The 113,847-nt window shown below is 65.5% G+C and carries 107 protein-coding genes, 3 pseudogenes and 1 riboswitch (1 of these 111 only partly in view); of the genes and pseudogenes, 56 read left to right on the forward strand and 54 right to left on the reverse strand.

All coding sequences use genetic code 11. The annotated features are described in order from the left end of the window. Positions 1–494, reverse strand: a pseudogene (locus tag OC550_RS13150) (hypothetical protein); the annotation flags it as partial. A gap of 254 nt (positions 495–748) precedes the next feature. Between OC550_RS13150 and OC550_RS13155 the strand changes: the two are divergent. Both OC550_RS13155 and OC550_RS13160 read left to right on the forward strand, forming a co-directional pair. Next, positions 749–1,651 carry a hypothetical protein gene (locus tag OC550_RS13155; protein WP_262106350.1) on the forward strand — a complete coding sequence of 301 codons (903 nt, stop codon included), beginning with the start codon at positions 749–751 and terminating at the stop codon, positions 1,649–1,651. Positions 1,652–1,730: 79 nt separating this feature from the next. After that, a complete protein-coding gene (locus OC550_RS13160; protein WP_262106351.1) occupies positions 1,731–2,792 on the forward strand; it encodes an ATP-dependent DNA ligase in 1,062 nt (353 codons plus the stop codon). A 32-nt stretch (positions 2,793–2,824) separates the two neighbouring features. Here OC550_RS13160 and OC550_RS13165 read toward each other — a convergent pair whose 3' ends face one another. After that, on the reverse strand, positions 2,825–3,781 hold the full coding sequence (locus tag OC550_RS13165) for a TIGR03885 family FMN-dependent LLM class oxidoreductase (RefSeq protein WP_262106352.1): 957 nt from the start codon (positions 3,779–3,781) through the stop codon (positions 2,825–2,827). A 127-nt stretch (positions 3,782–3,908) separates the two neighbouring features. On the opposite strand from OC550_RS13165, the gene OC550_RS13170 reads away from it, so the two are divergent. The 3 genes from OC550_RS13170 to OC550_RS13180 all read left to right on the forward strand — a co-directional run bounded on the left by OC550_RS13170 (position 3,909) and on the right by OC550_RS13180 (position 6,502). Next, entirely contained in the window at positions 3,909–4,916 is a 1,008-nt protein-coding gene (locus OC550_RS13170) for an aldo/keto reductase (protein WP_262106353.1), read from the forward strand. A gap of 83 nt (positions 4,917–4,999) precedes the next feature. Then, positions 5,000–5,117: riboswitch (SAM riboswitch) on the forward strand. A gap of 54 nt (positions 5,118–5,171) precedes the next feature. Next, complete coding sequence (locus tag OC550_RS13175; RefSeq protein ID WP_262106354.1) at positions 5,172–5,678, forward strand: flavin reductase family protein; 507 nt, start codon at positions 5,172–5,174, stop codon at positions 5,676–5,678. A 152-nt stretch (positions 5,679–5,830) separates the two neighbouring features. After that, entirely contained in the window at positions 5,831–6,502 is a 672-nt protein-coding gene (locus OC550_RS13180; protein WP_262106355.1) for a thymidylate kinase, read from the forward strand. Here OC550_RS13180 and OC550_RS13185 read toward each other — a convergent pair. Continuing rightward, complete coding sequence (locus tag OC550_RS13185) at positions 6,499–7,827, reverse strand: SdrD B-like domain-containing protein (protein ID WP_262106356.1); 1,329 nt, start codon at positions 7,825–7,827, stop codon at positions 6,499–6,501. The genes OC550_RS13180 and OC550_RS13185 overlap by 4 nt on opposite strands. A gap of 463 nt (positions 7,828–8,290) precedes the next feature. Here OC550_RS13185 and OC550_RS13190 point away from each other — a divergent pair, with 463 nt between their 5' ends. Then, positions 8,291–8,722, forward strand: a complete 432-nt coding sequence (locus OC550_RS13190; protein WP_262106357.1) for a hypothetical protein — start codon at positions 8,291–8,293, stop codon at positions 8,720–8,722. 116 nt (positions 8,723–8,838) lie between these two features. Here the strand turns inward: OC550_RS13190 and OC550_RS13195 are convergent, their stop codons facing one another. Then, on the reverse strand, positions 8,839–9,066 hold the full coding sequence (locus OC550_RS13195; RefSeq protein WP_262106358.1) for a CsbD family protein: 228 nt from the start codon (positions 9,064–9,066) through the stop codon (positions 8,839–8,841). A gap of 188 nt (positions 9,067–9,254) precedes the next feature. On the opposite strand from OC550_RS13195, the gene OC550_RS13200 reads away from it, so the two are divergent. Beyond that, entirely contained in the window at positions 9,255–9,482 is a 228-nt protein-coding gene (locus OC550_RS13200) for a hypothetical protein (RefSeq protein WP_262106359.1), read from the forward strand. On the opposite strand, the gene OC550_RS13205 is transcribed toward OC550_RS13200, so the two are convergent. From OC550_RS13205 to OC550_RS13245, 9 genes are all read right to left on the reverse strand, one after another. Continuing rightward, a complete protein-coding gene (locus tag OC550_RS13205; RefSeq protein ID WP_262106360.1) occupies positions 9,479–9,667 on the reverse strand; it encodes a hypothetical protein in 189 nt (62 codons plus the stop codon). The two genes, OC550_RS13200 and OC550_RS13205, sit on opposite strands and share 4 nt — an antisense overlap. Before the next feature lie 36 nt (positions 9,668–9,703). Beyond that, positions 9,704–11,101: a DUF1624 domain-containing protein gene (locus OC550_RS13210; RefSeq protein WP_262106361.1), complete on the reverse strand. Its 1,398-nt coding sequence runs from the start codon at positions 11,099–11,101 to the stop codon at positions 9,704–9,706. A gap of 449 nt (positions 11,102–11,550) precedes the next feature. Then, positions 11,551–12,519 (reverse strand): aldo/keto reductase family oxidoreductase, encoded by a 969-nt coding sequence (locus OC550_RS13215; RefSeq protein WP_306556933.1) that lies wholly within the window; start codon positions 12,517–12,519, stop codon positions 11,551–11,553. 67 nt (positions 12,520–12,586) lie between these two features. Then, the gene (locus OC550_RS13220; RefSeq protein ID WP_262107167.1) at positions 12,587–13,021 is read right to left on the reverse strand and encodes a CBS domain-containing protein; all 435 of its coding nucleotides are present in this window, start codon (positions 13,019–13,021) and stop codon (positions 12,587–12,589) included. A 162-nt stretch (positions 13,022–13,183) separates the two neighbouring features. Then, positions 13,184–14,260, reverse strand: coding sequence for an MBL fold metallo-hydrolase (locus OC550_RS13225; protein ID WP_262106362.1), 1,077 nt, complete (start codon positions 14,258–14,260; stop codon positions 13,184–13,186). Between the two features lie 24 nt (positions 14,261–14,284). Continuing rightward, positions 14,285–15,130 (reverse strand): ABC transporter ATP-binding protein, encoded by an 846-nt coding sequence (locus OC550_RS13230; RefSeq protein WP_262106363.1) that lies wholly within the window; start codon positions 15,128–15,130, stop codon positions 14,285–14,287. Next, on the reverse strand, positions 15,127–15,930 hold the full coding sequence (locus OC550_RS13235) for an ABC transporter permease (RefSeq protein WP_262106364.1): 804 nt from the start codon (positions 15,928–15,930) through the stop codon (positions 15,127–15,129). The genes OC550_RS13230 and OC550_RS13235 overlap by 4 nt, the downstream gene beginning before the upstream one ends. Next, complete coding sequence (locus OC550_RS13240) at positions 15,927–16,583, reverse strand: ABC transporter permease (protein WP_262106365.1); 657 nt, start codon at positions 16,581–16,583, stop codon at positions 15,927–15,929. Before OC550_RS13240 ends, OC550_RS13235 begins: the two co-directional genes overlap by 4 nt. 215 nt (positions 16,584–16,798) lie before the next feature. Next, positions 16,799–17,767 (reverse strand): ABC transporter substrate-binding protein, encoded by a 969-nt coding sequence (locus OC550_RS13245; RefSeq protein ID WP_262106366.1) that lies wholly within the window; start codon positions 17,765–17,767, stop codon positions 16,799–16,801. 164 nt (positions 17,768–17,931) lie between these two features. Here OC550_RS13245 and OC550_RS13250 point away from each other — a divergent pair, with 164 nt between their 5' ends. From OC550_RS13250 to OC550_RS13275, 6 genes are all read left to right on the forward strand, one after another. Next, entirely contained in the window at positions 17,932–18,843 is a 912-nt protein-coding gene (locus OC550_RS13250; RefSeq protein ID WP_262106367.1) for a LysR family transcriptional regulator, read from the forward strand. After that, positions 18,840–19,799: a helix-turn-helix domain-containing protein gene (locus OC550_RS13255; protein ID WP_262106368.1), complete on the forward strand. Its 960-nt coding sequence runs from the start codon at positions 18,840–18,842 to the stop codon at positions 19,797–19,799. Before OC550_RS13250 ends, OC550_RS13255 begins: the two co-directional genes overlap by 4 nt. A gap of 46 nt (positions 19,800–19,845) precedes the next feature. Beyond that, positions 19,846–20,469: a dihydrofolate reductase family protein gene (locus tag OC550_RS13260; RefSeq protein ID WP_262106369.1), complete on the forward strand. Its 624-nt coding sequence runs from the start codon at positions 19,846–19,848 to the stop codon at positions 20,467–20,469. A 154-nt stretch (positions 20,470–20,623) separates the two neighbouring features. Beyond that, positions 20,624–22,420 (forward strand): FAD-dependent monooxygenase, encoded by a 1,797-nt coding sequence (locus tag OC550_RS13265; RefSeq protein WP_262106370.1) that lies wholly within the window; start codon positions 20,624–20,626, stop codon positions 22,418–22,420. A gap of 3 nt (positions 22,421–22,423) precedes the next feature. Then, complete coding sequence (locus OC550_RS13270; protein ID WP_262106371.1) at positions 22,424–23,500, forward strand: maleylacetate reductase; 1,077 nt, start codon at positions 22,424–22,426, stop codon at positions 23,498–23,500. 11 nt (positions 23,501–23,511) lie between these two features. Then, positions 23,512–24,456 carry a dioxygenase gene (locus OC550_RS13275; protein ID WP_262106372.1) on the forward strand — a complete coding sequence of 315 codons (945 nt, stop codon included), beginning with the start codon at positions 23,512–23,514 and terminating at the stop codon, positions 24,454–24,456. A gap of 100 nt (positions 24,457–24,556) precedes the next feature. Here the strand turns inward: OC550_RS13275 and OC550_RS13280 are convergent, their stop codons facing one another. After that, positions 24,557–25,504: a D-2-hydroxyacid dehydrogenase family protein gene (locus tag OC550_RS13280; RefSeq protein ID WP_262106373.1), complete on the reverse strand. Its 948-nt coding sequence runs from the start codon at positions 25,502–25,504 to the stop codon at positions 24,557–24,559. A 125-nt stretch (positions 25,505–25,629) separates the two neighbouring features. On the opposite strand from OC550_RS13280, the gene OC550_RS13285 reads away from it, so the two are divergent. Further along, the gene (locus OC550_RS13285) at positions 25,630–26,229 is read left to right on the forward strand and encodes a protoglobin domain-containing protein (RefSeq protein ID WP_262106374.1); all 600 of its coding nucleotides are present in this window, start codon (positions 25,630–25,632) and stop codon (positions 26,227–26,229) included. Beyond that, positions 26,193–26,849 carry a cyclopropane-fatty-acyl-phospholipid synthase family protein gene (locus OC550_RS13290; RefSeq protein ID WP_262106375.1) on the forward strand — a complete coding sequence of 219 codons (657 nt, stop codon included), beginning with the start codon at positions 26,193–26,195 and terminating at the stop codon, positions 26,847–26,849. Before OC550_RS13285 ends, OC550_RS13290 begins: the two co-directional genes overlap by 37 nt. A gap of 88 nt (positions 26,850–26,937) precedes the next feature. On the opposite strand, the gene OC550_RS13295 is transcribed toward OC550_RS13290, so the two are convergent. Then, the gene (locus OC550_RS13295; protein ID WP_262106376.1) at positions 26,938–28,413 is read right to left on the reverse strand and encodes a CitMHS family transporter; all 1,476 of its coding nucleotides are present in this window, start codon (positions 28,411–28,413) and stop codon (positions 26,938–26,940) included. A gap of 169 nt (positions 28,414–28,582) precedes the next feature. Here OC550_RS13295 and OC550_RS13300 point away from each other — a divergent pair, with 169 nt between their 5' ends. Both OC550_RS13300 and OC550_RS13305 read left to right on the forward strand, forming a co-directional pair. Then, entirely contained in the window at positions 28,583–30,406 is a 1,824-nt protein-coding gene (locus OC550_RS13300; protein ID WP_262106377.1) for an ATP-binding protein, read from the forward strand. Continuing rightward, on the forward strand, positions 30,403–31,065 hold the full coding sequence (locus OC550_RS13305) for a response regulator (protein WP_262106378.1): 663 nt from the start codon (positions 30,403–30,405) through the stop codon (positions 31,063–31,065). Before OC550_RS13300 ends, OC550_RS13305 begins: the two co-directional genes overlap by 4 nt. A gap of 25 nt (positions 31,066–31,090) precedes the next feature. Here the strand turns inward: OC550_RS13305 and OC550_RS13310 are convergent, their stop codons facing one another. Next, entirely contained in the window at positions 31,091–31,717 is a 627-nt protein-coding gene (locus OC550_RS13310) for a trimeric intracellular cation channel family protein (RefSeq protein WP_262106379.1), read from the reverse strand. Between the two features lie 106 nt (positions 31,718–31,823). Here OC550_RS13310 and OC550_RS13315 point away from each other — a divergent pair, with 106 nt between their 5' ends. The 5 genes from OC550_RS13315 to mqo all read left to right on the forward strand — a co-directional run bounded on the left by OC550_RS13315 (position 31,824) and on the right by mqo (position 37,957). Beyond that, complete coding sequence (locus OC550_RS13315) at positions 31,824–32,828, forward strand: aldo/keto reductase family protein (protein ID WP_262106380.1); 1,005 nt, start codon at positions 31,824–31,826, stop codon at positions 32,826–32,828. A 286-nt stretch (positions 32,829–33,114) separates the two neighbouring features. Beyond that, on the forward strand, positions 33,115–34,248 hold the full coding sequence (locus OC550_RS13320; protein ID WP_262106381.1) for a mandelate racemase/muconate lactonizing enzyme family protein: 1,134 nt from the start codon (positions 33,115–33,117) through the stop codon (positions 34,246–34,248). Positions 34,249–34,337: 89 nt separating this feature from the next. Then, positions 34,338–35,039, forward strand: a complete 702-nt coding sequence (locus OC550_RS13325) for a FadR/GntR family transcriptional regulator (protein WP_262106382.1) — start codon at positions 34,338–34,340, stop codon at positions 35,037–35,039. 139 nt (positions 35,040–35,178) lie between these two features. Further along, on the forward strand, positions 35,179–36,498 hold the full coding sequence (locus OC550_RS13330; RefSeq protein ID WP_262106383.1) for a glucarate dehydratase family protein: 1,320 nt from the start codon (positions 35,179–35,181) through the stop codon (positions 36,496–36,498). 43 nt (positions 36,499–36,541) lie between these two features. After that, positions 36,542–37,957 carry a malate dehydrogenase (quinone) gene (mqo, locus tag OC550_RS13335; RefSeq protein WP_262106384.1) on the forward strand — a complete coding sequence of 472 codons (1,416 nt, stop codon included), beginning with the start codon at positions 36,542–36,544 and terminating at the stop codon, positions 37,955–37,957. Positions 37,958–38,092: 135 nt separating this feature from the next. On the opposite strand, the gene OC550_RS13340 is transcribed toward mqo, so the two are convergent. Genes OC550_RS13340 through OC550_RS13355 form a run of 4 tightly spaced genes read right to left on the reverse strand, consistent with a single transcriptional unit; the run spans position 38,093 to position 41,618 of the window. Then, positions 38,093–38,497 carry a universal stress protein gene (locus OC550_RS13340; protein WP_262106385.1) on the reverse strand — a complete coding sequence of 135 codons (405 nt, stop codon included), beginning with the start codon at positions 38,495–38,497 and terminating at the stop codon, positions 38,093–38,095. Next, positions 38,494–40,029, reverse strand: coding sequence for a tripartite tricarboxylate transporter permease (locus OC550_RS13345; protein ID WP_262106386.1), 1,536 nt, complete (start codon positions 40,027–40,029; stop codon positions 38,494–38,496). Before OC550_RS13345 ends, OC550_RS13340 begins: the two co-directional genes overlap by 4 nt. Positions 40,030–40,051: 22 nt before the next feature. Then, entirely contained in the window at positions 40,052–40,588 is a 537-nt protein-coding gene (locus OC550_RS13350) for a tripartite tricarboxylate transporter TctB family protein (protein ID WP_262106387.1), read from the reverse strand. A 31-nt stretch (positions 40,589–40,619) separates the two neighbouring features. Beyond that, a complete protein-coding gene (locus tag OC550_RS13355) occupies positions 40,620–41,618 on the reverse strand; it encodes a tripartite tricarboxylate transporter substrate binding protein (protein WP_262106388.1) in 999 nt (332 codons plus the stop codon). A gap of 145 nt (positions 41,619–41,763) precedes the next feature. Here OC550_RS13355 and OC550_RS13360 point away from each other — a divergent pair, with 145 nt between their 5' ends. From OC550_RS13360 to OC550_RS13380, 5 genes are all read left to right on the forward strand, one after another. Further along, a complete protein-coding gene (locus tag OC550_RS13360) occupies positions 41,764–42,648 on the forward strand; it encodes a LysR family transcriptional regulator (protein ID WP_262106389.1) in 885 nt (294 codons plus the stop codon). 136 nt (positions 42,649–42,784) lie between these two features. Next, the gene (gene kdgD, locus OC550_RS13365) at positions 42,785–43,735 is read left to right on the forward strand and encodes a 5-dehydro-4-deoxyglucarate dehydratase (protein WP_262106390.1); all 951 of its coding nucleotides are present in this window, start codon (positions 42,785–42,787) and stop codon (positions 43,733–43,735) included. 101 nt (positions 43,736–43,836) lie between these two features. After that, entirely contained in the window at positions 43,837–45,438 is a 1,602-nt protein-coding gene (locus OC550_RS13370; protein WP_262106391.1) for an aldehyde dehydrogenase (NADP(+)), read from the forward strand. 3 nt (positions 45,439–45,441) lie between these two features. Further along, positions 45,442–46,770 carry an enolase C-terminal domain-like protein gene (locus tag OC550_RS13375; RefSeq protein ID WP_262106392.1) on the forward strand — a complete coding sequence of 443 codons (1,329 nt, stop codon included), beginning with the start codon at positions 45,442–45,444 and terminating at the stop codon, positions 46,768–46,770. Positions 46,771–46,894: 124 nt separating this feature from the next. Next, entirely contained in the window at positions 46,895–47,857 is a 963-nt protein-coding gene (locus OC550_RS13380) for an AEC family transporter (protein ID WP_262106393.1), read from the forward strand. A gap of 25 nt (positions 47,858–47,882) precedes the next feature. On the opposite strand, the gene OC550_RS13385 is transcribed toward OC550_RS13380, so the two are convergent. Both OC550_RS13385 and OC550_RS13390 read right to left on the reverse strand, forming a co-directional pair. After that, positions 47,883–48,929 (reverse strand): Gfo/Idh/MocA family oxidoreductase, encoded by a 1,047-nt coding sequence (locus tag OC550_RS13385; RefSeq protein ID WP_262106394.1) that lies wholly within the window; start codon positions 48,927–48,929, stop codon positions 47,883–47,885. A gap of 10 nt (positions 48,930–48,939) precedes the next feature. Continuing rightward, complete coding sequence (locus tag OC550_RS13390; RefSeq protein WP_262106395.1) at positions 48,940–49,725, reverse strand: IclR family transcriptional regulator; 786 nt, start codon at positions 49,723–49,725, stop codon at positions 48,940–48,942. Between the two features lie 181 nt (positions 49,726–49,906). On the opposite strand from OC550_RS13390, the gene OC550_RS13395 reads away from it, so the two are divergent. From OC550_RS13395 to OC550_RS13435, 9 genes and pseudogenes are all read left to right on the forward strand, one after another. Next, complete coding sequence (locus tag OC550_RS13395; RefSeq protein WP_262106396.1) at positions 49,907–50,626, forward strand: CoA transferase subunit A; 720 nt, start codon at positions 49,907–49,909, stop codon at positions 50,624–50,626. A 26-nt stretch (positions 50,627–50,652) separates the two neighbouring features. Continuing rightward, the gene (locus OC550_RS13400; protein WP_262106397.1) at positions 50,653–51,345 is read left to right on the forward strand and encodes a CoA transferase subunit B; all 693 of its coding nucleotides are present in this window, start codon (positions 50,653–50,655) and stop codon (positions 51,343–51,345) included. Further along, positions 51,342–52,532, forward strand: a complete 1,191-nt coding sequence (locus OC550_RS13405; protein WP_262106398.1) for an acetyl-CoA acetyltransferase — start codon at positions 51,342–51,344, stop codon at positions 52,530–52,532. Before OC550_RS13400 ends, OC550_RS13405 begins: the two co-directional genes overlap by 4 nt. Before the next feature lie 331 nt (positions 52,533–52,863). After that, on the forward strand, positions 52,864–53,850 hold the full coding sequence (locus OC550_RS13410) for a helix-turn-helix transcriptional regulator (protein WP_262106399.1): 987 nt from the start codon (positions 52,864–52,866) through the stop codon (positions 53,848–53,850). A gap of 158 nt (positions 53,851–54,008) precedes the next feature. Further along, a complete protein-coding gene (locus OC550_RS13415) occupies positions 54,009–55,100 on the forward strand; it encodes an LLM class flavin-dependent oxidoreductase (RefSeq protein ID WP_262106400.1) in 1,092 nt (363 codons plus the stop codon). Further along, positions 55,081–56,127, forward strand: coding sequence for an alpha/beta fold hydrolase (locus OC550_RS13420; protein ID WP_262106401.1), 1,047 nt, complete (start codon positions 55,081–55,083; stop codon positions 56,125–56,127). Before OC550_RS13415 ends, OC550_RS13420 begins: the two co-directional genes overlap by 20 nt. A gap of 93 nt (positions 56,128–56,220) precedes the next feature. Beyond that, a complete protein-coding gene (locus OC550_RS13425) occupies positions 56,221–56,712 on the forward strand; it encodes a flavin reductase family protein (protein ID WP_262106402.1) in 492 nt (163 codons plus the stop codon). A 261-nt stretch (positions 56,713–56,973) separates the two neighbouring features. Next, positions 56,974–58,077 carry a maleylacetate reductase gene (locus OC550_RS13430; RefSeq protein WP_262106403.1) on the forward strand — a complete coding sequence of 368 codons (1,104 nt, stop codon included), beginning with the start codon at positions 56,974–56,976 and terminating at the stop codon, positions 58,075–58,077. A gap of 32 nt (positions 58,078–58,109) precedes the next feature. Further along, positions 58,110–59,020 (forward strand): annotated as a pseudogene (locus OC550_RS13435) (dioxygenase). Between the two features lie 105 nt (positions 59,021–59,125). Here the strand turns inward: OC550_RS13435 and OC550_RS13440 are convergent. The 4 genes from OC550_RS13440 to OC550_RS13455 form a co-directional block, all read right to left on the reverse strand. After that, complete coding sequence (locus OC550_RS13440; RefSeq protein ID WP_262106404.1) at positions 59,126–60,211, reverse strand: S-(hydroxymethyl)mycothiol dehydrogenase; 1,086 nt, start codon at positions 60,209–60,211, stop codon at positions 59,126–59,128. A gap of 183 nt (positions 60,212–60,394) precedes the next feature. Beyond that, a complete protein-coding gene (locus tag OC550_RS13445) occupies positions 60,395–61,633 on the reverse strand; it encodes an NAD(P)/FAD-dependent oxidoreductase (RefSeq protein ID WP_262106405.1) in 1,239 nt (412 codons plus the stop codon). Between the two features lie 15 nt (positions 61,634–61,648). Beyond that, a complete protein-coding gene (locus OC550_RS13450; protein WP_262106406.1) occupies positions 61,649–61,972 on the reverse strand; it encodes a 2Fe-2S iron-sulfur cluster-binding protein in 324 nt (107 codons plus the stop codon). Positions 61,973–62,001: 29 nt separating this feature from the next. Then, on the reverse strand, positions 62,002–63,294 hold the full coding sequence (locus OC550_RS13455) for a cytochrome P450 (RefSeq protein ID WP_262106407.1): 1,293 nt from the start codon (positions 63,292–63,294) through the stop codon (positions 62,002–62,004). A 102-nt stretch (positions 63,295–63,396) separates the two neighbouring features. Here OC550_RS13455 and OC550_RS13460 point away from each other — a divergent pair, with 102 nt between their 5' ends. Continuing rightward, entirely contained in the window at positions 63,397–64,311 is a 915-nt protein-coding gene (locus tag OC550_RS13460; RefSeq protein WP_262106408.1) for a LysR family transcriptional regulator, read from the forward strand. 193 nt (positions 64,312–64,504) lie between these two features. Here OC550_RS13460 and OC550_RS13465 read toward each other — a convergent pair whose 3' ends face one another. Both OC550_RS13465 and OC550_RS13470 read right to left on the reverse strand, forming a co-directional pair. Beyond that, a complete protein-coding gene (locus OC550_RS13465; protein ID WP_262107168.1) occupies positions 64,505–64,855 on the reverse strand; it encodes a DUF4913 domain-containing protein in 351 nt (116 codons plus the stop codon). Between the two features lie 65 nt (positions 64,856–64,920). Then, positions 64,921–65,400 (reverse strand): TraG/TraD/VirD4 family protein, encoded by a 480-nt coding sequence (locus tag OC550_RS13470; RefSeq protein WP_262106409.1) that lies wholly within the window; start codon positions 65,398–65,400, stop codon positions 64,921–64,923. A 369-nt stretch (positions 65,401–65,769) separates the two neighbouring features. Between OC550_RS13470 and OC550_RS13475 the strand changes: the two genes are divergently transcribed. From OC550_RS13475 to OC550_RS13485, 3 genes are all read left to right on the forward strand, one after another. Then, entirely contained in the window at positions 65,770–66,513 is a 744-nt protein-coding gene (locus tag OC550_RS13475; RefSeq protein ID WP_262106410.1) for an ATP-binding protein, read from the forward strand. 87 nt (positions 66,514–66,600) lie between these two features. Then, the gene (locus OC550_RS13480; protein ID WP_262106411.1) at positions 66,601–66,876 is read left to right on the forward strand and encodes a type II toxin-antitoxin system Phd/YefM family antitoxin; all 276 of its coding nucleotides are present in this window, start codon (positions 66,601–66,603) and stop codon (positions 66,874–66,876) included. Further along, positions 66,873–67,166, forward strand: a complete 294-nt coding sequence (locus OC550_RS13485; RefSeq protein ID WP_262106412.1) for a type II toxin-antitoxin system RelE/ParE family toxin — start codon at positions 66,873–66,875, stop codon at positions 67,164–67,166. Before OC550_RS13480 ends, OC550_RS13485 begins: the two co-directional genes overlap by 4 nt. 187 nt (positions 67,167–67,353) lie before the next feature. Here the strand turns inward: OC550_RS13485 and OC550_RS13490 are convergent, their stop codons facing one another. From OC550_RS13490 to OC550_RS13555, 14 genes are all read right to left on the reverse strand, one after another. Further along, positions 67,354–68,328: a fumarylacetoacetate hydrolase family protein gene (locus OC550_RS13490; RefSeq protein ID WP_262106413.1), complete on the reverse strand. Its 975-nt coding sequence runs from the start codon at positions 68,326–68,328 to the stop codon at positions 67,354–67,356. After that, the gene (locus OC550_RS13495; protein WP_262106414.1) at positions 68,328–69,284 is read right to left on the reverse strand and encodes an ABC transporter substrate-binding protein; all 957 of its coding nucleotides are present in this window, start codon (positions 69,282–69,284) and stop codon (positions 68,328–68,330) included. The genes OC550_RS13490 and OC550_RS13495 overlap by 1 nt, the downstream gene beginning before the upstream one ends. A gap of 56 nt (positions 69,285–69,340) precedes the next feature. After that, positions 69,341–70,369: a VOC family protein gene (locus OC550_RS13500; protein WP_262106415.1), complete on the reverse strand. Its 1,029-nt coding sequence runs from the start codon at positions 70,367–70,369 to the stop codon at positions 69,341–69,343. Between the two features lie 198 nt (positions 70,370–70,567). Continuing rightward, positions 70,568–71,569, reverse strand: a complete 1,002-nt coding sequence (locus OC550_RS13505; protein ID WP_306556934.1) for a LysR family transcriptional regulator — start codon at positions 71,567–71,569, stop codon at positions 70,568–70,570. A gap of 197 nt (positions 71,570–71,766) precedes the next feature. Next, on the reverse strand, positions 71,767–72,552 hold the full coding sequence (locus tag OC550_RS13510) for an ABC transporter ATP-binding protein (RefSeq protein ID WP_262106417.1): 786 nt from the start codon (positions 72,550–72,552) through the stop codon (positions 71,767–71,769). A gap of 17 nt (positions 72,553–72,569) precedes the next feature. Continuing rightward, positions 72,570–73,331, reverse strand: coding sequence for an ABC transporter permease (locus OC550_RS13515; protein ID WP_262106418.1), 762 nt, complete (start codon positions 73,329–73,331; stop codon positions 72,570–72,572). Next, positions 73,328–74,143 (reverse strand): ABC transporter permease, encoded by an 816-nt coding sequence (locus tag OC550_RS13520; protein WP_262106419.1) that lies wholly within the window; start codon positions 74,141–74,143, stop codon positions 73,328–73,330. Before OC550_RS13520 ends, OC550_RS13515 begins: the two co-directional genes overlap by 4 nt. Then, complete coding sequence (locus tag OC550_RS13525) at positions 74,133–75,107, reverse strand: ABC transporter substrate-binding protein (protein ID WP_262106420.1); 975 nt, start codon at positions 75,105–75,107, stop codon at positions 74,133–74,135. Before OC550_RS13525 ends, OC550_RS13520 begins: the two co-directional genes overlap by 11 nt. A 134-nt stretch (positions 75,108–75,241) precedes the next feature. Further along, a complete protein-coding gene (locus OC550_RS13530; RefSeq protein ID WP_262106421.1) occupies positions 75,242–77,212 on the reverse strand; it encodes an acetoacetate--CoA ligase in 1,971 nt (656 codons plus the stop codon). After that, the gene (locus OC550_RS13535) at positions 77,209–77,817 is read right to left on the reverse strand and encodes a cupin domain-containing protein (protein ID WP_262106422.1); all 609 of its coding nucleotides are present in this window, start codon (positions 77,815–77,817) and stop codon (positions 77,209–77,211) included. The genes OC550_RS13530 and OC550_RS13535 overlap by 4 nt, the downstream gene beginning before the upstream one ends. Further along, positions 77,814–78,830 carry a fumarylacetoacetate hydrolase family protein gene (locus OC550_RS13540; RefSeq protein ID WP_262106423.1) on the reverse strand — a complete coding sequence of 339 codons (1,017 nt, stop codon included), beginning with the start codon at positions 78,828–78,830 and terminating at the stop codon, positions 77,814–77,816. Before OC550_RS13540 ends, OC550_RS13535 begins: the two co-directional genes overlap by 4 nt. A gap of 304 nt (positions 78,831–79,134) precedes the next feature. Continuing rightward, on the reverse strand, positions 79,135–80,073 hold the full coding sequence (locus OC550_RS13545) for a VOC family protein (protein ID WP_262106424.1): 939 nt from the start codon (positions 80,071–80,073) through the stop codon (positions 79,135–79,137). Positions 80,074–80,113: 40 nt separating this feature from the next. Then, entirely contained in the window at positions 80,114–81,619 is a 1,506-nt protein-coding gene (locus OC550_RS13550; RefSeq protein WP_262106425.1) for a bifunctional 3-(3-hydroxy-phenyl)propionate/3-hydroxycinnamic acid hydroxylase, read from the reverse strand. A 95-nt stretch (positions 81,620–81,714) separates the two neighbouring features. Continuing rightward, positions 81,715–83,091, reverse strand: a complete 1,377-nt coding sequence (locus OC550_RS13555; protein ID WP_262106426.1) for an NADP-dependent succinic semialdehyde dehydrogenase — start codon at positions 83,089–83,091, stop codon at positions 81,715–81,717. 134 nt (positions 83,092–83,225) lie between these two features. Between OC550_RS13555 and OC550_RS13560 the strand changes: the two genes are divergently transcribed. Together OC550_RS13560 and OC550_RS13565 are read left to right on the forward strand one after the other, a co-directional pair. Further along, positions 83,226–84,239, forward strand: a complete 1,014-nt coding sequence (locus OC550_RS13560) for an ornithine cyclodeaminase family protein (protein WP_262106427.1) — start codon at positions 83,226–83,228, stop codon at positions 84,237–84,239. Between the two features lie 22 nt (positions 84,240–84,261). Next, the gene (locus OC550_RS13565; RefSeq protein ID WP_262106428.1) at positions 84,262–85,281 is read left to right on the forward strand and encodes a dihydrodipicolinate synthase family protein; all 1,020 of its coding nucleotides are present in this window, start codon (positions 84,262–84,264) and stop codon (positions 85,279–85,281) included. A gap of 166 nt (positions 85,282–85,447) precedes the next feature. Here OC550_RS13565 and OC550_RS13570 read toward each other — a convergent pair whose 3' ends face one another. From OC550_RS13570 to OC550_RS13580, 3 genes are all read right to left on the reverse strand, one after another. Further along, positions 85,448–85,864 (reverse strand): hotdog domain-containing protein, encoded by a 417-nt coding sequence (locus OC550_RS13570; protein WP_262106429.1) that lies wholly within the window; start codon positions 85,862–85,864, stop codon positions 85,448–85,450. Then, the gene (locus OC550_RS13575) at positions 85,861–87,081 is read right to left on the reverse strand and encodes an acetyl-CoA C-acyltransferase (protein ID WP_262106430.1); all 1,221 of its coding nucleotides are present in this window, start codon (positions 87,079–87,081) and stop codon (positions 85,861–85,863) included. Before OC550_RS13575 ends, OC550_RS13570 begins: the two co-directional genes overlap by 4 nt. Positions 87,082–87,327: 246 nt before the next feature. Continuing rightward, entirely contained in the window at positions 87,328–87,909 is a 582-nt protein-coding gene (locus OC550_RS13580; protein ID WP_262106431.1) for a TetR/AcrR family transcriptional regulator, read from the reverse strand. 359 nt (positions 87,910–88,268) lie between these two features. Here OC550_RS13580 and OC550_RS13585 point away from each other — a divergent pair, with 359 nt between their 5' ends. Beyond that, on the forward strand, positions 88,269–89,588 hold the full coding sequence (locus OC550_RS13585) for an NADH:flavin oxidoreductase (protein WP_262106432.1): 1,320 nt from the start codon (positions 88,269–88,271) through the stop codon (positions 89,586–89,588). Between the two features lie 126 nt (positions 89,589–89,714). Here the strand turns inward: OC550_RS13585 and OC550_RS13590 are convergent, their stop codons facing one another. After that, positions 89,715–90,110 carry an IS3 family transposase gene (locus tag OC550_RS13590; protein ID WP_306556935.1) on the reverse strand — a complete coding sequence of 132 codons (396 nt, stop codon included), beginning with the start codon at positions 90,108–90,110 and terminating at the stop codon, positions 89,715–89,717. Between the two features lie 105 nt (positions 90,111–90,215). Further along, positions 90,216–90,992, reverse strand: a complete 777-nt coding sequence (locus tag OC550_RS13595) for an SDR family NAD(P)-dependent oxidoreductase (protein WP_262106433.1) — start codon at positions 90,990–90,992, stop codon at positions 90,216–90,218. Positions 90,993–91,206: 214 nt separating this feature from the next. On the opposite strand from OC550_RS13595, the gene OC550_RS13600 reads away from it, so the two are divergent. Together OC550_RS13600 and OC550_RS13605 are read left to right on the forward strand one after the other, a co-directional pair. Further along, on the forward strand, positions 91,207–92,817 hold the full coding sequence (locus OC550_RS13600; RefSeq protein ID WP_262106434.1) for an FAD-binding oxidoreductase: 1,611 nt from the start codon (positions 91,207–91,209) through the stop codon (positions 92,815–92,817). A gap of 148 nt (positions 92,818–92,965) precedes the next feature. Continuing rightward, the gene (locus OC550_RS13605) at positions 92,966–94,153 is read left to right on the forward strand and encodes an MBL fold metallo-hydrolase (RefSeq protein ID WP_262106435.1); all 1,188 of its coding nucleotides are present in this window, start codon (positions 92,966–92,968) and stop codon (positions 94,151–94,153) included. A gap of 113 nt (positions 94,154–94,266) precedes the next feature. On the opposite strand, the gene OC550_RS13610 is transcribed toward OC550_RS13605, so the two are convergent. Continuing rightward, positions 94,267–95,220, reverse strand: coding sequence for a helix-turn-helix domain-containing protein (locus OC550_RS13610; RefSeq protein ID WP_262106436.1), 954 nt, complete (start codon positions 95,218–95,220; stop codon positions 94,267–94,269). A 228-nt stretch (positions 95,221–95,448) separates the two neighbouring features. Continuing rightward, positions 95,449–96,696 carry a substrate-binding domain-containing protein gene (locus OC550_RS13615; RefSeq protein WP_262106437.1) on the reverse strand — a complete coding sequence of 416 codons (1,248 nt, stop codon included), beginning with the start codon at positions 96,694–96,696 and terminating at the stop codon, positions 95,449–95,451. Positions 96,697–96,818: 122 nt separating this feature from the next. Between OC550_RS13615 and OC550_RS13620 the strand changes: the two genes are divergently transcribed. The 4 genes from OC550_RS13620 (at position 96,819) to OC550_RS13635 (ending at position 100,632) form a co-directional block, all read left to right on the forward strand. Continuing rightward, positions 96,819–98,321 carry a sugar ABC transporter ATP-binding protein gene (locus OC550_RS13620; RefSeq protein ID WP_262106438.1) on the forward strand — a complete coding sequence of 501 codons (1,503 nt, stop codon included), beginning with the start codon at positions 96,819–96,821 and terminating at the stop codon, positions 98,319–98,321. A gap of 14 nt (positions 98,322–98,335) precedes the next feature. Further along, positions 98,336–99,277 carry an ABC transporter permease gene (locus OC550_RS13625; RefSeq protein WP_262106439.1) on the forward strand — a complete coding sequence of 314 codons (942 nt, stop codon included), beginning with the start codon at positions 98,336–98,338 and terminating at the stop codon, positions 99,275–99,277. Positions 99,278–99,354: 77 nt separating this feature from the next. Then, a complete protein-coding gene (locus OC550_RS13630) occupies positions 99,355–100,296 on the forward strand; it encodes an ABC transporter permease (RefSeq protein ID WP_262106440.1) in 942 nt (313 codons plus the stop codon). Positions 100,297–100,401: 105 nt separating this feature from the next. Further along, complete coding sequence (locus tag OC550_RS13635; protein ID WP_262106441.1) at positions 100,402–100,632, forward strand: hypothetical protein; 231 nt, start codon at positions 100,402–100,404, stop codon at positions 100,630–100,632. Positions 100,633–100,959: 327 nt separating this feature from the next. On the opposite strand, the gene OC550_RS13640 is transcribed toward OC550_RS13635, so the two are convergent. Next, positions 100,960–101,919: a LysR substrate-binding domain-containing protein gene (locus tag OC550_RS13640; RefSeq protein ID WP_262106442.1), complete on the reverse strand. Its 960-nt coding sequence runs from the start codon at positions 101,917–101,919 to the stop codon at positions 100,960–100,962. Positions 101,920–102,077: 158 nt separating this feature from the next. On the opposite strand from OC550_RS13640, the gene OC550_RS13645 reads away from it, so the two are divergent. The 3 genes from OC550_RS13645 (at position 102,078) to purU (ending at position 105,735) form a co-directional block, all read left to right on the forward strand. Further along, entirely contained in the window at positions 102,078–103,394 is a 1,317-nt protein-coding gene (locus OC550_RS13645) for a hypothetical protein (RefSeq protein WP_262106443.1), read from the forward strand. 11 nt (positions 103,395–103,405) lie between these two features. Continuing rightward, the gene (locus OC550_RS13650; RefSeq protein ID WP_262106444.1) at positions 103,406–104,722 is read left to right on the forward strand and encodes an MFS transporter; all 1,317 of its coding nucleotides are present in this window, start codon (positions 103,406–103,408) and stop codon (positions 104,720–104,722) included. A 98-nt stretch (positions 104,723–104,820) separates the two neighbouring features. Next, positions 104,821–105,735, forward strand: coding sequence for a formyltetrahydrofolate deformylase (gene purU / locus OC550_RS13655; RefSeq protein WP_262106445.1), 915 nt, complete (start codon positions 104,821–104,823; stop codon positions 105,733–105,735). 301 nt (positions 105,736–106,036) lie between these two features. Here the strand turns inward: purU and OC550_RS22380 are convergent. The 4 genes and pseudogenes from OC550_RS22380 to OC550_RS13670 form a co-directional block, all read right to left on the reverse strand. Then, a pseudogene (locus OC550_RS22380) lies at positions 106,037–106,150 on the reverse strand (hypothetical protein); the annotation flags it as partial. Positions 106,151–106,587: 437 nt separating this feature from the next. Continuing rightward, complete coding sequence (fahA, locus tag OC550_RS13660) at positions 106,588–107,826, reverse strand: fumarylacetoacetase (RefSeq protein ID WP_262106446.1); 1,239 nt, start codon at positions 107,824–107,826, stop codon at positions 106,588–106,590. Then, complete coding sequence (locus OC550_RS13665) at positions 107,823–108,752, reverse strand: hypothetical protein (protein WP_262106447.1); 930 nt, start codon at positions 108,750–108,752, stop codon at positions 107,823–107,825. The genes fahA and OC550_RS13665 overlap by 4 nt, the downstream gene beginning before the upstream one ends. After that, positions 108,745–109,953 (reverse strand): homogentisate 1,2-dioxygenase, encoded by a 1,209-nt coding sequence (locus tag OC550_RS13670; protein ID WP_262106448.1) that lies wholly within the window; start codon positions 109,951–109,953, stop codon positions 108,745–108,747. The genes OC550_RS13665 and OC550_RS13670 overlap by 8 nt, the downstream gene beginning before the upstream one ends. A 139-nt stretch (positions 109,954–110,092) precedes the next feature. On the opposite strand from OC550_RS13670, the gene OC550_RS13675 reads away from it, so the two are divergent. From OC550_RS13675 to OC550_RS13690, 4 genes are all read left to right on the forward strand, one after another. Beyond that, the gene (locus OC550_RS13675) at positions 110,093–110,647 is read left to right on the forward strand and encodes a MarR family winged helix-turn-helix transcriptional regulator (protein WP_262106449.1); all 555 of its coding nucleotides are present in this window, start codon (positions 110,093–110,095) and stop codon (positions 110,645–110,647) included. A gap of 101 nt (positions 110,648–110,748) precedes the next feature. After that, positions 110,749–111,711, forward strand: a complete 963-nt coding sequence (locus OC550_RS13680) for an MBL fold metallo-hydrolase (protein ID WP_262106450.1) — start codon at positions 110,749–110,751, stop codon at positions 111,709–111,711. Positions 111,712–111,828: 117 nt separating this feature from the next. Then, complete coding sequence (locus OC550_RS13685) at positions 111,829–113,490, forward strand: FAD-dependent monooxygenase (RefSeq protein ID WP_262106451.1); 1,662 nt, start codon at positions 111,829–111,831, stop codon at positions 113,488–113,490. A 91-nt stretch (positions 113,491–113,581) separates the two neighbouring features. Beyond that, on the forward strand, positions 113,582–113,847 hold the 5' portion of the coding sequence (locus OC550_RS13690) for an MFS transporter (RefSeq protein WP_262106452.1). It continues 1,093 nt past the right edge of the window; the window shows 266 of its 1,359 coding nt (coding positions 1–266); it begins with the start codon at positions 113,582–113,584; its stop codon lies off the right edge, out of view.

Genomic DNA, 113,847 nt, shown 5'->3' on the forward strand with positions numbered 1-113,847 from the left:
GCCCCAGCCCCATCCCCAGCTTCATCCGCCGCCGGTACCGGCTCGGACGCTGTCAGGGGATCAGCGAAAACGGGCTCCGCCTCACCGGACTTGGCCGGCTCAGTAGCTGGCACTGCGGAGGGCTGGGTTTCAAATGATGCAGGGGCTTCGGTGTCTTCCGGCCCGGCCGCCGCATCATCCGGCGCGCCGGCTGCAGGACCGTTCAGATCCGTGGGCGTCGCGTTCGAGGCGGCTGCGGCATCCGCGGCCGCGGCCGGAGCCTCGACGACAGCTTCCAGGCCCGCGATGTGCACGGTGCCGAACGTGGGATCTTCCACGACACGCAACTGATCGCCGGCGCCAGGGGCCAGGTCCGGATACATCCGCCGTAGGCACTCATCCAACAGCGCCCTATGCAAGTGGTACTCAAAAAGAGAAGACGGCCCATCAGGGGCAGCAGAGAACGAGGCATTGACCTGCCGCTTCCTCGACCGCTGCTTCCCGAAGTCCTCCATGCACCAACATTATGAGCCGGCTCTGACAGTATTCGAAGGGACGCTTAGCGTGCGCGGATGACTGGCTCCGCGGCGTATTTGCGGGATGACGTAGGACCGGCCCCGCCGTAATAACGGGATAACGATAGGACCGGCCCCACCGGAGTAACGGGATAACGATAGGACCTGCCCCACCGGAGTAACGGGATAGCGATGGGGCCGATCTCCGCCAGTTTCTGGCTGCCGCCGCACCGCAACTCACGTATCCTGTGGACATGCTCACGGGAGCCCGGATCTGGGCCTGGTTTGCGGCGGTCTTCTGGGCCGTAGGCTTCTTCGGGATCATCGATCTCACGATGCTCCTCGGCGTGAACCCGGCTTTCCATGCCGTGATGGGCCTCGAAACCAGCTGGGGCGTGCTGTTCACTTTCATCGTCGGCGGATCCTTCGTGGCCATCGCCGCGCGGCCTCGGCAACCTTGGCCGGCCCTCGTGCTGCTCTGGCTGGTGGTCGCGGCGCTGCTGCTGGCCGGCGTCCTCGCCGAGGATTCCGGGCCGCTGGTGCCCGCCGCGCTGCTGCTCCCCATGAGCTTGGTTCCGCTGCTCTCCCCTGCGGACAGGCCAGACCGTGCGGACGGCAGGCTGGAACCCAGCGGACCGATTCTTGCGCTGGCCCTGCTCGGGGCGCCGGGCTGGTGGAGCTACACGGCGGTCGCTGTCGAGCAGTCCCTCACACCCGGGGTCGTCGACGACACGTCCTGGGGACTCTCGCACTGGCCCATCCAGGCCGCCCTCGGCCTGCTACTGGTGATGGGCGTCCTGGTCATGGCCTTCTGGCCCGCCGGCCGCACTCTCATCGGCACCGCCTGCGGCAGCAGCGCCGTAGTACTGGGGACCAGCTGGCTGCTCTACCCCGACAGCGCCGGTGCCGCACACAGCACCGGGCTCTCCCTGGCGGCCATTCTCTGGGGCCTCGCCGTGCTCCTCAGCCCGTTCCTGCGCCGAAAGGAACAAGGGCCGGACGCCCGGCTCCCTTCCCCGGCCACCAATCCGGACCCGCCCGCCCTCACCGAAGCCGCCGCCGAGCCCGGCGCTGGCACCCCTACCCCGCCCGTCCTCAGGGAAGCCGTCGTCGAGCCGGGCGTTCGAGACCAAAGCCCCGCCCACCGCCGTCGTTAGCCTCACGGCCCGCGGAACGCCGCCGCCGGGATGGCGCCAAGGGATGACAGGGCCCAGGCCAGCGGCAAGAATGGGCCACATGCAACTGCCTGTGATGCCCCCGGTCAAGCCCATGCTCGCCAAGTCCGTGGCGCGGATCCCGGAGGGCGAGCTGTGCTACGAGCCCAAGTGGGACGGCTTCCGGTCCATCATCTTCCGCGACGGCGACACGGTGGAAATCGGCAGCCGGAACGAGAAGCCGATGACGCGCTACTTCCCGGAGGTCGTGGAGGCGGCGCTGGAGCAACTGCCGCCGCGCTGCGTGGTCGACGGCGAGATCATCCTGGTCCGGCCGGGCGGCGATCGGCTGGACTTCGAGATGCTGCAGCAGCGCATCCATCCGGCCGCGAGCCGGGTGAAGCTGCTGGCGGCCGAGACCCCGGCCAGCTTCGTGGCCTTCGACCTGCTGGCGCTCGACGACGTGGACCTGATGCCGCTGCCATTCTCGGCCCGACGGAACGCGCTGGAGGAGCTCCTCTCCGAGGCGGCCGGGCCGGTCCACCTGACCCGCACCACCCGTGACCACGCGCAGGCCGAAGAGTGGTTCCGGCACTTCGAGGGGGCGGGGCTGGACGGCATCGTCGCCAAGCCGCTGGACGGGACGTACCAGCCGGACAAACGCGCGATGTTCAAGATCAAGCACGAGCGTACGGCGGACTGCGTGCTGGCCGGCTACCGCGTGCACAAGAGCGGCCCGGGCCTGGTGGGCTCGCTGCTGCTGGGACTGTACGACGGCGGCGGCCTCACCCATGTGGGTGTGGCGGGGGCCTTCTCGATGCAGCGGCGCAAGGAGCTCTTCGAGGAACTGCAGCCGCTGATCGCCGATTCCGGCGAGCATCCGTGGAGCCGGTCCGAGCACGAGGCCGGCAAGCGCACGCCGCTGACCTCCGAGGGCAGCCGCTGGAGCGCCGGCAAGGACCTGTCCTTCGTGCCGCTGCGGCCGGAGCGCGTGGTCGAGGTTAAGTACGACCACATGGAGGGCGAGCGCTTCCGGCACACGACGCAGTTCGTCCGCTGGCGGCCGGACCGGGACCCGGAATCCTGTACCTACGAACAGCTGGAAGAGCCGGTCAAGTACGACCTGGCGGACGTGCTGAGCTAGGCCGGACGCGCAGCCAGCCCGGCCGTGTGCTGCTAGGCCAGCTGCGGCAGCACGTCCTGCCCGAAGGCGTGGATGAACGGCTTCTGCTCCTGCCCGACGAAGTGCAGGTAAAGCTCGTCGAACCCGAGGTCCAGGTACTCCTGCAGCCACTGGGCGTGCCGGCCGGTGTCGGCGGAGACGTTGACGGACTGCCGGATCTGCTGCTCGCCCACCATCGTGCTCACCGCGTCGAAGTAGGCGGGCGTGGGCAGGTCCGCGCCGACGAAGGACGGGAAGACGTTGCTGCCCCACTGGTCCAGCGCGATTTCGACGGCGGTGTCCTCCTCGGGCGCCCAGGACAGGTGCACCTGCAGCACGGCTTTGCCCTTGCCGCCGTGCTCCCGGTAGGCGCCGAGGACCTTGCGCAGCTGTTCCGCCGGTTGGTTGACCGTGACCAGCCCGTCCGCCCACGCCGCCGCCCTGGCGGCCGTGTCCGGGCTGATGGCCGGGGCGATGATGTCCGGCTTGGGATCGGGCACGTCCCAGATCCGGGCCTGCTCCACGGTGACGAGGCCGCGGTGGGTGACCACTTCGCCGTCGTGCATCTGCCGGATGACATGCACGCACTCCTCCAGGCGGCGCTGGCGGACGTCTTTGGCAGGCCAGCCGTCCCCGGTGACGTGCTCGTTGATGTTCTCGCCGCTGCCCGGGGCGAACCAGAAGCGGCCCGGGAACATGCTGGCGAGGGTGGCCGAGGCGTGCGCGATGACGGTGGGATGATAGCGCTGGCCGGGCGCGGTGACGACGCCAAAGCGCAGCTTGGTGGTGGCGAGCGCGGCGCCCAGCCACGACCAGGCGAAGCCGGAATGGCCCTGCCGGGCGGACCAGGGCTCTAGGTGGTCGGAGCACATGGCCGCGCCGAAGCCGGCCTGCTCGGCCAACTGGACGTCGGCCAGGAGCTGGGCCGGAGCGATCTGTTCGTGCGATGCATGGAACCCGATGACAGCCACGCTCCATGCTTACCGCGAGGTCCGGGGCTTGTCGAGGCATCCGCCGGAATCGGTCGGCCAAATGCCGGACGGGCCGGAGGCGTGTGCTAAGAAGAAGCGTTGGCACGCACGCAGCGGAAGGGACAGCATGGGCACTCGCCGGATCGGGGCCAGGGACGCCGGCAGCATCGGGCTCGGGTGCATGAACCTCAGCCATGCCTACGGCACGCCCCCGCCGCGCGAACAGGCCGAGGCGCTGCTGCTGCACGCGCTGGACAGCGGCGTGCGGCACTTCGACACGGCCGCGCTCTACGGCGCGACGGCGAACGAGACCCTGGTCGGCGAGGTCCTGGGCGCGCGGCGCGACGAGTACTTCCTGGCCAGCAAGTGCGGCATGACGAGCGTGGACGGCAAGCGCGTGATCGACGGCCGGCCGCACACGCTGAAGGCCACCTGCGAGGAGGCGCTGCGGCGGCTGCGCACGGACCACATCGACCTCTATTACCTACACCGCTGGGACAAGACCATCCCGGTCGAGGAGAGCGTCGGCGCCCTGGCTGAACTCGTGGCCGAAGGCAAGATCGGCGGAATCGGCCTTTCCGAGGTTTCCGCCGACACGCTGCGCCGGGCCCACACGGTGCACCCGATGGCGGCGCTGCAGACGGAGTATTCACTCTGGACGCGCAATCCGGAGCTGGGCACCCTGGACGCCTGCCGGGAGCTGGGCACCGCGTTCGTGGCGTTCAGCCCGCTGGGCCGCGGTTTCCTCACCGGCACGGTCCGCGATGTGGCGTCCCTGCCCGACGGCGACATCCGCCGCGGTATGCCGCGCTTCTCGGCGCAGAACTACCCGCTCAACCTGCGGCTGCTTGATGAATTCATCCGGCTCGCCGCGGAGGCCGGCTGCACGCCGGCCCAGCTGGCTCTGGCCTGGGTGCTCCACCGCGGCGAGGACATCGTCGCCCTTCCCGGAACCACCAGCATCGCCCACCTCGACGAAGATCTGGCGGCCGCCGCCGTCGTACTTGATGCCGCGCTGATGACCCGGCTGGACGAGCTGATCAACGAGAAGACGGTGCACGGCCCGCGCTACAGCGCGGCGCTGCAGGGCGACGTGGACACCGAAACGTTCAGCGAACCGGAGCGGTCGGAGTAGCTCCCGGCATCGGCGCGGCGGTCCTTTACGAAGTGTTGCTGGGGTTTGACCCCGCAGCACGCCGCGTTTAGCGTGGAAAGCAGAATCATGAGTGCCAACACCAAGCCCTGGCTGGTTGGCCGGCAACCCTCTCGCCGTAGCGGGGTGCTCCAGGTGATGATTCGGCCCGCTGGCCGACAGCCAGCGTCGCAAGTACTGCGCATTCGCCGGTCGTAGAGGAAGCCAGCGGATTCGCCTGACGGCAAAGGAACCGGCATGTCCCTCCACGATGATCTGCAGCCCGATACCCTCCGCAAGGCGTTCGGACGGTTCCCGTCGGGTATCGCCGCCCTGTGCGCCATTGTCGACGGCGCCCCGCAGGGCATCGTCGCATCCTCCTTCACCGTGGGCGTCTCCATGGACCCGCCGCTGGTGATGTTCGCGGTGCAGAACACCTCGCGCACCTGGCCGATCGTGCGCACCGCCGGACGTATCGGCGTTTCCGTGCTGGGTGCGGGGCACGACGGCGTCTGCCGCCAGATCGCGTCGAAATCCGGGGACCGCTTCGCCGGGCTTCAACTTCATTCCACCGACGACGGCGCCCTCTTCCTCGAGGAGGCCGCGCTGTGGCTGGACTGCTCCGTGGAGCAGGAGGTTCCGGCCGGCGACCACCACGTGGTGCTGCTGAGGGTGCACGCCCTGACCACGCACGACGACGCGCACGAGCCGCTGGTCTTCCACGGCTCGGCCTTCCGCCGGCTGGAGCAGCCGGTGTTCGTCTAGCACCGGGCTTCGTCTAGCACCGGGCTTCGTCCAGCACCGGGCTTCGTCCAGCACTGCAGCCGCTCCAAGCGGGCGCCCAGATTCCCGCCGTAAGGTAGGCGGATGATGACGAGTGTTCCCGCTGCGGCCCCTGCCCATTGCCGCGCCCGGCCGTGACCGTCATCCTGCCGGATCCGGGCCGGACGGCCGATCCAAACGAACATGGAGCACCCCGGCGAGGCCCGTACCGCGTGGCCCTGGTCGGCATCGACGGCTCCGGGAAAACCTCTGCGGCCGAGGCTGTCAAGGCCCGGTTCGCGGCTGCCGGCGAGCCCGTCGCCGTCCACGGAATCTACGCCGGCCGCAAGACGCTGGAGCGGTGGGCCGGCCGGCTCGGCACCACCGCCGAGCGCCTGCTGGGCCGCAGGGGCCTGACCGCCGTCGAAAATGCCATCCGCGCCGCTATGGCCTGCAGTGCCTACTGGAAGTCCCGGAACGCCGAGGGGCTGGTGCTGTTCGACCGCTCCCTGTACTGCCAGCCCGCACGTGACCACAGCCGCGGACTGGTCCGGCGGGGCCTCGCGGCAAGGCTGCTGGACCGGCTCCCTCGGCCGGACCTGGTCGTCTACTTTGCCATCCCGCCGGAGCGGGCGCTCGCCCGGGTCGCCCTGCGCGGAGAGGACTCCGAGACCCTCGCAGAGCTGCGCTCGTTCGACGCCGGTTACCGGGCGCTGCCGGAGTTCGGGGACTTCACGATCATCGACGCCAGTCGGCCACGTGCCGACGTGGCCGGGCAGCTGGAGCAGTTGATCCGCTCCCGCCGCCCGGCAGCCGGGGAATCCTAGGCGGCCCTGCGTCGGCCAAGCCGGAGCAGGAGGGCACCAGCGGCAATGACGAGACCGGCCCAAGGCGCCCAGGCGGAAGCGCTGCTGCCGGTCTCGGCGAGGCGCGTCGTTGGCTGAGGCTCCCCCGGTGCAGCAACCGGCTGCGGGTTCAGCGCCATCGGCTCAACCGCGGGCTCTACCGGCGCCGGCGCCGCGACCGCCACCTCCTCGGCAATGCCAAAGATGATTCCAAAGGGCGCTGCTCCTACGATGGCGAAGTACGGCGTCAGCCCATTGGCGTCGATTTCCAGCGTCCGGAGCGAAACATCTTCTAGATCGAGGGAGAAGTCGAGCCATTCCGCGCCGGTGACTACATACCCTTCGGGCGGGATGACGCGAAGCCTGTACTCCCCGATTTCCAACTCCCCCATCGAGACCCCGCCCTCGTCCGTCGTGGTCGTCGAATGGACGTTGCCATCAGCGTCCAGGATTTCGATTTCGACGCCGGGAGCACCGGTTTCCATTTCATCGGCCACGCCGTCGCGGTCGGCGTCGTAGTAGCTTCCGAGAAACAGGTTTGGCACCTTTTCCACAAGAACATCTCCCGCAAAAGCGGCGTCCACCTGCACGGTGGCCTGCTCGGCGCTGAGTGTGAAGGTTTCGGAGTAGCCATCGATGTCAATGTCGCTGGTCGGTTCGTCCTCCGAGGCGTGGGGTGGCGCAGGAACGAAGTTCAGGTCTTCCACGGGAGCGAAACGCACCCGATAGGTTCCGGGCTCAACTTCCTCGAAAGAGTAGGGAGCACGTCCTTCGGTAACCACTGTGTCGACGACGTCACCATTTTCGTCCAGCAATTCGACTTCGGCGCCGTAGATTCCGTAGTCGACTCCGTAATCGAAAACTCCGTCGCCCCACATGTCCTCCCAAACAAAGCCGTAGACCCTGTAGCCTGCGGCCCGTGGCTGCGCTTCCAGAGTGACGGGGGCAGGCTCCTCAGGTGCGGATGGCTCACTGGCACCAGGCAGTCGGTGTTCGGTCTCAATCTCTTCCCGAGCCTCAATGGCCTCCGGCTCTTGGGCTGCTTCATCGCGCCCGGTTTCGCTCTCCGGCTCCGCTGCGGGGGCTTCGCCGGTGTCCTCGCCGAGTCCGGGCAACACGGAATCAACGGCGTCCTCCAGGAGAGACTCGCGGGACGGTTCCTGTTCGGCAACAGTGGCTGCCGCCGCCGGCGTCTCCGGCAGCTCATCGGCCAGAGCCGACGGCGCGAGGGCGATACCGAAAACAGCCAGCGCTGCGGTTGCGGAAAGTGCAGTCGCGGCACGGAACCGGCCAAGCTGAGACCCCATTGATGTCCATCCCCTAGGCAGCGGGGAACGGCGCCGGCGGCGCGCGAAAATAGGCAGAATCCCCAACTTGAGGACAAGCATAAGCGAAGGAAGCTGATCCGATTAACCAAGAGCCGGCGACCCTGTATTTGGAGCCTGAAACGGACCCAGCAACCATCCCCTCCCGGCGTGTGGCACCCTGCACCGACGGCGGCACAAGCCCCAATGCAGGGGGCTGGGAGGCAGAGAAGACAGACCGATATCATAGAAGTGCGTGCGCCCGTGATGAGGCCAAGGGCCATTCCAAGTGTGGCTCTATCCGTCCAAACACAAATCGTTGAACCTGCAGTTTCAGGTGACCCGAGGGTTGAAGACCACTGAGGGTGGGGGCAGCACTTGAAGGACGCGGTGCCGGGGCGTCCCCTGCGGTTGAATGACGCATCCCCCAAGGGGCAGAACCCGGTATCTACGAAAGTGCACAATCATGAAGCAATCAACTCCTTGGCGTCTCCTCGTGCCCGCACTTGGAGCTTCCCTTGGCCTGCTTGGCACCTTGGGTATGTCCGCCCCTGCAACGGCTGCGGTCAGCACTGCATCGACTCCGTCAATCCAGCATCACGACGACGACCGTGACGATGCCGAATTGGAACTGAGCCAGGAAGCCGAAGACGAGATTCAAGTAGAAGGCACGGGCTACGAGGACAACAGCAGAGTCCGTGTCTGGCTCGTCCAGTTCGACGACGACGATTATGACGCTGAGGTCGTCGACTACCGCCGCGTGTGGACTGATGACGATGGTGGATTCGACTTCACTGAGGATGGCCTCGATTGCGGCGACACGTACCAGGCTTTCAGCTTCAGCCATGATGACGGTTGGGTGAAGAGCGACAAGCTCGACCTCGACTGCGACGACTGAGCCGAACTGCCGAATCCTGCAATCCAGTGGGCCGGAACCATAGCTGTCAGGCCCGCGAGATCCAGTCATCATGAATGATGCCCCGCCGGACCAGGCGGGGCATCATTCATGTGCGGTCAGAGCCGGCCGCCGCCTTCCGTGTCGTCCACCCGGTTAGCATCGTCCTTCAGGTGCGCCTTGGCATCGGCGACTTTGTCCTTGATTTCGCCTTCGGCCTGCTGGGCGTGGCCCTTGGCCTCCTGTGACTTGTCATCGGTGGCCTTGCCGACCGCCTCGTTGACCTTGCCCTTGATCTTGTCTTTCGCAGCATCGAACTTGTCGTCGACTCCCATGATCAATCCCACCTTAGCGATCGTTCCTGGCGTTGCGCCGGGCCGGGAAACCGTCCCACTGCGAACATTAGTCCCCTTCGCTGCGGGACGCAGCCACCGCCGTCGAAAATGGTGGCGGAGCGCACCGGAACACGGAATAGTGGGCCACAGCAGGCCCACCACCTGTGCCTTCGACTGCACCTACACAGGAGGAACCACCCATGGAGTTCGCCCAAGACGACGCCGGCGACCTGATTATCGGAGACGTGAGCAAGCCCGGTGGCCGCGCCCTGAGCATCGGCATCACCGGCATTTCCGGCAACGAGGTACTCAGCCTGAGCTGGGTTGAAACCGGCGAGGCCCTGAAACTGACGCTCGACGAAGCCGTACGGCTCCGGGACGAGATCGACCACATCATCCGGGACCGGCACCCGGCACAGGGGGCTTAACCCTGCACGGCGGGCGGCGCTACCAAGATCCGGTGCTGTCCTTCGCAGAGGTACACGCCCAGAGTGCCTTCCGGGACGGGGCCTTCCGCGGTCCACTGGCTTTCATCAAGTTCGCGCAGCGTCTGGCCGCATAGCGGACACAAGCGTCCGGATTCCTGTGCTCCCGTGGATGGTCCGTCGGTCATGATGTTCCTTCCGCAAATGGGCCAAGTCCCATCAACCTACTGGGTGCCGGAGGGGCGCGGAACCTTGGCAGGCAGATCCGTTTCCGATGGCGGCGCGCCTGGGTTCGGTTCGCGCGTTGCGGACAGCGGAACGTGCGGCGAAGGGCTCTCGGCAGGCTGCCGCCTGTGCCCCGCGCGAGACTGCCCGGACGAGGCGATTCTCGTGCGTACCCAGTCGCTCGAGTCCGAGATGATTTGCTCCAGAGGGCCCCTACCCATCGCGCTTCGCCAGACGAGGGCGAACAGCATGAATGAAATGATCTGGACCCACAGGGAAACCCGCGGCCGGGCCGTGTCCAGCACATCGATCGCCAGGATGACAACGTGTGCCGAATAGAGGGTCAGCGTCATGGCGCCGATAGCCGCGAACGGCGAGAAGATCTTGCCGCCGGAACGGGTCAGGAGCAGGACCACCCCCGTTACGGCCATCGCACAGCCTAGATCGTGTATCAGGTTGAGCGGGGTGTGTGAGTACGGTGCGACGGCGGCCAGCCACCACCCGGTGGTGTGCGGCAGCATCGGATCCTCGGGCCCGTACGCCAGGACGTCGACGATGTCCGCGCTGGTCATGCCCGGCGTCGCTTCCACCAAGCGCTGGAAGCCTCCGGCTGCTCCGAGCAAAAACTGGGAGAGGAACCATGTGGCCAGTGCCAGTCCCGCGCCCCAAGCGGCAATGACCAGCGCGACCTTCTTCGATGTCAGGACCTGGCGGCCGATGACTATGCCGACGCAGATGTAGGCCATCCAGAGCAGCGTAGGGTACTGGCCGATCAGGAGCATGTCGGCGACGAACGGCACTGGATATTGGAACATCGTTGTCAGGGTGTAGTCCGCGCCCGGATCAGGTTGTTCCGGGAGACTGTCCCCGAAGAGGAACAACAGGAGCGGGCCGAGGGTGGCGAACAGGACTCCGGCGATGAGCAGCACGCGGTTGGACCGGCCATACAACGGAATGACCAGCAGGAACAGGATGCCGAAGTAGGGAAGGATCGTCGTGACATCGGATTCTAGATAGCCCAGCAGGAGGCCGGCCAGCATGATGAGCAGGCCCCGAATGACGAGGGCTCCCCGGTCCGCCCACAGCGTGCGGCCAAACAGCTTTCCCCGCGACCGCCTCTCCACGAACGCAATGGACACGCCCGCCAGCAAGGCGAAGAGCCCGGCGGCGCGGCCGGCGAAGACGGCATAGACCAAGGACATGTCGTCGTTCTTATTCGTGACGGGCCATACGTGGACAGACACCATGCCGATCAGGGCGATGGACCGCGCAACATCGATACCGATGGCTCTTTTGGTCCGCGTCGATTCGTTGGGACCCGGCTCCGCCGGCGCTTCCGGTCGAGCCAATGCTGGTGGCGGGTAGACGGACCTTGGCTTCTGTATCCCAGCAGTCATGGCATTCCTCATTGACTTCGCGTAGGGCTGGACTGGCCGACACTGACTATTGACCTTTGCTCCGGCCCGCGCCCCATCGTGCGTAACCAGTCACTCGATTCCGAGATGATGGTTTGGAGAGGCACTCTGCCCCTGGTGTTGCGCCACAACAGGGCAAACAGCATGAAGGCAATGATCTGGATCATGGGCGGGACCAATGGGCGGTCATCGTCAAGCACTTCGAGCGAAGCGCTACGAAGTGTGCCGAAAGAAAAGGGCGGGCGACGCCGTCGTTCATGAGGGACCCCGTCACGCTGTAGGTTGCAGTTCTGAGCTCCCCCTCGCTGCAATTCTTCAGCGCCGCCATTATCGCTCCGTTACAGCTGCGTTATGACGGCATCATCGGCAGGTCATCAGCGCTGGTCGGAACCTTTCATGCCCACTGCCAAGATTTTTCCAACGTCCGTCTGCTAAGGCAGCGCGCGGCCGCGGGCAGCGACCCAGAGCGAATACCACTCATGCCGGCTCATGCTCTCAGCAACGCGCTTGGCCTCACCGCTGGCCTTGATCCGCCCAGGGTTGCTGGTGCCAAGGACCGGGCGGATCCGTGCCGGATGCCGCAGCAGCCAGCCAAGGACTATGGCTTCCGGTGCGCAGCCCTTGTCCTCCGCCAGCGCGGCAACCAGCGCCGCCGCAGCGGCATCCGATCCGGTTTCAGCGGTGCCGGGCGCACCGCTGTAGCGGCCTTGGGCTAGCGCACCCCAGGCTTGGAGCTCGATCCCTTCCGCCTGGCAGTACTCCACAGTTCCGTGCGGGAATCCGATTTCGGCAGCGTCGTCGTGGTTGACCAGTACCGAAGACTCGAGCCAGCCGCTGCGGTGCAGGCTCATCTCCAGCTGGTTGGCGGCGAGCGTCTCCGGCAGTGCCGACTGCAGCCAGCGCATTTGCTGGGCCGACATGTTGGATACTCCCAGCCGCCCGACTTTGCCTGCCTCCTTCAACTGCAGGAATGCCTCGGCGATCTCCTCCGGACGGGCGAGCGGATCGGGCCGGTGGATCAGCAGCGTCTCCACGTGCTCCGTGCCAAGCCGGTCCAGGCTCGCTTCCGCTTGCGCCAGAATCCACTCGCGCGAGGAGTCGTACTGGCCGACCTTGTCCGGAACCGGCAGCCGAATGCCGCACTTCGTCTGCAGCCGGATCCGGTCCCGCAGCCCGGGCCGTTCGGCCAGCACGCGGCCAAACGCCGCCTCCGCCTTACCATGCGCGTAGATGTCGGCGTGGTCGAAGTCGCGGATCCCGGCCTCCAGCGCAGCATCCACCGCCTCGTGGGCAGCTTTGACGTGCGCTGCTTCCAGCGGACCTGTTCCCCAGCCCCCACCTAAACCCATGCACCCGAAGATCAGCCGTGCTCCGCCGTCGTCCACTAATCCTCCGCCCACCTGAGACTAAACCGATGCAGACAAAGCCGCTGCTGTCCCGAAGAAGGGCAGCAGCGGCCGGGATCGATCAGGTCATCTGCATGGGCTTCCGCGCGGAAACATGTTCCACCATCTCGCCCACCTTTTGTTCAGTGTAGTTGCGCGCAATGTCGCCCTGGCTGACGATGCCCACCAGCTTGTGGCCGGTGATCACAGGCAGCCGCCGGACCTGGTACCGCTCCATCATCTGGATGGCTTCGTCGATATTGGCATCGGCGTCAATCCAGTGCGGCTTGCCCTGGGCAAGGTCGGCCGCCATCATTTCCTTGGCGTCCCTGCCTTCGGCAAGGCACTTCACCACGATGTCGCGGTCCGTAATGACACCCTTCAACATGCCGTCGTCACCGCAAATCGGCAGCGAGCCGCAGTCCAGGTCCTTCATCATCCGGGCAGCTTCTTCGAGGGTCTGATGTTCGCGTATACACTGGCAATCCGTCGTCATGAATTCACGTACGACGCTCATCATTCCTCCTCTATCGATGGGGTCATCGACGCCGGAGCCTCGGCGCCAGCGCCGATATGTCCAGACTATGCCCTCAAGAGACGGCCGGAACAGACCTCTGGGTCCGCCAAGGGCGGTGTCTCCTTCCGTGGGGAAGGAGACTCCGCCGTCGGTGTTGGCGGGTCAGTCCCGCTGCCCGCCGAGTCCGAAATGCATCAGGTCCTCACCCACGACAAGGTTTCCGGAGAAGCCGACCTGGGCCTTCTGCCATTTCTCCACCGGGGTGTTGCCGGGTACCAGGTGCGTGAGGACCAAGGTGCCGACCCCCGCCTTCTCCGCCTGCGGGCCGACCTCCTCGATGGCGGTGTGGGCGGCGAGCATGTGCTGCATCAGGTTTGGGTCCGGTTTGGCCGAGCCCGGACCCATGGGCCCATCCACCCAATCCATGTCGATGCACTCGTGCAACAGGATGTCCGCGCCCTCCGAAATGGTCACCAGGTTGTCGCAAACACCGGTGTCTCCAGAGACCACGATCGAGCCGTCCGGGGTGTCGAAGCGGAACGCAAAGGCCGGGAAGACCGGGCGGTGGTCCACCAGGATCGCGCTGACGCGGACGTTCTCGTCCCGGTAGATTTCAAACGGTTCCATGGCCGGCGTCGGGTTGCCGTTGGGATCGTCGCCGGTGCCGGCGGGCAGCTCGATGTCGTGGAACTCGAAGACTTCACGCAGGTCCTGCTTGGCGTTGTCGCGCATCCGGTCGTTGATGTCGAGGGCGTAGGCCTGCAGCAGCTTTTCCGATGACTCGACGAGGCCGGGGGTCGGCGACGCGGGGTGGAAGACCTCGGGCAGAAACCGGCGCTTTTCCTCGGCGAAGATGGGCGGCAGCGCGCCGCGGTCGCCGGGGCCGTGGATCTGGATGGGCTGCCTCAGTCCGTCGGAGCCGTTATGCCAGGCGAGCAGGAGCAGGTTCGGGTAATCCACCATGTGGTCCGAGTGGTGGTGGGTGATGAACACCGCCTTCATGTTGTCCAGGCCCTTCTGGAACCCTGCCGGTCCCAGCCCGGACTTGCGGAACTGCGGACCCCAGCCCTCACCGCAGTCAATGAGGTACACGGCGTCATTGACCGTTATGGCGGTGGAGATGCCTGAGCGGTCGGAGCCGTCCCACCACGGCGGGCCCCCCGCAGTCCCCAGCAGGGTCACGCGGGTCCGGTACTTGGCAGCTTCGGCCGCTTGCAGCGGCTGGTACGTCCTGGTCATTCTGGTGCCTTTCTCTCAGGCGGTCTAGCGGATGGTGGCGTGGGATTTGGCGGACTGGATCAGCTCGAACACTTCGGCGCGGAGCCGCGCGTATGCCGGCAACAGCTTGGTGTCGCGTTGATTGCGAGGCCGGGGCAGGTCGACAATGATGTTCCGGCTGACCGTGGTTGGCGCGCCCGAGAGCACGACCACCCGGTCCGCTAAGTAGACCGCCTCGTCGATGTCGTGCGTAACGAACACGACTGTGGTGTCGAATTCCTGCCGGACGCGCAAAACCAGGTCTTCCAGCTCGATCCGGGTCTGCGCGTCCACCGCTGCGAATGGCTCGTCCATCAGCAGCACGTCCGGCTGGTAGGCCAGTCCGCGGGCGATCGCCGCGCGTTGTTGCATGCCGCCGGACATCTGCCACGGGTACAGGTTGCCCTTGCCGCCCAGACCCACGGCCTCCAGCACGGATTCGATCCGCGCCGGCCGCTCCGTTTTGGGGAACTTGTTCTTCATCGGCAGTTCCACGTTCTGCCACACCGTCATCCACGGCAGCAGCGAGCGGCTGTAGTCCTGGAAGACGACGGCAAGCTTCGCCGGCGGTTCAGTCACCGGTTCCCCCTCGAAGACGGTCCGGCCGCCGGAGGGTGCGAGCAGGCCGGCCATGCACTTAAGCAGTGTGGTCTTGCCGGAGCCGGACGGTCCGACCACGCAGACGAACTCGCCCTTGCAGATTTCGAAGTCCACGCCGGCCAGGATCTGCACGTGTCCGTAGCTCTTCTGCAGTCCCTGCAACTGGAGCAGGACTTCGGAATTGACGACGGCGGGGTTTGCCTCGGGCGCTACGCGCCCCGTGTCCCGGGGGTACGTTTCGGTCATTTTCATGCACCGCTTCCTGTGGTGGCGAGCAGCCCGGCCTGCCAGCGCAGGACGTACCGCTCCAGACGGATGAAGAGCAGGTTGGCGAGGTAGCCGAGCAGGCCCAGGACCAGGGTTCCGGCCCAGGTTTGCGGGACGGCAAAGGTCTGCTGAGAATTGAGGACGTAGTAGCCAATGCCGTTGGTGGAGGCGACCATCTCGGACACGACGATCAGGATGATCGACATCTGCAGGGTGGTGCGCAGGCCGGCGAAGATCTGCGGCCCCGCATTGGGCAGGATGACGTAGCGGATCTTCTGCACCCGGGTGAGCCGGTATGACCTGGTCATCTCGGTCATCTGCGGATCCAGCGAGCGAACGCCGTCGATGGTATTGAGCAGCGTGGGCCAGATGGCACCGAAGACAATGATGGCAATGTTCATCGAGGAGCCGATCCCGAACAACAGCAGCCCGATAGGCAGCAGCACCGGCGGCGGCAGCGAACGGAGGAACTGGATGAGGGGTTCAGTGGCCGCCCGCAGCGCCGGGTACATGCCGATGACCAAGCCCAGTCCGATCCCGGCCAGTGAGGCGATCAGAAAGCCGGCAAGGAACTTCCCTACGACCGGCAGCAGGTGTTCGACGAACCCCGGCCCCAGCCAGTCGGCCAGCAGGGTTTCCGCGATCGTCTGCAGCGACGGGAAGTAGAGCGATGTGCTGGAGGCCGAGGCAATCCACCACAGTGCCACAAGTCCCACGGGAAGCCAGGCACGCAGGAGGAAGAGACCGATCCCGCCGAACCGCCGGGTGGTGTGGATGGTACTCACAGGTTTCCCTCCTGACGCATCGACGGATGCCAGAACATCAGCGGTTTCTGCGCGCTGCGGAATCCGGCGTTGATGAGCAGGCCCAGCAAGCCTGCAGCAAGGATCAGCGCATACATCTCGCTCAAGGCCCCGGCGGACTGCGCCACCACGATGTTCTGTCCCAGGCCTGCTGCACCTCCGATCATCTCGGTCACCACGGCGATAACGACGGCGATGGAAGCCGAGATCCGCATGCCCGTCAGGGCGAACGGCAGGATGGACGGTACGATCAGCCTGCTGGTCGTCAACCACCAGCCCAGGCGGTAGCTGCGGGCCATGTCGGCACTGATGCCGTTGACTTCCTTGAGCCCGTAGATCAACTGGGTCAGCAGCGGCCAGACCGCGCCCATCACGATGAGGAACAATTTCATTCCCGGCGACGGGCCCCAGAGCAACAGCCCCAGCGGGATCAGCGCCACTGGCGGAATGGGTTTGAGGAACTCCAGGACGAACCAGGTGGATTCCCGCACCGGGCGCACCAGACCGATCAGCAGGGCCAGAGGCGAGGCGATCAGCACGATCAGGAGCAAGCCGAGCATCGCCACGGACACCGTGTTCCATACCGCCAGCCAGAAGCCGCCCACGCCCAACTGGTGGAAAAACTCCGCCAACACCGCCGTGGCTGGGGGAATTGAGCCCGGAGGGAAAGCTCCGGTACGCGCCAGCAACTCCCAGACCGCCAGGACCGCAAGCACTGTCCCGGCACCCAGAAACGTTCGTCCGGTCTGGCTGGAGGCCGCGTTCCGTGGCCGTGTGGCCCGCTGCCCGCGGCCTCCTGCTGTGCCCACCGGGAACTGCGCAGGTTCTTTGACAGCCAGGTCGACCCTTGTCATTTCCACACCGCCTTCTCTACGTCGACTGCGTCCGGCAGGAATCCAAGCTGCTGCATGAGCCCTGCTGTGTGGTCCATGGCGGCCGTGTCCAGATTGTCGCTGTACAGCGGGACCTTGATCTTGCTGAAGACTTCCGGCGGCAGCTTGCCGTATTTGGCCAGAACTGCACCCACCTTCTCCGGATGCTTCGCCGCTTCCACGCTCGCCTTGTCCACGGCCCGAGCGAACTTCCTGACGATCTCAGGGTTGGTTTCGATGAACGGTCCCGCCGTAAAGATGACCGTGAAAGTGCCGTTCGGGCTCAAGGCTGACGAGTAGGGGCGGGCAAGCACTCTGGTTCCTTGGCCCACAGAGCGTGCATAAAACGGCTCCACCAAGGAGGCCGCATCGATGGCACCGCGAGCCAACGCCGGCACCATGTCCGGGAACGGCATGGCCACGAACGTCACCTTGGCGGGGTCCCCTCCGTCGGCCTTGATGGCTGCGGCCGCCGTGACATGGACGATCGAACTCAGCGCGTTCACTGCCACGGTCTTGCCCTCCAGGTCCCTGGGCCGTTCGACACCGCTCCCCGGCCCGGCAACCAGCGCCGACGGATCCTGCTCGGGGTCGGCGGCAATGGACGTCCCGTTCGCCACCGCCTTGAGCGGCAGGCCTTTCTGCACCGCGCCGAGGAACGGCGGAACGGCCGCAGTGCCGAACTGCAACTGGCCGTTGATCACGGAGGGTGCAATAGCGGCGGCGTTCTGCATCACCTGGGTTTTCACCTTCAGGCCCTCGTCCTCGAAATAGCCCTCTTCGGCGGCGATGTACACCGGGGCGAAGTCCGCTACTGGAATCACTCCGACTTTGATTTCGTCCTCCGGACCAAGCACCTTGGCACTGCCTCGGCCAACGCCACAGCCTGCTACCAGAACGAGGACCAGCAGTGCCGCCGCGGCGGAAAACCATCCACGGCCCGTCATGGGGTCGGCCTCAGGGCCGGGCTTCCGGTCATGGCATTCGTCATGGCTCCTCCTCGGGCTAAATGACGGAATTCCTTACGTGTTGCAAGTCACTATTTAGGTTCCCCGAGTGAGCACTAGAGGACAAATATCAATTTGTAGCCACTGCCATATACTTTGCGACTATGAACCTCCGCCAATTGGAGTACTTCCTCACCGTCACCGCCGAGGGCTCCTTCTCCCGCGCCGCGGCGGTCCTGCACATGACCCAGCCTCCGCTCAGCCAATCCGTCCTCCAATTGGAGAAGCAGCTAGGCGTCCAGCTGCTTGTCAGACACCGGCAGGGGGTCTCACCGACGGCAGCGGGGGAACTATTGGCCGCACAGGGCCAGCAATTACTGCGCTGGAGCGAACGAGTCGAAGAGCAGGTCAAGGCGGTCGGCCAAGGCATCGCGGGCAGGCTCCATATCGCGTCGGTCCCCACCTTCGCCTGGGCACACCTTCCGCCCTTGCTCAAGGCCTACGCCGCAAAGGCACCGGGTGTCGCCGTCGAACTTTCCGATCCGGAGCCCGCAGAAGTCCTCCGCCAGATCGCAACGGGCAACGCTGACGTCGGCTTCGTTGCCACGGACGATCCCGCCCGGTTGGCGGCGGGTCACGAGGAGCTAGGCGTTGCCGCCGTCATGGCCATGCCACTCGTGGCAGTACTTCCGCCGCGTCTGGCCCACCTGCCGGATCCACTGGACCTCGTGGAGCTGATGGGAGAGTCGTGGATCGTCCCCAGTGCCATTCCCGGTTTTCCCGGCATGACCGGGATCCTGGAACGCCTGTGGCATGGCCTCGGTGTCCGGCCCGGCTCCGTGCGTACCGTGTCTACGCTCCAGACAGCGATTCCGCTGATAGCGGCAGATATGGGCATCAGCCTCATGCCGCGGGCGATCGCCGACAGCGCCGGCAAACGCATTGCAGTCCGGGAGCCGTTGCAGCCGATGGACCCGCTCCATGCCGTCATGGTGTGGTCCCGGGACCTCCCGCCCTCGCCGGCGCTGGAGCGGTTCCTGCAGCTTGCGCGGCGCACGTACACTGGTGAACTATGATGCAGGCCACAGGTGGTGCGCGTCCGCATGGACTCACCCGGTTCTCCACGGTCGGGTTGCCCGGTGACCGCCGGATCGCGCTCTGGGAAGAGCACAACGCGCGGGCGCTGGTCGGGCTGCAGGCCAGGACGCTCAACGGCACGTCGCTGGAAGCCACCGAGCTGAACCTGAGCCTGCCCCGGCTGCAGTTCGCGCGCGTGGCAGGTACGCCGCATGTGGTGGAACGGTCCGCCCGTGAGATCGCCGCCCATCCTGCCGAGGCCGTCGTGGCCTACTTCGCGCTGGAGGGCGAGGGCTTCTTCTACCATCGGGACGGGTGCGAGATCCTCAAGCCGGGCCAGGCCATCCTCTACGACGCGGACCAGCCGTTCATGCGAGGCTTCTCGCACGGACTGAACGAACTGGCGCTGAAGATTCCTCGGCGGACGCTGGGCGAGTTCACCGGCCGCTCAGGGCTGAACCGGCCGCACGTGTTCGGCTTCCGGGCTCCGGAGGCCGGTACCGCCCACGCACAGGCCCTAGCGGCTTCACTCGCCGACGCGCTCTCCGGCCGGGCGCAGGACTGGGACCGCCTGGAAGCCACGACGCTGGACCTGCTGTCGCACATCATGAACGACGGCGGTGCTCCGCTTGGGCATCTTGAGGCGGCGCGGGCTTTCATCACCTCCCATTTGGGCGACGCCGGGCTGTCGGCCGGACAGATCGCGGCCGCGGTAGGCATTTCCGAACGCCAGCTCTCGCGCATTTTCGCCGAGGCCGGCAGCAGCATACCGCGCAGCATCCTGGACGCCCGGCTGGAGGCCGCCCGCGACCAGCTGCGCTCCCCCGCGACCTCGCGGCAGCCGCTGGCGGCGGTCGCTGCCCGGTTCGGGTTCGCGTCGCAGGCACACTTCTCCCGCAGCTACAAGGAGAAGTTCGGACTGACCCCGCTGCGGGACCGCACGGACCTGAGCTGAATCAAACAGCGGCTCTTGCCGTGCCTACGACGGGAAGGCAGCCTCCATGAAGCTGACGTTGACCGAGTTCGTGTCGCTGGACGGCGTATGCCAGGGGCCCGGCTCCCCGGACGAGGACACCAGCGGCGGCTTCACGCGGGGCGGCTGGTTCGTCCCGCACATGGACGATGCGTTCATGCAACAGGCGGCGGACTGGCTGGCGGAGGCGGGCGGCCTCCTGCTGGGGCGGCGGACCTATGAGGAGTTCGCCGAGGCCTGGCCAAACATGCCCGACCCCGACGAACCTTTCGCCCGCAAGATGAACGCCGTGCCGAAGTACGTCGCGTCCAACAGCCTGGCGGAAGCCACGTGGGCTCCCGTAACGATCCTCTCCGGCGACGTCCCTGCCAAGGTCGCCGAACTCAAACGGCAGCCGGGCCGGGAGCTGCAGATCCACGGCAGTGCGAGGCTCTGTCAGTCATTGCTGGCCGCGGGACTGGTGGACGAGCTGCGGCTGGTCATCGCGCCCGTCATCGTGGGCAGCGGGCGGCGGCTGTTTCCTGACGGCGCTGCCCCCACCGGGCTCAAGCTCGTCCGCCACTCCGCCACGCCCGGCGGGCTGGCCATCCATGTCTACGAAACAACGGGCGCCCCCGAGTACGGAACCTACGAGGGTCCCGGCGACGCCTGATCCCGGCGCCGCCGCCGGCGGTTTTGCCTGAATCCGCCATGACCTTGCCGCTTTCCGCCGTGATGGGGACGGCACCGCCAAAGTGTCACTGTGAGCTGGAACACTCGAATGCAGTTGCCCGGAAAGTCCGGCCTTTCGAAGTGGAGTAGTTGCCATGGTGATTTTCAATGACGGGGTCGCCGAGACCGAAACCCCGGATTCCGCCGTCGTCGAGACGGATGTCCTGATTGTCGGCTCGGGTCCTGCCGGTTCTTCCGCTGCGTTGTTCCTGTCCTCGCTCGGGGTCCCGAACATCATGATCACCAAGTACCGTTGGACCGCGAACACGCCGCGGGCACACATAACCAACCAGAGGACCATGGAGATCTTCCGCGATCTTGGCATCGAGGATCAGGTGCTCGCCGATGCCACGCCGCACCACATGATCGGCGACACGGTCTTCTGCACCTCGATCGCCGGCGAGGAGATCGGCCGCATCCTGACCTGGGGAAACCACCCGGCCCGGCACGCGGACTACGAGTTGGCCTCGCCCTCGCTGAACTGCGACATTCCGCAGACCTACCTGGAGCCAATCCTGGTCAAGAACGCGACAACGCGCGGAACCCAGACCCAGTTCTCCACCGAATACCTCTCGCACACGCAGGACGCAGACGGCGTGAACGTCCGAGTGCTCAACCGCCTCACCGGAACCGAGTACACGATCCGGGCCAAGTACCTGATCGGGGCGGACGGTGCGCGTTCCAAGGTCGCAGCGGACATCACGCTCCCGTACGAGGGGCAAATGGATATCGCAGGCTCCATGAACATCACGTTCAAGGCGGACATTGCCGAACTCGTCGGACACCGTCCGTCGGTGCTGTACTGGGTGGTCCAGCCCGGTTCCAACATCGGCGGCATCGGCGCCGGGCTGGTCCGCATGGTCCGGCCGTGGAACGAGTGGCTGATCGTCTGGGGCTTCGACATCAATGAGGGCACCCCCGAGGTCAGCGAGGAGGACGCCCGCCAGGTGGTGCGCAACCTGATCGGCGTGCCGGACCTGGACGTGGAGATCACCGGCATCTCGCTCTGGGGCAACAACGAGCAGTACGCCACGCACCTGCAGTCCGGCCGCGTCTTCTGCGCCGGCGACGCCGTGCACAAGCATCCGCCGAGCAACGGCCTCGGCTCCAACACCTCCATCCAGGACTCCTACAACCTGGCTTGGAAGCTCGCCGCGGTCCTGAACGGCCAGGCCGGCGAGGAACTGCTGGAGACCTACTCGGCCGAGCGGGCCCCGGTGGCGAAGCAGATCGTCACCCGGGCCAACCAGTCGGGCCGCGAGTTCGTGAAGCTGTTCGAGGCCCTGGGCATCGACACGGCGGAGTCGCCCGAGGAGATGCACGCGCTGATCGAGTCCCGCAAGGACAACACTCCGGAAGGCGCCGCCAAGCGCCTCGCCGTCCAGGAAGCCATGGAGATCAAGAACTACGAATTCAACGCCCACGGCGTAGAACTCGGACAGCACTACGTCTCCACCGCCGTCGTCGGCGACGGCACCGCCAAACCCGAACCCGCACGCGACCCCGAGCTCTACTACCAGCCGTCCACCTACCCCGGCGTCCGACTCCCGCATGCGTGGGTCGGAGACAACGTCAACAAGTACTCCACGCATGACCTCGCGCCCTACGGCCAGTTCACGCTCTTCACCGGCATCACCGGCGAGGACTGGGCGACGGCCGCGCGGAAGGTCGGCGACCAGCTCGGCGTCACGGTGAAGACGGTCGTCATCGGTCCGGGCCAGGAGATCACCGACCTGTATTTCGACTGGGCTAAACTGCGCGAAGTGGCAGAAGACGGAGCCGTCCTGGTCCGTCCGGACAAGCACATCGGCTGGCGTTCGGACCGGCTGCCGGCAGATCCGGAATCCGCCCTGAAGACCGCGCTGACCACCATGCTGAACCGGGAGAACTAAAGAATGAGCCTGACTTTTGAGCATGTGACGTTGGGGCAGCGAGTGCTGTTCGGCACCGGGAAGGCCGCGGAAAACCTCGCCTCCGAGGTGTCCCGGTTCGGCGCGCGGAGGGTGATGGTGATCGCCTCGGAGTCCGAGTCGTCCATCGCCGACGAGGTGGCCGCGGGCATTGAGGTGGCGTTGAATTACGACGATGTGGCGCCGCACGTACCGATCGAGAAGGCCGGGAAAGCCCGCGCGGCCGCGGCGGAGCACCGCATCGACCTGCTGGTGTGCGTGGGCGGCGGCTCGACCACCGGGCTGGCGAAGGCCATCGCCCTGACCACCGGGATCCCGATCGTGGCGGTCCCGACCACGTACGCGGGGTCCGAGGCCACCAACGTGTGGGGCCTGACCGAGGCGGCCCGCAAGAGCACCGGCGTCGACGACAAGGTCCTGCCCGCCACTGTCATCTACGACGCGAACCTGACCCTCTCACTGCCGGTCGAGCTGTCCGTGGCCTCCGGGCTGAACGGGATGGCGCACTGCATCGACTCGATGTGGGGACCGCGCGTCGACCCGATCAACCAGGCCCTCGCCGCCGAAGGCATCCGCGCCCTCAATGCCGGCCTGCCGGCCATCGTGAAGGACCCGGCCGGGCTCGAGGGCCGCGAACAGGCGCTCTACGGCGCCTACCTCTCCGCCGTCGCGTTCGCCTCCGCCGGGTCCGGCATGCACCACAAGATCTGCCACGTCCTCGGCGGGACCTGGAACATGCCCCACGCCCAGACCCACGCCACCGTGCTCCCGTACGTGCTCGCGTTCAACGCGCCCGAAGCACCGGACGCCGCACAGCGGATCGCCGCCGCGTTCGGCACCGCGGACCCGGTCGACGGCCTGAACCGGCTCCGCGAACAGCTGGACGCGCCCAAGGCGCTCAAAGACTACGGGTTTACCGAAGCGAACATCGCCGAAGCGGTCGAGCTGATCCTGCCGGTCATCCCGGCCTCCAACCCGCGCACCCCGACAGCCGCGAACCTGACCGCCCTGCTGCAGGCGGCGACCGCCGGCGACGACCCCAAAACCCTCACCGACTTCTAAGGCAGGCAGCCATGAACAACGCCCCCACCGACACCACTCCCACCGGCACCGCGGCCACCGGCATCCCCCCGGAGCAGGCCCGGGTCGAGCAGGACCTCGTCGACACCGTCGTCGCGTCCTTCGACAACACCGTCGACCCCCGGCTCAAGCAGCTCCTGCAGTCCCTGACCAGGCACCTGCACGCCTTCATCCGCGAGGTGAGGCTCACCGAAACCGAGTGGAACCAGGCCATCGAATTCCTCACCGCCGCCGGACACATCACCGACGACAAACGCCAGGAATTCATCCTGCTCTCCGACGTCCTCGGTGCCTCCATGCAGACCATCGCCGTGAACAACGAGGCCTACACCGGCGGCGCCGCCGCCGCCACCGAGGCGACCGTGTTCGGCCCGTTCTTCACCGAAGACGCCCCGGAAATCCCGCACGGCGGTGACATCGCCGGCGGCGCGCACGGCCAGCCCTGCTGGGTCGAAGGCACCGTCACCGACACCGACGGCAACCCCGTCCCGAACGCCCGGATCGAGGTCTGGGAAGCCGACGACGACGGCTTCTACGACGTCCAGTACACCGACGGCCGAATCGCCGGCCGCGCCCACCTCTACACCGACGAGAAGGGGCAGTACGCGTTCTGGGGTTTGACGCCCACCCCGTATCCGATCCCGCATGACGGTCCGGTGGGCAAGATGCTCGAAGCCGCCGGCCGCTCCCCCGTCCGCGCGTCCCACCTGCACTTCATGGTCACCGCCGAAAACCTGCGCACCCTCGTCACCCACATCTTCGTCGACGGCGACCCCCAGATCGGCATCGGTGACTCCGTCTTCGGCGTCAAGGACTCCCTCATCAAGAAATTCGAACACCAGGAGCCCGGCACCCCCACCCCCAACGGCCGCGACCTCGGAAACCAGGCCTGGGCCCGCACCCGCTTCGACATCGTCCTCGCACCCAAGGACGCTTAACCACACTCAGGCCGCCCGGGCGCTTGGTTCCGCAGCCGGGGAGCCGGGCGCCCCGGCGTCGTACTTTTGCTGGCGCCCGTGCTTAGCCCGGGGTGCCGCGTCAGGCCAGGACGTTGATCGGGCTGTCGGCTTGGAAGGCCTGGATGTCCTCCAGCATCTGCGTGTAGCCGAGCCGGTACGCCCGCTGCGTCACGAACCCGATGTGCGGACTGAGGATCAGGTTCGGCGCATCCCTGAGGGGCGAACCGGGCGGGAGCGGCTCGACGTCGTAGACATCCAGGGCCGCGGCCGCGATCCTGCCCTCCCGGAGCGCCTCGACCAGTTCGACTTCGTCCACGATCGGCCCGCGGGAGGTGTTCACCAGCCGACCCTCACCGCCCAGCAGGTCCAGCTCCCGGCGGCCGATGAGGCCGCGCGTGCTGTCGGAGAGGCGAAGGTGGATGCTGGCGATGTCGCTGCGCCGGAACAGTTCCTCCTTGGCCACCAGCTCTGCGCCGCCGGCGGCCGCCCGCTCCTCGGTCAGGTGCGGACTCCAGGCGATGACTTCCATGCCGAAGGCGCGGGCATACTCTGCCATCTTCGTGCCGAGCTTGCCCAGACCGACCAGCCCGAGGGTGGCCCCTTCGAGGTCGATCCCGAGGCGCTGCTGCCACAGGCCGGCGCGGACATCGCGGTCGTTCGCGGGAAGGTCGCGGGCCACGGCCATCACCAGGGCCCAGGCGAGCTCGGCGGTGGCGGCGGTCCCGCGGCGGGTGCCGCACACGGTCACGCCGTTGCGGGCGGCGGCGTCCAGGTCGATGGAGGCATTCGCCATCCCCATCGTCGTGATCAAACGCAGCTTCGGCAGCCGGTCCAGCAGCTCGGCGGACATCGGCGTGCGTTCGCGCATAACGACGACGGCGTCGAAATCCCGCAGCCGCTCCGCCAGTTCATCGAGTCCGTCCAGGTGGTCGGTGAACCGCACCACCTCGGAGTCCTCACCGAGCTCCGCCCATGGCGCGCTCCGCAGGGCCACATCCTGGTAGTCGTCCAGCACCGCAATCCTCATCCGGCCCGCCTCCTGTAGATCCGCCGTTTCCGCCAAACCTACCCGCCGGAGCCGCCGGATTCACCGTTGCCGGTTCGCGCAGCCCGGAGTATTAATGGCCTCACTCAACGAGCCGGAGGTCAGCCATGTCCATCCAAACCCCCAGGAATTCCGAAATCCCGGGCTACACCTATGGCGCCGCAGGCCACTCGCCGGTCACTTTGGCGGAGCTTGAAGAGCTCAAGGCCAGCGTGATGTTCGGCGAGAAGGACGCGGCCCTGCTGCGGCGGGCCGGGGAACTGCTGGAGGACCAGATCGAGAAGGTCCTCGATGCCTGGTACGGCTTCGTTGCCGGCCAGCCCCACCTCGTCGCGCATTTTTCGCGCCCCGGCGGAGAACCCATCGCCGAGTACCTGGCGGCCGTGCGCTTCCGGTTCGGCCAGTGGATCCGGGATACCTGCACACGCCCGTACGATCAGGAGTGGCTGGATTACCAGAACGAGATCGCGCTGCGGCACACTCCGGAGCACAAGAACGAGACGGACCACGTAGGTTCAACCCGGGTGGTTCCGCTGCGGCATCTGATCGCCCTGGTGGTGCCGATAACGACGACGATCCGCCCGTTCCTCGCCAAGCGCGAGGAATCGGCGGAGAAGGTGGAGGCGATGATGGAAGCCTGGCTGAAGGCGGTGGTCCTGCAGGTGGCGCTGTGGTCCAGACCGTACGCGGACGAGGGCCGCTGGTGAGCGGCGTCTCGGACTTCTGGGACGGCTTCTACGCCGAGCGGGACAAGGTCTGGAGCGGCCGTCCCAACGGCGCGCTCGTCCGCGAGGTCGCCGGTCTGGGCCCGGGCACCGCGGTCGACCTGGGCTGCGGCGAGGGCGCCGACGCCATCTGGCTCGCGGCCCGGGGCTGGCAGGTGACCGGGGTCGATGTTTCAGAGGTGGCCCTGGCGCGGGCTGTCCGTCATGCCGAGGCCGAGGGCGTGGCCGGGCGGATCGAGTGGCAACGGCTGGACCTGGCCGAGTGGACACCGGACCGGCGCTTCGACCTGGTGTCGGCCCAGTTCCTGCACTCCCCGACCGAGCTTCCCCGCAACCGGATCCTCGAGCACGCTGCCGCCGCGGTGGCTCCCGGCGGCACGCTGCTCATCGTCGGCCACGAGTCCTTCCCGCCCTGGTCAAGGCACCCGGAACCGGAAGAACCACTGCCGACGGCCGCGGAAGTGGCGGCCGGACTGAGCCTGGACCAAGGCGGCTGGGAACTGGTCACGGTGGGCTCCCTGGAACGGGAGGTCACCGGCCCGGACGGACAAACCGCGACGCTGGCCGACAGCGTCCTGCGGGCCCGCCGGCTGGGGGCATAGCCGATCCGGGCCCCGCCACCGCTTAACGCCCCCGGCACCCGGGCAAGTTGCGAAACTTACCCGGGTGCCGGCGTCGTTAGCTCAGGACTCAGCCCCAGGGAATGGCGCCCAGCAGGATGCCCACGGCGAGCATCACCACCGAGACGACCGCGGCGCGCCAGAGCACCTTCTTGTGGTGGTCGCCCAGTTCCACGCTGGCCAGCGAGACCAGCAGCAGGATCGCCGGGACCAGCGGGCTCTGCATGTGCACCGGCTGGCCGGTGATCGATGCACGGGCCATCTCCGCAGGGGCGATGCCGAAGTGCGCGGCGGTTTCGCTCAGGACGGGCAGCACGCCGAAGTAGAACGCGTCGTTGCTCATGAAGAACGTCATCGGGATGCTGAGCAGGCCGGTGATGACGGCCATGAACGGGCCCATCGAGTCGGGAATGATGTTCACCAGCCAGGCGGCCATGGCGTCCACCATGCCGGTGCCGTCCAGCACGCCGGTCAGCACGCCGGCGGCCATCACCATGGAGACGACTGCGACGATGCTCTGGCCGTGCGCGACCAGTTGGGCTGCCTGGTCCTTGACCTTCGGGAAGTTGACCACGAGGGCCAGTGCGGCGCCGATCATGAAGACGTAGGCCAGCGGGATGATGTCGAGCACCAGCACGACCATCACGGTCACGGTCAGCACGAGGTTGAACCAGAACAGCTTCGGGCGCAGCGTTGGGCGGTTGGGGTCGAGGGCGGAGCCGACCAGCGACGATGAGTCGGTGGCCTTCTCCTCCACAGGAGCCTCCAGGAGGGCCACGGATCCGCCAGCCGCCGGGGCGCCAGAGGGCTGGACACGGGTGGGTCCGCTGCCGGAGCCGGACCGGCCGCTGCCGCCGTTGTCCTTGCTGCCCGAGCCGCCCGTGCCGCCGTTCTCCCAGAGGTTGGGCTTGCCCTTGGTGTCCGCGATGCCGCCCGCCAGGCGCTTGCGCTCATGCAGGCCGAGGCTCCACGCGAAGATCATGACGATGACCATGCCGGCCAGCAGGGACGGGATCATCGGGACGAAGACCTCGGTGGGCGACACGTCCAGGGCGGCTGCGGCACGTGCGGTCGGGCCGCCCCAGGGAACGATGTTCATGGTGCCGTTGGCAAGGCCCGCGACACAGGTCAGGACCACCGGGCTCATGCCCAGCCGCAGGTAGATCGGCAGCATCGCGGCCGTGGTCAGGATGAAGGTGGTGGACCCGTCCCCGTCGAGGGAGACGACGGCGGCCAGCACCGCGGTGCCGAGCACCACCTTTGCCGGGTCATTGCCCAGCGTGCGCAGGATGAAGCGCACCAACGGATCGAAGAGGCCGACGTCGATCATCAGGCCGAAGAAAATGATGGCGAACATCAGCAGCGCCGCCGTCGAAGTCAGCGACTTCATCGACTCGAGGACCATGTCCCCCAGGCCGAGGCCGGCGCCGGCGAAGAGGCCGAACACCGTGGGCACGATGATGAGGGCCAGCACCGGTGTCAGTTTCTTCGTCATGATCAGGGCCATGAAGACCGCGATCATCGCGAATCCCAGGAAGACCAGCACAGTAACTCCTTTGTCTAACGAGCCGGGGTGTGACCGGCCCTACAGACATTAGAGTGGCCCCGGTCACGGATGGCGGTTTAGCTCTCTTGAGGTGCATACTTCTTATTGCGCACGTTTTGCTCATTTAGCTCACCGAGATTCGCCAACCAGTCAGCCGGCAGGAGGGAACATGGCCACCGAGCACCGCCGCCGCGGCTGGCGGATCGGTTTCTCCACGCGGATGCTGTTGCTCCAGCTCGCCGTCGTGGCGTTGGTGGTGCTGCTCTCAGCCATCATGCTGGGCTGGCTGACCTACCAGCGGCTGGGCAACGAGGCAGAGGGCCAGGCGCTGGCGGTGGCACGGTCCGTGGCCGCCTCCGGCGACGTCAGGGCCACCACCGCAGCCCTGAAGGATGCCCCGCCCGCGGAGCTTTCCGCCGCGGCCCTCGCAAGTGGCCCGCTGCAGCCGCTGGCCGAGGACGTCCGGAGCCGCACCGGGGCGCTGTTCGTGGTGGTCACGGACGACGCCGGCCTGCGGCTGGCGCACCCCAATCCCGCCCTGCTGGGCCAGCGCGTGAGCACAGATCCCACCGAGGCGCTGGCCGGCCGCGAGGTCACCGCCCAGGAACAGGGCACGCTCGGCCATTCGGCGCGCGCCAAGGTGCCGGTCTTCGCGCCGGAATCAAGAAACGTGGTCGGCGAGGTCAGCGTCGGCTTCTCCAGCGGGGCGGTGCTGGAAAGCCTGGCCGGCGACGTGCTGCCCATTGCTGCCACGGCGGCGGGCGCCCTGGCCCTCGGCACGGTGGCCTCGCTGCTGCTGGGCCGGCGCCTCAAACGCCTCACCCTCGGCCTCGAGCCGGAAGAGATTGCGGCGCTCGTGCAGGACCAGGAGGCGGTGCTGCGAGGCGTGGACGAGGGCGTCATCGGCGTCTCGCAGGACCGGCGGATCACGGTCTTCAACCGCGAAGCCAAGCGGCTGCTGGGCATACCGATCGACGCCGAGTTCGTCGGCCGGCCGCTGGACGCGGCCGGCCTGCCGGATTTCCTCGCCGCCCTGCTGACCGCGGCGGACCCGCAATCCCCCGCGGTCGAGCAGCTGGTCGGCTCCCGCGTGCTGATCGCCTCCGCCCGCCAGGTGCAGCCAAGCCGCACCCCCGGAAGGCGCGGCTACCGCCCGGGCGGCACCGCCGTCGTCGGTACCCGCGCGCCGGAATTGGGCTGGGTGATCATGCTGCGCGACCGGACCACGGTGCAGTCGCTGACCCGGCAGCTGGATGCCGTCGGCGCGCTGTCCACGGCGCTGCGCGCCCAGCGCCACGAGTTCGCCAACCGGCTGCACACCGTCTCGGGCCTGCTCGGGATCGGCCGGCACGCCGAGGCCCGGGACTACGTCGCGGAGATCATGCGGACCGGCCCGCTGAGCTACCCGGCGGAGCAGGCCGAGCTGCTGCAGGATCCGTACCTGCAGGCCTTCATCGGCGCCAAAAGCGTCGAGGCCGCCGAGCGCGGCGTCGCCCTGCGGGTGGGCCCGGAGACCCTTATCCGCGGGCGCATCACGGACCCGCAGGACGTCACGACCGTGCTGGGGAACCTGATCGACAACGCGGTGCGCGCCGCCGTGCACGGCAGCAATCCGGACCGCTGGGCCGAGGTCGAGGTGATGGACGAGCTGTCGGCGGGCGGCGGCACGCTCCACGTGGTGGTTGCGGACTCCGGGGACGGCCTCGCGGACGCCAACGACGACGGCGGTGCGGCCGCGGAGCGTATTTTCGCCGAAGGGTATTCCACGGCCAAGGGCATGCCGGAGTCCCTGGCCGACGGCGGCGGCCCCGCCACGGTCCTGCCCGATGCGCACGGACAGGGCTTCGGCCTGCCGCTGATCCGGCGGCTGGCGAGGCGGCGCGGCGGAGACGTCTGGGTCGCGGACGCCGGCCGGGACGGCGGGCCCGGGGCCGTTTTCTGCGCCCGGCTGCCCGGAACAGTGGAACCGCAAGGAACAGGAGAGGCCCCATGACGGACCTTCGCGTGCTCATTGTCGACGACGACTTCCACGTGGGGCGGCTGCACGCCGGCTACGTGGACGCCGTCCCCGGCTTCACCGCGCTGCCGCCGGTTGGCTCCGCGGAGCAGGCCCTGCGCGCCGTGCACGGACAGGAACCGGACCTGCTGCTGCTGGACGTCTACCTGCCGGACGCGCTCGGACTGGACCTGCTGCGCACGGTCGACGTGGATGCGATCATGCTCACCGCCGCGGCGGATGGCGCCTCCGTCCGCAAGGCGCTGCGGCGCGGCGCCCTGGGCTACCTCATCAAGCCGTTCACCGCGGAGCAGCTCTCCCGCCGGCTCCGCGCCTATGCCCGGTTCCGGCGGATGCTGGCGGACCAGCCGTCCCTGGACCAGGACACCGTGGACCGTGCCCTGCACACGCTGCATCCCGCCGAGCCGGCCGCCCCGGCCGCCAGGACCCGGTCGGCGACGGAAGCGGCCGTGCTCGATGCGCTCTCGGCGGGCAGCCAGTACTCCGCGGCCGAGGTGGCGCAGCAGGTCGGCATATCCCGGGCCACCGCACAGCGCTACCTCTCGGCGCTGGCGGACGACGGCGCCGTCGAAATCCACCTGCGCTACGGCAGCACCGGACGCCCAGAGCACCGCTACGGCCGGTCCGGCCGCTGAGCCGCCGGCCGGACAGGGAAGACCGCTAGTCCTCGTACCGCTGCCACGGCGCCGAGGCATGCGGAATGTGCCAGCCAAAGCGCAGCGATAGCACCCGCAGGCCGAAGACGACCGCCGCGATGGCGACCGCGGCCACCGGGCTGTACAGGTCCGCCTGCCAGACCACGGCCGTGAATCCCGCCCCGAGCATCGCCGGGACGGCGTAGAGATCCCCCGGATCGAACAGCTGCGGCTCCCGGTTGGCGACGACGTCGCGGAGCATGCCGCCGCCGACGGCCGTCGTCACGCCCAGCAGCGCCGAGGCGATCGGGTTCAGCCCCGCCTCCAGCGCCTTGACCGTGCCGCCGATGCAGAACAGGGCCAGGCCGCCGGCGTCGAACACGAGCAGGGGTTTCCTCAGCCGCTCCACGCTGCGCTTGAGGAAAAAGACCAGCAGTGCCGCAAGGGCCGGCGCCGCCAGGTACACCGGGCTGTCGAATGCGTTCGGCACTTCGCGCAGGATCAGGTCGCGGATCACGCCGCCGCCGAGCCCGGCCAGCGCGCCCAGGAACAGCGAGCCGATGATGTCGAAGCCGCGCCGGGCGGCCAGCAGGCAGCCGGACACGGCGAAGAAGAAGGTGCCGAGAAGGTCCAGCACGAGTCCCAGCGGCACGCCCGTTCCTCCTCGTCAGCCCGGCAAGTCCGGCATCGGCTGCCCTCCCGCCTGCATCATATCCCCCGCGGGACGGGCCGCCGGCGAGGCCGGTAGCATCGGGACCATGGAATTCAGGTATCTGGGCAACAGCGGGCTGAAAATTTCGGAAATCACCTTCGGGAACTGGTTGACGCACGGCTCCCAGGTGGAGAACGACGTCGCCACCGCCTGCGTGCACGCCGCCCTGGACGCGGGCATCACCACCTTCGACACCGCGGACGTGTACGCCAACACGGCGGCCGAGCAGGTCCTCGGCGACGCGCTCAAGGACGAGCGGCGGGAGTCGCTGGAGATCTTCACCAAGGTCTACTTCCCCACCGGCGCGAAGGGGCACAACGACACCGGCCTCTCGCGCAAGCACATTATGGAGTCGATCGACGGGTCGCTGCGCCGGCTGCAGACCGACTACGTGGACCTCTACCAGGCGCACCGCTACGACGCCGAGACGCCGCTCGAGGAGACCATGCAGGCCTTCGCCGACGTGGTCCGGGCCGGCAAGGCGCTGTACATCGGCGTGAGCGAGTGGACCGCCGACCAGCTCCGCGCGGGCCACGGCCTGGCGCGCGACCTGGGCATCCAGCTGATCTCCAACCAGCCGCAGTACTCCATGCTCTGGCGGGTCATCGAGGACGAGGTCGTACCGGCGTCGGAAGACCTCGGGATCTCCCAGATCGTCTGGTCCCCGGTGGCGCAGGGCGTTCTCAGCGGCAAGTACAAGCCGGGGGCGGCGGTGCCGCAGGGCAGCCGGGCGGCCGACGAAAAGGGCGGCGCGGACATGATCAGCAAGTGGCTCGACGACGACGTCCTCAACGGCGTCCACCGGCTGGAGCCGATCGCCCAGGACGCCGGCCTGACCATGGCGCAGCTCGCCGTGGCCTGGGTGCTGCAGAATGGCAACGTCGCCTCCGCCATCATCGGAGCGTCCCGCCCCGAACAGATCGCCTCCAACGTCCAGGCGGCCGGGGTGAAGCTCGACGAGGGCACCATGTCCCGGATCGAGGAAGCCATCGGGGCACTCGCCGAGCGGGACCCGCGGAAGACCCGGAGCCCCGAAACCCGCCTCGCCTGACCCGCGCGGAATAGTCGTTGCCGGCGACGGTACGCCAGCGGAAAGGGTGCACCTCTTGTTTGCCCGCCCCGCATAACCGCAGGTCAGCGCCTCCCGCGGCGCCATTACCTGCACGACTTCCGCCAAAAATGCACGCTTTCCGACGCCACAGCGAGCGCCAGGCACCCTGACCCGCCTACCGGCCCGCCGGGCCGGAGCCAAGTCCTGTCCACCCGCAAAGCACTTGTCATATAAGTTGTTCCACTTGTACTATCAGTGGACCAACTACTCCTGCCCAAGGACTGCCATGACCTACCTGACCGATGCCATCCGCCACGTCAAGCTCTCCACGGCGAGGCTGCCGCTGGCCACCCCGATCTCCGATGCCAAGGTCTTCACCGGCCGGCAGAAGCCGATGACCGAGGTCGTCTTCCTCTTCGCCGAGATCAAGACCGAGCAGGGCTACGAGGGCCTGGGCTTCTCCTACTCGAAGCGCGCCGGCGGCCCGGCCCAGTTCGCGCACGCCAAGGAGGTCGCGGAGACGATGCTCGGCGAGGACCCCAACGACATCGCCAAGCTGTATAACAAGCTGCTCTGGGCCGGCGCCTCTGTCGGCCGCTCAGGTGTCGCCACCCAGGCCCTCGCCGCGCTGGACATCGCGCTCTACGACCTGAAGGCCAAGCGCGCCGGCCTCCCGCTGGCCAAGTTCCTCGGCTCCTACCGCGACTCCGTCCGCACCTACAACACCTCCGGCGGCTTCCTCAACGCCACCATCGACGAGGTGAAGGACCGCGCCAGCCGCTCCATCGAAGAAGGCATCGGCGGCATCAAGATCAAGGTCGGCCTCCCGGACAACGCCGAGGACCTGCGCCGGGTCGCCGCCGTGCGCGAGCACATCGGCGCCGACGTGCCGCTTATGGTGGACGCCAACCAGCAGTGGGACCGCGCCACCGCCCTGCGGATGGGCCGCAAGCTGGAGCAGTTCGACCTGGTCTGGATCGAGGAGCCGCTGGACGCGTACGACGCAGAGGGCCACGCCGCCCTCGCCGCCGCGCTGGACACCCCCATCGCGACCGGCGAGATGCTTGCCTCCGTCGCCGAGCACGAGCGCCTCATCGCGGCCAGGGCCTGCGACATCATCCAGCCGGATGCCCCGCGCGTCGGCGGCATCACCCAGTTCCTGCGGCTGGCCACCCTCGCGGACCAGGCCGGGCTGGACCTGGCCCCGCACTTCGCCATGGAGATCCACCTGCATCTGGCCGCCACCTACCCGCGCGAACCGTGGGTCGAGCACTTCGACTGGTTGGACCCGCTGTTCAACGAGCGGCTCGAGACCAAGGACGGCCGGATGGTCGTTCCGGACCGCCCCGGCCTCGGCTTCACGTTCAGCGACCAGGCCCGCGCCTGGACCACGGACAGCGTGGAGTTCGGCCGCGCCTGACCCGGCGCACAAGTGCGTCCCTCCCCAACAACGACGGCGGTGCCCGCACCGCCGTCGTTGTCCCACCTGTTCCGGAGAAAAGTGGAGCGATGAAACCGAACCTGACCGCCGCCCTGGTCGATGAGCTGCGCCGCCGCATCGTGGACGGCGAGATCGCGCCCGGCGAGAAGCTGCCGAGCGAGAACACCTTGATCGCCGAGCACGGGGTCAGCCGGACCGTAGTGCGCGAAGCGATCACCCGGCTGCAGGCGGATGGCCTGGTGCATACCCGGCGCGGCAGCGGCAGCTTCGCGCTCACGCCTCCCTCGGCCGGGAATGCCCCGCAGCATCCCGGACGGCAGGTGCGCACGCTCCAGGAACGCCAGCAGCTGATGGAGTACCGGATAGGCATCGAGAGCGAGGCTGCAGCCCTCGCGGCGTCCCGCTCGACCAAGACCCAGCGCGCCGCTCTGCGCAGCACGCTGGAAGCCTTCAGCCGGGCCGAGGGGAATCCCGCCGAGGCGCTGAGCAAGGACTTCGATTTCCACCGCACCGTCGCCGAAGCCAGCGGCAACCCTTACCTGGCCGACGCCGTCGGCGGGCTCGGCCCCGCCATGATTGCCATGCCCCGGCACCGGCTCGACCGCAGCGGCACGGAAGCCGAGGCCACCCGCCTCGCCCAGGTCTCCGCGGAACACGAGGCCGTCCTGGCAGCCCTCGAAGCCGGCGATGCGCAGGCAGCCGCCGCGGCCATGCGCACCCATCTGGCCAACTCCAAGCGGCGGCTCGAGCAGGAGTCCGGCGGCCGCTGAAGGCCCCTGCCCTCACGTGACCGATACCAATCCAGCATCGTCCGGTGCATAAGTGATCTTGGACACGCATTGCTGCCCCCGCTTAGCGTGAAGTGAACCTTGTGCCCTCTTGGGCTCCCCGTGAAAGGAATTCCGCCCTATGTCTGTCGCCGACGCCGCGCCTGTAGCCAGCCTCTCCTCCGAGCACCTCGGCCAGGTTGCCATTACGGGCATCACGATCACGCCCGTGGCGTTCGCGGATCCGCCGCTGCTGAACACCGTGGGGGTACATGAGCCGTTCGCGCTGCGGGCGATCGTCCAGGTCCACACCGACGCAGGGGTCACCGGACTCGGCGAAACCTACGGCGACGCCGGCCACCTCCAGCGCCTTCACCTCGCCGCCGAGGCCCTCACCGGCGCCGATGTCTTCAACATCAACCGGATGCGCCAGGTTGTCGCCCGGGCGCTGGCCGCCGACACCGTCCAGGGCGGCCACGGCATGTCCGGCATGGTCACCGGATCCTCCACGGCCGACCGTGTCCTGTCCCCCTTCGACGTCGCCGCCCTCGACATCCAGGGCAAACTCCTCGGCCGCCCGGTCAGCGACCTGCTCGGCGGCGCCGTCCGCGACTCCGTCGCGTTCAGCGGCTACCTGTTCTACAAGTGGGCCACCCACCCGGGCTTCGAGCCGGACCCGTGGGGCCCGGCCCTGGACCCGGACGGCATCGTCGCCCAGGCCCGCACGATGGTCGACGGCTACGGCTTCAGCGCGCTCAAGCTCAAGGGCGGCGTCTTCGCCCCGGACCAGGAAATCGCCGCGATCAAGGCACTCCGCGAGGAGTTCCCGGACCTGCCGCTGCGCCTGGACCCCAACGCCGCCTGGACCGTCGAAACCTCCATCAAGGTCGGCCGGGAACTCGATGGCGTCCTCGAATACCTCGAAGACCCCACCCCCGGCATCAGGGACATGGCCGAAGTCCGCTCCAACGTGCCCATGCCGCTGGCCACCAACATGTGCGTCGTTTCCTTCAACGACGTGCCGCCGGCCATCGCCGCCGGCGCCGTCGACGTCATCCTCTCCGACCACCACTTCTGGGGCGGCCTGCGCCGTTCCCAAACCCTGGCCGGCCTCGCCGAGACCTTCGGCCTGGGCCTGTCCATGCACTCCAACTCCCATCTGGGCATCTCCCTGGCCGCCATGGTCCACCTCGCCGCAGCCACGCCCAACCTCGACTACGCCTGCGACACCCACTGGCCCTGGAAGAACGACGATGAGGACATCGTCACCCCCGGCGCCCTCACCTTCATCGACGGCGCCGTCACCGTCCCCACCGCCCCCGGCCTCGGCGTCGAACTCGACCCGGACAACCTCGAAAGACTGCACCGCCAGTACCTCGACTGCGGCCTGACCAGCCGGGACGATACCGGCTACATGCAGCGCATCGACCCGGGCTACACCCTCGAAAGCCCCCGCTGGTAGCCCGCGCCCAGCTCCAAAGGGGCCCTGGCAGAGAGGAACCCTGATGCCCGCACAGGATACGTCCGGAGAGTTCGACGCCGTCATCGTCGGCGCAGGCATCATGGGCGCCACCCTGGCCAGCCTGCTGGTCCGGCTCGAGCCGGAGTGGCGCGTCGCCGTCCTCGAGCGGTTGCCGGAGGCCGGAATGGAGAGCTCCCATGCCTGGCACAACGCCGGCACGGGGCACGCCGGGCTGTGCGAGTTCAACTACACACCCCGCACCACCGACGGCCGGGTCGATATCTCCAGTGCCCTGAAGATCAACGCTCAGTTCCGGCAGTCCCGCCAGTACTGGGCGCACTTATCCGCCGAGGGCAGCCTCGGGGACCCGGCAGGCTTCATCCGCCCGGTCCCGCACTTCAGCTTCGCCCATGGGCCCCGCGGGGTCGAGTACCTGCGGGCCCGCCACCGGGCCATGGCGGGCCAGCCGCCCTTCGCGGCGATGGAGTACTCCGAGGATCCGGCGGTGCTGGCCCGGTGGCTGCCGCTCATGTTCACCGGCCGGGAGCCGGGCGAGCAGGTAGCCGCAACCCGGGCGGCGGACGGCACCGACGTCGACTACGGCGTACTGACCCGGCGGCTGCTGGCCGATGCCGCCGCCGGCGGGGCAGAGACAAGGCTGGGCGAGGAGGTCACCGGGCTGGCTCGGGATCACGGCCGCTGGCTAGTCACCTCCCGTTCGCAAGGACGCGTCCGGAGCCTGTCGGCCCGCTACGTCTTCCTGGGCGCAGGCGGGGCGACGCTGCCCCTGCTGCAGCTGGCCGGCGTGCCGGAGACTCGCCCCTTCGGCGGATTCCCGATCAGCGGCTGCTTCTACCGCAGCTCGAAGCCCGAACTGGTGGCCCGCCACCGGGCCAAGGTCTATGGCCACGCTGCCGACGGCGCCCCGCCCATTTCCGTGCCGCATCTGGACACGCGTGTGGTCGACGGCCGGGAATACCTGATGTTCGGCCCCTACGGCGCCTTCTCCCCGCGGTTCCTCAAGTCCGGCTCGCTGTTGGACCTTCCGCGTTCCGTCCGGCCGGCCAATCTGCCCACGCTGCTTTCGGCGGCCCGTGACAACGCCGGGCTGGTGGCCTACCTGGTGCGCCAGATCCTGCAGACACCGCAGGCAAGGTTCGCCGAGTTGCGCCGCTTCGTTCCGGACGCCGACCCGGCGGACTGGGAGTGGATCACGGCCGGCCAGCGCGTGCAGGTGGTCAAGAACGTCAAGGGCAGGGGGACGATCGCGGGCTTCGGCACCGAGGTCGTGACCTCAGCGGGCGGCTCGCTCGCGGCATTGCTCGGCGCCTCGCCCGGCGCGTCCGCCTCGGTCCCCATCATGCTGGACGTGCTGCAGGCAAGCTTCCCCGAGCGCTTCCCGGCGTGGTCGGAAAAGGTGCGGAGCATGATCCCGTCCTTCGCAGCCTGCTCGGCCTGATCTGGTTCCCGCTGATCATCAACGGCACCCAGCTCTAAGTCCCGGAACACGCCCGCGGGGACCGGTGCCCGCGGGCATTAACAAGATGGTGCCGGACGGTTATCCCGTCCGGCACCATCCGCTTCCCCTCCTGGGTCAGTGCCCGTCCTGGCCAGCCTTCACTGCCAGCACCGGCCGATCCGCCTGCAGGAGGATCCGCTGGGCGTGCGATCCCATGATGAACTTGCCGACCTGGCTGCGCTGGCGCAGGCCAATGACGATCAGCGACACGTCGTGGGCCTCTGCCAGCGCCAGCACCTCATCGGCCAGGTCGTCCGTGTGGGTGGACTGCAGGATGGAGGTTTCGACGCCGGCGTCCGATGCCGCCGCGGTGATGCGCTCCAGGTCTGCGTCGGAAGCCACCGATTTGTCGACCAGGGCGCCCTCGCGCACCGAGTTGACGACGAATAGCTTCTCGTCGCGCAGTTTCGCTTCGGCGATCGCGGCGCGGGCGGCTGCCTCGCCCACGGGAGTGGGGACGTATCCAACAAGGATGCTCATACTGTTTCCTTGGCTTTCTTTGACGTGGGAGTTACGACGGCGTGGCTTGCCTTCCGCTTGGCCAGCAGGGACTGGACCATCGGCCAGACCGCGACAAAGACGAAGATCACCAGCAGGGTGGCCGAGATCGGGCGGCCGAAAAAGCCGCCCAGGTCGCCGTTGAGCACCAGCAGGGAGCGGCGCAGGTTGGCTTCCAGGAGCGAGCCGAGCACGAAGGCCAGCACCAGTGGCCCGGGCTCGAACCCGAACTTCTTCATCAGGTAGCCGATGATGCCGAAGGCGACGACCAGCACGACGTCGAACATCGAGTTGTTGATCGTGTAGGCGCCCAGCATCGTGATCAAGGCGGTGACCGGCGCCAGGATGGCAGCACGGACGCGGAGGATTTTCACGAAGATGCCGACCAGCGGGATCGACATGATCAGCAGCAGGATGTTGCCGATGTACATCGAGTTGACGACGCCCCAGAACAGGTCCGGGTGCTGGTCCACCAGCTGCGGTCCGGGGGTGACGCCCTGGATCAGCAGCGCGCCGAACATCAGCGCCATGGTGGCGTTGGCCGGGATGCCCAGCGTCAGCAGCGGGATGAAGGAGCTGGTCGCGGCGGCATTGTTGGCGGACTCGGGAGCGGCGACGCCTTCGACGGCGCCCTTGCCGAAGCGCTCGGGGTTCTTGGACCGCTTCTTCTCCAGGGCGTAGGCCGCCAGCGAAGAGATCGTGGCACCGCCGCCGGGCAGGATCCCGAGGAAGAACCCGAGGACCGAGCCGCGTCCGATAGCGCCGGAGGACTGCTTCAAGTCGGCGCGGGAGGGCCATACGTTGGCTACCTTCGCCGGTGCCTTGGCCGCGCGGTGGCGCTCCTCCAGGTTGTAGAGGATCTCGCCGAGGCCGAATAGGCCCATAGCGACCGGGACGAAGTCGATGCCGTCCGCCAGGTCGAGGTTGCCGAAGGTGAAGCGCTCGGCACCGGTGAAGACATCGCGGCCCACGGTGGCCAGCAGCAGGCCGAAGGCGGCCGCGATCAGGGCCTTGGTCTTGCTGCCGTTGCTGATCGTGGCGACCAGCAGGATCCCCAGGAGGGCGAGGGCGGCGTACTCGGGCGGGCCGAAGTCGAGGGCGAAGCCGGCGACGATGGGGGCCAGGAAGGTCAGGCCGATGATGCCGATCGTGCCGCCGACGAAGGAGCCGATCGCGGCGATGCCGAGGGCGGTCCCGGCCTTGCCCTGCTTGGCAAGCTGGTACCCGTCGAAGACGGTGACCACCGAGCTGGCCTCGCCGGGCAGGCGCAGCAGTACGGAGGTGATGGTTCCGCCGTACTGGGCGCCGTAGAAGATGCCGGCCAGCATGATGATGGCGGTGACGGGGTCGATGCCGTAGGTCAGCGGCAGCAGGATGGCGATCGTGGCCGCGGGGCCGAGGCCCGGCAGCACGCCGATCAGCATGCCGATGACGACGCCGAGGAGGCAGTACAGAAGGTTGGTGGGAGCCAGTACGACGCCGAAGCCGTCCAGCACCGGTTGCAGGAAGTCCATGCGTGGAGCCTTTCTAGGACCGTTAGAACAGGTGGGGGATGGTGGTCCCCAGGCCCAGGATGAAGATGCCGTAGAACGCCGCGACAACCAGGACGGAGTAGAGCACGGCCGAGCGCCATGTTTCGCCGCCGAGGAACTTCATCCAGATGAAGCTGAGCAGCAGGGACGGGATCTCGAAGCCGATGACGGGCATCAGCGCCACGAGGCCGATGAGGGTGGCGGCGCCGAAGAGCACGAGCCAGGACAGGCTGGAGAACTTTTCGCCCTCCCCGCCTTTCCTGCCGATGATCAGCTGCGCCAGGCCCAGCACCGTAATAACGAGGCTCATGATGAACGGCCACAGTCCCGGCTGGGGCTGGCTGGGCGTGCCCAGTCCCAGCCGGACGGACAGGACCATCCCGGTGATGCCGAGCACCGTCGCCACCAGCGAGGCAGCGAGGTTGGCGACTGGTCCTGCGGATGGCGGCGCTTCGGCCTCCCACTGGGCAGCGAGCTGCTCGGGGGTAAGGTCCTCGTCCGGTTCCGCCGGAACCGGGATCGCGTGGGCTGTCTCATTCATGATGGTGCTCCTGTGGGCCTGGCGCGGCTGACTAGCTCTGCTTCAGGTCGATGTCGTACTCGGCGGTCAGGTCCTTGTACTTCTTCGCGAGTTCGGTCCATTCGGAGATGACTTCCTCGCCGGAGATCTCCTTCGGGGTCAGCAGGTTCTGCTCATTGAACTTCTGGTAGGCCTCGGTCTTGAAGGTGTTCTCGAAGGAGGTCTTCAGTCGTTCCTTGACCTCTTCGGGGGTGCCCTTGGGCGCGACCATGGCGCGGTACTGGGAAACCGGGATGTCGTAGCCCTCTTCGGTCGCCGTCGGGACGTCCTGCAGGAACTTGTTGCGCTCGGTCGAGAAGACGACGATCGGAACGAGCTTTCCGGCGTCGATCTGCGCCTTGGCCTCGCCCAGCTGGACGGTTGCTACCTGCACCTGGTTGCCCAGGACGGCAGTGACGGCCGGGGCCCCGGAATCGAACGGCACTTCGGTGCCCTTGATCTCGGCCTGCTTCAGCAGCAGGGCCTGGGCCAGCTGCGAACCGGTGCCCACGCCGGTGGTGCCGAAGCTGAGGTTGTCCTTCTTGGTCAGGTCCTCCACGGACTTGACTCCGGCCTCGGGGCTGGCGACCATCACGTAGTCGTCCTGCGACAGGCCCACGATGACTTCGACGTCATCGAGCGACACGGCCTCGGCTTCGCTGACGGCGAGCGGGGTGATGGTGACCAGCGAGGCGTTCAGGGTGGCCAGCTCGTAGCCGTCGGCCGGCTTGCCCTGGGTCTCCTTGAGGGCGAGCGCACCGTTGGCGCCTGGCTTGTTGACGACCGGCATGGCCACGCCGAGGTCGTCGGAGGCGCCCTCGGCGACGGCGCGGGCGATCAGGTCGGTCGATCCGCCGGCTGCGGCGCCGACGGTGACGTTGATGGGCTTGGTCGGGAATTCCTCCGAGGCCGACGAGCCGGAGCCCACGTTGCCGCCGCAGGCCGTCAGCGCCAGGGCAGCGGAGGCAGAGGCCAGGCCGACGACGGCCCGGCGGATGGGAAATGCTTTCACTTCAAAGCTCCTTGATTGATGAACCGCGAAAGGGCGCCGATGCTCAGTGTGAACGAGGTCACGGCGCTTCGGTCACTGAGCTTAGAAAACCACTATGATGCATGTCCAAGCCCATTACTGCATTGAGTAATACTCGAAAGGCATCATGTACACCCTCGACCAAGCCCGCAGTTTCATCGCCGTCGCCGAAGAACTGCACTTCGGCCGGGCGGCCGAGCGGCTGCGGATGACCCAGCCGCCGCTCAGCCGCCAGATCCAGAAGCTGGAGCGGAGCATCGGCGTCGACCTGCTGGAACGGGACAACCGCAAGGTCAGCCTGACGGCCGCAGGCCGGGCCTTCCTCGGGGAGGCACGCCGCCTGGTGGTAGCCGCCGACCGCGCCCCGGTTACGGCCCGCCGGATTGCCGCAGGCCAGGCCGGCGTGCTGCGCATCGGCTTCACCGCGGCCTCGGCCTTCAGCCTCCTGGGCCCGCTGCTGGAACAGATCTCCACCGAGCTGCCGGACGTGGACGTGGAGTTGCAGGAACTCGTCACCAGCGAACAGGTCCAGGCCCTGCTCGACGGCGACCTGGACCTTGGGCTGGCCCGTCCGCCCTTCGACACCGAGCGTTTCGAGTCCCACCTGCTGCTCTCCGAGGACCTGCAGCTGGCGGTGCCGGCCGGCCACGAACTGGACCGGCTCACCCGGCCGGTGGCGGCGGCAGACCTGAAGGACGTCCCCCTGATCATGCATTCGCCGGTCAAGGCCCGCTACTTCTACGACCTGGTGGTGCGGCACATCCCGTTCGAACACGCCAACGTGGTGCATGAGGTCAGCCAGATCCTGACCATGGTTGCCCTCGTCGCCACCGGGCGCGGGGTCGCCTTCGTCCCGGAGTCCGCCCGGCTGCTCGGGGTCGAAGGCGTGTCATACCTCCGGCTGGCCGACGTGGCCTCGGACACCGTGGAGCTGCATGCGATCTGGACCAAGACCGGACACAACCCGGCGCTGCGGCAGCTGCTCGACGTGGTCTGGGAGAGAACCGGCTGATCCCGCCGTCGTGATTCCTTTCCTGCATCAATCCATACAAAATAGGGCTTGGACAGGCATCATCAACGCTTCCTAGGGTGGAGGCAACGACCACCCAGACCCGCCGTCCGCGGCACCATCGCAAAGGAAGATGCACGTGGCCCAGTACACGCCCCAGGAACTCGCCGACAAGCTCAAGGAAGGCCTGCTCTCCTTCCCGGTCACCGCGTTCGACGCCGACCTGAAGGTCGACGAAGCCGCCTACCGCACCCACCTCGCGTGGCAGTCCAGCTTCGATGTCGCCGGGCTCTTCGCCGCCGGCGGCACCGGCGAGGGCTTCAGCCTGACCCCGGAAGAGTCCGCCCGCGTCGTCTGGATGGCCGTGGAGGAGGCCGGCAGCCGAGTGCCGGTCCTGGCTTCCGCCGGCGGTTCCACCGCGCAGGCCATCCAGAATGCCAAGGACGCCGAAGCCGCCGGGGCCGAGGGCCTGCTGCTGCTGCCGCCGTACCTCACCGAGTGCGACCAGGCCGGCCTGCTGGCCCATGTCTCCGCCATCTGCTCCGCCACCAGCATCGGCGTCATCGTCTACAACCGCGCCAACGCCGTCTACTCGGCGGAGACCGTCGCGAAGCTGGCGGACCGCCACCCCAACTTCATCGGCTTCAAGGACGCCCTCGGAGACATCGAGCACCTGACCAAGGTCTACGCCAAGAACGGGGACCGGCTGTTCTACCTCGGCGGCCTGCCCACCGCCGAGACCTTCGCCCTGCCGCTGCTGCAGCTGGGCATGAGCACCTATTCCTCCGCGATGTACAACTTCGTGCCGGAGTTCGCGCTGGAGTTCTACCGCGATGTCCGCAACCAGGACCGTGTGGCGGTCAACGAGAAGCTGAACCGGTTTGTCCTCCCCTACCTGGAGATCCGCGACCGCGCCAAGGGCTATGGCGTCTCGATCGTCAAGGGCGGCCTGAAGGCGATCGGCCGCGACGCCGGTTCCGTCCGCCCGCCGCTGCAGGACCTGACCGAGCAGGACGTCGCGGACCTGTCCGCCCTGATCGACGCCGCGGGCATCCGCCCGCGGGACGCCGCCATGGCACAGCCTGCCTGAATAACGACGACGAAAGCGGCCGCCTGCCTTTAGGCGGCCGCTTTCCGCCCGGTCCGGGACCGGGTGCAAGACCGCACACCCACCGCAGAAGGAGTACCCCGATGCCCACGACAGAAACCACGCTGACCGGCCAGTCGATCATTGCCGGCGAGCAGGTGGCCGGCACCGGCCGGACCATGAACGGCTTCGACCCGCGCACCAACGAGGTCCTGGAACCGGCCTACACGCTGATCGACGCCGACCAGCTTGCCGCCGCCACCGCAGCCGCCGAGGAGGCGTTCGAGAGCTTCAGCTCGCTCGACCCGGAAACCCACGCCGCCTTCCTCGAGAAGATCGCGGACAACATCGAGGCCGCCGGCCTGGAGCTGGTCGAGCGCGCGATGGCCGAAACGGGCCTGCCGGAGGCCCGCCTGGCCGGCGAGCGCGGCCGCACCACCGGCCAGCTGCGCCTCTTCGCCCAGGTCGTCCGCCAGGGCGACCACCGCGGCGTGCGGATCGATCCGGCCCAGCCCGAGCGCCAGCCGATGCCCCGCGTGGACATCCGCCAGCGCAAGGTCGCCCTCGGCCCGGTCGCGGTCTTCGGCGCCAGCAACTTCCCGCTCGCGTTCTCCACCGCCGGCGGCGACACCGCCTCCGCGCTGGCCGCCGGCTGCCCGGTGGTCTTCAAGGCCCACAACGCCCACCCGGGCACCAGCGAGATCGTCGGCCGGGCGATCACCGACGCCGTGCGGGACAGCGGCCTGCACCCCGGCGTCTTCTCCCTGGTCTACGGCCCCGGCACCAGCATCGGCCAGGCCCTGGTGGCCGACCCGGCGATCAAGGCCGTGGGATTCACCGGATCCCGCTCGGGCGGCACCGCGCTGATGGCGACGGCGGCGGCACGCCCCGAGCCCATCCCGGTCTACGCCGAGATGAGCTCCATCAACCCGGTCTTCTTCTTCGACGGCGCGCTCAAGGGCGACCTCGACGCGCTGGCCCAGGCCTACACCGCCTCCGTCACCGGCTCCAGCGGCCAGCTCTGCACGGCCCCCGGCCTGGTCTTCGTGCCGGCCGGCGAGACCGGCGACCGCTTCGCCGCCGCCGTCAACCGCGCCCTCGCGACAGCGCCCGGCCAGACCATGCTGACCAAGGGCATCGCCGAGTCCTGGCAGTCCGGCGTGGACGCGCTCGGCTCCCAGGCCGGCGTCGAGCTCGTGGCCAAGGGCCGGGACGGCGCGACGGAGAACGCGCCGGCCCCGACGGTCTTCGGCACCACCGTGGACACCTTCCTGTCCAACGAAGTCCTGCACGAAGAGATCTTCGGCGCGGCCTCGCTGATCATCCGCTACGCCTCTGCGGAGGAACTCGTCGCTTCCGCGCGGCGCCTTGAGGGCCAGCTCACCGCTACGCTGCACCTGACCGACGAGGACCACGCCACCGTGGCCCCGCTGCTTCCGGTGCTGGAGCGCAAGGTCGGCCGTATCCTCGTTAACGGCTGGCCCACCGGCGTCGAGGTGGGCCACGCCATGGTCCACGGCGGCCCCTTCCCGGCCACGTCCGATTCACGGACGACGTCGGTCGGCACCTTGGCGATTGAGCGTTTCCTTCGTCCGGTGGCCTACCAGAACATCCCGGACGGGCTGCTGCCGGCACCGCTGCGCAACGCCAACCCGTGGAACCTCAACCGCCGCGTCGACGGCACCGTCAAGCGCGCAGGAGAATAACGCATGACCAACCAGCCAACCATTGCCGCCGTCGAGGTCGTCCCGGTAGCCGGGCACGACTCGATGCTGCTCAACCTCTCCGGCGCGCACGGCCCGTTCTTCACCCGCAACGTCGTCATCATCACCGACTCCGAGGGCCGCACCGGCCTGGGTGAGGTGCCCGGCGGCGAGAAGATCCGGACCACCATCGAGGACGCCGGCCGGATCATCACCGGCCAGCCGGTGGCCCGCTTCCGCTCCCTGCTGCGCGACGTCGCCACCGCCTTCGCGGACCGCGACTCGGGCGGCCGCGGCCTGCAGACCTTCGACCTGCGGACCACCGTGCACGCGGTGACCGCCGTCGAGTCAGCCCTGCTGGACCTGCACGGCCAGTTCCTCGGTGTGCCGGTGGCCGAGCTGCTCGGCGACGGGCAGCAGCGCTCGGCCGTGCCGATGCTCGGCTACCTCTTCTATGTCGGCAACCCGGACAGCACCGACCTGCCGTACCTGCGCGAGCCCAACGGCGCCGACGAGTGGGAGCGGGTGCGCCGCGAGGAGGCCATGACCCCGGAGGCCGTGGTCCGGCTCGCCGAGGCCGCCCAGGCCCGCTACGGCTTCCAGGACTTCAAGCTCAAGGGCGGCGTACAGGGCGGCGACCTCGAGGTCGACGCCGTGACCGCGCTGAAGGAGCGCTTCCCGGACGCCCGGATCACCCTCGATCCGAACGGCGGCTGGCTGCTGCAGGACGCCATCCGGCTGGGCAAGCGCATGCGCGGCGTCGTCGCCTACGCGGAGGACCCGTGCGGTGCCGAAGGCAAGTTCTCCGGCCGCGAGGTGATGGCCGAGTTCCGCCGGGCCACCGGACTGCAGACCGCGACCAACATGATCGCCACGGACTGGCGGGAGATGTCGCACGCGGTGCGCTCGAACGCCGTCGATATTCCCCTGGCCGATCCGCACTTCTGGACCATGGCCGGGTCCGTCCGCGTGGCGCAGCTGTGCCACGAATTCGGACTCACTTGGGGATCGCATTCGAACAACCACTTCGACATCTCGCTCGCCATGTTCACCCACGTCGGGGCCGCCGCGCCGGGCGAGATCACCGCGCTGGACACGCACTGGATCTGGCAGGACGGGCAGGGCCTGACCCGCGACCCGCTGCTGATCCGCGACGGCGAAATCAAGGTGCCGGACGCACCCGGACTCGGCATCGAGCTGGACCGCGCCCGGCTGGACGAGGCGCACGCCCTGTACCTGGAGCATGGCCTCGGCGCCCGCGACGACGCCGTCTCCATGCAGTACCTGGTGCCGGGCTGGAAGTTCGACCCCAAGCGCCCCTGCCTGGTCCGCTAGAACCTGCCGCCGGAGCCCGTCCCAGCCGGGACGGGCTCCGGTTTGTCTGTGCCCGGCCCACTGAAGACCAGCTGCCCGGACGGCTTCGCCGCCGGCCGGACAGCACTGCGACCGAGGAGGTCTGTTGGAAGGCGTACTGCTCGGTTTCGGAGTAGTCCTGGCACTGGTTGCCGTCGGTTTCGGCGCGGCGGTGCTGCTGCCGCAGCAGACTCCGGCCATGCAGAAGGGCCTGACCCCGGCCATCTACTACATCACCAACCCGGCACTGATGTTCATCCTGCTGGCCGAGACCGACCTGGGCGCCGTCATCGGGGTCTACACGCCGATCGCGCTGATCACCGCCGCGCTGGCCGGCGGCCTCTATGCGCTGGTGGCGCGGCTGCTGCTGCGCCGCTCCGGGGCGCGGACCGCCGTCGGCGCGATGGCGTCCTCCTATGTCAACGCAGGCAACATCGGCATCCCGATCGCGATCTATGCGGTGGGCAGCTCCGCCCCGGTGGTCTCGGTCCTGCTGGCCCAACTGCTGGTCATCGCGCCGGTATACCTGTCCGTCTTCGCGTGGACCAGCCGCAAGCGCCCGGGCCCGCAGACGGCGGCAGCTAACGACGACGCATCCGCGCCGCTCAGCCGCACCCTGCTCAGGTCGATCGCCAATCCGGTCACGGTCGCCACCGCGGCCGGCGCCCTGATGTCCGTGACCGGCCTGCACCTGCCCGACGTGATCTGGACGCCGGTCGAGATGCTCGGCAATGCCTCGATCCCGCTGCTGCTGATGCTCTTCGGCATGAGCCTCTACGGGCAGAAACCACTGTCCCAGCGCAGTGTCCGGGCCGACGTCGCACTCGGTTCAGCGGTGAAGCTGGTGCTGATGCCGCTCGTGGCGTGGGCCGTGGCGCACTACCTCTTCGGCGTCGACGGCGCCCAACTGCTCGGGGTGGTCGTCATGGCGGCCCTGCCGACGGCGCAGAACGTGTTCCTCTTCTCCAGCCAGTTCGGCATGCAGTCCACGCTGGTGCGGGACGTCATCTTCCTCAGCTCGCTGCTCTCCCTGCCGGCCGTACTGCTCGTGGCGCTCCTGCTCGGCTAGCTGGTTCCCTGCTCGGCCGGCACTGTCAGCCGCCCCGGTTCAGGCGGTGGACTTCCTCAATGACCCGGACGGTCTCGAGGGCGTCCACCGGGTCCACCGGGACAGGTCCGCCGTCGTTAATCGCATCGGCCATCAACCGATAGAACTCCGTGTAGGCCCCGCGTTCGGACGGCACCTTCCTGGTCTGGCCCGGCGTTCCGACCGTGGCCCACCGTTCTTTCGGCTCAACTCCGTAGCCTTCCGAGCCGGGCACCACTCCGGCACCGAGCGCCGCCTCCTGTCCGTCGAGGCCCCATGAGGTAAACGCGGCGTGGGAGCCCAGCACGTGGAACCGTGGTGCCGGCAACCCGGAGATGAGGTTCATGGACAGCCGCGAGCGCACGCCCGATTCATGCAGCAGGGAGACGAAAACATCCTCGTCGATGCCGGCACCCGGCGTGTGCCGTGCCGTCTCCCCGTAGACCCGGATGGCCGGACCGAACAGCGTGAGTGCCTGGTCGATCAGGTGCGAACCGAGGTCGAAGAGCATCCCGCCGCCCTCGGCCACGTCCGCCGTGGCCTTCCAGGCACGCAGTCCCTCCGGCTTCCAGCGTTCGAACCGCGACTCGAAGGTGTGCACCTTCCCCAGCCCGCCGTCCTGGATCAGTCTGGCCAGAGTCAGGAAATCCGAATCCCAGCGGCGGTTGTGGAAGACGGAAAGTGCGACGCCGGCCTGGCGCGCCTTGGCAATCAAATCCTCGCCTTGGGCGCTGATCGGGACAAAAGGTTTGTCCACGACAACGTGCAGTCCGTGCCGGATGGCTGCGTCGGCGAGCGCGTAGTGGTTCGCGGGCGGAGTGCCCACCACAATAAGGTCCAGCTCCTCTGAGCCGGCAAACAGCTCATCCGAACTCGCGACAATCCGCGCCCTGGGGTGGGCGGCCGCTGCCTGCTCTGCCCGCCCGGGGTTGGCCGTGACGATGGCATCCAGGGAGTAGGCGCTGCTGGCCTCGAGGAAAGGGGTGTGGAAGATCCGGCCGGAAAGGCCGTAACCGATCACGGCCGTGCGGAGAGGACGCGGAGCCACTGACATTCCTCAGATGCTACCGGGTCTGGGGTTCCTTTAGCTGCTGCGTGATCTTGTGCGCCTCTTCCAGCAGGAGCTTCCCGAGGTACTCCTGCCGCTCCGGGCGGAAGCGCTGCTCAATGCCGGTCAGCGACAGGGCCCAGGCGGGCATGCCGTTCCGGTCGAAGACCGCCGCGCCCATCCCCCAGCTGCCCTCGAGGATGAGCCCGGGGTTCACGGTGTAGCCCGCCCTGCGCGTCGCCTCGAGGTTGGCCCGGATGTTCTCCGCCGAATGGGCCGGGCCGAACCGCTCGACCCGGGCACCTCCGTCGTCAAGCAAACGATCCACCTCTTCCTCCGGCAGGAAGGCCATGATCGCCAGCCCCGCGGAAGCCACGCCCAGCGGGAAGCGGACGCCCTCGTGCAGGACGAAGGAGCGCACCGGGAAGCTGCCCTCCACGCGGACCAGGCAGACCGTTTCGTCGCCGCGACGGATCGACAGAAAGGCGCTCTCCCCGGTTTCGTCCGCCAGCCGCTGCAGGCTGGGCCTGGCCAGGTCCTCGATCTTGTACCGGCCGGCGGCAACGGCGCCCATCACGTACAGCTCCGGCCCCAGGTGCCAGGTGTTGGTTTCGGTGTTGTGGTCCAACAGCCCTTCCGCGGCTAGCGAATTCAGCAGACGATAGACGGTAGGCCGGGTGAGGCCGGCCGCGTCGACAATATCCGGCAGCGCGGCGCCGGATTCCGGGGCCCGCCCGACAATGCGCAGCAGCCGTGCAACACGGGAGACCACCTGTGCACCCTGAACCGGTTTTTCCGCCATGATCCGCCCTCCAATCCATAATGTGGACAACCTCCGACGACCCGTCCACAGTGTGAATAGCAGTCCGCTTGACCGATTGACGCCCCCAACACTGTGACGCTAGTCTCCATGAAAACCCACTGTCCACGAAATGGACAGCCCAGCTCCCGGCCCGCGCCGGAGACTCAACGAGGAGGAAACAATGTCCAAACTGATTCCAGGAGCGGCCGAGGCGCTGGAGGGAGTGCTGCATGATGGCATGAGCATCGCCGTCGGCGGTTTCGGCCTCAGCGGCATCCCCGCGGACCTGATCGACGCCGTCCGCGATTCGGGCGTGAAGGACCTGACCATCATCTCCAACAACATGGGCGTGGACGGCAAGGGCCTGGGCGTCCTGCTCGAGGGCGGCCAGGTGCGCAAGGTGCTGGGCTCCTACATCGGCGAGAACAAGCTCTGCGCCGAGCAGTTCCTGGCCGGCAAGCTGGAGGTGGAATTCAACCCGCAGGGCACCCTCGCCGAGCGGCTGCGCGCGGGTGGCGCCGGCATCCCCGCCTTCTACACCAAGACCGGCGTCGGCACCCAGATCGCCGAGGGCAAGCCGCACGCCGAGTTCGACGGCCAGCTCTACGTCCAGGAGCGCGGGATCGTCGCCGACCTCGCGCTGGTGCACGCCCACACCGCGGACACGGACGGCAACCTCATCTACCGGTACACCGCGCGCAACTTCAACCCGGTCGTCGCCACCGCCGGCAAGGTCACGGTCGCCGAGGCCGAGGTCATCGTCGAGCCAGGCCAGCTGGATCCGAACAACATCGTCACCCCCGGCGTCTTCGTCCAGCGGCTCATCAAGGCCACGGACCGCACCAAGCACATCGAAAAGCTGACCACCCGCCCCCGGCCCGCCGCCGTCGTCGGCGCCTGAAGCTGCAAACGCAAGGAGAAAAAGCCATGGCCTGGACACGAGACCAAATGGCGGCCATCGCCGCGACCGAACTGAACGACGGCGACTACGTCAACCTCGGCATCGGTATCCCCACCCTGGTGGCCAACAACCTGCCCGAGGGCACGCGCGTGGTGCTGCAGAGCGAGAACGGCCTGCTCGGCATGGGCCCGTTCCCCTACGAGGGCGACGAGGACCCGGACCTGATCAACGCCGGCAAGCAGACCGTCACCGTGCTGCCCGGCGGCTCCATCTTCGACTCGGCCGCCAGCTTCGGCATGATCCGCGGCGGGCACGTCAAGGTCGCCATCCTCGGCGCCATGCAGGTTTCCGGCGCAGGCGACCTGGCCAACTGGACCATCCCCGGCAAGATGGTCAAGGGCATGGGCGGCGCGATGGACCTGGTCGCCGGCACGCCGCGCGTGGTGGTGCTGACCGAGCATGTCGCCAAGGACGGCAGCCCGAAGATCGTCACCGAATGCACCCTGCCGCTGACCGGGGTGCGGGTGGTGGACCGGATCATCACGGACCTTGCGGACTTTGACATTAACGACGACGGCGCCACTCCCCGGCTGGTGCTCAACCAGCTCGCCGACGGCGTCACGCTTCAGGAGGTCCGGGAGAAGACCGAGGCGGAGTTCGAGCTCTCGCCCGAGCTGGCGGCGCAGCTCGAAGACGTCCTGGAAGGAACCACCAAGTGAGCCTGAAGGAACAGTTCGGCAAGGACATCCTGCTGGCCGGCTGGGGCCATTCCCCGTTCGGCAAGCTGGCCGACGAGACGCTCGAATCCCTGATCGTCGGCGTGGCCACCGAGGCGATCGCCAACGCCGGGCTGGAGCCGGGGCAGATCGACGAGATCTACCTGGGCCAGTTCAACTCCGGCATGGTGCCGCTGGGCTTCGCGTCCTCGCTGGCGCTGCAGGTGTCCGACCAGCTGGCGAACGTCCCGGCCACGCGCGTCGAGAACGCCTGCGCCTCCGGGTCCGCCGCACTCCAGCAGGGGGCGAAGGCCCTGCTGGCCGGCACCGCGCGGAACGTGCTGGTGATCGGTGCCGAAAAGATGACGCACGCCGGCGCGGACGTCGTCGGTGCGGCGCTGCTCGGCGCGGATTACGAGGCCGCGGGCAAGCCCTCCTCCACCGGTTTCGCCGGGCTGTTCGCCGAGACCGCCAAGCACTACGAGAAGCGGCACGGGGCCGTCGGCGACGTGCTCGGCTCCATCGCCGCGAAGAACCACCGCAACGGCGTAGCCAATCCCTACGCCCAGCTGCGCAAGGACCTCGGCGAGGAGTTCTGCCGCACGGTCTCGGACAAGAACCCGATGGTGGCCGAGCCGCTGCGCCGCACTGACTGCTCCCCCGTCTCGGACGGAGCGGCCGCCGTCGTGCTCACGTCCGGCCCTGCGCCCTCGAATGCCGCCGCCGCACCGGTCCGGCTCGCCGGCTTCGGCCACGCGAACGACTTCATGCCCGCGGCCAAGCGCGACCCGATCGCCTTCGCCGGCAGCGTGGCCGCCTGGCAGCGGGCGCTCGGCATGGCCGGCGTCTCCTTGGAGGACCTGGACCTGGCCGAAGTGCACGACTGCTTCACCATCGCCGAGCTGATCATGTACGAAGTCATCGGGCTCACCCCCGCCGGCGAAGGCCGCCGCGCCATCGAGGAAGGCTGGGTCTACCGGGACGGGAAACTCCCGGTCAACCTCTCCGGCGGGCTCAAGGCCAAGGGCCACCCGGTCGGCGCCACCGGCGTCTCCCAGCACGTGGTCACCGCCATGCAGCTCTCCGGCACCGCCGGCGATATGCAGCTGGCCGGCGCCCGCCGCGCCGCCGTGCACAACATGGGCGGCCTCGCCATCGCCAACTACGTCAGCATCCTCGAAGCCGTCTAAAGGACCCTAAACAACGGCGGAGTGGACCGACATGGTCACAAGGATCATCACCCATCACCACGACAGGTTTACTCCGCCGTTACAGGACCGGTTCGCCGGCTGCCGCCACGAACCGCAGCGCTAGGATCCGCCGCCCCTTCCTGTTCGGAGGCCGCTTCGGGAAGTTTGCGGCCGGGAGGACAAGTGCGCTATGTGGTTCGGGCAATCTCCGAAGAAATCTGTAAAAGCGTTTATAATTCGGTATGCGTCACACTGGCGGCGACGAGCGAAATGATCGGTCCGATGCACAGCGGAAGCGGTTGTTCTGATAATGGCAGCAAGTAGAGCGGACATGGCAGCCGGAACTCCGCTGCGGCGTTTCAGCCTCTTTCGGGGCGCGGGCCTTCGGCATCTCGAGGCCAGCGCGACGGACTGGTTCACGCCGTGCCGCGTGCGGTCCATGGGCCGAGGGGGTGAAATCGCCTCGGCCTCAGTCTTCGCTACAGCCCTCGGGCCAGTGAAGTTGGTTTACGCGCAGAATTCCGGTCCCCAGATGGCCGTTGACTTCACTCAACAGGAATTGAATTACGTGGCGATGTTTGCTCTTGGCGGCGTCAACCGCGTTTCCGTGGACGATGAACAAGCGGTGTGCTCCGCCCAACGGGCCACCATCCTTTCCCCCCAGATGGTGGCGGGAATGGACCTGAGCGGGGAGTATGCCCAACTGCACCTCAGGATCGACCGTTTTGCCCTGGAGCGGCGACTGGAGCAGATGTTGGGCAGAGCCGTGACGAAACCCATCCGATTCAGGATGGATATGGACCTCACCCGGCCCGCGCTGGCGTCCTGGATGCGTGGGATCAAGGTCCTCGTCCGGGATCTCGATGATCCCTTCGGGCTCAGCGCTGCCGCAACGGATGTCCATCCATGGAGCGATTTCCTGATGACCGGGCTCCTCTTGGCGCAACCGCATAGCTATTCGGAGGCGCTTGGCCAGGCGAATAGGAATGGCTTCCGCCCCCGATCCCTTAAGCGGGCCGTCGAGCTGATCGAAAAAGATCCAGCGGATGAGCTGTCGCTCGCCACGATCTGTTCTGTGGCTGGCGTCGGGCCACGGGCCCTGCAGAGGGAGTTCAAGGAGTATGTGGGAACTACTCCGCGGGAGTACATCCAGTGGGTGCGGCTGTGCAGAGCCCATGATGACCTCCTGGCGGGGAACGGGGATACAGTCACCGAGATCGCACTCCGCTGGGGCTTCAGCCATGTGTCGCGCTTTGCGGCGGCCTATCGGGAGCGGTATGGCACTCTGCCATCTGAGACTCTCCGCGAGTCGCGGTAACCCTGCCGCCGGTCTCGTGCGCCCAGGGCCAGTCGTCAGCAGGAAACTGATGTCGTTTTCCGGCCCTCCTCGTCGCTAACCGGCTCGGCAACGACCTGCTCTGTCCGTACCGTTGACGTGACCAACAACATATACACGGTTTGACGGAGATTAACCTCATGAACGCGATCAGCGAAGACAGCGGCACCATCAAGTTAGTCCACACCTACGGGTTGGGACTGCACACAACGGACATGGAACCGGATGTCCATAATCCGGTATGGCAGAAGCGCCAGATCGACGACTTCGTCCAATTCGCCGTGCTGGCTGAGGAATTGGGCTTCGATGGATTGACCGTCACTGAGCATCACGCCCCGCTCATGACCTGCCCGTCCCCGCACCTGCTCATTGCTGCTGCAGCCGTCAAGACCAGCCGAATTCGCTTGGGCACAGCCGTCACTATCCTCCCCCTGTACAACCCGATCCGGATCGCCGAGGAAGCAGGCACCTTGGACCTGCTCAGCGGAGGCCGCTTCGAGCTCGGTATCGGCCGTGGCGCGCCAGGGGAGGCCCGGATCGCCCTGGGTCGCGACCTGACCGATGAGGACCTGAGGGACGCCTGGCTGGAATCACTCGAAGTCCTCCGGCTGGCGCTGACCGAGCGTGACGTCACGTTCGACGGGAAGTACTTCCAGATCACCCGCCCCACATCGATAGCGACCCGCCCCATCCAGACAGACTTCCCCATCTGGCTGGCAAGCGGCAGCCTCGACAGCACGGGGGTGGCCGGCTCCTACGGGTGGAATGTGATGCGAAACTTCGGCAGTGACCAGTCCCATCAAGAGGCACTGGATCATTATCTCCAGGTCGCAGCCGAGTACGGTCATGACCGATCCGCCGAGAACATGATGGTGGAGCGCTTCGTGTGCATCGGCGAGACCGAGGAGGCGGCGGAGCGCAACCTGGACACGTTCTCGCGGACGTTCAACCAGTTCATGTCCCACTATGCATCCAACGGTCGGACTGTCCCGAAGAACGACGGCGAGTTCGCTACCGACAAGAAAAAGGACCGGCCTGCTCTTTCCGTGGTGGGCACGCCGGACCAGGTGATCGAGAGCCTGCAGCAGACCCTCGACGCCACGGGTGCCCGCAGACTATTGGTCGAGACGTTCACTCCGGAGCAGGCGAGACTCTTCGCCCGCGAGGTAATGCCGGCCCTGAAGGAGCGCAATGCGGCGGTGGTGAGGGAACGTGCTGCGGTCGCCCACTAAGCACCGCGGCAAGACCTCGACGTCGGTCCGGCTCGCCGAGCAGGGCTACTTCTGGGTCGGGGTGACTTACGAACAACGTGACGGCCAGAGCATCGTCGACGGCTCTCAGATGTACGTGGAATTCCAGCGACCTGAAGAGCAGACCCAGCCATTCCCTGTGGTATTCATCCACGGCGGTGGTGGCCAGGGGTTGGATTGGATGGCCACGCCTGATGGCAGACCGGGCTGGCGGACGCTCTTGCTCCAGCGTGGCTATGCCGTCTACACAATCGACCGTCCAGGACACGGCCGTTCGCCGGTACGCCCCAGCCATCCAGACGGCGGTGCTATCCCCGCCTCGGCGGAGACCCTCGGACCCCTGTTCGCAGGCGCGGACAATCCGGACCACACACAGTGGCCCGGAAGCGGCTTGCCGGACGATCAAGCGTTGGCGCAGTTGCTCGCCTCCCAGAGCAACATGCCCGACCTGAATGCCGATCACGAGCTGATGCGGAAACACGGTGCAGAGCTGCTGGACCGGATCGGACCCAGCATCGTCATCACCAGCTCAGCCGGCGGACCGGCAGGCTGGCTTATGACGGACGCTAAGCCGGACTTGGTCCGGGCCGTGGTAGCGCTGGAGCCTATGGGCCCCAGCGGCCCGTTCCCCCTGCCTTGGGGGCTCTCTGCCAGCCCCCTGACCTATGATCCGCCGGCCACCGGTACACAGGACCTCAAGCTGCTGGAGGTTCCCGCGGCGGATGGGTTGCCAGCCATGCGACTCCAGTCAGAACCTGCGCGCCGGCTGCCGCACCTTGCCGAGACACCAATCGCCATCGTCTCGGGCGAGCAGTCGGTCGCCAAGCCGGTGGACTTCGGTACTGTCGCATACCTCCGGCAGGCCGGGTGCAACCGCGTTCACCACCTCCAGCTCGGTGATCTCGGGATTCACGGCAACGGTCACCTCATGATGATCGAACACAATAACGACCAGGTGCTGGACGCCGTCGTGCAGTGGCTCGATGACCACGTGGACCACGAGGGATAACTAAGACACTGTCCCGCATCTGAGGGAGCGGGACCCCCTTTCACAGCACTACATCACCACGCGCTGATGTACCGACCTCACGAAGGAAATCACATGACCCCGCTGACCATGCCGACCGATCCGTTAGAGCTCAGGAGCACCTACAGTTGCTTCCCCAGCGGGGTGGTAGCCCTCTGTGGAGACAAGGGGGGCAGACCGACTGGGATGTCCGTCAGCTCATTCACCACGGTCTCGCTGGAACCAGCCTTGGTTTCCGTATCGGTTCAGAAGACCTCTACGACGTGGCCTCAGCTGCGGCAACTTCCACGACTGGGCATCAGTGTCCTCGCAGAGGACCAAGGGACGGTCTGCCGCGCACTGGCTGGTCGAGGCGACCGATTCCAGAACATCGGCTGGAGACAGACGACCGAAGGCGCCATTTTCATTGACGGGGCCGCTGCCACCTTTGATTGCTCCATCGTCCAGGAGATTGAGGCAGGCGACCACGTGATCGTCCTGCTGGAAGTCGAAGCGATGGGGGCTGACCGCTCACGCCAGCCGCTGGTGTTCCATCACAGCGACCTGCGACGGCTGACCGCCGCCTAGGAAACGAAAGAGCCTGCCGCCATCCGACGGAGCATTCCTTGGAATGGACTCCTACTGTCAGGGCACTACGTCCCCCGACCGGGCCTGAACAATCCGCAGATACTCCAGCTGCTGCTCCGCTCACTGACCTGGACAAGGGCAGACCCCCACATCACATCGTTCACAGTCTGCCCGATTGGCCTCGAAAGAGAGCCAGTCTCGGCCGACCATGACTGAACGGATCCCGGGATACCCCGTATGCCCCTAGAGAAGGAAACCACCATGAAGTTTGAACACATCACTTTGGGACAACGCGTCATGTTCGGATCCGGCCAATCCGCCGCGAATTTGGCAGCCGAGGTAGCCCGCCTGGATGCATCACGGGTAATGGTGATCGCCTCCGAATTCGAGCGGTCAATGGCAAAGACCGCAACGGCGCAGATCTCGCCGGCCCTCTGGTGGGACGAGGTCATCATGCACGTCCCCGTCGAGGCGGCCGAGCGCGCCCGATCGGCGGCCAACGAGAATGACGTGGACCTGCTCGTCTGTGTAGGCGGGGGATCGACCACCGGACTGGCAAAGGCCATCGCCCTGACCACCGGGATCCCGATCGTGGCGGTGCCGACGACATATGCCGGCTCGGAGGCCACGAACGTGTGGGGCGTAACCGAGGACCGCACCAAGACCACCGGCGTGGACGATCGGGTCCTGCCGGTCACTGTGGTGTACGACGCCGACTTCACCCGGACGCTTCCGGTCGAGCTGAGCGTGTCCTCCGGGCTGAACGCTCTGGCGCACTGCATCGACTCGCTGTGGGCGCCCGGCGCCGATCCGATCAACCGAGCCCTGGCCCTCGAGGGGGCCCGGGCCCTGGCGATCGGACTGGCTGGCGTGGTGGCCAACCCCAAGGACCTGGCCGCCCGGGAGCAGACACTGCACGGCGCCTACCTGGCCGCGGTGTCCTTCGCCTCGGCAGGGTCCGGACTGCACCACAAAATCTGCCACGTGCTCGGCGGCACGTTCAACTTGCCGCATGCCCAAACCCACGCCACCGTGCTGCCTTGCGTGCTGGCCTTCAATGCGCCGGCCGTCCCCGAGACAGCGGCCCGGCTGGCCGCCGCGCTGGGCCGTCCTGCGATCGAGGGCCAGGAGGCCGCCCCGGCAGCTGTGGAGGCGCTGAATGCCCTGCGGGACACGCTCGATGCCCCCACTGCGCTGGCCGATTATGGGTTCACCGCCGCCGACATCCCCGAGGCCACACAGCGGGTACTCAAGGCCGTGCCCGCCTCGAACCCGGTCACAGTTACTGACGGGGACATCACCGCACTGCTCACAGCCGCACTGAACGGCACCACCCCGGCCCCGTCCACACCGTCGCTCACCTGATCGACCCGACTCGAGATCCCGTAGAGGAAAGCATGTCCACCCCATACCCCACACAGGCCGGAAAGGTTTCCCCGGAGCAGGTTCAAGTCGAACGGACCCTGACCAAGAATGTGCTGGAGTCCTTTGAAGACTGCAACGATCCGCGTCTGAAACAGGTAATGCAGTCGCTGGTCACCCACCTGCATGCCTTCATCCGAGACGTCCGGCTGACCGAGCAGGAGTGGAATAACGCGATCGAATTCCTTACCGCTGTCGGGCACATCACCGACGACCGGCGCCAGGAATTCATCCTGCTCTCAGACGTGCTGGGGTCTCGATGCAGACCATCAACGTCAACAACGCCGCCTACAAGGACGCGACCGAGGCTACGGTGTTTGGACCGTTCTTCATCGATGACGCCCCAGCGATCCCCATTGGCGGGGACATCACCGGCGGCGCTCCCGGGCAGCCCTGCTGGGTCGAAGGTACCGTCACCGACACCGACGGCAACCCACTGCCCGGGGCCAGGATCGAGGTCTGGGAAGCCGACGAGGACGGCTTCTACGACGTACAGTACTCCGACAGCCGCGTCGCCGGCCGTGCGCACCTCTTCGCCGACGACCAAGGCCGCTACAACTTCTGGGGCCTGAGCCCAACTCCGTATCCGATCCCGCACGACGGTCCAGTCGGGCAGATGCTGGCCGCGGTCGGGCGGTCGCCGATGCGGGCCTCCCATCTGCACTTCATGGTAAGTGCCCCGCACAGGCGCACTCTGGTGACGCACATATTCGTCCGCGGCGACGAGTTGCTGAAATACGACACTGTCTTCGGGGTCAAGGAATCCCTCGTAAAAGACTTCGAACAGCAGTTAGCGGAAACTCCGACCCCTGACGGACGGGACCTGGGCGGCCGAACCTGGGCCCGGACTCGCTTCGACATTGTGCTCGCTCCAGCCACCACCTAGACCGATTCCAACACGCTGGACCGCCCCCTAGCCGAGGAGCCCAGGGATGTTGTTCTTCGCACAAGACAGTCCGATTGATGCTTCCAGGGCCCCCTTGGTGTCCGTCTAGAGCTCCACCACCGAGCGGAGGACTTTGCCTTCGTGCATTTTGGTGAAGGCTTCTTCGATTTGGTCGAGGGTGATGCGTTCGGTGACGAAGGCGTCGAGGTCGAGGTTGCCTTGCTTGTAGTGGTTGACGAGCATCGGGAAGTCCCGGCTGGGCAGGCAGTCGCCGTACCAGGAGGACTTCAGGGCCCCGCCGCGGCCGAAGACGTCGAGCAGGGGCAGTTCGAGGGTCATCTCCGGGGTGGGCACGCCGACCAGGACGACGCGGCCGGCGAGGTCGCGGGCGTAGAAGGCCTGTTTGTAGGTTTCCGGGCGGCCGACGGCCTCGATCACGACGTCGGCGCCGAAGCCGTTGGTGAGTTCCCGGATGGCGTCGACGGGGTCCTGCTGTTTGGAGTTGATGCCGTGGGTGGCGCCGAGGTGTTTGGCCATGTCGATCTTGTTGTCGTCGATGTCGACGGCGATGATCGTGGTCGCGCCGGCGAGTTTCGCGCCGGCGATCGCGGCGATGCCGACGGCGCCGCAGCCGATCACGGCGACGGATTCGCCGCGTTTGACCTCGCCGGTGTTGATCGCGGCGCCGATGCCGGCCATGACGCCGCAGCCGAGCAGGCCGACGGCGGCGGGGTCGGCGTCGGCGTCGACCTTGGTGCACTGGCCGGCGGCGACGAGGGTTTTCTCGGCGAACGCTCCGATGCCCAGGGCGGGGGAGAGCTCGGTGCCGTCTTCGAGGGTCATTTTTTGGGTGGCGTTGTGGGTGTTGAAGCAGTACTGCGGCTGGCCCTTGGCGCAGGCGCGGCACTGGCCGCAGACGGCGCGCCAGTTCAGGATGACGCGGTCACCGACGGCGACTTCGGTGACGCCTTCGCCGATAGCGGCGACGGTGCCGGTGGCTTCGTGGCCGAGGAGGTAGGGGAAGTCCTCGCCGATGCCGCCCTGCTTGTAGTGCAGGTCGGTGTGGCAGACGCCGCAGGTGAGGATGTCGACCAGGGCCTCTCCCGGGCCCGGGTCGGGCACGAGGATCGTCTCGATGCTGACCGGGGCGTTCTTTTCTCTGGCAACAACGGCCTTGACCTTATGAACCATGCGTTTGTTCCGTTCTCTCGGCCGCCCGGCGGCCGGTTGTGTCGTCGATGACATTTTGGTGAGGGAAGCTCTGGCGATCCGAGCATCGCCCCATTTTGGGCCGGGTACGGCCGGGTGGCTGGCTCGGCGTGGAAAATTGCGCCGGGTTTTGCGACTGCGGCCACTAGGGTCTTTTGCAGGTGACTAAGCCGGGAGCCCGGTTGCCGCCTTTACGGCGGTTCTGAGTGTGAAGCCGTCTGCCTCGGCTTCGGCTCGGGTGAGGCGGACGCCGGCGGCTAGGAGTTTGCGGGCGGCCATGTGGTCTGCGGGAGTGTTGACAGACTCGACCGCGGTGAGCATGCCGGTGCGGAAGCACAGGACGGAGAACTTTGCCTCCTCGAGGTCACCGAGGACCAGTGTGTCATCGCTGGGTTGGGTGAGGCCGGCCATCTGCAGCCGGTACGGGCCCTGGGTGGACCAGAACCAGGGGAAGGCGATGTATGGGTCGTCGATGCCGAGAATGGTGCGGGCAGCATGGCGGGCCTGGTCGGTGGCGTTCTGTACTGATTCCAGCCGTGTTCGGGCTCCGGCGTGCACGTTCGGGAAATTCGCGCAGTCTCCGACGGCGAGGATGTTCGGGTCGGCGGTGCGCAAGGTTTCGTCAACGACAATGCCGTTGGTGGTCTCCAGACCCGCTTCGGCGGCCAGCATGTCGTTGGGCAGGACACCGACGCCGACGACGACGAGATCGGTCGGGTAGGTGCACCCGGTGCTGGACACGGCGGCTGCGACCCGCCCGTCGGGGCCGGCCTCAAACCGCTCGATGCCTTCGGAAAGCCGCAGGTGAACTCCGAGCTCCCGGTGGGCCTGGACGAACCAGTCGCTCATGGTCGGGGTCAGCGCCCGACCCATCGGCCGGGCCGCGTACTCGAGCACAGTGGTAGTGCAGCCGTGGGCACGGGCGGCGGCGGCGAATTCCAGACCAATGAAGCCGGCTCCGACGACCACGACGTTCCGGGCGGACGGCAGTTGCGTGTGCAGGGCTTCGGCGTCTCCGAGGGTGCGCAGAGCGTGGATCCCGGGCAGTTCCGTGCCGGGACAGTCCAGGGTGCGGTTCCTCGCCCCGGTGGCGAGCACGAGGTTCGTGTAGGGCAGCTCAGTTCCGTCGGACAGAGCGATTCTGTGTGATGTGCGGTCGATGGCGGTGGCGGCGACTCCGGCTAGCAGCCGGACGGCCTTCTCGTCGAAGAACCCTTGGCCGCGCACCGGCAGTGGCGCGGGGTCCTTGCCGAGGGCCAGGTAGTCCTTGGACAACGGCGGGCGCTGGTACGGCAGCCCGGCTTCCTCGGCGATGACGGTGATACTGCGGTCGTAGCCTTCGGCGCGCAGCGAGTCAGCGACCTGAAGGCCGGCCTGGCCACCGCCCACAATGACAACGCTCATGGTTCCGCCTTCCCTTCAGACCTGGTCCGACGGGACGTCGACAACGATCATCTGCAGGTGCGCGCCGACAGTGATCTGGCAGCCGAGCCGGGAACGGTCGTCTCGTTCGGCGACAGTGCAGTCGAGCATCTCGTCCTCGTCCTCACTAACCGGGGGAAGCGTTCCGGTGTGCTCCGGGTGGACGTAGACGTGGCAGGTCGCGCACATCGCCTGGCCGCCGCATTCGCCGACGATGCCGTCAACGCCGTTGCTGACGGCGGCGCGCATCAGGGTTGTCCCTTCCTGGACCTGGAGGGTCTGTGCGGAACCGTTCGGCTGGATGAACGTGATGGTGGGCATGGAAATCTCCTTGAAGAGTCTTCGGGGTACTAATTCCAGGTGACCGGCAGACTGGTCAGGCCGCGGAAGACCCAGCCGTCCCAGCTTTCCCGGCGCCGGTCATCAACCCGCAGGCCGGGAAACCGCTCGTAGGCTTTCGGGACGGCGATTTGTCCGATCGAGGTTTTGGCCGCCCAGTGTCCGGCGCAGAGGTGGACGCCGCTGCCGAAGGCAAGGTGCGGGCGCTTGGGGCGATTGATGTCGAAACCGGCAGCGGTGTCGCCGAAGTGGGCGGTGTCATGGTTAGCTGAGGCGACGACTACGCCGATCCCGGCCCCGGCCGGAAGGGCAACACCATTCAGTACGGTCTCGCGGGTTGTTTCGCGCGGATACATGCCGATGGGCGAGAGCCAGCGGACTGCCTCGTCGAACACGGCCGGCCACAGCGAAACATTGCCGAGGACCTGGTCGCGCTGTTCCGGATGGTTGCTCAATGCCCAGACCATGTTGGTGACCATGTGCTGGGGTTCGTTCATGCCGCCGCTAATGGTGAGCTTGACGTTCGCCGCGACGTTCGCGGCGGGAAGGCCGCTGTTGGCCCAGGCGGAGATCATCGACGCGTCCGGATGCCTCCGGTAGTAGGGAATCAGTTCGACAAGCAGGGCGTCCGCCTCCGCGGTCGACGCGTCACACCGCGCCCAGATAGCCGGGTCGTCCAACACGTTCCCCATGCCGGCAATGAAGTCATGGGACCAGCGGCGCACCTGTTCCACCGTGACGTCCTTCAGTCCCAAAAGGTCACTGAGGTTCCGGGAGGCCAGCGGCGCGGCGTAGTCACGGTTCAGGTCCGCTTCATTCGGGCCGGCTTCTGCCAAGGCATTGAGGTAAATCTCCGTGTTGCGGGCGAAGACCGGCCCCCAGACATCGCGGATGGACTTGGGCCGTAGAACCGGATTGACCGGAAGGCGGTCCGCGGCATGGTCCGGGTCGTCCTTGCGAAGCATCGGCTGCGCCCCGACCGCTCGGTTCATGGTCGCACCCGAAACGTTGGCGCTGAAGACGCTCTGGTCCTGTTCCACCTCGTGGCACCCGGCGTAGTCGGTGACGAGAAACTTTTTCAGGCGAGGCACCCACGCAACCGGAGATTCGGCCCGAAGCCGGGCATACGTCGGGTAAGGGTCAGTTGCCAGGGCATCGACGTCGACCCAGCCGGCCACCGGGAAGTCCTGGCCGGGCGCGCCGCCCCCCGACTGTCTTGAGGCGGGCCTGAACGCCGGCTTCTTCGCTGGCTGCAGCGCTTCGGAGGCGCTGTGGAACGGGCATTGGGCGGCTTCGGTGGTCATTGCGGTCTCCTACTGGCTGACAGATGTAACTAGTGTCACTGCCAAACATTTCCTAGTAAACTGCGGATATTCGCATAACTTCTTCGAATGCTTAGGAGATGCATGGCTAGGTTCACCCTGCGCCAACTGGAGCTATTCGCCGCGCTACCGGACCACGCCACTCTCGGCTCAGCCGCCCGGGCCCTGCACGTGTCGGAGTCCGCGCTGTCCCATGCGCTGACCGAACTGGAAACCGCAGTCGGCGAGCAGCTGTGCGTACGGAGAAAGGCCCGTGGCATGCATTTGACGCCCACGGGGCGGCACTTTGCCCTGAGGGCGCGGGAGATACTCAGGGCCACGGACACACTGGTCGGCGACCTCGGGGAGATGAACGGCGATCTTAAGGGTCCGGTAGCGCTGGGATGCTACACGGGCCTGGCCAGTAATGTCCTGCCGGCCGTGCTGGAAGGTATCGGCCGGCTTCATCCCGGAGTCGAGGCCAGTATCACCGTCGGGGATCACGCCGACCTGCTGCCCGCCTTAGAAGACGGGTCGCTGGACATCGCGATCGTCTACGACATCGGCCTGCCCGCCGCCCTGCAGCGCAGGGTTGTCTACGAGACAGAAGTCATGGCGGTCTTCGCGGAATCCGATCCCCTGGCAGGCGAGGATGACGTGGATCTTGCCGAACTGACCACGAAGCCGTTGATCATGCTGGACACCGCCCCCAGCACCGGATACACCCAGCTGATGTTCGCGCAGCGCGGGCTCACGCCCCGGCTCGGCGCCGTCGTCCCCCAGATCGACCTTGTTCGGGCGATGGTCGGACGCGGGCTGGGCTACAGCCTCCTCATGTCACGCCCAAACCAAATCCCGGTATCGACTGAAGGCCTCGGTATCGTTACCCGGCGCCTCCGCCCCCGCAGCGGCATGACCTCGGTGACAGCCGTGTGGCCAGCGGACATAAGACTCAGCACCCGCTCCCGCGCCGTCGTCGACTACGCCGTCGAAGTCCTCGAAGCAGCCGAACCCCATTGATGCGGAGACAGTCTCAGGATCAACAGTTCCGCATCCCCGACCTGCGGTAAAGCCATGCATGGACCGTCCCAACGCTCGCAAGCGTCGAGGAACAACCACTCCACAGGCTAATAACAGCGCATATGACACCGAGTTCACATTGTTGTCATTGCTGGATCGTTCAAGTCGAACACCGATGATTTCGCGGACGTCGTCAGTTGGCCCGAACGCAGCTACGCACGTCCGGGAACCATCCTTCAGGTGCTTTCTTCGGTTCGAGGTGTTCGGGGTCGCGGTGTCCTGACCTGTCGCAGTTGTAGAAGGGGCCTTGGGGGTCGAGGAGGATGCGCATGTGGTGGTCAGCGTGGTCGCGCCACCACACGCTGATGCCGGTGGCGCCATCCAGGCGCAGGTGTTCCCAGGCCCGCCAGAGCGCTTCTACGCGGGAGACGGCCTCGGGGTGGAAGTACCATTCCATGCACCATTTGGCGCTTCTGTCGTCGACGTCCCGGACGTAGGTGGGCAGCAACTGCTCTTGGAGGAACTCCTCGGCCGAGCCGAACACCAACTGCGGTTCTGCCGGCTCGTACTGCAGGCGTCTCCTGCGTGCCGGCGCTGTCGTTTCCGGTTTCAGCGAACAGTCCGATTTCCACTGACATCGCGTTCTCCTACCTGGTGACCCAGAAGTTGGTTGCAGAGGGTCCGCCCATGTTTACTGGCATGTCCGTGTCTTCGCCTTGAGGGCTGTTGGTTTTGATGGAGGCTTCGACGGCTTCCTTGTGCGGTGTAGCTGTAGTCCCCGATCAGGTCGGAGAGTGCCCGGAGGAAGCCTTCTTCGGCCACTGCCCGCCGTAGACCTTGATGTTCGCGGATGTTCGCGGCAGACCAGATCTTGCGCATGTTCGCCTCACCCCAGAGTTCGACGCCTTGCGACCAGGACTGCAGGATCGCCATCACGATCAGGCCTTTCGAGCCGTAGTGGCTGAACTGGTTCGGCAGCCCGGCCCACCGGACCACGTTGGCCAGCTCATCCAAGGCAAACAGCGCGGGCGCATCCAGCGGGCCGCCACGGCGTTCGGCACGTTCCTCCATCGCCTCGGCGATCGCCACCGCGAGAGCTATGGCCAGCGGGGCGGCCGGGCCGTTCGGACTCCGCGTCTCCAGTAAGATCAGAGATTAGGAACATTCATAAGTTTCACAAGTTTCATTTAGGTTCACAGGAGGTCAAGGAGTGGGTAACCCCCTTCCGTCCGTCAGCGGGGGCGACTCCTCCGGAGATCATCGGCCGCTCAGGCGTGCTGGATGAATTCGAATATGGGCTGAGACTGGGCTCCGGAGCCCCCGGCCTTCTGACCATCTTCACTGGTGCCAGGGGCATCGGCAAGACTGTCATGCTGGGTGCCGCCGAGGACGCCGCCAGGAATCACGGCTGGGCCGTGATCTCCCAGACCGCAACGGACGGCTTCATGGGTCGCATCGGTGAATCCATGCGCGTCATGGGCGAAGAACTCGGCTCTCCTGCAGGTCCTGGATCAACGAGGCTCCGGGCTGATCATCACCGTTGATGAGATCCACGCCGCAGACCGCAACGAACTCGCCCACCTCGCCGCCAGCATCCAGCACTTCATCCGCGATTCGCTGCCGATCGGCTTGGTCTTCGCGGGACTGCCCGCGGCGGTTTCGGACTTACTCAATGAAGGCGTGGCAACGTTTCTCCGCCGGGCGGACAAGATCGACCTCCATGCCGCGGCAATCCGCGACGTGGAGAAGTCCTTCGGTGAGACATTCCAAGGCGCCAGCTTCCACATCGACCCTGGCCTGATCCGCGAAGCGGCGGAGGCCACCGGCGGCTATCCCTTCCTCATCCAGCTCGTCGGCTACTTTCTGTGGCGCGAAGCCGAGGCTGGCAACGGCACCGTGACGCCAGAGGCAGCCGGCAGGGCCATCGAAGCGGCTGACAGGCGCAACGCGCGCATGGTGATTGAGGCGGCACGGTCAGCCCTCTCCCCCAAGGACCTGGAGTTCCTGGATGCAATGGCACAGGACGACGGCCCCTCCATCATGGGTGACATCGCAAGGCGCCTCGACGCGAAGCCGCCCCTGGCCTCCAACTACCGCACCCGGCTCGTCGCCGCGGGGCTTATCGAACCTTCCGGCTACGGCAGGGTCGACTTCGCCATTCCCGGCCTTCGCAAATACTTACGCTCCAAGCCACTCCCCTAACACACCCGCGAACAAGCCGGACATAAGGTGGATTATCGGCCAAAAGTCAGGCTAGAGAGTAGCCGAAGTATCGGCTAGAATTATCGCATGAGGACGGTGCCGCTGAGCGAAGCCAAGGACAAGCTGTCCGCGCTGGTCGAAGAGGCGGACAGGACGCACGAGATCATTCAGATCACCAGACACGGGCACCCTTCCGCGGTGCTCATGTCCGCCGATGACCTGGAGTCCCTACAGGAAACCATCCACTGGCTCTCACAGCCCGGCATTAGGGAAGATCTTGAACAGGCCAGGCGCGACATTGCGGAAGGCAGCACGGTCAGCGGTGATGACCTGCGCCGCGAGTTCGGACTTCCGCCGAGGTGAGTGAGTCAGCCTCTGCCGGCAATGAACCATGGAAAGTCGAAGTCACCAGCCCCGCCCTTAAAGGGTTCCGGCGGCTGCCGGAAAAGGCGGCCGCCGCTATCGTCGAGTTCGTTACCGGGGCTCTCGCCGACAATCCCCACCGTCTCAGCAAACCTCTGACCAACGAACTGCTGGGCATGCGCACCGCGCGCCGTGGAGACTACCGCGTCCTGTTTACCCTTGACGTCGAAGAGCACATCCTGTATGTCCACAGGATTGAGCATCGTTCCGACGTCTACAAGCCACGGTGACCTGCCCTAGCGTTCACCCCCTGCACCTCAAAGGACCACCTTGCGTGGCTCGCCCAGTTTGCTCACGCACGCGCGGCCTGGGCTCTTATTTACATAATCAGTCCAACTTCCGACGTAGTTCACACAGACCGAGGGCTCCTGAATCAGGGGTCGGCAGCTGCAGAACGGATGTGGATGATTGCTGCTGTCAGTTCCGCAGCGGGCCGCGGACCTTGTTGCGTTGGGTGCCTAGGCCTGTGATGGTGCTTTCCATGACGTCTCCGTCGCGGAGGAAGCGGCCCCAGTGCGAGCCGTTTCCTTGCGGGGACCCGGTGATGATCATGTCTCCGGGACGCAGGGCTATGAGCGAGGAGATGTAAGAGATTAGCTTGGGGATGCTGAAGATCATGTCCCCGGTGTGACCCTTCTGCATGACTTTGCCGTTCAACGCCAGCGAAATCTCCAGGTTGTGCGGATCCGGGACGAACGCGGCGGGGACCAGATACGGTCCGGTGGGGAAGAACGTCGGATGGTTTTTTGAACGCATCCAGTCGGTGCCCATCATCGGAATGTCTTTTCTGGGTACCAGGCTTCGGGTCGTCAGGTCGTTGCAGATGGTGTATCCGGCAATGTGGCCCATGGCCTCGCCTTCGGGCACCTGGTATGCCTCGCTGCCAATCATGACGCCGAGTTCAAGCTCCCAGTCGTGGTCAGATCCGACGCTGGGAAGGATAACGTCGTCGTTCGCTCCACACACTCCTGATGTGGCACCGACCCACACGTACGGTTCGCCGGTGCGCGCGCGTTCATCCACTTCCCGGGCAGCCTGTTCCCGAAGCTCGTCTTCGGAAGAATTTGGGTCACCGAGCCTGTGCGCGACCGTGATCTCGATGACGTGCTGACGGTAGTTGGCGCCCGCTGCTAGCAATTGGCCCATGGGCCTGACCGGCGGCAGGATCTGCAGCCCAACCAACGGCACTGCGGCCACCTCAGCGCGCCGCTGCTGGTCTTCCGCGAAGCGGCTGAGGGCATCAAAATTCCGCTGCCAGCCTTGCAGAAGTGTGGCCGTATCGACGACTCCGGAGAGCACGTTGGAGATGTCATAGACGGCTTCATCTATAACAAGCCCGGGGAAGGTCGACACGCCATCGTGAAAAGTGCCGATCGCGAAGTGGACGGTCATCAGTTTTGCCTTTCATCGCTCAGGTCCGGCGCGGATGCCTGCGTCGCCATCGCAGACGTGACCGCTGGAACTGACTGTTGTCCTGGGTCGATTTCGTCCCCTAGGACTTCCTGAAGTATCGAGGGATCACACATTGACTCGATGCCTCGGAACGAGGCAGGAAGGAGATCGAGCCCCTGGCGCATTTGGATTAGTAGCTGCAGTCCGGCGTCCGAAGGAACCAGGTGGGACGGTCTGGTCTCCCACCCGGTCTCGGAAGACCTCCCGCCAAAGCCGGCATCGCGAAGTATGGCGATTCCGGTCTCAGGGGTGGCACGGTTTGACCAGTCAACGGCCCTGGACAAGGAGGACAGATATGTCCGCAACAGAAGCCTGAGCTCAGGAATGCGGGAGGTGCGCACCACCAAGCCTTGCCCCGGGTACTCGCCGAGCAGGCCGTTCGCGGCCAGCAGTTTCACCAGCCCTGCCTGGTCTGCCATCTCATCCAAGGGAGGGCCCAGCAGGGTGGCATCCGCCTGTCCGTCCAGCAGCGCGGACAGGCGTTCGCGTACCCCGCCGATTTCCACCAAGTCGACATCTCCTACTCCGGCATCTGCAAGTAGGTGGCGGGCTACGATGGCAAACCCGTTGGTTGCGGCGTCTACCGCAAAGCGGGTTCCCGCTAGATCTCCGATGCTTTGCAGTCCAGGGCGCGCGTAGATGGCAAGCGACGTCGTTTGTTCGACCTGCGCTATCAGCCGGAAGTCGTCCGACGGCTCGTTCCAGATCAACAGATTGTCGATGGCCGTTACTGCCACGTCCCGTTCTCCGCTGAGCAGGTCCTCGCGCTGCTGGTTGCTGGACCGAGTGGTCTTCGAATCCACCTCAAGCCCGGCTTCCTCGAAGTATCGAAGGTGCTTGGCCACGGCGAGAGGAACCGGAGGTACGAAGTAGGTTTCTTTGAGCGTTTGTGTCATCCCGGATTCCTTACGAGCCCTGGTTTCGCCTAGTTCGGAAAGTGGTCCACATGCGGCTAATTCTGGAAAGCCGGCTTCTGGAGCGCGGCTTTCTGGATCAGTTCGGCTTCGCTGCCTGGGACGAGCCCCTGTTCGGTGGCAGTCGGTGCGTTGGCCGGAGGGAAGGCCTCAAGCATGGACTGGGGCAACTCCCGGTTGCAGTAGAAGTCGTTGGCGCCCAGCTCAGGGGTCCACCGGTTGGGCTTCCAGTCCGGCACATAATTGCGGTAGCCGCCGGTGTTGACTTCAATGCGCAGGCCGCTGGCCTCGCGGAAGTAGAGGTAATCCTGCTCGCCGATCCCGTGGACGCCAGGACCGAACTCCATCGGTGTCCCGTTCTCCATGAGTAGGTCGGCCGCGCGTGCCAACTCGGCCTGGTTGTCTACCCAGAACGCGTAGTGATGGATGCGGCCGGGGCGGTCGGAGGCATCCAGCAGTATCCCCAGGTCGTGCGACTTCTCGTTGGTGGTCAGCACACCGAAGAAGGTGATGCTGGGGTTTTCGAAACCCGCGTACGCCATGATGCGGAACCCGAGCACCTCGTTGTACCACGTTGCGAATCCCTTGATGTCGGGGGAGGCGATCGTGACATGGTCCAACTGGCGGGGAGCGACACCGCGGTCGTTGCGCTTTGAGGGCCGGTCCGGGTACACGGAAGCGAGGCTGCCCTCAGCTTTGTACAGCTCGACCTCCCAGAAGAGTTGCATCACGTGTCCGAAGGGGCCGGTGAAAACATAGGAAGGCCCAAGGCCCGCACCGGCTTCCTTCCATTCACCAGCATACGCTGTGGCATCGACCCTGCGGACTGCTTCCTGAAGTGCTTCCTCGCTGGAGGTGCGCCAGGCCATGGAAACCATGCCGGGTTCGTCGCCCTGGACCAGAACGACGCTGTAGGCGTAGTAGTCGCCCCAGCACCGCAGGTAGACCTTGCCGTCGGCGCGGTCGACTACACGCAGTCCGACCTGCTCTTCGTAGTAGCGGACAGACTCTTCCAAATCCGTCGCGTAGATCTCGATGTGGGACAGGTGGGAAAGGAGCTGGATCATTGTTGACTCTCTCTACAGCAGAATTTTCAGTGGTTGTGCTGGTCAGGTACTTCCACTTTGATCCAGGGCCAACTATTAGGGAAGCGACATTTCTGGATAGGCAATATCAAGCTTTCCAATACCCATCCACGGCAGCAGCCACCGCATTATCTGCCTGAAGATGCGTCCACTGTTTGACCGGCGCCGCTCATGGGCTGATTAGTCAGAGGTCAAAAGAGGCTCACATGCTCGCGACATTTGCTGTCGCAGCCATCTATGAGCCGGTTCATGCTCCTTATCGGGATGCCACCAAAAGGCTTCAGAAATCGGCGAAAGCGGAATAGGCGGCGGAACAATCCGGAGCGTCTCGGTTATGTGCACGACCTTCTCCGCCAACAAGCGCGGCATCAAAGCCACCTTGTCCGACCCCTCCAGCAACGCGGGAATAACGAAAAAATTCGGTGTAATGGTGGTGACGGCGGGATCGATTCCCGCAATCTGCAACTGCCGGGCGGCGGGGGTGAAGGCGCCGCGGCCGCTGACGGTCATAATCCAGGGCGACTCTAGAAGTTGCTGCGGTGTTGGCTCCTCCGGAGCCCCACAGGCCACAACGCAGGCCCATTCGTCCGTCAAGACATTTAGATGGGGTTGCTGGGCGAGGTAGCCATGCGGGAGGAACATTCCGTCGACGTCCCGGAGTGAATCCGGTGCCCCGTCGACATGAGCAGCTAGGACATGGTCGAAACGGATTCGGATGTTCGGCGCCGAGGTGGCCAGCAATCGCAGCAGAGGCGCTCCGACTCGGGCAGTGGCGTAATCGGTGCCCAGGATATGAAATTCCCGGGAACTGCTCAGCGGATCGAACGCCATTTGCGCCGTCGTTATCCGCTCCACTGCCTGAAGAGCGCTCGGAAGATCCTCTTTGAGGTGCAGCGCCAGCGAAGACAGCGTGTAGGCGTTCCCCTGCCGTACCAACAGCGGATCGTTGAAATGCCGGCGCAGCTTAGCCAGAAGGTTTGAGGCAGTTGGCTGGCTCACTCTCAGCCTGACCGCAGCCATGCTCACGCTTCTTTCCTCTAGGAAGACACTGAGCGGCTCGAGCAGGTTGAGGTCCAACCGTGTTCTGGGGGCCCCCTGCGAGGATCTGAAGTCGATACCCTTACTCATCCTTGGCGCTTCTTTCCATTCCCAAGCGGACGGGGCTTCACTGAGTATCAGCATGCCATGGAGAAACCCCCTTCCGCGCTTCCTTTACAGGGGCCCCCCGGATGGCACACCCAGGTGATGGTCGTGCACGTGAAGGAGGGCCGTAAGCCACATCGCTGCCCTGAGAATCTCTCACACGGGAGATGGACAGAATCTGGGGTGCGGCTCAGTAGAACGCTCCACCCCAGATTCCAGCATGAGCAAGTCCCCCGTCAGCCGGAAACGGAGCTCGGGCTTTGCATGATCATGGCGTGGATCTTGGCACGGAGTTCCAGGTAATCGGGGCGGGACTTCGTGCTGATTTGGTCCCGGGTGCGGCCGAGCGGAACGTCCACGGTGGCCGAGACCGAGGCGGGCCGGCCCGACAGGACGATGACCTTGTCGCCCAGATAGACGGCTTCCTCGATATCGTGCGTGACCAGCACGATTGTCACGCCGAGGCGTGCCCGAATGTCGAGCATCAGGTCCTCAAGGTCCGCACGGGTCTGGGCGTCCACGGAGGCAAACGGCTCATCCATGATCAGGACCTGCGGGCGGTACGCCAGCGACCGCGCGATGGCGGCGCGCTGCTGCATCCCTCCAGACATCTCCCACGGATAGAGGTCCTTGGCGTGCTCCAGTCCAACATCGCGTAGCGCCTCGGTTACACGCATGGCCCGCTCGGCTGGCGACAGCGTGTAGCGGCGGAGCGGCAGCTCGATGTTCTTGCCCACGCGCATCCACGGCATCAGCGAGCGGCTGTAGTCCTGGAAGACAACCGACACTTCCGCCGGAGGGCGGGTGATTGCCGTGCCGTTGACGCGCACCTCGCCCGAATTGGCGGTGCCAAGCGCCGACAGTGTTCTGAGCAGCGTGGTTTTTCCCGTCCCGGACGGTCCCACGATGCAGACGAACTCTCCCTCCGCTGCGGAGAAGGAGACGTCGGTTAGCACCTGCTTCTCGCCGTAAGATTTGCTGACGTTGATGGCTTCGAGCACCGGGGTTTTGGTGGCTTGCATGTCCAGATCTCCTGTTGTCATATCCGTGCCTTTCGGTGCCACGCGAGTGCGAAGTATTCGATCGCCATCAGGACGACGTTCAAGGCGTAGCCGATGATCCCGAGCAGGATCATTCCCGACCACATTTCCGGCAGCGAGAACTGCCGCTGGGCCTCAAGGATGAAGTAACCGATCCCGCGGGACGCTCCCAACAGTTCGCTGGCGAACATCAAGATGACGGAAACGGCGAGGCTCGCGCGGATCCCGGCGAAGATTTGCGGACTCGCGCTGGGGATGACGACGCGAAAGATCCAGTCGAAGGGCCTCAGTCGATTGGATCTTGCGACGTCGACCAGGCCGGGGGAAATCCCGCGAACACCGTCAATCGTGTTGAGCAGAATCGGCCACAGCGCGCCCAGCACGATGATGGTGACCCGCATTTCCTGACCGATGCCGATCAGCTGAATGGCCAGCGGCAGCAACGCGACCGCCGGGAGGTAGCGAAGGAACTGCAGGACCGGGTTCACGGCGGTAGCGACGTAACCGTTAAGGCCGAGAAGCACCCCCAGCCCCACGCCGAGCACGATCGAGATCCCGAGTCCCCAGAGAATCGACTGAAGACTTGGTACGACGTGTTCCGGGACCAGCGCGAACAGCCACAGTTCTTGGAACCTCTCCAGGATCTGCGACAGCGGGGGGAAGAAGATCGAGGAGCCGCCCTCGCTGGCGTACCACCACGCGAGGATGAGGACGATGGGCAACAAAGCCGGCACTATGAGCCGTACGAGCCGTGAGCTCATGCCGCAACCTTTCGATAAGAGGGATGCCAGGCCAGGGCCTTGGCTTCAAGCTTGCCGAAGGCTGCATTTGCTCCGACTCCAAGCGCACCGCACAGGAAGATGTAGGCGTACATGGTCGGTACCGCTCCGCCCAGTTGGGCGGTGAGGATCTGTTCGCCCAGGCCACCGGCCGGAATGACGACCTGCGCGCTGATGGTTACCAGTAGGCAGATCGCCGCCGCCAGCCGGACCCCGGTAGCGATGTAGGGCAACGCGGTGGGGACCAGGAGAAACCTGACCGTGTCCCAGCGGCGGACCCGGAAGGACTTGAACGTCTGCAGGGCTGTCGGATCCACATCCCGTGCCCCGTAAATCGTCTGCATGATGACTGCCCAGACGGCGCCGAGAAAGGCCAACAAAATGGTGCTTTCCAGGCCGGAACCGTAGAGCAGGACGACGAGGGGCACCAACACCAGGGCGGGAATGGTGCGCAGGAAGTCCAGCGTGAAGACGGACAGCCGATAAGCCAGCCGGCTGGTTCCGAGCGGGAACCCCACCACGATGCCAACGACGACGGCGAGCAGCAGGCTGATCGCCCACCCGGCCAGGGTGGTGCCCAGCGGCTCCCAGACCGTTCCATTGACGAAAATCGCGAGCAACGCCCGGCCTACTTCAACCGGGGTGGGGACTGCTCCGAGCTGGCCCAGGCTGGCCGTGATCTGCCAGATGACTAGCAGCACGGCCACCACAGCCAGCTGGGCTGCCAGCGGCGAACCCCAACGCTCGGCAAGACGACGACGTGCGGGAACCATCACGGCGCCGCTAATTGCCACTGGGCGCCCAAAGCAGGTCTTCGACACCCGGGGCGTCCGCGGCAATAAACCCTTCGCGCTTCATGAGGTCCACATAGGCCTGGACGTCCGCGTCCGAGATCTCTCCGTCCCAGGTGGGGATGACGGACTTGGCGATGGCTTCGGGCGAGAGTGAGGTAAATTCCGGAAGGACCTCACGCACTGCCTCCGGGTTTTCGTTCGCGAACTCCCCCGCCTTCTTGATGGCGGAGGCAAACTTCCCAGCGGTCTCTGGATTCGCTTGCACGAACGCATCGCTACCCACCCACAGCAGGGCGTTCATTCCACCGAGGCCTTCGGTGAAGGGCTGCGAGACGATGTCAAGACCCGCCGCTTTGGCCGCCGAGAGGAACGGATCGACGACGAAGGCGGCATCGACGCGGTTGGACTGCAGGGCGGAGACCATGTCCGGGTAGGCGATCTCGACCATCTCAACGTCGGAGGGGTCTACTCCTGCTTCTTCCAGAACTACCCGCAGGGCCAGATCCGGCGCAGACTTCAGCCCCACGAGCGCAACGGTCTTGCCGGCGACGTCAGCCAGCGAGGATATCCCGCTCTCGGGCGCCACCACCAAGGCCGTGGTGTCCGCAGCGCCGTCGACAGGGTACCGGTCGCTACCCGACACAACGCTGATCGGCAGCCCCTTCGATGCTGCGGTCACGGTCGGGACCGACGTCATCAAGGCCAGCTGCAGCTCGTCGTTGAGCAGCGACGGAATGGCGGTGGAGGCTGTCTGAATGATGGTGGGCGTGACGTCGAGGCCCTCCTCGGTGAAATAGCCCTGTTCGATCGCAATGTAGAGGTTGGCGGCATTGGCGATCGGCGTGACACCGACTTTCAGTTCCGTCACTTCGCTGGCGCCGGCGGACGCTCCACCCGCGGAAGCCGTAGTCTGCCCACCGGAGCAGCCGGCGAGGACGAGAGCCGCGGCAGCAATGGTTGCCACCGACGTTAGATTTCGGATTGACAAGCTCATGGATATTTCCTTGCGCTGATGGCCGAGCGGCCGGTTGGAAGAATGATCGGGGAAGGCCCATCTCGGCGCCCGGAGGGCCTCCCCCAGCCGGATTGCAGGTCCGGCTAATTTGCTACGGCGTGCCGTCCGAGCGCGAACAGGGCGTACTCTTCGAGCAATTCGGGGTCGTCGACCGCGCCGAGGTCCGCGACGTCGTCGAGTGCAGCACCTTGCAGGAGGCGTTTCACCGGGACTTCCAGCTTTTTGCCCGTGCGAGTGTGCGGAATCGCGCGCATGAACACGATCTCGTCGGGCAAGTAGCGAGCGGAGAGACTATCCCGGATGGACTTCACGATCGCTGCTTCTGCCGCGGCGGGGTCGGCGCCGTCGGAGAGTTTCACGAAGAGCGGCATGTAGTACTCGGTGCCAAGCTCTGCGCCGATCACCAGCGCTTCCGCGACCTCCGGAAGTGTCTCGACGGCGGCGTAGATGTCCGCTGAGCCGAGCCGGAGTCCGTTGCGGTTGAGCGTCGAGTCGGACCGGCCGTGGATGAGGATCCCCCGCCAGCTGAACTCGATGTAGTCGCCGTGCCGCCATATTCCCGGGTAGGTCGAGAAATAGCTGTCGTGGTAACGGCTGCCGTCGTCGCCCCAGAAACGTAGGGGCATGGAAGGCATCGGCTGCGTGACAACGAGTTCGCCCTTCCCGGTGGTGGGGCTTCCGTCGTCGTCCCATGCCTCCACCCGGACTCCCAGCGCGGGTGCCTGAATGTAGCCCACCCGAACGGGCAGTGTGGGTGATCCGCCGACAAACACCGATGCGATGTCCGTGCCGCCGCTCATCGAGCTCAGCCAGATGTCGCCGACCTGGCCGTACACCCAGCGATATCCGTCCGCGGCCAGCGGAGAGCCGGTGACCTGGAGTGAACGCAGGGCGGACAGGTCATGGTCGTTCATCGGAACCAGGCCGGTCTTGGCGCAGGCGTGGACGAAACCGGCACTGACACCGAGGACCGCGACTTTCTCTGCAGCAGTCACCTGCCAGACCCGGTCAACCGACGGGAAGGTGGGGTTCCCGTCCACGAGCACGGCCGTCGCCCCCACACCGAGGGCGGAGATCAACGAGTTCCACAGCACCCAGCTGGTCGAGGCGACGTTGTAGTACCTGTCTCCCGGCCGCAGGTCCGAGTGGATGAGGAGCATCTTCATCTCCTCGAGCAGCGCGCCGCCGTGGCCGTGCACGATGCCCTTGGGGATGCCCGTGGTTCCGGAGGAAAACAGGACCCACAGCGGGTGGCTGAATTCGACGTCGTGATACACCGGCTCAGCCGGTGCGGCAACGGCTTGCTCCCAGCTGACGGCCGGCACCGGGGTTTCGATAGGTGGCGTGGAGCCGTGCCGGGTCACCCAGATGACATGCTCCGCCGTCGGGAGCTGGGCGAAGATTTCGCGGAACTCTTCCCTGCGGTCGCGTTCCTTGCCGCCGAGCCGGTAGCTCGGCGCGGCGATCACGACCTTCGGGTCCAGTTGGGCGAACCGCGAAACGATTGCTCCGGCGCCGAATTCCGGTGCGCAGACGGACCAGACGGCCCCGATCGAGGCGGCAGCGAGGAGCCCCGCCACCGCCTCGGCCACGTTGGGAAGGACAGCAACGACCCGGTCCCCGGGGCCAATGCCCTGGTCGCGCAGGTGCTTCGCGAGCGAGGCGACCTCGCGCCGCAACGCGTCCCAGCTGACCTCTTCCCGGGACCCGTCCTCGGCGATGGCGATGAGCGCTGTCCCGTCATGTCCTTCGAGCAGGTGGCGGGCGAAGTTCAGGGTGCGGCCGGGGAACCATCGCGTGCGCGGCATGGCATCCGGTGTGCAGACCGGCCCCTGGGAGCCGCCGAACTCCACGCCCGCAAATTGGGCGAAGAGCTCCCAGAACGTCTCTGGATGATCGACTGACCATTGCCATATCTCGTCATACTCCTGGCCGATCTCCAATCCCTGCGCGCGCAGGAAACCGACAAATCGCCCGATTTCCGTGTCAGCGCGGGCCGATGGGCCGGGCTGCCAGATCACCTCGCCGTCGGCAGCCTGGGCATCAACAATCACGTTCGCTCCAAAGAGTGGGAATGCTGCCGGCGCCGGGCCGCGATGTCAGCCGCCGTCAGGGGCTCGGTTCCGATCAGCACGAACAACATGCGGGCCGTCCGGTCGGTGCGGTTGGACCAGGCGTGGCTGGTGGCCCGCTGGACCGCTACGTCTCCTGGGCGCAGCGTCGTTTCGCCTTCGTCGACCAGCAGCGTGATCTCGCCGTCGAGGACCACCGCGTAGTCCAGCGAATCGGTGCGGTGGAACCAGAAGTGCTTTCCGTTGCTGTGTTCGGCGCCGGCTTCAGCCTCTTCGTGCCCGTCGATTTCGCTGAAGATCACCGAGTCGGCTTCATCCGGATAGACAGAGTCCGGCGGGAAGTCGGCGATGCGGAGGATGGTCTCGCCCGGGCCGGGGAAACTCGGCAGATCCGCATCCGCGGTGGCCGGGTCCTCATCACTCACGTGGTCGATGGGTCCCTGGGTGAGCCAGGGGACGGTGGCGCCGAAGCCCGGGATCAGGTCGGAGGACCAGTGATTCGGCGCCGGTCCGTCCGACAGGATGATGGCGCGGCCTTGGTCGTCGTGTCCGGTGACGACCCGGCGGACGGGGGGTCTGGTGGTCATGCCTGCCATCCCTCGTGCGGGTAGGGGCGGGGTTCGGGCCACCAGGGGGCCTTTTGGCGTTCGGTCGAGACGGGAGTGCGCAGCGTGCCGACCCCTTCGAGTTCGAGCTCGATGACATCGCCCGGCTGCAGGAAGCGCCCGATTTCGACACCGGCGCCGAAGCCCATGGTGCCGGAGCCGATGATGTCGCCGGGCTGCAGGCGGTCCGAAATGGAGACATAGGCCAGCAGTTCGGCCGGGGTGTACACGAAGTCCTCGACCTTGGTGTCGGAAAGGACTTCGCCGTTCACACGGACCTGGCCCTTGAGTCCCTCGATCGATTCGATTTCGTCCATGGTGACTACCCACGGTCCGATGCCGTAGGCAAAGTCCTTGCTCTTCTGCGGGCCCATTCCGATGGGCATCTCGACGCCCTGCACGTCCCGGGCACTGAAGTCGTTGAAGATGGTGATGCCGAAGAGATGGTCGGGGGCCTGGTCCGGGGTCAGGTCTGTACCGGATTTGCCGATCACGTAGCCGATCTCGAGTTCCCAATCGAGGGCCTCGGTGAAGTCCGGGTAGGCCAGAACCTCGTCATGCCCCAAGGACCTGGCGGTGGTCCCCTTGAAGTATCCGGGCCGCTGGTAGATCGATCGTGCCGGCGCCGCCTTGGCCACGGTACGGCTGAAGTTCTGGATGTGCTGTTCGAACGTCAGGCCGTCGCGGATGACCGGCGAGTCTACGGCTGCCCGCCAGGAGACCTCGTCGATGGCGAACGAAGCGTCATCTGCTGCGTCGAGGGCAGCGTTGGCGGCGTCCAGAAAGATATCGCCGCCGCCAATCCCTGCGGAGAGACTGCCTGGAAGCAGTGTCAGGGCGATGGCACGGGCGCGATCCGGATCGGCCGCCTTCCGCTGCAGGGTCAGCGCGTACGCCCGGGCCAGGTCGACGACGCGCCCCTCATCGGGCCGGGCGGCTACGAGCCGGATTTGTTCGCCGTCGGGCGTTGCGACAGCAATTCTCCCTAGCTTCATGTCTTCTCCTCGGTAGTGCTTCATTTGATATTTCTGTTCGATACGTACAGTATCGCTTTGTGTTTACTTACCTGCAATGCTTCGGGGGGTTCATGAGGTCCATTCAGCAGCGGACGCACATGCCTTGCTGCCCTGCCGAGGTCGTTTTGTACCCCGCGGGCGGCAGGGGGTGTAGGCCCGAAGGCCTCCGTGGCCTCATCAATATGGGGTCCGCGCTTGGGCGCAGACCCCATGCTGATAACTCACGTTTGGAGGACAGCGTCGGTAACACCCATACTGTCTGCCGCCTGCTTTTGCTGATCACTCAGACCGGCGGGGCCACGTACAGGCCCTTGTCCGGGTCGTTGAACATCTCCTTGGTGATGAATTCATCCATCTCGCCTCCAGTGCCCCACTGATCGGATGTCTCCGGCTCGCGGACGTCGAAGATGCTGGGATGCCAGGTGTCCTCGTCCACCGTGTCGAGTTCGGTGGTGTACTCCATCGTGTTCCCGTTCGGGTCGATGAAGTAAGTGAAGGTGTTGTCGCCGGCGCGGTGGCGACCAGGACCCCAGATCTTCCGGAACCCAGCGCGCATGAGGCGGCCGCTGCCCCGCATGTACTCGTCGATTCCTCGCAGCTCGAACGAGGCGTGCTGCAGGGAGGCGTGCGGGCCGCGGGCGATGGCCATGCTGTGGTGCTGCGCGTTGCAGCGCATGAAGTAGAACAGGTCGCCGGTGTGCGGGTGGTTCAGGGTGTCGGACAAACGGAAACCCAGGTGCTGCTCGTACCAGGCCCGCATCTTCTCCGGCTCGGGCGAGTTCAGCACGACGTGCGACAGCCTGACCGGGATGTCCTCGCGTTCTTCGACCTTGCGGTGCTGGCGGGTGGCGACGTCGGCGGAGACCTCGATGGTGCGCCCCTCCAGGTCGAAGAACCGGAAGCCGTAGCCGCCGCCGAGCGTCTTCACATCGTCGGGTTCACCGACCAGCTGCACGCCCTTCGCAATGAGGTCGGAGGCCAGCTGGTCGACGGCGGTGCGGTCAGCGGCGCCGAAGGAGACCAGATCGAGCCGTTTCTCATCGGACTTGCGGACCCGGACCGAATACTGCTCGGGCGAGCCCTCGGCAGCGAAGTAGGTGACGCCGCCGTCGTCCTCCATCACGGTGAGTCCCCAGTGGTTCTTATAGAAATCGATCTGCTTTTGGTAGTCGGGTACGGCGATGTCGAAGTGCCGCAGGTGGGTGATCGGGCTGAAGGCCATGTGATCTCCTAATCTTGTGCCGATTCTGGCGGGTGTTGGTCTAGAGGGACGCCGGTACGGCGCGGTCGACGGTCGGGATGCTGCGCACGATGCGCTCGAGCGCTTCGGGCGTGTCGGCGAGACCCAGAATGTAGTGGTCCGGCCGCATGACGACGGCGGAGGCGCCCTCCGTTTCAAGGATCTGGCCGACCTTGGCCGGATCGAGCAGGACGACGACGTCGCCGTCCTGCTCAAGCTGGGCGCGCAGTTCGGCCGGGACGGCTTCGTAGAGGTCGCGGGAGGTCGCCACCAGGAAGTGGGCGCCGACCATATCGTCCAGTCGGACTCCGTCGGCGAGGATCGGCTGGATGCCCAGATAGCCCGCCCGCTTGTCGGTGTCGCCTTCGTGAAGACCCGGGCCCAGTTTCGGGGACACGGGGGCCGAGGCGGCGGGGTTGGTCCGGATAAACTCGTCCCGCTGCTTCGCCACCTCGGCGTCGGTGGTCTGGAGGAAGCCGGCAGCAGTGGCCGCCTGCTCCACCCAAAACCGCGCATGCGGCTTCCGCTCGGTCTCGTAGGTGTCCAGCAGTGAAGCATCGGCCGATCCGCGCTTGACCAGGTCGAGCTTCCAGACGAGGTTAGCCACGTCCCGGATTCCGGCACACAGGCCCTGCCCGAACAGCGGCGGCGCCTGATGCGCAGCATCTCCGGCCAGGAAGACGTTGCCCACCCGCCACTGCTCGGCGATGCGGCCCCGGAACGTGTAGATGGATTGCCGGTCGGCGGTGAACTTGTCAGCGGGCAGGACGCCGCGGCTGATCCGTTCGACCGACTCCGCCGTCACGATCTCCTCGGGGTCGTCGTCCGGCATCAGCATGAATTCCATCCGCACCCTGTCGCCTGGCAGACGGATCCACAGGGCGGGCCGCGTGTGGTGGCCCAGGAAGATCATGTCGGTTGCCAGGCCGGGGCTGCCCTTAAGGATTCCGTCCACCACCAGCCACCGGGCGTCCTCACCGATGCGTTCGGTGACGATGCCAAACGAATTGCGGACCTCGGACCGGGCGCCGTCGGCCGCGATGGCCCAGCGGGCGCGGACCACCGATTCGCGGCCATCGGCATCGCGCACGGTGACTTCGACTCCGCCGTCGACGTTTCGGACGCCGGCGGCCGCACTTCCGCAGCGGAGCTCGACGCCGGGGAACTTGTCAACAACATCCCTGAGCAAGTGCTCGACGTCGGGCTGGTGGAAGGTGAGGTCGTCCTGCCAGGCCTGGCTCCCGAACCGTCCGGTGGGGATGGAGATGAGCACCTCGCCGGCCTCGTTCTCGATGTGCATCGAGGACATCGGCAACGTAACTTCCGCGAACCGTTCCGCAACCCCCAGTGACTGGAGGGTGCGGAATGTTTCGCCGTCGAAGTGCACTGCACGGGCAGTGGGCCAGGCCTCGGTTTCGCGTTCCAAACCGATAGCGGTCAACCCCGCCCTGCCCAGCAGCGCCAGCGCGGTCACCCCTACCGGGCCTCCCCCAATCACCACCACGTCAACATTGACTGCGTCGCTCATGTGCAATCCTTCGGTTCAGTACGTTTCGTTTCGAATAATGTAACACCGATCACTTTGCCCCCGCAAGGGTCCTGGGAACCGCTCGCCACGTGGCGTCAGGCCTTCCAAACGGTCTTGAGGTTGCAGAACTCGCGGATGCCTTCCGCCGCAAGTTCGCGCCCGAATCCGGAGCGCTTGATTCCACCGAACGGCAGCTCCTGGTTGGAAACGGTCATGCCGTTGATGAACACAGCCCCCGCCTCGAGGTTCTCCATAAACCACCCCTCCTCTTCCTCGTCGCGCGTCCAGACAGCACTGGACAGGCCAAAGGAGGTCTGGTTGGCGATGCGCAAGGCTTCCTCGCGATCGTTCGCGCGGTAGAGCGAGGCGACCGGCCCGAAAGCTTCTTCCTGGACCAGCCGCATGTCGTCGGTCAGCCCGGCCACAACGGTGGGGGCATAGAAAAAGCCTTTGCTGTCCGGAATGGTTCCGCCGGCCAGGATCTGGGCGCCGCGGTCCCGGGCATCCTCGACAAGCTCGGCAAGCTCGTCCCGGCCGGAGCGGGTGGCCAGCGGGCCAACCTCGGTCTGCGGATCGAGGGGGTCGCCGACGACGAGGTCGGCCATCCGCTGCGCGAACTCGGCGGCGAAGGCGTCGTAGACGTCTGTGTGGACAATGAAGCGCTTGCCTGCGATACAGGACTGGCCGTTGTTGTTGATCCGGGCCCTAACCGCCGTGGCTGCCGCTTCGGCAATATCTGCAGTCGGCATGACGATGAACGGATCCGATCCGCCGAGTTCCAGAACGGCTTTCTTCACGTGATCGGCTGCGATCGAAGCTACGGAACGCCCTGCGGGCTCCGAACCGGTCAAGGTGACCGCCTTGACCCTCGGATCCGCCAGCACGCCGGCGACCTCCGCCCCTCCGATCAGCAAAGTGCGGAAAGAGCCCTGCGGGAATCCCGCCTGCTCGAAGACGGTGTCGAGGAAGAGCGCAGACTGAGGCACATTGGACGCATGCTTTAAAAGGCCGGAATTGCCCGCCATCAGCGCGGGAGCCGCGAACCGGACGACCTGCCACAGCGGATAGTTCCAGGGCATGACCGCCAGCACCGTGCCGAGCGGCTCGTATCTGGTCCAGGCCCGTGAAGCACCTACGGCCGAAGCGTTCTCCAGAGAACTGTCGGCGAGGAACGACTCCGCATTTTGGGCGTAGTAGCGCATCGCCTTGGCAGACTTATGCACCTCGGCGACCGACTGCGCGATGGGCTTGCCCATCTCAACAGTGATCAACTCTCCGAGCCGATCCGCCTCCTCGGTCAGGATCTGGGCTGCGGCGGTCATCCACGCTGCCCGCTGTCCGAATGTTGTGCTCCTTAACTGCACGGCAGCCTGGGCGGATTCGGCGATTCGGGCTTGGACCTCTTCGGATGAATGGGGCTCGAATTCCTTCTCGGTCGAGCCGGTGGTCGGGTTCACAGTCGCGATAGCCATGAGCTGAGTTCTCCTCCTTGAGACGGGTTGTGATCTCGAGCATATAGGATACGATTCGTATCGGACACAATATTTGATTCTATTTTCCCCAGGTCCGCACTCTCGGGGCCGTCTACACGCAAAGGAGCGAAGCTGTGAGTAGCGATGGTGAATTGCCGCAGAATCTTCCGCTGTTCCTGACCGATTCCGATGTAGCCAAGCTGTCAGATTGGCCCGAGGCCATTCGGGCCGTCCGCACCGCCTATAGTGCCGCCGACGACGAGGCGCGGACGCCAGGCAGGATCTTTGCCCAGTCCGAACGCGAGTGGATGCGGATCATGCCGTCTGTGCCGGGAAGCGGCCAGTTGTTCGGCGCGAAATCGATCGTCGGATCCTTCGCGGACGGGCTCCGCGTCAGCTATCTCATCTCCCTCTTCGACAAGGACACGGCGGACTTGGTCGCGCTGGTGGACGGCAACCGGGTCACCGGCTTGCGCACGGCGGCGACCTCCGCCGTCGGGGCCTCGACGCTGGTACCGCAACGGCCCTTGCGGGTCGGCGTGATCGGTTCGGGCTTCGAAGCGCGGTCGCACCTCACGGCGCTGTCGCACCTGGTCGAGTTCGCCGGAATCCGCGTATTCAGTCCTACGCCCTCGAATCGTGAGGCGTTTGCCCGCGAGTTCGACGGCGTCTCTGGTGCGCCGGCTGTCGCGGTCGGCTCTGCCCAAGAGGCAGCGGAGGGTGCAGACCTCATCCTCTGCGCGGCACGGTCGAGGGACGAATCGCCGACCCTGCTGAGCGGATGGGTGGGCCCCAATACCGCCATCGTCTCCATCGGTTCCACCACGCCGGCACAGCGCGAACTGCCCGCCGACCTCATAGGGCGCGCCGCCGTCGTCGTCGTCGACACCTATGACGAGGTGGTCAATGGTAGCGGCGACATGATCGCTGCCCGGGCCGAGGGAGTCGACGTCGATTCGGTCGTTGTCACGCTCAACGCCGTGCTCAGCGATGAAGCCCGGGTCAACCCGGAGCAGGGGATCCGAATCTACAAATCGACCGGCTCCGGTCTGCAGGACATCGTCGTCGCTGAGATGCTCCTCGATCGCGCCCGAGCCGAGGGGATCGGCACCGTACTTCCTGTCGGCATTGTCACCACTAAAAAATAGACAAGGACTAAGGAGAATACCCATGGTGGACTACACCAGGACTGAGGCCCGCGCCTGGGCGAAGGAAAAGTTCGCAGGCACGATCGCGGTCACCCACCCTTCATACACGCCGGATTTCTCGGGGATCAACGAGAACGCGATCCGCCACGACGTGCTCAAGCTGAAGGAACTCGGCTTTGCCGGCACGCTTCTGGTTGCCGAAGTGAATGTCACGGTGGAGGAGTATGCCAGGATTGCCGCTGTGGCACGCGAAGCCGCCGGACCCGATTTTGGCCTGTTCTTCCACGCCATTTTCAACACGTTGGAAGAAAACATCCGGGCCGCCAAGCTCGCCGAAGCCGCCGGCGTCGACCGTGCGCTGCTGGCCTACCCCGCGTCCTTCTGGCCGACGTCCCACGACCAGGTGTTCGACTACACCAAGGCCTTCTGCGACGAGACCGGGTTGGCCACCATGCTGTTCCCGCTTCCCGCCTGGGGCTTCGAGCGGATCCATCCGGCAGGCATGGACGTGGCCTTCGTTCGGCGCGTCCTCGATGCCATCCCGAACATCGTTGCGATCAAGGCGGAGCAGGCCTACCCCGGCATCCCCGGCGTGATGGAGATGTACCACCACTTCCGCGACGAGGTGCTGATTTCTTGCCCGATCGAGGCCGAGACCATCCCCTTGATGTCCGTTCTGGACTTCCAATTCTCGGGCACGAGCAACACGAACTGGATGAGTGACTACTACCCGCGGGCCTTCGAACTGGCGCGGACCGGTCAGTGGGAGGAAGCGATGAAGCTGTACTGGCAGGTCCATCCCGCCCGTCAGGCTAACGGCGCCGTGTCCTCAACCTCCACACCGGGGACAAACATGATCAACCGCACCCAGTGGAAGTACCAGGAGTGGCTCGCCGGCTTCAACGGCGGAGCCCTCCGCGCGCCCTCCCCGAAGCTGCCCGACCGTTTCATGAAGCAGCTCCGGGCGTCGCTGGTGGCCTCCGGCCTGCCGGTCACGGACTCCCCGGATGAAGAATTCGTGCGGGGCCGCGTCTCGGCCTGACGCTCCCTGGGCTAGGAAACGCTTGTAGACCGCTCCCCTGGAAGTGACCGAGAAACCGGTCCTGCCAGGGGAGCGGTTTTGTGTAGGAGGGCTGTGCCGAGAGACGACGAAACCCATCGCTCGACGCGGTGAGCGATGGGTCCCGCCTGCAGGGTCGTGCGTGGTCCTAACCGGCAGGTGCCCGGAGTGCGCGACCGGTTCCGCGGTAGATGGCCACCGTGCGGTCACCGGCACGGACGATGACGTCCACGATGACCCGCCGCGATTCATTGAACGTAACCTCGGCCTCGGCAACCAACCGCTCGCCGACGTGCGCAGGAGACAGGTACGTGATGGATGCGTCCGCCGTCGCGATGCTGGGGCCCAGCGTGTTCGCTGCCATCGCAAAGGCAGTATCGGCAACACTGAAAACGAAGCCCCCATGGGCAATGCCATGCCCATTGGCCATCTGCGGTTCGACCTCGAGAACTGCGACCGAGCAGCCTGCGCTGGCGCCTTCCACCGTGACGCCCAGCCGCTCCAGGCTCCGGTCGGCCGCCAGCATGGAGCGCGCCGGATCGTCAATCGTCATCGTCGTGCTCATGACAGGCGCTCGATGGCCATGGCCATGCCTTGGCCCCCGCCGACACAGAGCGTGGCCAGTCCCAGCGTGGCGTCCTTGGCCTGCAAGCCATTGATCAGCGTACCGACAAGCCGGGCCCCGGTGGCGCCAAAGGGGTGGCCGAGTGCGATCGCCCCGCCGAACGGGTTCACCTTCGCAGGGTCAGCCTTGAGCTGACGGACAACGGGCACAACCTGGGCGGCGAATGCCTCATTCAATTCCACGACGTCGATGTCGTCAATCGACACCCCCAGTCGGGCCATGAGCCGCTGCGAGGCCTCCACCGGACCCAGCCCCATGATCTCCGGGGAAAGCCCGCTGGCCGTGGTCCCCAGAATGCGGGCCAGCGGGGTGATCCCCAATTCCTTGGCCCGGCCGGCACTCATGACGATGAGGGCGGAGGCCCCGTCATTGAGCGGGCTGGCATTGCCTGCGGTGACGGTACCCGAGGCGTGAAAAACCGGCTGAAGCCCGGACAGCCCGTCCATGGTGGTTGTGGGGCGCGGGCCGTCATCGGTCGTCACCACCCTGCCATCCGCAGCGGTGACCGGCACGATTTCCCGGGCAAAGTATCCGGCCTCGATGGCTCGCGCGGCCCGGACTTGCGACTCGAGCGCCCATTCATCCTGGTCCCGCCGAGTGGTGCCCGTGGAACGCGCAACAAACTCGGCGGTTTTGCCCATGTCGATGTAGATGTCCGGCAGCTCGCCGCGGTTTCGCGGGTCCGACCATTCGGCTCCGGAATCGAAGAGTTCGTTCGCGCGGTGACCCGCAGCCGCAAAACCCGGATAGGGGGAAGTCGTCACCGGCGGCGTCGAGGACGTGGACTCCACACCGGCGACCAAAAATGCCTCGCCGTCCCCGGCGCGCACAGCCTGTGCCGCCATCGCCGTCGCCTGCAGGGATGAGGCGCAGAAGCGGTTGACGGTGGCCGCCGGGAGGTGGTCCATCCCCGCCATGATCATGACCCGCCGCCCGATGTTGTCGCCCTGCGCCCCTTCGGGAACCGCGCAGCCCACGTACGCGTCGGCCAACTCGGTAGGGTCGAGTTGCGGTGTTGCAGTAAGGGCTCCGGCGACGGCCGCCAGCGCAAGGTCCTCGGGCCGTTCGCTTGCCAAGGAGCCTTTGCGGGCACGTCCGATGGGCGTTCTGCGGTAGGCGACGACGACGGCGTCGTGGGGAGCTAGTGCGGGGATCACGAGGTGTGTCCTTTCGGCAGATTCGCATGATTCATCGAAACGGACAGGACGTCCGCAGGATTGTGGCGACAGACGCGTGCAACAACGGCCCCTGAAAACGAAGCCTCAACCCTTAAAATCAATCCTATACGGACCGTATCGGATCGACAATACAATGATTCGCCCTTCAGCGGGAGCCGCGGATATCCCCGCAGAAGCAGGACCGGATTCCCGGGCCTTCAGCCGGGCACGACTGCAGGAGACAGCTTAGTGCTGTTTCGCGAACCCCTCGAGAGCGGACTGCATGATGGCATTGGCTGCATCCGCGTTTAGGGGACCGGACTGGAAGAGAAGCCGGAAGTACACCGGGGAGTAGAGCAGTTCCGTCACCAGCATCGGCTCCAGGTCTGAACGGATCGCCCCTTCCTCCATCGCCCTACGCACCATCGCCGTCACGGCACGTGTACGGGGAAGCCAGAAACGTTCCTTGAATTCTTCCATCGTCGCCGCGTCATACTGCGCTTCGGCGACGAGCTGGGAAATGAGCCGCCCCTCCGGACCCGCATAAATCACGGCGAGCGAGGCCAGGTGCTCCCGCAAGGCTTCAAGGGCAGGCACGTCATCACGAATTGGAGTACGTGCGACGTGGTTTTGCAGAAAGGTGTCAATAACTACCGCAGCCTTGCTCGGCCACCAACGATAGATCGTCGTCTTGCTGACGCCTGCTTCGCGGGCGATCCGCTCGATGGAGAGCTTCTGGACAGTTAAGGCATCCGGGCCCGACTCGTCGAGCAGCGTCATGGTGGCCTCGAGAATTGCCTTATGACTTTGTTCGCTTCTGACCGCCATGCATCCGCCTTCGAGTTCGACACTTCCAATACGAAACGTACACCATGGATCAGGGGGCCGGGCAAACAAATCCCTGCAAGCTGCAGCATCAGAAGCCAAGACGACCCTTCGTTCCCTCAGCGCCAACAGCCAGCCATGCACACGAATCCTGGGACCCCAGGATCGCGCCAAACGGGCTGGTGGTCTTGATCACAGACGCAACCCGCACTATGGTATTCAATACGATACGTTTAGAATCGCTGACTTTCGCGAGATCCAGGCGGCTTTTCGGCGGCGTAAGTGGATCCCGAGGCTTTGCCATCGCTGCTTGTAGGAAGCTTCCCACGGGCCGCGGTCATGATCTACCTAGGAGAAAAAGTATGTCCCCAGAAGCCACCACCGTTGCCGAGGTTCTCTCGAGCCCCTGGAAGATCGACGGCCTCACCATCAAGAACCGCTTCGTGCTCAGCCCGATGGCCGTGCTGCAGCCCACGAAGGACGGCCACCCGAGCGACCAGACCATCGCCTTCCTCACCACTCGTGCCCGCGGCGGTGCGGGATTGCTGATCATCGGCGGCGGCGTCGCCACCGAGCGAGGGAACCAAGAGGCACCTTTCCAGCCGCTGATGCGGTTCGACCGGGACGACTTCATCCCGGGGCTCAAGCGCATGGTCGATGCCGTGCACGCGCACGACGTGCCGATCTTTGCCCAGATCTTTCCGAGTTTCGGGGCCATGGGCGTGCCGGGTGAAGGACGGCCCACGCTGGCGGCGAGCCCGAAACCTGTCCACATGGGCCCGCCCCGCCTCCCCCACGGGTTCTACATCCCTGGCGGGCGCACGAACCCGACTCCGGCCGAGATCACCACTGAAGAAATACTGAAGGTCCAGAACCAGACGGTCGCCGCTGTCCGGCGTGCGAAGGCGGCCGGCTTCGATGGCATCGAGCTCGGCGCCCACATGCGCTACCTCTACTCCTCCTTCCTCTCGCCGCGGACCAACTGGCGAACCGACGAATACGGCGGCAGCGCCGAGAACCGCGCCCGCATCCTGACGGACACCGTCCGCGCGATCCGGGCCGAGGTGGGCACCGATTACCCGGTGGGTCTCCGGATGAGCGTGAACGACCATCTGCCGGACGGGCAGGGCCCCGAGGGGTTTGCGGAGACCGCGGCGATCATTGCGAAGGAGGGCCTAGGGTACATCGCACTCACCGACGGGAATTACGAGTCGATGGACGACAACCTTCCCTCGTCGTCGGGGTCCATGATGGAGCACGCTGAGCCCCAAGCGTTCCGTGCCGCGCTGCCGAATACCCCGTTGCTGCTGAGCAGCACCTACGATCCGCAGCAGAGTGCCGATGCGATTGCCAACGGCCACGGCGACGGCATCATGCTCGCCCGGCAACTGTTGGCGGATCCGGAGTTCCCCAACAAGGTGCTCCAGGGGCGGCTCAACGAGATCGTCTGGTGCGACCACGAGAACTCCTGTCTGCGCCGGTTGATCCTCAACGTGCCCGTTCGCTGCCACAAGAACCCGGCCGTGGGTCGCGAAGCGGTTCTAGCCGGGGCCAAGGAACCCATCTCCGTCAAGCTCAAGCGCCCGGCAGAGGCCGCACTGATCGCCGCGGCCGGATCGCCCCTCCTCATGGGCATCGCGGATAAGTTGGCGAGCGCAAAGTCGAAGCCGGCCGAGCACTAACGAGCACGGGCCGGGCGCGTTCAGGTTCCCAGCTGGGAACCTGAACGCACCCGGCCCACCGACGATTAATACGACGACGGCGACGCTCGCCACTGTGAACTGATCCCCGAAAGTTGGACCGTGTAATTAAATCCTAGGCTGCGAGGGCTTGGGCTCACTTGAAGGAGTTGTAACGCCGGCGCCGGCGGACAGGCAGACAAGCCCCATCTCGCGCATTAGCTTCAACACGGTCTTCTTCGCGATCTGGCAACCGGCTTTCACGAGTTTATGGTGGATGCGGCGGTGACCATACGCGGAGCCTTCCAGAGATGCTGCGAACTCTTTGCGGTGCTGGGGCAGAGCCGTAGGAGACGGCCGCGGCGTCTTGGGCTGGCGCTGCTCACCGCGCAGCGTCCCGGCTCCGGGTTGTTCAGATAGTCCTCGGGCTTTTGATTGCGCGACGGACCACGATGCATGGCCGGCCATAAACAACGCTACCGCTTCATTGCGCTGGGCCTCTGATGGAGAACTGCTCGAATACATGTGAGTGCTCCCCAGCAATCGGAACTGAATTTTTCAGTCCAACTTCCGGGGAGCAGTTCATCTGCGAGCACCGCCGTCGATGCGTCTGGGCGTGGTTTTGGTGGTCTACATCGTCGCACTGGCTCCGCCGTCGACCACGAGGTTGGTCCCCGTGACCCACTTGGCCTCGTCGGAGGAAAGGTAGAGGCCGGCATAGGCGACGGCCAGCGGATCTCCGGGCTTGCCGTCAATTGTCCGTTCGATAATCGGCGAGACCGGCGCATCCTCCCCGAACTCATCGAACATCGCCAGCACGGGTGGGGTGGCCATGACGCCAGGGCTCACACTATTGACTCGAATGCCCGCCGCTATACCCTCAGCTGCCAACTGCCGGGTGAGGGCCATCACTGCTCCCTTGGCGGCGGCATGAGCCGATTGCGGCAAGGCGCGTGCCCCTTGGATTCCGGCCCCTGAGCCGATATTCACGATCGCTCCGCTCGAGGCTTCTAAATGCGGCCAGGCTGCCTGGCAGGCATGCCACACCAGGTCCAGCTCGTTCTGGAGAGTGAACCGGTAGTCATCAGCGCTCATCTGGGCAAACGGCGCGAATCGCGGCAGGCTGGCGTTGTTGTAAAGAACGTCGATCCGGCCGTGGCTTACCACTGTGTCGGCAACCCAGCGGTCGATGTCGGCCCGGTCGCTCAGATCCACCGGAGCGCTTGACTCGATCGATCCGCCGTCGGCTTCGACCAAACGGACCGTCTCAGCCGCACTGTCAGGATTGAGGTCGCTCCCGACCACCACCGCGCCCTCGGCCGCGAACAGCCGGGCGGTGACACGGCCCATCCCACCTCCGATACCTGTCAGCAGGACGACTTTTCCTTCCAGACGGCCAGCAGCCATGGTTCCTTCTCCGTTCAACCTCGTCGTAGTAACTCATTCCACGCAACCACGCACGGGTATGGCCCGGTACCCGATCGGTTGCATGGTGCAGTTCGTGCACACTTCTGTGCGCGGACTGCACCATGGCGCCGTGGAACCCCTACGCAGATGTGAGGTGGCGCACCATGGACAGCACGCACCACCCATATTCACTGCATCGAAGGAGATGATGACGATGAGCAGCACCACCGAAACGTCGACGCTTCCGACCCCACCGGGGGTCTCTGAAGCCGAACTCGAAAAGGCGCTCACCGCGTTCGCCACGGCGATCGGCGCGGACAAAGTAGCAACCGACGCCGAGTCGCTGGAGGACTTCCAGGATCCCTTCCAGGTTCCGGGCACCGCCACCAACGTTCCGTCCGCCGTCGTCAGCCCGACGAGCGTCGAGGACGTTCAGGCCGTCGTGCGGATCGCCAATGAGTTCAAAGTTCCGTTATGGCCCATCGGCCGTGGCAAGAACAACGGCTACGGCGGTGCCGCACCTCAGGTGCGAGGCTCCGTGATGGTCTCGTTCCGGGAGATGACCGGCGTTGAGATCAATGAGGAACTCGGCTACGCGATGGTCGAGCCCGGCGTGAGCTGGTATGACCTGCATGACGCGATCCAGGCCGGCGGCCACGACCTCGTCGCCTCCATCGTCGACATCGGATGGGGAGGCGTTGTCTCAAACACCCTTGAGCACGGACTCACCTACATGCCCTACTCGATCGACCAGGCCTCGCATTGCGGTTTCGAGGTCGTGCTGCCGGACGGTGACCTCCTGCGCACCGGGTCGGGCGCAATGGACAATAACCCGACCTGGCCGCTGTACAAGCGCGGCCTTGGCCCGACCTCGACCGAAATGTTCATGCAGTCGAACTACGGCATCGTCACGAAGATGGGCTACTGGCTCATGCCGAAGCCCGAAATCTACATGCCGCTCTGGCTACGCCTGTGGGACGACTCGCAGCTTCCCGCCGTCGTCGACGCGCTGCGCGAGCTCATGCTTGCCGGCACCATCGATATGCGCCCGCAGCTGTCGAATACGCTGTGCATCGCCTCGATGCTCTCGACCCGCGCCGAATGGTACGACGGCGACGGTCCGATGCCCGAGGAGGTCATCGAGAAGATCGCCAAGGAGCTCGGCGTTGGCCGTTGGATGATGCGGTTTGCACTGTACGGCGACGAGGCGGTCGTGGACCACAACTTTGCCAAGCTCCAGGCGCGTTTCCTGCAGATCCCGGGTGTCGACATCTCCGGCGAGAAGCACGGCGCCGATGCGTGGGAGACGCTGCCGAATCCGCACGAGCGGGTGCAGATCGGTGTGCCGAGCCAGGATCTGTACAAGATGGCAGGCTGGTCCGGCGGAGAGGAAGGCGGCCACGTCGACTTCTCGCCGGTGATCCCGCTGACGTCCCACCACGCGCAGGCCGCCCAGAAGCTGATGTCTGAAATGTGCGCCGAGGCCGGGCTGGACTTCCTCGGTGGCATGCTGCCGATCAACGCGCGCGCAACCACGTTCATCAACGTGATTCCGTTCGACACGAAGAACCCGGAGCAGGTCGATAAGGCGTACGCGGTGGCCAAGCGCATGGTGGCCGAGGCCGGCCGGCGCGGTTACGGCGAATACCGCGCCCACCTGTCGTTCATGGACCTCGCGGCCGATCAGTTCGGCTTCAACGATCACGCACAGCGTCGCTTCAACGAGACCATTAAGGACACGCTGGACCCGAACGGGATCATCGCTCCCGGCAAGTCCGGTATCTGGGGCAGCCGCCTCCGGCAGGCCGGCTACCCGCAGGCCTGATCGCGCACAGTCAGGGAAAGCCCGTCCAGTCAAAGGCGCGGGCTTCCCTGACGATTCAGACCCGTCTTCCCCCTCCCCGGTGTAATCACGCGATGCGCTTGGCTGCGCTTTGGGATCGGACCTCATTGATAGGACACAAGGAACACGCATGTGTGTTGACTTACCGGCCGAAATGCGGACCGGCCTTGGCCGCCGCCGCTTAATCGCGGGACTCGGACTCGGTGCCGCCGGGCTCGCACTGACGGCCTGCACGCCCAGTGAAGCCAGCACGGCCGAGACGGCCCGACGCAAGTTCGGGCCGCCGCCATCCTCCGGTTCAAATACCAAGCTGGTGCTGCTCGGCACGGCCGGAGGGCCCACCCACTTTCCAGGCAATGACAGCGCAGGCATCGCTTCCGCGTTGGTCGTCGGCGACCGCTACTACCTGATTGACGCCGGGCACGGCGTGCTCACCCAATTGCGCAAGGCCGATCTGGGACCTGAGAACAAATCGCCTCAGGAGGGCCCGCTCGACGTCCTTGCCGGCGTTTTCCTGACCCACTTGCATTCGGACCACGTCGTTGACCTGAACAACGTGCTGGTCAACGGAATCTATAACGGCCTGCAAAGTGTCAGCCGGATTCCGGTCTGGGGCCCCGGCAACCGCGGGGCGCTTCCGCCGCTGTTCGGCAAGGGACCGGCTCCCGAGCCCGTCAATCCGAGTAACCCGACACCCGGCGCCAAGGAGATGACCGATCTCATGGTGAAGATGTTCGCGACAGACCTCAACGACCGGATCTTCGACAACCGGAAACCAGTGCCATCCCAATTGTGGGAAGGCAAGGACGTTCCCGTCCCCGAAAGGTACCTGTCGGATCCCAATGGCACCCCGGCGCCGGACATGGAGCCATTCACCTTCTTCGAAGATGACCGTGTCAAGGTCTCGGCTACCCTGGTGAACCATGCCCCGGTCTTCCCCGCCCTGGCCTACCGCTTCGATACGGACGACGGTTCCGTCGTGTTCTCCGGGGACACGGCTAAATGTGCGAATATGGTCCGGCTGACCCGGGACGCCGATGTTCTGGTGCACGAGGTCATCGACGAAGACTGGGCGGCAGCACTGTTCCCCGCACCCAGAAGTGAGGCAGACGAGGGCTTGTACCGTCATCTGATCCAGGCGCACACCTTGAAGGCAGAAGTGGGAGCCATCGCCGCGGAGGCAAATGTGGGCACACTGGTGCTGTCCCACCTTGTTCCTGTCGTCCAGCCCGAACGAGTCTGGGCCGAATGCGCTAGGGGTTTCGATGGCCGTATGGTCGTTGGCCGGGATTTAGACGTTATTGACGTTGCCAGATAGCGGCAGATCGAGCGGCCCTCCCCCATTCCGGCTGTTGCAGCACCCCAACCGGAGCGAAGCTGCAACAACCGTTCCTGTCGGATGTCGCCCAGCCAGGCCCGGCCAGGAGGAGGTCAACCCGGCTGCGGAACGCACCTGACATCCCGTGGAGCACAACCGTGCTTCTCCCGGAACGCCCGGCTGAAGCTCGCGGGATTAAGATAACCCCACCTTGCCGCAACAGCAGCAATGGATGCTTCCGGCGACTGTCGCAACTCTCCTGCGGCGCCTTCGAGCCGTTGTTCGCGGATCCAGGCCGACACACCAGCACCTGACGCCGCGAAGAGCTTGTGCACGTAGCGAGTCGACACGTAGTGGGCCCGTGCAATCTGCTCCGGACCGAGTTCAGGATCCCGAAGGTGCTCCATCACATATCGTTGCATTCGGACGAGAAGCATCTCGAAGCGCGGCGTCGCATTGTGCGGCCCCTCCTCGTCTTCATGGCTGCGAAGAAGGGGCAAAAGCATTTCCGCCGCGCCCTCGGCGTCGCGGCTCGACAACCCCTCGCCCTCGACTACGGTCCGGGCAAGACTCGCGAGAAACGGCGTTGCGAGGGGAGTGAGATGCCCCTCCCCTCCGCCGGTCTGCGTCGCGGTATGACGGGCGATGCCATCAGCCCGCGATCCAATGAACCACTTAGGAATGCTGAACACCAGCACTTCGAATCCGTCGCGGCCCTCGAACGTCGACGGCCTCGACGTGTCCTGCCATGCGATCGATCCCGGCCGAAGGACACAACTACGGTCGTCCTGCTCAATAAATATCGATCCTTTAGTCAGCAGGTAAAGCAGGATGCATTCGGGATCGGCGGCCGCGATCATTTGCTGCGTACGTGCCACCCGATGCGGGAGCCCCTGGATAGATCGGACCGCGACCGGCCCCATGTCGCCACCAGCCAATCGCGCCTCGAACGACGTGGCTCCAACCGCCTCTACACGCATCGGGAAGAAATGCTGGGCGATCCCCTGCGACCAATAATCCCGGCGATCGGCCGGGGATACGGATCGGGTGTCCAGCACGGGTGTCATCAGTCCAGCCCAACCGACATCGCAGGCCGAGCCTCCCCATGGCTGCGCAACCAGCCTCGGAATATTTTCATTTGTCTCCTCTGACTACTGATCGGCGTGCACCAATGGTGCACGCCGATCAAGATGAGCAATCACCCGATGCGCGGCTCGTCGTCCCCCTGTGGGACTAAGGCGACGTTGCACCTGCAGGCTTGCGTGCCATCTTAGCTATACATCCCCACTGCGGCGTCAGCTGCTCGGGTTGTTGAAGTACTCCTTGAGAACCTCGTCCGGGAAGAACTTCTGCGGGTCACCGACCAGGTCTGTGGAATCTGTAGTATTCCACCCCGGCTCCACGAGCTCCTTGAGGTTCGACCGGTCTACAACGAAGGGGTTGTTGACAAACTGGTTGATTTTCGGCCCCTCGCCCCTGAGGATGCGAAGACCGATGTCGACCGATACCTGCGCCTGCCTCACCGTCGGAGTCGTGGAGCCAACATACGGGTAGTCCGTATTCTCCGCAGCCCAGGCCGCGAAGCCCCGGGCCGCCCCGATGTCCGCAATGGGCGGTGCCTCGAGTCCCGATTCATGGAAAGCGTTGAGCACACCAAGGCCCATGGTCCCGGATTGCAGCACCGCATCGACTCCAGCCGGATTCGTCGCAAGGTACTGCAACGTCGCGGTCTGCGCTGTGGTCGCTTCAAAGAAGCCTGTCACCTCGCCGGCGACGGAAACGTCGGGGCACAGCTCGAGTACATTCTGGAACCCCTCCTCCGCATAGAGTTCCGTCGAGATACCCGGGATTCCCGTAACGCGCAGAACGTTCCCTGCACCGCCGATTGCCTTCAAAGTCCCCGCACCGACATTCATAGCCTGCAAGACGCTATTGCCTGCCACAGACACCGCATACTCCGAGTCCATAAATGATGCCATCGAGACCACCGGGATGCCTGCCTCACCCGCAGACTTCACCGCGTCGACCGACGGCTCCGCGGCCAATGGAATGAAGAAGATGATATCCGGCTTAAGTGCCACGGCCTGGCTGAACTGCTGCAGCTGGAGCGGCACATTGGTCGGGTCGTCCGGAGCAAGGTCGGCGACGATTTCGAAGTCGGCAGCAGCCAGTTCCTTGCGGACCGTGTCCAGCATGACGTTGACGAATGCACTGGCTGGCGGCATGCCAACGATGGCTGCCGTGTATCCCCCATCCTTCTCCGACTTCCAGTCGGCCCAGGCGGACTTCTTGATCGGCAGCGGGTAGGCGTTGTACGCAGCAGCCGTCCCGGGACTGAACTCCGCGAGCAGCCCGTCCGGATCGTTTGCTCCGAGGTCCGGCACAGAGCCACACTGGCCCGCGGCCGCCGAAGCGCCCGGCTGAGCGACCGAGTCGGTATCTGGGGCCGCAGCCGCCGAGCATCCCGCGAGGCCTAGAGCCGTCAGCGTGACAACTGCCGTCCCGATCAGGCCATGGCGCCCTGCATTCGTGCGCTTCTTCATCTTTGCACTCCTCCTCGAGTCAGCGCCGTATGCGCCTGTCAGAGAACAGTAGACCGATGCGATACGTTTCGTCTAGTATCGTTCGTGGCATGCGTCACACGGCGTACTCAAGGAGGAGTGATATGGAAGATGGGTCGACAGGTCTTCACCTGTCAGCGCTGCGTAAACGCTTTGGGGCGACCGTCGCTCTCGCCGATGGCCACCTGCACGTTAAGCCGGGCGAGGTTCACACACTCCTCGGAGAGAACGGCTCGGGCAAGAGCACGCTGGTCAAGATCATCGGCGGCGTGCACCAGCCAGATGACGGTGACTTAACCATCAACGGCGATGCCCTCACTTTCCGCTCCCCCCGGCAAGCAAATGCCGCAGGGATCGCAACGGTCTTCCAGGAGGTACTGACCGCCGGCAGCCAGTCGGTTCTTGAGAACATCTGGCTCGGAACGGACGGCATGTTCCGCCGCCGCCGCAGTAGCGCCGAACAACGCGCGACGGCAGCTGAAGTGCTGGGCCGCCTGATCGACGGGATCCGGCTGGAGTCCCCTGCCGGCGCCCTTTCCCTTTCAGACCGGCAAGCCGTTTGCATTGCACGCGCGTTAGTCCGCGACCCTTGCGTCCTCATTCTCGATGAATCGACAGCTGCACTGGATGTGCAAACGCGTGACCGTCTGTTCGCGGAAATGCGGCGGCTTAAATCTGAGGGTTGCGCCATCCTCTTCATCTCGCATCGCATGGACGAGATCGAGGAGATCTCGGACCGTGTCACCGTGCTCCGCTCCGGCCGGACGATCTCCACCGTGGACCGCGGCACCATGTCTATTCCCCAGCTGATCTCCGATATGACCGGGGCGTCGAACCTTGCTGAGCATCAAACCCAGGAGCGCGAACTGGGGCCCATAGTCCTCCGGGCGGAAGACCTCCGGCTCTCCCCCGGATCTGAGCCGATTACCTTTGAACTGCGCCGCGGCGAGCTCGTCGGGCTGGCGGGCCTTGAAGGACACGGCCAGGACGAGTTCCTTCGCCGGCTGGCCGGGCTCAGCGAGGGTGAAGGAGCTGTCACCCAGATTCCAGCTGACGCTGCACGACGCCGCAGCCCAACTTCCGGCGGGGGCATCGCGTACTTGCCGCGGGAGCGCCGCGGAGAATCCCTGTTCGAATCCATGTCGATTCTAGAGAACTTCGCGCTGCCTACCATGCCGAAAGACCGCCGGGGGCCGCTGCTGAGTGCGCAGCGCATGGCTGAACGGTTCGCGAAGGCTGCCAGGGGCCTCAGCATCAAACACGGCAATGCCAACGATGCCATCTCGACGTTGTCAGGCGGGAACCAGCAAAAGGTGCTGCTGGCTCGCTGGCTGGCCACCGACCCCACAGTGCTCTTGCTGAACGACCCCACACGGGGTGTAGACATCACGACCAAACGCGAGATCTACGCAGCGCTGCAACAGCTCTGCGCAGAGGGAATGAGTGCGGTCGTGCTCTCCAGCGAAGTCGAAGAACACGTCGAACTCGTCGACCGCGTGCTTGTCTTCCGGAACCAGAGCGTGTTTGCCGAAATCGGGCGAGCCGAGATCGACAACGAAGCCATTGTTGCAGCCTACTTCGGGCAGAAAGTCGCAGGTGTCGCATGAACCGGGTGCTAAGCATGTTTCAACGATGGCCCTTCGGATTCGCGATGCTGCTGTGCGCGATCCTGTTGATCATCAATCTCGTCGTTTCTCCGAGCTTCGCCTCCCCGACGCGCCTAAGCTCGACGCTGGCAACCCTGGCGCCGTTCGTGCTGGTCGGCTTCGCATCCACACCGGCCATCCTCTCCGGCGGCATTGACATCTCCGTCGGCCCCCTGGCCACCCTGATCAACTGCGTTTTCGTAGCCGTCCTAATCCCCGCCGGGCTGGGTGACTGGCCCCTCGCGGTCCCCCTCTTGCTAGCCATCGCGATGGCGGTCGGCGCCATCAACGGCGTGCTCGTGGCCATCGTGCGCCTGCATCCGGTCGTGGCCACCACCGGCGTCCTCTTCCTGCTCATCGGCGCCTCGCTGACGATCGCCAAAAACCCCGTCATCGCACCCGACAACTGGACTCGGCCGCTGGCCGGCTCCATCGGCGTCCTGCCCGGTGCAGTCATCACGCTGGGCGTCGCGGCGCTTGTGTGGTTCCTGCTGAAGCGGACCGTTTTTGTCAGCAACCTTCTGGCGACCGGGGACAGCGACTCCTCAGCCTACGGATCCGGCGTGAACGTGACGGCGATGCGCGTGCTCGCCTACACCCTGGGCGGATTGTTCGCCGGCATCGCCGGGATCGCCCTGTCGGCTCTGCTGCAAGCGTCCGGTTCCTCCCTCGCCAGCACGTATGCGCTTCTCGGTCTGGCCGCCGCCGTCCTCGGAGGAACGAGACTCGGAGGCGGCCGCGGCGGCTTACTCGGAACGTTCTTCGGAGCACTCGCCATCTACCTGCTCCAGCAACTGCTCACGTCCACCGGCGTTCAACCTAACCTCATCGAATTCACCTACGGCCTGCTGCTGATCGTCGGTGTAGTGCTCGGAGCGACGCTGCTCAGCCCTCGAATTTCACGGAGAACCGCATGACCGCCCAGCCTTCAGCCGCTCCACTCACCCCTGTCCCATCCCGGGAGGGGCTCAGGTCCCGCACCCGCACTCTGGTGGTGCAACAGCCGATCCTTCAAGTGCTGGTCCTCGGTGTAGTCGTAGCATGGCTTCTGGCGACCGTCCCCGGAATCGCAAACCTCCGATCTGCCACAGCGCTCCTCATCATTGCATCGCTGCTCTCACTCGCCGCGATGGGCCAGACCTTGGTAGTTATCCTGGGCGGACTCGATCTCGCGATCCCCGGTTATGTCATCTTCGGCGCATTCGTCGCAGCAAACCTGGCCGGCGGACAAGGCTGGCCCGTCCCCGTGGCTTTCCTCCTGACGATCGCCGTATGCGGTGGGCTCGGCGCCGCCATCGGCTTCCTGTGCCATCGGCTGAAGGTCGAACCGCTAATGATGACGCTCGGCATGGGAGCCGCCCTCACCGGAGGCACACTGTTCCTCGCCAACGGAAACTACGCCTCCGCGCCGCCCGAATTCCTGCGGAACCTTGCCGGAGTAACCAGCACGACCTTCGGCATGCCGCTTCCGCCCATCATCCTGATCGTGGCCGTAGCGGCAGTGCTGTTATGGTTCGGGCTCACCCGTACACCCGCCGGCCGCAGCCTCTACGCGACCGGCATCAACGCCCGTGCAGCCAAGCTAACCCGCATCAATACGACCGCCGTATGGACACTTGTGTTCGCAGCCTCGGGCACACTCGCCGGAATTGCAGGCATGTTCATCGCCAGTTTTAGTTCCGGGTGGGCACAGTCGATCGGTGAACCCTACCTGTTCTCCGGGCTGGCCGCCGTTCTCGTGGGCGGGACCACCTTCGGCTCCATCCGCGGCAGCTTCACAAGAACACTGCTCGGCGCCCTCATCCTCACGGGACTATCGACAATCATCGTCAGCAACGGCTTGGCCGAGGCCCAAAGCCGGATCATTTACGGGGTCATCATCCTCATTGTCGTTGCGCTCTACGGCCGGGAGCGGCACGTTCGAGACCGTTTCTGACTGCGCGGCTCGCCGCCCGCTTGTCACCGCCCCACCGAGTTTTTCAGCATCCCGATACGTCCGACCATTACACCTCGGACCGCAATCCAGGAATGGCAAGATCAAATGAGAAACCACACCGCTAGCGCAATCAAATCTATTTCCCTGCAACACGGCGACCTCGTTGACATCCACAGCGACGGAAACTTCCGCTACAGCGGACACGTGGACGACACTATGCCGCAGCTCAACATCGTGTGGATCCGCGAACTTCCCACCGGGGAACGCAAGATGCTCTCCACCGACGAGTACCGAATCGTCCAACACCAGACCGACACTGTCGGAAGCAAACTATAGACCCCCGGGGCGGAAAATCCTGCCGGCCTAACTCTCAATCCGGAAGGACTCCCGCGCCAAAACCGACACGAGTCAACGCAACCCGCTCCGATGAGACCGGCCAAGATCTCACCGCACCGTCGACGAATTCCAAAACCTGAGGCACGCTGCAGACCGTCGCGTGAGCGACTCTTCCCTTAGATGACGCGCCGCTGACGGACCAGCTTACGGCAGCCCTACAGCCATTACCCAGTGAGCGACGACCCTCTACTCCGCCGCACGTTCGGTAAGTGGTGCCCGTGCCCCAGAGTTCCCTCGCTCTTCATGGACCAGTAGAGGCCCTTCACTTCATCTTTGGTCCGGCAGAGGGGGTGCCGGGGTTTGCAATCCGGCATTTTCCTCCAAGCTTGAGGATGCCAGAACGTCCCGTGCAACCTCGATGAATTTACGGGCACGTCGGTTGAGGTTTACGTTCGCGGGCCACACCCCGACAATGCTCTCGTCAGGAATGGCCGGCCGGATAGGAACGTAGGCCACGCGAAGACCTTCATAGGTGAGATTGTGCGCCGGCCGGTGAATCATTAGAGAGTATCCAAGGCCTCGTGCGATCATGCCTCGGATGAGCTCGTACTCGGTTCCTCGGTATCGGATCTGAGGCTGCACGCCGGCTCGCTGGAAGATGCTGAAGCTGTGCGTGTTCGCGGGGTCGGCGTCGAAGAGGACGAGAGGCTCGGACTCAAGTTCCTTGAGCGTCACGCCGTTCCTGCCGGCGACGCGGTGATCGCTGCCCACCATAACGTAGACGGCTACGGTCTTGAGATGTTCCTTTTGGAGGCCTTCGGGCAGGTACAGGTCGTAGAGCAAGACGCAGTCAAGCTCATTGAGCATGAGCTTCTGAATGAGTTGCTGCTGGGCCTTGATGGTGTAGTTGACGGTGACACGCGGGTGGTGCTCCGAGAAGTACTTGGTCACGGCTGGCAGCACGGTCGGCGCGAGGGTCGGGAAGCATCCGATGGACAGCGGGCCGACGAGTTCCTCGGCTTCGCCTGCCAAAGCGAGTTCGGCTTCACCGGCCATGCGCAGGATGTCCTTGGCTTCTGCATAAAAGCGGTGCCCGCCGGCGGTGAGTTGTGTGCCCTGGGACTTGCGTCCCACTACTAGCTGCGCCTTCATGGACCGCTCCAGGGCAGCGAGCCCGGCGGAGACTGCCGCGGAAGAGACATTCAGCTTCTCAGCCGCCCCGGCGAGGGATCCCGTCTCGGCCACCGAACATAAGTACTCAAGCTGAACTAGCGTGAACCTCGTCAAGTGGCGCTCCTTCTTGCCCCTAGAGTCAGCACTCCATCAGACATAAATAGCTTCTCTTTAAGAATAACCCTAAATCTTTGCGCTTTTAGGACCTTCTTCACGTCTCTACGCTGGGGCTATTGCGAATCAGCCATCGACCGCTTCGAGGGAGAAGAAAAATGGGATTCACAGCAGATGAATTGCGCACCGGACTGGACATCGCAGCATCATGGGGAAAGCTCGAGTACACCGGCTGGCAGGACGAGAACGTTTCGTGGAAGGAAGACGCCTACATCGGCGACTGGTCCTATCTCGACGAGCTGCGCGTGGTCGGGCCGGACGCGCTGAAGCTTTTCTCCGACTTTGCCGTCAACAGCTTCGCCAAGTTCACCATCGGCCAGGCGAAGCACGCGATCTTCTGCAACGCTGCCGGCAAGGTGATCGGTGAAGGCATCCTGGCCCGCCAGGCTGAGGACGATTTCCTCTTTAACGCACGAGGACCTGTGAGCACCTGGATCAAATACAACTTCGACCAGGGCGGGTACGACGCCGAACTTGACCTGCAAATTTCGGAATTCAAGTTCCAGGTGTCCGGGCCGAAATCCCTGCCGCTGCTCCAGGAGCTGACCGCAGACGACCTGACGGACACCAAATTCATGCACTTCAAGGACTCGAGCATTGACGGCATCCCGGTCCGTTTCCTGCGCCAGGGGATGGCAGGAGAGATCGGGTTCGAGCTACAGGGGCCGGGTGAGCATTCGGATCGGATCCGCGCTGCGATTCTGGCCGCGGGAAGAAAGTACAACCTGCGCCGCATGGGCGCGCGCACCGCCATGGTCAACCACCTCGAAGCGGGTTTCCCCACCGTCACCCACGACTATCTGCCCGCCATCACCGGGGCCGACGAAGCCGGATACTTCCAGGCGTACAACAAGCCGGTCGTGAACGACACGAGCGTCGAGTGGTACCAGAGCTTCCAACGCTGCATGAAGGTCAAGGGCAGCTTCAACGGATCCGACCCGAGCGCCTGGTACCGCAGCCCCATCGAACTGGGCTGGGAACGCAACGTGAAGTTCGACCATGAATTCTACGGACGCGAGGCCCTCGAACGGGAAATGGCAGAGCCCACCCGCAAGATCGTGACCCTCGTATGGAATTTGGACGACGTGAAAGAAGTCTACGAGTCCCTGTGGCACGACGAAGAGCCCTACGATTTCATGGAATTCCCGCGCGCCCAGTGGTTCGCGATGTACGCGAGCTCAGTGGCGGACGGAGAGAAGGAAATCGGTTCAACCACCTCGCGCGGCTTCAGCTACTACTTCCGCAAAGTCCTCTCCCACGGAGTACTGGACATCGCCTACACCAAGCCCGGCACCGAGGTCGAAGTCATTTGGGGCGATCCCGGCCACCGGCAGAAGCGCATCCGAGCCACCGTGCACAGCTACCCGTACAAGGCCGACAACCGCCGCGCCGAACTTACTGCGGCGACGGTCTAGGGCAAACGACCGTGGCAACAAAAACGCTCAACCCGCAGCGTGCCCTCACCCGCGACGAACGCCGCGTGCTCGCCGGCACCCTGGTCGGCACCACCATCGAGTGGTACGACTTCTTCATCTACGCACAGGCCGCCGGCCTCGTCTTCGCCCAGCTCTACTTCGCGCCCATGGGTCAGGAGGGAGGCGTTTGGCCCCAAATGGTCGCCTGGGCCTCGCTAGGCGTCAGCTTCCTGTTCCGTCCGCTCGGCGCGGTCGTCGCCGGATACCTGGGCGACAGATTCGGCCGGAAGGGCGTGCTGATCTTCACCCTCGTCCTCATGGGCACGGCCACCAGTCTGATCGGGCTGCTGCCCACCTACGAACAATGGGGAATCACGGCACCGCTGCTGCTGATCCTCATGCGCATCATCCAGGGCATCTCGGCCGGCGGTGAATGGGGCGGAGCGGTCCTCATGGCCGTCGAACACGCGCCGACACACCGCCGCGGCTTCTTCGGCGCCTATCCGCAAATCGGAGTGCCCGCCGGCATGGTCCTGGCCACGTTCATAGTATTCGTCGTGACCTCGCTGACAACCGACGAGCAATTCCTGGCCTGGGGCTGGCGCGTCACATTCCTGCTGTCCCTTGTCCTGATCGTCATCGGCTACTTCATCCGCCGTGCCGTATCCGAAAGCCCGGTGTTTGAGGAGATGGTAGCCCTCAAGCATGAAAGCGCGACGCCGCTGAAGACCCTGTTCAAGAACGATTCAAAGAACATCGTCTTGGCCGCCCTGTCACACATCGGCAGCAGCGCTTCAGGATACCTGTTCATCGCGTTCTTCTCCTCCTACGCGATCCGGACCCATGGCATGGACCAGTCCCGGGTGCTGCTCGCCTCCACGTTCGCGGCCCTCTTCTGGCTCGCCTTCACCCTCTACGGCGGCAGTGTTTCGGACAGGATCGGGCGGACGAAGGCGCTGAGAATCGGCTACACCATCATGTTCGTATGGATGATTCCGCTGGTCCTGCTCATCGACACCGGGAACATCTGGCTTTACGCCCTGGGGCTGGTTGTCTTCACCATCGGCAACGGCCTGACCTACGGACCGCTGTCGGCAATGTATGCCGAACTCTTCCCGGCCCGGGTCCGCTACTCCGGCATTTCGATCTCCTACGCGATCGGAGCCGTTTTCGGCGGGGCCTTCGCCCCGATGATCGCCGAATCCCTGCTCGGATCAACGGGAAGCTCCCTATCCATTGCCCTGTACATCATGGTCCTGTTCGTCGCCTCCTACATCGGGACATCGTTGATCAAGGAACCCAGGGGCGCAGAGCTTCGGGCACGCTAAGGCACCGTCTGAACCAGCCCGCCAGCAGTCACTGGGGGTGGGACGCCTGCGGGCCAGGCCGCCCCACCCCCGACTGAGCACTATCTTTTGAGGAAGCAATGTCCACTTTCGCCCAGTCTGTCGTCCCCACACACACCAACAATCCGGAACCATGGCTCATCAACGACATCGGCCGGCTACTGGTCAGCTGCCCGGACCGGCCGGGAATCGTAGCCTCGGTCTCACGCCTGATCACGGAGCACGGAGGAAACATCCTCTCCCTCGACCAGTTCACCACCGGCCTCGACGACGGCCAGTTCTTCCAGCGCACCGTATTCCACCTCCCCGGCCTCAGCGCCCGTAGGAATAACCTTGAAAGAGACATAGAGACGGACCTGGCCGGTGAATTCCAAGCAACGTGGAGGCTCACCGAAGCCAGCAAGCGCAAGCGCGTGGCGATCTTCGCTTCGAAGACCGACCACTGCCTCCTTGATCTGTTGTGGCGACACAAGCGCGGAGAGATCCCCATGGACATCGTCATGGTCGTATCCAACCACGCAGACCTGGCCGATGCCGTCCGCCCCTTCGGCATCCCCTACTTCCACGTTCCGATCATTGATGGCGATAAGACGGCTGCCGAGACCAAACACCTCGAGTTGCTGGCCGGCAACGCAGATCTTGTCGTACTCGCCAGGTACATGCAGATCATTTCGGAGGACTTCCTCGACATGGTCAAGGTCCCGGTCATCAACATCCACCACTCCTTCCTCCCCGCTTTCATCGGTGCAGGCCCCTATCGCAAGGCCAAGGACCGCGGTGTGAAGCTGATCGGAGCCACCGCCCATTACGTCACTAAGGACCTCGACGAGGGCCCGATCATCGAACAAGACGTCGTCCGGGTCTCCCACAATGATTCGGTCTCCCAGCTGATGCGCAGCGGCGCAGACGTGGAACGCGCCGTCCTCTCCCGCGCCGTCACATGGCACTGCGAGGACCGGGTGATGGTGCACGGCAACACCACAATCGTCTTTTGACGCCCAGAACTCCCATCTGCCAAGTCTGGGGGGTCACGCTACCTGACCTGACCGGACCGCGACCGGCTCGGAAAGGAACGACGCTCTCCAAACAGGCTCACAATCCCCGACCTTATCCGCGGGTCGGCGGACGGGCTCGTCCGACAGGATTTGCCGCGCAGGGACGGTTATCGGCGTGCGACTGCCCCGCGAATCGCTCCGAAAGGACAGCCGGTCTGTGCAGATGCCGTTGTTGTGGCGGCCAGGCAAGGACATAAACTGCGTCCGGAGTCAATGACAACCCTCTGGCTCTCATCCGCTGTCACATTGGATCTACAGATCTTTCCAGATCAGTGAGGGACTGAGACGGGGTCGACTCCGACGCATGCAAGGCTGCTGCGGCGGCACTCAGAGTCTGGTGCTCGCTCAAAACGGCAAAATACTCGAGCTATCGAAGTTAACGGCATAACCTTGTCCGCCTTCAGCAGCACATGACGGTCGTTCAGACCAGCACCCTGGCGAGAGACGTTACATTCACGGAAGCCTCATTTCCCTGCTGAAGGCCTCGTGACAACTTCAAGCAAAGGTTCAGTGGAACAACTCTGACTGGCTATCGCCCCTCGCTCCACGCGTGAGGACTAGCTGGTCCCCTCAGGAGATCATAGGGGTGAGGCCCCGCTTCCAAACAGGTGCCTAGGGAAGGCAGCGAACTGCAGCGCGCTGTACCCTGCCTTCCCCGGCACCCCGCGGCAGCCGATGAGACGCACGCGGCGCTGGTTTTGGTTACCGCTTGACTAGACCTTGAGGCTCACGCCGACTTTGGGCTGACGCCGAAGAGTGCCAGCGGCGGCTTCCGGGACGCTCAGGAGCCATTCATACGGTAGTTGCCGGGACTATTCGGCCCGTGCAGTCGCCGAGCCGGACAAACGTCCCCTGGCCGGTGTGCGCGGTGGCACGAAGAGTTACCTCGTCTCCATCGCGCAGGAAGATGAACTCCGTGCCGTCGTCGAGGGCAAGCGGTTCCGCTCCGCCCCAGGCCAGTTCGAGGAAGGATCCGCGCTGGTTCTTCTCGGGCCCGGAGATCGTGCCGCCGGCAAAAAAATCACCGGGTCGCAACGAGGCCCCGTTGACGGTCATATGGGCGAGCATCTGCGCGGCCGTCCAGTATGTACTGGCAAACGGAGGGCGCGAGACGGTCTCACCGTTCAGTAGGACTTCGATCTGCAGGTCGAATCCCCAGGGCTTGGTATTGCTGTCATCGAGGTACGTTGCCAGCGGTATATCCCGGGACGGAGGCGTTGTCCGTACCTGCTCGAGCGCGGCAACGGGAGTGACCCACGCAGCGATAGAAGTGGCGAAGGACTTGCCCAGGTTCGGTCCGAGGGGTACGTACTCGAAGGCCTGGATGTCCCGGGCGGACCAGTCATTCGTGAGCACCAGGCCAAAGATGTGCTCTCCTGCCTGGTCCAGCGCGACCTCGCCGGCAGGTGCGCTGCCGCCCAGGACGAAGCCGACTTCGGCTTCGATGTCCAGCCGCCTGGACGGGCCGAACGACGGAACACCGTCGGGCTCCGGCCGCATACCCTTAGGCCGCGGCACCGGGGTGCCGCTGGGAACGATGGAGCCTGACCTGCCGTGGTAGCCGATGGGCAGGTGCTTCCAGTTAGGGGTCAACGGGGCCTGTTCCGGCCTGAAGATCTTCCCGACGTTCGTGGCATGGTATTCGTTGCCGTAGAAGTCCACATAGTCCCCGACGGTGAACGGCAGGTGCAGTTCGACATCATTAACGTGGTGCAGCTGGTCCTTCAGCCTAGCAGCCACAGCGGCGTCGGCCAGTGTTTCCTGGATGAGGGTGCGCAGCTGGTCCCAGACCGGCCTCCCGGCTTCCAGCAGGCGGTCCAGATTCGCGCTGTCACTGACCTGTTTTAATTCGGCGGACGCGTCCGCAAGACCTGTGATGGTGGAAACGGTCAGGACGTGGTTTCCGATCCGGACGCCAAGGCTGGGAGAACCGGCTCCGGCCGGGGTAAAGGAAGCGTAGGGAAGGTGATCGAGGCCGAACCCTTCTGCTGCGAGCATCTCGGCGATGCTGCCGGTTTCAATGGCGGTCACGGGTGTGCCCTCTCATGTTCGGGAGTGTTTAAAGTGATTGCATCGGCGCGAAAGCCGTTGCCAAAGCGGTTGAAGGCGGCCGGGTCGAGTCCTAGCGCTGTCAGTGATTCGAGCGGTTCATCGATGCTGCAGGTGCCGAAAGACCGGAACCATCGCCGCCAGGAATTAGTCGTGAAGACCCTGACTTCAGTGGCCAGCCGGGTCCCGTCCTCTTCTTCCAGGATTTCGTGCAGGCGGTCCGTTCCGGCTCCCTGGTCCGCTGCTCCGGTGGCCACCGCGATGTTAAGGAATCCGTGGTGGATGAATCCGGTGGCGGGGTTGGTGTGCCGCACTGCCTGGTGGAGGCCGGCGGTGAGCTTAAACGGGACCCGCTGGCGGACGGATTGGCCAATGACTTTGGCCAGCTCCCCCGGTGCGGGAAAGAGCCGGGCGTCCAGTCCCCCGGTGCGGAACTTCAGGTCCACGTTTCCGCCCTGCAGTGCGGTCAGGGCTCCCTCGGAAATTTGTGCGGCGGTGAACTCGATGTGCCGGGATGCGGAGGTGTCGGCCTGCTGCAGGGCAGCCACGTCCGCTTGCCAGGAATCGGAGGATGTTTTCAACTCCAGGCCGGTAACCCGTATCCCGTTCATGGTCCGAGCCGCCAACTCGAGCGCGTCATGGAGTCTGCCTGCGGGGATGACCACGCCGATCCGCAGCGGGGCGGCAGCGAGGTCGATTCCCAGCAGGTGCGCGGTCTCTTGTGCGAGGCGGTGGGCTTCGGCTACTTGGTCGAGTGACAAAAGCAACGGCCCGGTCAGGGCGGCGAGCGGCGATGACCGCCTGGCCAGATGATCCCGGACCGCGGCGTCGAGCGGCGCCGATCCCGGGGGGAAGACCGCGGCGTCATCAAAGAAACCGTACAGGCCGGCGGTCATCGGCTCACCCATTGATCCACCGTCCGCCGGTCCAGGAGCCGGCGTAAACTCCGTCGTCGCAAGCAAGCCCGGCTTCGCCCAGGTCCAGAGGCCGGAAGGTGTCGACCATGACGCCAAGTTCGTCGAAGTAGTCCTTGCCGAGGCTGGCTTCGACGGCGCCGGGCTGGGGGCCGTGCGCGTGGCCGCCGGGATGGACGGAGATGGAGCCGATGCCGATGCCGGATCCCCTGCGGGCCTCGTAGTCGCCGCCGACGTAGAACATGATCTCATCGGAATCCACGTTGGAGTGGTAGTACGGGACGGGCACCGAGAGCGGGTGGTAGTCGACCTTGCGGGGGACGAAGTTGCAGATGACGAAGTTGTGGCCTTCGAAGACCTGGTGCACTGGCGGCGGCTGGTGCACCTTGCCGGTGATGGGCATGTAGTCGTCGATGTTGAACACGTAGGGGTAGAGGCAGCCGTCCCAGCCGACCACGTCGAACGGGTGCTCCGGCAGCGTGTGGATGGTGCCGGCCAGGCCGCTCGGGCCCGTGCCGCGGTGCTTGATGTAAACGTCCACATCCTGGCCCTCGGCGAGCAGCGGCTCCGCGGGGCCGCGCAGGTCCCGTTCGCAGTACGGGGCGTGCTCAAGGAACTGCCCCTGTTTGGACAGGTACTGCCGAGCCGGGCCGATATGGCTGTTGGCTTCGATGAAGTAAAGCCTCGCGTTCCCTCCCTCCGGGAGGACCCACCGGTGCGTGGTCGCCCGCGGGATGATGACGTAGTCACCCCGGGAGACCGGCAGGGCGCCGAAGACCGTCTCCACAACGGCCGCTCCGTCCTCGACGTAGACGCATTCGTCCCCGACGGCGTTGCGGTACAGCGGGGAGGTCTTCCCCACCCAGGCGTAGCTGATGCGCACGTCCCCGTTGCCCAGAACCAGCCGCCGGCCCGTGACTGCGTCCGTCCCCTGGGTGTCCTCGGCACTGAACAGATCATGCAGTTTCAGATGCCGGGGAATCAGGGGCGCATTCGGCGTGAGGGACTGCTCCGGCAGCTCCCACACCCGGGCACCCACCAGCGCAGACGGAATATTCCGGTGGTACAGGAGGGATGAGTCCGAGGAGAACCCCTCCTCGCCCATCAGTTCCTCGTACAAAATCTCCCCGGAGTCATCGCGGAACAACGTATGCCGCGTTTTCGGGAGGGAACCCACCTGACGGTAGAACGCCATGCTGCTCTCCTTAAGTCGTGATCCAAGCTGTCCCATTAATAGTAAACGGTTATACAAAAAAATGCGATGGTCGTCACCTAGTTGACCGCGGGCGCGCGGCGGGCGCACCGACCGGATCCCTTCGCGCTAGATTGGCAAAATGACTGAAAACGCGGGCGGCGGGGCCGCCCAGGACCTGAATCGGCTGGATTACTGGTCGTTCGTAGAACTGGCCCGGGAAAGGATCGTCGAGAAACTCGACGATACGGACCCCGTGGCCACCAAGCTCGTCATCACGCTCAACCGCGCCGCCAATCTTGTGGTCTACGACCTGGAATCCTCGGTCCACCGCCCCCGCGGACTGTCCTGGTCCGCCTTCCGGCTGCTGTTCGTAGTCTGGCTCGCAGGGCCGCTGGAGTCGGGCCGGGCTGCGAAACTGGCGGGAATGAGCCGGGCCGCGGTCTCAAATCTGAGCACTACGCTGATCGGCAAGGGCATGCTGCGCAAAAACTCCTCGGGAGCGGACGGGCGGACGATCCTGCTTGAGCTGACGGACGAGGGCAGCGACTACGCCAGGAACGCATACCGTGACCAGAACATGCAGGAGGCACGCTGGGCATCAGCCCTCACGGAAGTGGAGCAGCAGGTGCTGGTCATGCTTCTGGAGAAGCTGATGTCCCACCGCAAGGAGGTCGGCGCCCGGGTTCGGGACTAGCTCCCGCCGCAGCGAAACCGTTCCGATAGCCCCTTCCCTTAGGAAGGTGAGGTGAGTTACAGTGGCTAAAAATTTGTAAATGCATTTACGAAAGAGTGACCATGCCACCCAAAGCTTTTGCGTCCGTTGCGGACCTCGCAGACAAGAAGCAGACCCTCGAAATTCTCGCGGACGGCGTCTACGCGCTCACCGCCGAGGGCGACCCGAACATCGGCGCCATCGAAGGCGAGGACTTCCTCGTCTGTTTCGAAGCCCTCGCCACGCCGGTTGCCACACAGAAGTGGCTGGACATTCTCCGCGCCCACACTGACAAGCCGGTGCGCCACGTAGTGCTCTCGCATTACCACGCCGTCCGGGTCCTCGGGGCGCCTGGATTCGGGGCACAGTCGGTCATCGCCCACGAGAACACGCACCGGCTCATCGAGGAGCGCGGCAAGGAAGACTGGGACAGCGAGTTCGGCCGCTTCCCCCGCCTTGCGAAGAACGCCGAATCCATCCCGGGCCTGACCTTTCCCACTGTGACCTTCGCAGACCGCTTGACCATCAACCTTGGCGGAGACCGGGGGGACCTGGTACTGGAGCATGTCGGCCGCGGGCACACGGACGGGGACATCGTTGCCTGGCTGCCCAAGGAAAAGATCCTCTTTGCCGGCGACCTCGTCGAAGCGCAGGCCGCGCTCTACACCGGAGACGCCTACCACCTCGAGTGGGCCAACAACACCCTGGACCGGATCAAGGCATTCGGCGCCAAACAACTGATCGGCGGCCGCGGGACGGTCAGCCGCGGCCAGGCCGCCGTCGACGCCGCCATCGAACAAAGCCGCACGTTCCTGACCACCATGATCCGGGAGACAACAGCTATCCAGCAGCGGGGAGGCACCGTCAAGGAAGCCTTCGCTGCCTGCCGCGACGCACTTCACGAGGACTACGGCCACTGGCCGATCTTCGAGCACTGCCTGCCGTTCAACGTCTCCCGTCTATGGGATGAACTTTCCGGCATCGAGCGGCCCGTCATCTGGACCATGGAACGCGACCGTGAAGTCTGGTCCCGTCTCCACGACTGATTCCATCTCCGGTCCCACGGACATCCCAGCCCGCCGTCAACGGCACCGGCACCCAGCTACCTTCCCGTGGACCAACGGACTCTTCTTCACGCCACATAACAGAGGAACAACTGTGCCATGAACAACAAACACGTACTCGTTCTCGGGAACGGACCCGTAGGACAGACCACCGCCCTGCTACTCGCAAAGTGGGGAATCAACGTCACCCTGCTCGACGGCCGCCCCAAGCGCGATTCCATCGGCTCCAAGGCCATCGCCCAGCACCGCGACGTCCTGGACATTTGGGAGCACGTCGGTGCCGGTGCCAACATCGCCCGTGAAGGCCTGATCTGGAGCCGTTCCCGCACCTTCTACGGCTCTCAGGAGCTGTTCTGCGACACGTATTTCGAAACGGCCGACTCCCCGTTCCCGGCATTCGTCAACATCTCCCAGACCCGCTCCGAACAGCTGCTGGATGAACAAATCGCCAAACAGCCCAGCATCCGCGTGGTCTGGGACCGCACCGCCGAAGGCGTTTCCCAGAACGATTCAGGTGTCACGATCACCGCCGTCGCCCACGACGGGTCCCGCACCCGGTTCTCCGGCGACTACGCAGTCGCCGCCTGCGGGGCACGCGCGGACGAACTGCGCAAGGAGATCGGGGTGACGCTGGACGGCCGGACCTTCGAGGACCGCTTCCTGATCTGCGACATCAAGGCCTCGCTCGAGGGATGGGAAGGCGAACGCCGCTTCTACTTCGACCCCGAATGGAACCCGGGCCGGCAGGTCCTCATCCACCCTTGCCCGGATTCCCAGTACCGCATCGACTGGCAGGTCCCCGCCGGGTACGACATCGAGCAGGACGAGGCCAGCGGCGGCCTCGACCGCCGGATCCGGCAGATCATCGGGGAGACCCCTTACGAGATCGTCTGGAAGTCGGTCTACCGGTTCCATTCCCGGGTAGTCAACAAAATGCGGGTCGGCAAGGTCCTGCTGGCCGGCGACCTCGCCCACCTTGTCTCCCCCTTCGGCGGCCGGGGACTGAACTCCGGCATCGGAGACGCCGAAAACGCCGCATGGAAACTGGCCTTCGTGCTGCACGGCTGGGCAGATGAAAGCCTGCTGGACTCCTACGACAACGAGCGCCGGGCCGCGGCACTGGAAAACATCGCGGTCACCTCCGACACCATGGACTTCCTGGTCCCCCAGACCCCCGAGCAGAAAGAGATCCGCACCCGGTACCTGGAGCAGGCACTGACGGATCCGGCTGCCCGGAAGAACATCAATTCCGGACGGCTGTTCGAGCCGTTCTGGTACACCGAGTCCCCCCTGACCAGCCCGAACCCCGGGCGGCCCTTCGCCGGACGGCCGCCCAAAGGCACCCTGGTCGATCCCGGACCCGGGGTGATCCTGCCCGACGCCGCGGTCACGGTCGCCGGAACCGAACACCGGATCCGCCGTCTGGCTAGGGAAGGCATGATCCTGCTGACCGGGGACGCCGCCGACGCCGCAACCTTCGAACCCCTGGTACGGCGTGTCGGCAATACCCCTGTATCGGTCCTGAAAATTTCGGACATCGATCCGACCGGTTCCCTGCAGCTCCAGCTGAAGCCGTCGGCACACGACGTTTGGATCATCCGGCCCGATGCCTACGTGGCAGCGGTCTGCGATGCCCGCGACCCTGAAAGCATCGTTGCTTCGCTCCGCCGGGCGGTGGGTTCCGCATTCTGCGGTGAACCGCAGCCGGAGCCGACACCGCCGCTGATGACGCGCGGCTCAGCACGCACATACGCGGCGTAACCGGGAGTTCGTTCCTCCCGCTTCCTCTTCCCAGTGCCTCATTCCGAGGGATTCCCCCGGATGAGAGGCCCTAACTGTCTGGATCAAATAGATGACAACCATCAATAAGGCCTGCGCCGCCCGGGCCCACCGCCGGGTCGCCCTGGCGACAGCAGTTGGCACGACGATCGAATGGTACGACTTCTTCATTTACGCCAACGCCGCAGCGCTGGTTTTCGCCCAGCTCTACTTCTCCCCGCTCGAGGGAACAGCGGCCACCCTCGTCGCCTTCGCTACAGCCGGAGTCAGCTTCGTCTTCCGTCCGCTCGGGGCCATCTGGGGCGGCTACCTGGGAGACAAGCTCGGCCGCCGCGCAGT

This window comes from Arthrobacter sp. Marseille-P9274 (assembly GCF_946892675.1).
Lineage (GTDB): Bacteria > Actinomycetota > Actinomycetes > Actinomycetales > Micrococcaceae > Crystallibacter.

Excerpts from the sequence above, each read along its gene's own strand:
- OC550_RS13665 (WP_262106447.1), bottom strand. The coding sequence starts at position 108,752 with ATGGGTGAGCCGATGACCGCCGGCCTGTACGGTTTCTTTGATGACGCC.
- OC550_RS13390 (WP_262106395.1), bottom strand. The coding sequence starts at position 49,725 with ATGGCGGAAAAACCGGTTCAGGGTGCACAGGTGGTCTCCCGTGTTGCA.
- OC550_RS13570 (WP_262106429.1), bottom strand. The coding sequence starts at position 85,864 with ATGAGCACGACGATGACGATTGACGATCCGGCGCGCTCCATGCTGGCG.
- OC550_RS13545 (WP_262106424.1), bottom strand. The coding sequence starts at position 80,073 with ATGGCCTTCAGCCCGATCACCCACCTGCGGCACTTCGACATCGCCGTA.
- OC550_RS13350 (WP_262106387.1), bottom strand. The coding sequence starts at position 40,588 with ATGAATGAGACAGCCCACGCGATCCCGGTTCCGGCGGAACCGGACGAG.
- OC550_RS13635 (WP_262106441.1), top strand. The coding sequence starts at position 100,402 with ATGAGAAACCACACCGCTAGCGCAATCAAATCTATTTCCCTGCAACAC.
- OC550_RS13260 (WP_262106369.1), top strand. The coding sequence starts at position 19,846 with ATGAAGCTGACGTTGACCGAGTTCGTGTCGCTGGACGGCGTATGCCAG.
- OC550_RS13160 (WP_262106351.1), top strand. The coding sequence starts at position 1,731 with ATGCAACTGCCTGTGATGCCCCCGGTCAAGCCCATGCTCGCCAAGTCC.
- OC550_RS13370 (WP_262106391.1), top strand. The coding sequence starts at position 43,837 with ATGCCCACGACAGAAACCACGCTGACCGGCCAGTCGATCATTGCCGGC.
- OC550_RS13675 (WP_262106449.1), top strand. The coding sequence starts at position 110,093 with ATGACTGAAAACGCGGGCGGCGGGGCCGCCCAGGACCTGAATCGGCTG.
- OC550_RS13170 (WP_262106353.1), top strand. The coding sequence starts at position 3,909 with ATGGGCACTCGCCGGATCGGGGCCAGGGACGCCGGCAGCATCGGGCTC.
- OC550_RS13490 (WP_262106413.1), bottom strand. The coding sequence starts at position 68,328 with ATGACCGTCCACTTCGCGATCGGCACTTTTCACGATGGCGTGTCGACC.
- OC550_RS13460 (WP_262106408.1), top strand. The coding sequence starts at position 63,397 with ATGGCTAGGTTCACCCTGCGCCAACTGGAGCTATTCGCCGCGCTACCG.
- OC550_RS13430 (WP_262106403.1), top strand. The coding sequence starts at position 56,974 with ATGAAGTTTGAACACATCACTTTGGGACAACGCGTCATGTTCGGATCC.
- OC550_RS13445 (WP_262106405.1), bottom strand. The coding sequence starts at position 61,633 with ATGAGCGTTGTCATTGTGGGCGGTGGCCAGGCCGGCCTTCAGGTCGCT.
- OC550_RS13515 (WP_262106418.1), bottom strand. The coding sequence starts at position 73,331 with ATGAGCTCACGGCTCGTACGGCTCATAGTGCCGGCTTTGTTGCCCATC.
- OC550_RS13440 (WP_262106404.1), bottom strand. The coding sequence starts at position 60,211 with ATGGTTCATAAGGTCAAGGCCGTTGTTGCCAGAGAAAAGAACGCCCCG.
- OC550_RS13495 (WP_262106414.1), bottom strand. The coding sequence starts at position 69,284 with ATGACACAAACGCTCAAAGAAACCTACTTCGTACCTCCGGTTCCTCTC.
- OC550_RS13455 (WP_262106407.1), bottom strand. The coding sequence starts at position 63,294 with ATGACCACCGAAGCCGCCCAATGCCCGTTCCACAGCGCCTCCGAAGCG.
- OC550_RS13245 (WP_262106366.1), bottom strand. The coding sequence starts at position 17,767 with ATGACGGGCCGTGGATGGTTTTCCGCCGCGGCGGCACTGCTGGTCCTC.
- OC550_RS13415 (WP_262106400.1), top strand. The coding sequence starts at position 54,009 with ATGAACGCGATCAGCGAAGACAGCGGCACCATCAAGTTAGTCCACACC.
- OC550_RS13400 (WP_262106397.1), top strand. The coding sequence starts at position 50,653 with ATGGCCTGGACACGAGACCAAATGGCGGCCATCGCCGCGACCGAACTG.
- OC550_RS13250 (WP_262106367.1), top strand. The coding sequence starts at position 17,932 with ATGAACCTCCGCCAATTGGAGTACTTCCTCACCGTCACCGCCGAGGGC.
- OC550_RS13600 (WP_262106434.1), top strand. The coding sequence starts at position 91,207 with ATGAGCAGCACCACCGAAACGTCGACGCTTCCGACCCCACCGGGGGTC.
- OC550_RS13185 (WP_262106356.1), bottom strand. The coding sequence starts at position 7,827 with ATGGGGTCTCAGCTTGGCCGGTTCCGTGCCGCGACTGCACTTTCCGCA.
- OC550_RS13510 (WP_262106417.1), bottom strand. The coding sequence starts at position 72,552 with ATGCAAGCCACCAAAACCCCGGTGCTCGAAGCCATCAACGTCAGCAAA.
- OC550_RS13450 (WP_262106406.1), bottom strand. The coding sequence starts at position 61,972 with ATGCCCACCATCACGTTCATCCAGCCGAACGGTTCCGCACAGACCCTC.
- OC550_RS13230 (WP_262106363.1), bottom strand. The coding sequence starts at position 15,130 with ATGAAAATGACCGAAACGTACCCCCGGGACACGGGGCGCGTAGCGCCC.
- OC550_RS13265 (WP_262106370.1), top strand. The coding sequence starts at position 20,624 with ATGGTGATTTTCAATGACGGGGTCGCCGAGACCGAAACCCCGGATTCC.
- OC550_RS13225 (WP_262106362.1), bottom strand. The coding sequence starts at position 14,260 with ATGACCAGGACGTACCAGCCGCTGCAAGCGGCCGAAGCTGCCAAGTAC.
- OC550_RS13580 (WP_262106431.1), bottom strand. The coding sequence starts at position 87,909 with ATGGCGGTCAGAAGCGAACAAAGTCATAAGGCAATTCTCGAGGCCACC.
- OC550_RS13325 (WP_262106382.1), top strand. The coding sequence starts at position 34,338 with ATGAAACCGAACCTGACCGCCGCCCTGGTCGATGAGCTGCGCCGCCGC.
- OC550_RS13620 (WP_262106438.1), top strand. The coding sequence starts at position 96,819 with ATGGAAGATGGGTCGACAGGTCTTCACCTGTCAGCGCTGCGTAAACGC.
- OC550_RS13605 (WP_262106435.1), top strand. The coding sequence starts at position 92,966 with ATGTGTGTTGACTTACCGGCCGAAATGCGGACCGGCCTTGGCCGCCGC.
- OC550_RS13625 (WP_262106439.1), top strand. The coding sequence starts at position 98,336 with ATGTTTCAACGATGGCCCTTCGGATTCGCGATGCTGCTGTGCGCGATC.
- OC550_RS13220 (WP_262107167.1), bottom strand. The coding sequence starts at position 13,021 with ATGAGCGTCGTACGTGAATTCATGACGACGGATTGCCAGTGTATACGC.
- OC550_RS13305 (WP_262106378.1), top strand. The coding sequence starts at position 30,403 with ATGACGGACCTTCGCGTGCTCATTGTCGACGACGACTTCCACGTGGGG.
- OC550_RS13595 (WP_262106433.1), bottom strand. The coding sequence starts at position 90,992 with ATGGCTGCTGGCCGTCTGGAAGGAAAAGTCGTCCTGCTGACAGGTATC.
- OC550_RS13540 (WP_262106423.1), bottom strand. The coding sequence starts at position 78,830 with ATGAAGCTAGGGAGAATTGCTGTCGCAACGCCCGACGGCGAACAAATC.
- OC550_RS13395 (WP_262106396.1), top strand. The coding sequence starts at position 49,907 with ATGTCCAAACTGATTCCAGGAGCGGCCGAGGCGCTGGAGGGAGTGCTG.
- OC550_RS13565 (WP_262106428.1), top strand. The coding sequence starts at position 84,262 with ATGGTGGACTACACCAGGACTGAGGCCCGCGCCTGGGCGAAGGAAAAG.
- OC550_RS13550 (WP_262106425.1), bottom strand. The coding sequence starts at position 81,619 with ATGAGCGACGCAGTCAATGTTGACGTGGTGGTGATTGGGGGAGGCCCG.
- OC550_RS13155 (WP_262106350.1), top strand. The coding sequence starts at position 749 with ATGCTCACGGGAGCCCGGATCTGGGCCTGGTTTGCGGCGGTCTTCTGG.
- OC550_RS13285 (WP_262106374.1), top strand. The coding sequence starts at position 25,630 with ATGTCCATCCAAACCCCCAGGAATTCCGAAATCCCGGGCTACACCTAT.
- OC550_RS13360 (WP_262106389.1), top strand. The coding sequence starts at position 41,764 with ATGTACACCCTCGACCAAGCCCGCAGTTTCATCGCCGTCGCCGAAGAA.
- OC550_RS13505 (WP_306556934.1), bottom strand. The coding sequence starts at position 71,569 with ATGCTGATACTCAGTGAAGCCCCGTCCGCTTGGGAATGGAAAGAAGCG.
- OC550_RS13500 (WP_262106415.1), bottom strand. The coding sequence starts at position 70,369 with ATGATCCAGCTCCTTTCCCACCTGTCCCACATCGAGATCTACGCGACG.
- OC550_RS13685 (WP_262106451.1), top strand. The coding sequence starts at position 111,829 with ATGAACAACAAACACGTACTCGTTCTCGGGAACGGACCCGTAGGACAG.
- OC550_RS13320 (WP_262106381.1), top strand. The coding sequence starts at position 33,115 with ATGACCTACCTGACCGATGCCATCCGCCACGTCAAGCTCTCCACGGCG.
- OC550_RS13280 (WP_262106373.1), bottom strand. The coding sequence starts at position 25,504 with ATGAGGATTGCGGTGCTGGACGACTACCAGGATGTGGCCCTGCGGAGC.
- OC550_RS13555 (WP_262106426.1), bottom strand. The coding sequence starts at position 83,091 with ATGGCTATCGCGACTGTGAACCCGACCACCGGCTCGACCGAGAAGGAA.
- OC550_RS13255 (WP_262106368.1), top strand. The coding sequence starts at position 18,840 with ATGATGCAGGCCACAGGTGGTGCGCGTCCGCATGGACTCACCCGGTTC.
- OC550_RS13670 (WP_262106448.1), bottom strand. The coding sequence starts at position 109,953 with ATGGCGTTCTACCGTCAGGTGGGTTCCCTCCCGAAAACGCGGCATACG.
- OC550_RS13190 (WP_262106357.1), top strand. The coding sequence starts at position 8,291 with ATGAAGCAATCAACTCCTTGGCGTCTCCTCGTGCCCGCACTTGGAGCT.
- OC550_RS13535 (WP_262106422.1), bottom strand. The coding sequence starts at position 77,817 with ATGACCACCAGACCCCCCGTCCGCCGGGTCGTCACCGGACACGACGAC.
- OC550_RS13330 (WP_262106383.1), top strand. The coding sequence starts at position 35,179 with ATGTCTGTCGCCGACGCCGCGCCTGTAGCCAGCCTCTCCTCCGAGCAC.
- OC550_RS13645 (WP_262106443.1), top strand. The coding sequence starts at position 102,078 with ATGGGATTCACAGCAGATGAATTGCGCACCGGACTGGACATCGCAGCA.
- OC550_RS13275 (WP_262106372.1), top strand. The coding sequence starts at position 23,512 with ATGAACAACGCCCCCACCGACACCACTCCCACCGGCACCGCGGCCACC.
- OC550_RS13385 (WP_262106394.1), bottom strand. The coding sequence starts at position 48,929 with ATGTCAGTGGCTCCGCGTCCTCTCCGCACGGCCGTGATCGGTTACGGC.
- OC550_RS13590 (WP_306556935.1), bottom strand. The coding sequence starts at position 90,110 with ATGTATTCGAGCAGTTCTCCATCAGAGGCCCAGCGCAATGAAGCGGTA.
- OC550_RS13425 (WP_262106402.1), top strand. The coding sequence starts at position 56,221 with ATGACCCCGCTGACCATGCCGACCGATCCGTTAGAGCTCAGGAGCACC.
- OC550_RS13340 (WP_262106385.1), bottom strand. The coding sequence starts at position 38,497 with ATGAGCATCCTTGTTGGATACGTCCCCACTCCCGTGGGCGAGGCAGCC.
- OC550_RS13175 (WP_262106354.1), top strand. The coding sequence starts at position 5,172 with ATGTCCCTCCACGATGATCTGCAGCCCGATACCCTCCGCAAGGCGTTC.
- OC550_RS13345 (WP_262106386.1), bottom strand. The coding sequence starts at position 40,029 with ATGGACTTCCTGCAACCGGTGCTGGACGGCTTCGGCGTCGTACTGGCT.
- OC550_RS13585 (WP_262106432.1), top strand. The coding sequence starts at position 88,269 with ATGTCCCCAGAAGCCACCACCGTTGCCGAGGTTCTCTCGAGCCCCTGG.
- OC550_RS13205 (WP_262106360.1), bottom strand. The coding sequence starts at position 9,667 with ATGACCGACGGACCATCCACGGGAGCACAGGAATCCGGACGCTTGTGT.
- OC550_RS13315 (WP_262106380.1), top strand. The coding sequence starts at position 31,824 with ATGGAATTCAGGTATCTGGGCAACAGCGGGCTGAAAATTTCGGAAATC.
- OC550_RS13480 (WP_262106411.1), top strand. The coding sequence starts at position 66,601 with ATGAGGACGGTGCCGCTGAGCGAAGCCAAGGACAAGCTGTCCGCGCTG.
- mqo (WP_262106384.1), top strand. The coding sequence starts at position 36,542 with ATGCCCGCACAGGATACGTCCGGAGAGTTCGACGCCGTCATCGTCGGC.
- OC550_RS13410 (WP_262106399.1), top strand. The coding sequence starts at position 52,864 with ATGGCAGCCGGAACTCCGCTGCGGCGTTTCAGCCTCTTTCGGGGCGCG.
- OC550_RS13375 (WP_262106392.1), top strand. The coding sequence starts at position 45,442 with ATGACCAACCAGCCAACCATTGCCGCCGTCGAGGTCGTCCCGGTAGCC.
- OC550_RS13680 (WP_262106450.1), top strand. The coding sequence starts at position 110,749 with ATGCCACCCAAAGCTTTTGCGTCCGTTGCGGACCTCGCAGACAAGAAG.
- OC550_RS13200 (WP_262106359.1), top strand. The coding sequence starts at position 9,255 with ATGGAGTTCGCCCAAGACGACGCCGGCGACCTGATTATCGGAGACGTG.
- OC550_RS13610 (WP_262106436.1), bottom strand. The coding sequence starts at position 95,220 with ATGACACCCGTGCTGGACACCCGATCCGTATCCCCGGCCGATCGCCGG.
- OC550_RS13210 (WP_262106361.1), bottom strand. The coding sequence starts at position 11,101 with ATGACTGCTGGGATACAGAAGCCAAGGTCCGTCTACCCGCCACCAGCA.
- OC550_RS13300 (WP_262106377.1), top strand. The coding sequence starts at position 28,583 with ATGGCCACCGAGCACCGCCGCCGCGGCTGGCGGATCGGTTTCTCCACG.
- OC550_RS13270 (WP_262106371.1), top strand. The coding sequence starts at position 22,424 with ATGAGCCTGACTTTTGAGCATGTGACGTTGGGGCAGCGAGTGCTGTTC.
- OC550_RS13615 (WP_262106437.1), bottom strand. The coding sequence starts at position 96,696 with ATGAAGAAGCGCACGAATGCAGGGCGCCATGGCCTGATCGGGACGGCA.
- purU (WP_262106445.1), top strand. The coding sequence starts at position 104,821 with ATGTCCACTTTCGCCCAGTCTGTCGTCCCCACACACACCAACAATCCG.